The sequence below is a fragment of the Marinifilum sp. N1E240 genome, from assembly GCF_009295825.1.
Lineage (GTDB): Bacteria > Bacteroidota > Bacteroidia > Bacteroidales > Marinifilaceae > Marinifilum_A > Marinifilum_A sediminis.
In genome coordinates this window covers 865,073-980,415 of record NZ_WHKF01000002.1, presented here as the reverse complement: position 1 = coordinate 980,415, position 115,343 = coordinate 865,073, and the positions used below count along the sequence as shown (strand labels likewise).

Here is a 115,343-nt window from a genome sequence, read left to right as displayed (position 1 = left end):
GAATATGAGTATGAGAATACCATCTTGGAATTGGAAAAAGATTTGGTAAATGCTTTTGCTGACTATCAATACAATATTAAAGTATTGACTTTGGAAGAGGATGCTTTAGAAGCTGCCCAGTTGAATTTTGATCAAACGAAAGAATACTATCAATTGGGGCAAGTAACATCAACAACATTTCGCGAGGCTCAGTTAAATTTGGTAGAAGCTAAAAATGAAAAAGCAACAGCACGTTATGATTCGAAATTATCTGAGCTCAATATTCAGAGAATTAGTGGTGTGTTATTGGAGCAATAAGATCATTTATAAATGATGAGGAAAAATGAATTTTGACCAAAGAAAAATAGTTATAATCCTGCTTATTTTACTGAACTCTAGCCCTATAAGTGCGCAAATGAAAAAGGAAATTGCAGGTTTTGACTATATCAGTTTAGGTAATAATAATTCGAAGAATAGTGTGAGATTTGACAAGTATAGAATCCGGTTTGCTATGCCCATAAGCCTAAAAAATCAGAGAAACTTATTGATAAATAAATTTGAATATGCTCAAGCAAATATATATTATCCGATTAGCGATTTAAATTTTAAAGAATTGGAACAATTTCACACAATATCTTACTCTATGGGATATATGAAGAAATTGAAAAATAATTGGGCAATGATGGGGATGATCTCACCAAGGATTTCTTCAAATTTAACATCCTCTGTTCAGTGGAATGATATTCGATTAATGGGAATGTTCATGATGATGAAAAAACTAAAGCCTAATGTAGATCTTCAATTCGGGCTTATGTATTCATCAACAACAGGAGTTCCTGCACCTTTGCCTATGTTTAGTTTGATGTGGCAATACAACGAAAAGTGGTCTTTTAACTTTGGATTTCCAAATCTTAAAATCAATTACAAAGTAGGAAATAATACAGATATTGCGGCCAATTTAACTATGGTTGGAGATAATTATACACTAAGTGAAGATTTGTATAAGGAGGAAAAAAAAATAGATAATATTCGAATCATGAACTTAGGAGGAGGTATAATGCTAACACAAAAGCTATACAAAATGCTAAAATTTAATCTTAGCTCTGGTTTTACTTTTTATCGAAAATTTGAACTCCTTAATGAAAAAGATAGCGTTAAGAAATATGATTTAGATAATGACTTATACTTAAAAATTGGTATTTCGCTTGGTCTGTGATCTAGTCGTATGATTTTTAGGTAAATAAATAACTTGTTTGATTAATCGAAGTTATTGTAGTGGGTGCTTCGATTCCCCCGTCTCTCTTTGTAGGGACGGGATTTTTTATGCATTCTATTTTCATACTTCTTTCAATTTCTAATCAAATGATTAATTTTACTCGACTATTAATCGAAACCACAACAAAATGCCACAAAATACCACAAATCAACCTGAATATTTTATTTGGGAAACCCATGGAATTCACGCTGGTACAGGAAACGATCATGTTAAACATGGTGTTGATGAGCTGGAAAAAATCACAGAATTGGCGATTGAGAAAGCTCATCCAAATATCACCTTTATCATTCATACACCCAGGTTAACCCGTTTTCGATATGCAGCAGAAAAAAGACTGGATATAAAGTTTATTCGAGGCGATAATGCCTATTTTACCTATCCCAATAAAATAGAGGAATTAAAACAGAAATACGGAGATAAAATTTGCATACGATATGGAATAGAACTAGAGTGGTTGGGTGCAGATTTGGGATTGCAATGGAATCGTTCTAAGATTTTCCAGGCTCAGAATGCAGATTTTGTGATTGCTTCACTTCATTTTTCAAAAGAAGGAATTCCTTACGATGGCTCCATAGAAGAAGCTGAAGCGCTAATAAAACTACGAGGAAGTGTTGAGAACTATTGGTTAGGATATATTGAAGAGTTGATTGAGATGGTGGATTCATCCTGGGAAATGGTTCAGGTTATTGGACATATAGATCTTCCTAAACTATTTGTACCTGTTCCAGTCCCATTGAAAGAATTGGAAACTTCAAATCATATTCTTGCTCGTAGGATGAGGTATTTATTGGAAATGATAAGTGAATACCATCTTGCTTTGGATGTTAATCTAGCTGGTATAAACAAAGGTTGTGGTATTTATCCGGATTCATCGATTCTGGAAAGAGCCAAACAGTTGGATATACCTATTTCGTTAGGAACCGATACTCATACAATTCAAAATTTGGGAAATCACTACAAGGAGGGAATTCAATATGCATATGAAGCTGGATACAAGCATTATTTGAGTTTTTCGAAGTGCATTCCCGAAAAGCGTCCATTGCGAAGTACAGGCTTTAAAGAAGAGAAGTATAAAGTAATGAATCTTGGAATTGAAATGTTGAATTTGCGCTTCGAGAATAGCAAACAAAGACGAATTCCTAAATTTTCATTTGGTGGATCTTTTAGAACCTTTCTTGAGCATCATAAAAATTCCACTTCCTTAGGCGAATTTGAGGCAATTCGTATTCGAAAAGGAAATAGATCGATTACTATTAGTAATACCATTCCTGAATCACCCAAAGATGAAGTTAAAGGTCTTTTATCTCACCATAAAGATGAACCAGGTGTTCTTTCCATGATTTTTAACGCTTTGGCTTCTGAAGAAATAAATGTAGAAACTGCTTATTTAAATTCGAATAACGATGGAACAGCCACAGCCTTTCTAACCTTATCTGGCAATGATGATTCTATAAGGGAGGCAGTTGAATTTGTTCAAGGAACCGGTGGAGATAGTTTTATAAATATTAGAGTTGGTGATAATTTTGAGATACCCAAGCTGAAAAAAGGTGAAAATTATTTATTAGAAGTTGATGGAGTTAATTTACCTATTGCAATAAATCAGCAAATGATACTTTCTGTTCATAATAATTCTTCAGGAGTTTTGTTAATTTTGCTTTCTGCTTTAGCCTCTCAGAATATAAATATTCTTAATTTACAATTGGGACATAGAGGGAATAAAGGCTACGCGATACTAGGTGTCGAAGGAAATGCACAGCTAACAAGTAATATTCTAGGCAAATTAGGTCCACAATTTTTTGAGGCAACACATCTGCATTTAAATGGAGTTAAAAATAAAAACAGGTACTGAAATTGATTACTAATAAATACAATTACGAGATTATACAGAACATTATTGAGTTCTATAAATTGCAGCCAGGTGTAAAGAATAATCACTTGGATAAACTTGAGGAGTATCTGGTTGTATTGAGCTCATTTATTTCCGATGCTTTCAATGATTTAAATGAAATTAGGAATTCAGAAGTAATTGATAATTATGAGGATATTATTGATGTATTAAACTCATACATTAACTCTGTTTCGGAAGAGATAAAAAAGATTTTTCTGGATGATAGCATTAGTATTACACCTCTTTTATACGATGATCAGTTTAATTTGAATGAGATTCAAATTATCGAATATTATAAAAAAATCAACAATGGAGATCAAAATGAAATGAATTTATCAGAGTATATAAATTCATTAGAAAACAGCTTGTATGATAAGGCTTTTGGAGAAATTTTGTGCGATTTAACTCTTTCAACGATAAAAGAAATAAATTCTGATTTGATAATTAGGGTAGAGGATTTAATGTAGATCCTGAATGTATTTTCCAAGAGATTGTCTGTTAAGAAGTTTTACAGTAAGAGGTTCTTCTTTTTCTAACTCCTTAATCATTTCAAAAGATTGCGACGAGAGAAACTCCTTAACATCGTTCATGCATGTCCATTTAGAAAGGACAATTAGTTCGTTTTCCTTTTTTGGGGTTTCATATATATCACAAGAAAGCTCTCCTCCGATTTTTCGATAATCTAAAAATCGATTGAACGCTTTTTTCCAGGAGTTAATATCCCTAGTTGGTTGTTTAATGAGTAAATAAACCATTTTATTAATAATATCTCTCTTCAGTTCTAAAGTAATTAAAATACTTAAAGAGTTTACATTAAATTGATTATAGTATTAAAATAAAGGATGATTATATCTTTTTTTAGTTTAAAAAGTAAAATCAACACTCACTTGTTTAATAAATTTTAAAACTATCATATTTTATTAATAAATCAATAAGTAGGAGCTTATTTAGACAATAAGGATTATTATACTATTTGCAGTAGAATGAGTGAGAATGAATGACAATTAAATTGTAAATGACATGTTCGCACGACGAGTTATTGCCCAAAATAAAACAATGGTATATTTCTTAAATTGCTTATGGATAATAGTATGGAGATATTCATGTGAAGTTTAACTTTGTGTTGATCATTACAATGCATCTATAGGATTTGAAAAATGAAATAAATATCCTGAGGTTTTAATTAATTTCTCTGAACTAATAATCTTAAATTGTTCTTTTGTTAATGAAAATTCTGGAAGTTCAAAACCACCAAGCTTTGCAGCATGTTTATAAAAATCTTTTCTTTTAGGATGTTCCGGACAACAAGCATTAAAGATTTCTCCCCATAATTCATTTTCAATTATATGATTTATTATTCCAATACAATCGTCCCGATGGATTAAATTAACTGGAGATTCACCATCTTTCACCTGTTTTTTTCCAGCGAAAAATCTACCTGGTTTACGATCATAACCAATTAAGCCACCAAATCTTACTATTGTAGTATCAAAAGAATCTTCTTGTTGAAACAATTCTTCAACTATTCTTAAAGCTTTTCCACTGTTTTTATCTGGAGTATCTGTGTTCAATTCATCAACAACAGAGTTTGTGTTTGCATAAACTGATGTTGAACTTACAAATATTACTTTTTTTACAGCCGAATTTTTAATAGCATTTAGCAATGAAAGCACTTGTCTCTCATGAAATTCAATAATATCATCTCTTCTTTTGGGTGGAAAATTAACAATTAAGATATCTGAATTGAAAAATTCTTTGTCAAAATCTTCATTTATTAAAGGATTCAGATAAATATGATAGGGAATGATACCGGCTTTTCTAAGCAATTTAATTCTATCTATTCCGGCAACAGAACCACTAACAGTATATTGGTTTTGTATAAAGTATTCAGCTAATGGGAGTCCTAACCATCCACAACCCAAAATACTTATCTTTTTATTTCTGTTAAAAGACGTTTTATTCATGTGTTATTATCTAAAAATATCGTTCCACAAATTTATATTTATTTTAAATGAATAAATATATTGGTAATAGGAAAATTATGAATTAATGTCGATTATTTTGGTATTTAAGATATTAAAATCCTTTTAGAGTTTTTATGGTTTTCATAAAATACAAAGTGCTTAATAATACTTGGTATACTTATTGCAAATGCAAGGATTTTTGAATTATTACCTTTATATTTGGCACTGGTTGTGGCACCAAATTATATGGCAAGTGTGCTACACCTTAAAACAAATTCCGTTTTTATGTCATTAGAAATTCGAGAAAACTTACAAAAATTATTTGTACTAGGAATTAGCTATAGAAAAACGGCTCTCGATGTAAGGGAAAAATTTTCTTTATCTGCTGAAGATCAGGAAAGTTTACTGAAGGAGGCTAAGAACAACGAAATTGAAGGTATGGTTATATTATCAACATGTAATCGTACTGAAATTTATGCGCACTCTTCACAAGTAGAGCTGATTACCAGTCTGTTTTTGAAATATTGTAAAGGAAATCGTAACGATTTTAATTGCAATGGATACACGCTTCATGGAAATGAGTGTATTCGTCACTTATATAAAGTAACTTCAGGTTTGGATTCTCAAATTATTGGAGATTTTCAAATTGTGGGTCAGGTAAAAAATGCTTATCAGCTATCTGAAAATTTAGGAATTTTAAATTCGTTTTTAACGCGTTTATTTTCTTTTGTTTTTCAGGCTAGTAAAAAGATTAAAAATACAACAGAAATTAGTAAAGGAGCAGCTTCCGTTTCTCATGCTGCAGTTCAGTATATAAAAGATAAAGTTTCAACTCTTGAAACTTGCAATTTTTTACTGTACGGAACTGGTGATATAGGAAAGGATACTTGTGGAAATTTGTTAAAACACATGAACAATCGTTCACTTACTTTAGTGAATAGAACGGTTGAAAAAGCTGAGGCTCTTGCTGCTAAATTCAATATTCAATATCAAACAATTGATAAACTAAATCAAGAGGTAAATAATTCAGAAATAATTATAGTTGCAACTGGAGCATCAAAACCAACACTTACTCTTGATCATTTTAAAGGTGTTGAATCTTGCAAGTTGGTTCTTGATTTATCGGTTCCACGTAATGTGGATAATGCAATTGATGAATTGGATAATGTTTTGGTAATTACAGTTGATGAATTGTCGAAGCATATTTCTACAGCAATAGAGCAAAGAAAAGCTTGCATTCCTGATGCTGAGAGAATTATACAAGCTTCTATAGGTGAATTTTATGGGTGGCTTGAGGTGAAATATCTTTCGCCAGTAATTGTTGCTTTAAAAGAGAATTTACAAAAAGTACAAAAGAAAGAGTTGGATTATCACAAGAACAAATTATCTAATGATGAGTTGAAAAAAGTTGAACACATCACCAATAATATTGTGAATAAGATTGCTCGTGCATGTATCAATCACTTGAAAGATCATCACAAAAAGCAATCGAGCCCAATGGAAACATTAAATATGATATTTAAAGATATGGATTCGTAAAACTGTAAAAAGCTTTCGATAAAAAGCTGTATAAACCTTGTTTTATATGGCTTTTTTATTTCTAAATCATAAGATTATTAACTACCTGAAATACCTGCAAAATGTCTGATAAAAAGAAGATTGTTGTAGCTACTCGTCCAAGTTTGCTGGCTTATACTCAAACCATGCAGACAGTTGAATTACTGCAAAAAGCGAATCCTGAAGTTGATTTTGAAGTGAAAAAATTTAGTACTCAAGGTGATAGAGTTTTAAATCGCTCCTTAACTGAATTTGGAACAACCGGACTTTTTGTAAAAGAATTAGAGCATGCTTTATTGGAAAATGAGGCTGATATTGCCATTCATAGTTTGAAAGATGTACCGAGTTTTCATCCTTCGGGATTGAAATTAGTTGCTTTTCCGGAGAGAGAAGATGTTCGTGATGTTTTCCTGAGTAGAGATGGAAGTACAATTGACGAAATGCCTAAGGGATTTGTGTTGGGAACAGGTAGTCCGAGAAGAAGAGTTCAACTGGCTGATTTGAGAAGCGATATCGAATTTAAGGAGATTCGTGGTAATATCGATACCAGAATGCAAAAGTTAATAGATGGTGAATATGATGCCATAATTTTAGCAGCTGCCGGAATGAATAGGTTGGGTAAAGAGTTCAAAGAAAATTTACTTTTAGATGTTGATCAATGTATTCCTGCAATTGGACAAGGAGCGATTGCAATTGAATGTCGTGATAATGATCCTGAAACCATTGCTATTCTCGAGAAAGTGAATCATGAGCCAACTATGAACGCAATTTTTGCCGAAAGAGCATTTATGGCTGAAATTGAAGGAGGCTGTAAATTCCCGTTGGCAGCTCATGCAGTGGTAACTGGCGAGGAATTATTTATGGTAGCTATCGTAGGAGATCTAAAAACCAATAATTTTATTGTAGAGCAGATTGAAGTTCCTGTATCTGATTCGGTACAAAAATCGAAAGAATTAGCCTCACAAATGAAAGAAACGTGTAAAGCGAAAGGAATAAATTTTTATCTTTAAAAGCCTTGTGAGAAAATAATAAGAATCAATTGATGATTGATTCAAAATATATAACAAAACAATACAAAATACACACACACTATGAGTTTACGACCACTTTTTCCGGATACCAGAATGAGAAGATTACGTTACAGTAAAGTTGTACGTGATATGATTGCTGAGACCAGTCTTTCTGCGGATGATTTAGTTATGCCACTTTTTGTTTGTCCAGGCGAGAAGGTACAAAATCCTATCAAGAGTATGCCAGGTAACGATCAGTTATCTATTGATATGTTGGTAGAGAAATGTGGTGAATTATTAGAGTCGGGAGTAAGGTCTGTTTTACTTTTTGGTATTCCTGAATCGAAAGATGAGGATGGAACTGTAGCAACACACGATCATGGAATCGTTCAGAAAGCTACTAGAGCTATTAAAGAAAAGCATCCTGAAATGTATATTATTGCTGATATCTGTAATTGCGAATATACCACACACGGACATTGTGGAACAATTGTAGATGGTGATGTAGACAATGATCAGACATTGGTAACATTAGCAGCTCAGGCAGTTTCTTTGGCTGAAGCTGGTGTAGATATGGTTGCACCAAGTGATATGATGGATGGTAGAATTGGATACATGAGAAAAGCATTGGATGAGAATTGCTTTGAGAAAATTCCTATCATGGCTTATTCTGCAAAATATGCATCAGGTTTTTATGGTCCATTCAGAGATGCAGCAGATAGTGCACCTCAGTTTGGTGATCGTTCAACTTACCAAATGGATCCACGAAATAGCGATGAAGCCATTCGTGAGGTAGAGATGGATATAGCAGAAGGAGCGGATATCGTAATGGTGAAGCCAGCTTTAAGTTACTTAGATGTAATTTATCGTACCAAACACGAATTTAATGTGCCAGTCGCTGCTTATAATGTAAGTGGAGAATTTTCGATGGTGAAAGCTGCTGAAGCGAACGATTGGATTGATGGAAAGCGTGTTATGATGGAAATCATGATGTCAATTAAAAGAGCTGGAGCAGATATCATTATCACTTATCATGCAAAAGATGTAGCTGATATTTTGAACGGTAAACTATAAAATCAATAAGGATTCTCATTTTTATGAGAATCCTTATTTTTACTACTGATTACTAACGACTAATTACTACAACTAAATGAGCCAATCAATATTTTTAGATACGATTAACGGAGTCAAAAGAGAAAGACCACCAATGTGGTTTATGCGTCAGGCGGGAAGAGTATTGCCATCGTATATGAAATTACGTGAAAAATACGGATTCAAAGAGATGATGGAAACGCCTAATTTGGCGGCTGATGTTACCATGTTGCCAATTCACGATTTAGGTGTTGATGCAGCAATCCTCTTTTCTGATATTCTGGTAATTCCTGAAGCTTTGGGAATGGAGTTAAGTTTTGAAGGGAAAGGGCCTAGTTTCGCAACTGCATTAAAGGATGTTAATGATCCATTGGATTTTCTAACAGAAAAGCCTGAAAAATTAGAGCACATCTATAAGGCTATTGATCGAATCCTGGAAATCAAGCCTGCAAATATTCCTCTGATTGGTTTTTGTGGCGGTCCGTTAACCACACTTTGTTACATGTATCAAGGATTTAGTCGCAATCAGAATTTTCCTGATTTTGTTCCAGCTATATACCGCGATAAGGAATTGATGAAGAAAGTTGTGGCTAAAATAACGGAAATGAGTATTCATTATGCATTGAAACAAGTAGAGCATGGTGTGCAGGCATTTCAGTTGTTTGAAACACATGCGGGTCTTATTCCTGTTGAATTGTATAAGGAAGTATTTTTACCGTCGGTAAAGGCAATTTTAGGTGCAGTACGCGAAAAAGGAGTGAAGACCATTTATCTTCCTAAAGGATTGGGAACAGGTATCAATATGGTAAATTACGATTTGTGTGATTGTGTTAGTGTTGATTGGCAGATGCCATTGCACGAAGTTAGAAGTATTGTAGGAGAGGAGATGATTCTACAAGGTAACTTCGATCCAAGAATCTTGGAATCTACATCAGAAGCTATTGATCGTGAATTTGAGTATTACTTGAATTATGGTAGAAAAGATCACAAATGGATTTTCAACCTGGGACATGGTTTGCTTCCATCAATTCCTGTAGAAAATGTGGAATATTTGGTGAAGAAAGTAAAAGAATCAGATTGGGGAAGATAGTGAAAATCAGATATAGAGAAATAAATACAAAGGAGAAAGTCAGCAACTTTCTCCTTTTTTAATGTCCTATTTTATGGGTAGAGTAAAATAGAAGTTAGAACCTTTACCAACTTCTGATTTCATCCAAATTTTCCCACCTAACAATTCAACAAATGCTTTAGAAATAGAAAGACCTAAACCAATTCCTCCATACAATTCACTTATGGTCTCGTTTGTTTGTGTAAATCGATTAAAGATTTCATCTTGCATATCTTCCGGTATCCCAATGCCACTATCTTTCACAAAAAATTCACAATTATTATTTTTAAAATCAATGCCAAATTCGATGGAACCATTATCAGTAAATTTAAATGCATTGTTTAGTAAATTTGTGATAATCTGGTTTACCTTAGTTTTATCAGTTTTAATTTTGTATCCTCTTAGGCTTTCAGGAATTCTCTTAATCAATACAATCTCTTTTCCATCATACTTTTGTCGGTAAATATCTTCAAGATCTTGTAATAATGAATCGAGACATGTATCCTCGATATTAACTTTTTGCTGATCTGTTTCAATTGCAGATACGGTTAGAATATCAGATACAATCGAAAGTAATTGATCTGAGTTTTTTATAATAATCGAAGAAAAATAATCTCTTTTTTCGTTAGTTAGGTTGGGCAAAGTTAAAAGTTCAGAAAATCCGACGACTGCATTTAAAGGAGTTCTAATTTCATGAGAGATATTTTGCAGAAAAGCTGATTTTAATCGATTTCCTTCCTCAGCTTTTTCTTTTGCTTTCTGTAAGGCGTTGTTTTGTTCCTTAAGCTGCTTTTGTTGTTCATTAATGGTATTAATCATTTCAGAGGATTGAAGCTCAAATGACGTAACTAAAGCCAGGTCTAATTCGATCACTTGTTTAAATTGTAAAAGAATTTTTTCATGTAGTGCAGAAAAATGATTCTCCTTATCATCCAAAATACATATTGTTCCAAAAGGTGAATTATCAGGATAGAATATTGGGTATCCCAGGTAAGCAATCATTCCGAGTTTAATATCGGGATTTTGATCCCAGTCTTTATTTATTAAAGCATTTGAAATCAGAAGTTTTTCTTTCGATTTGATTACTGTTTCGCAATATAAACCATGCCAATCTTCTTTGTCACCAACTTTATATGGATTATTTTTCGAATTACTAGTTATAAATACTTCCATTTGTTGATTTGCTGCTTTCATGATTAAAGCAGCAGGAATGGATAATAGATCAGCAAGCAAATCGGCAATTCCTTGCCATTTATCAAGCATCCATTTAGGCATCTGTATAGATTCTTTCATAATACACTAATAAATATCGGCAAATTTATTATCACGAGATAAATTTTAAATTCAATATTGTTTTAATTTATGACTGTTTGATTATAAAAATAGTAATGTGGAATAAATTAAAGCCAATTTACATTAAAGTTTTATTTAAATTGGTAAAATATATGGTTCGTTAAGTTCAATTTTACCTGTGAAATCCTGACTTTTTGAAAATCCATAAAAAGGAGCAATTCTGTACTTGAAATAATCTTCCTCTTCTTCTTCTGTCATCCATATTAAATTGTTCTTGTATTTTTTCAAGATATCATGATTGTATGCTCCTAGCTGCACTGCATAACGATAAGGATAATTCTTTTCTTGAAGTTTTTCTCGGCTTCTATAAATAGAATCAGTTAGAATTTGGCTTGCAGGTAAGTTCATTTGATTCAAAGCTTTACAGAATTTTTTCGCATTTTCCATGTTTTTGAACTGCGCCAAAGGATATGAATTTTCATTGGCAAAATATACTGTATAGTATACAATTGTAGGTAATTGAGTCTTTTGGGTTTTAGTTGGCGTTTTTACTTTTTTAGGAGGAATTATTTCTTTCTTATCATTCTTAACAATTGATTTCTCCAAAGGTATTTTGCTCTGTTTGAGATAGAGAAAAGAACCAATGATACAAAGTAAACAGATGAATAATACTCTATAGAATACAATTATCTTTCTTTTTCTTTTAAGTGTATTTGTAAGTCTATCCAGCTCGTTATTAATTGCATTATCTCTTAGCAATTTTTTTTCTTCTTCGGTCACCAAAAAATCTTTTTCCTTCACCATTAATATCTATTCTGAAATTTCTTAATTGTACAATATGCAAATTAGTGATATTTTACTGATAAATAAAAAATTATTAGGAATTTTGTTTGTTAGTGTTAATGTAATTATGGTTTTTTGATTGGATAAAACTAAGAGTATTGTGTTTGTGGTGCTGTAAATATCAATATGTAAGATCCTTATGTGATGTGAAATGTAGTTAAGTGACGACTTAAATGAAAAGTTAATAAATTAATGTTAATTTTAAAATTGAATTTTCTTGTAATGTGATTTAATTAATATGTTATTAAAAGATATGCTTAAATTGATGTAATTGACTATATTTAAAACGTGTAATTCTTAATTATAGGAACATTGAAAATATCTGAGTCTTATATTGAAGAAAAAAATCCTTTTTCTAATTCTTAAGTGTATGCAGGTATATCAGTGACCGCAATCGTGAGTTATACAGAAAAATCTGAAAATGGGAGCAAGGGCTGGGTGACAGGAGCAGTTTCTGATGATGCATTTAGTGTTTATGTTGGTTTAAATGAAACAATGATATCTGAGAATTATAATATTGGTTGCTATCACAAGACCAGCTAAATTTATTGAGATTACTTTTCAGCAACAGATGCAGAAATCATAAGACAAAAGGAATTATAAATTTTAAATAAAATAGTTATGGCAGATGATGGATCAGCTCAATCAACAAATGTATGGCCAATGCCAAAATTTCATTTTGAAGTTAAATGGGATTGCGAGGTAATGTCCTTTCAAGAAGTTTCCGGACTCGATACAGAAGCACAACCAATAGAATACAGACATGGTGATAGCCCAGAATTTTCAACGATTAAAATACCGTGTATTAAAAAAACTGGTAATGTGACAATGAAAAAGGGGATCTTTAAATCTGACAATAAATTTTGGGATTGGTATTCTCAAATTAAAATGAATACGATAAAGCGCGTGTCTGTAACGATCAGTTTATTAGATGAAGGTGGTGATCCTACAATGGTCTGGGTATTGGAAAATGCCTGGCCAACAAAAATAACTGGTACCGATTTAAAATCGGATGGTAATGAAGTTGCTATAGAAACGATTGAAATAGCATACGAAGGAATAACAATTTCGAATGGATAGAACTTAGGAGGTATTTATTTTCTTTAAAATTTTCCTTCCTCTTGAGCAAAAGCCAGCGGTGCCATTTTCCATTTGTTCTTCAATAATAAGAGCCAGTTCATTTTTAATGTCTGGTTCTTTTTGTGAGAAATTGTAGAGGATTTGCATGGCATGAACTTTTACAGCAATAGCAGTTGTCGATGAAATTAATAAGTCGAAACAGCGATTGATAAAATCCCCCGAGATGTTCCTAGGGAGAGGTTCTGAACTGATTAATTTTAAGTATTGCCTTTGTTTGCTTTCGTTTTCGAGTGTAGGAATCAGTTTTATCATTTTGGGAATATAAGGACGAACCAATTCTGGCGCAATATCATAAACTTTATCCATTAACCAAGTGGAACGCCAGGAGTGTTTTTGATCACTAATACAAATTTCCCATAAAGCTTGAATGTGTTTAGGATCTTCGGCAATGCTTTGGGCAACTAATTCAGCTTCTTTCTTAATGGGAAAGGGATCAAGTAATTTTCCTAAATCCATGAATCATTAATAATTTAAAATGGCAATTTGCTTAGCTGTACATTACCACCAGAAAGGATGACTCCAATTTTCTTTCCCTGATATTTTTCTTTGTGCTTTACTAATGCAGCAAGCGCGACGGCACTCGATGGTTCAACAATAAGTTTCATTCGCTCCCAAATTAATCGCATAGCTTCAATTATTTCGTTTTCTTCAACACGAACAATCTCTTTTACATGCTCCTTAATTATTGGGAAAGTTTTATCTCCTAAGGATGTTAGCAATCCATCAGCTATGGTTTTAGGATTGGTTTGAGGAACAATTTCACCTTTCTGAAGCGATTGCCATGCATCATCAGCACCCATTGGTTCACCAGCGATTACTTGTGTTTGTGATGAAAAATGATGTGCTGCCAAAGCGGTTCCTGCAAGTAATCCACCACCACCAACTGGTGCAAAAAGAGTATCTAAATCGTCATGTTCTTCAAATAATTCCATTGCAGCCGTTCCTTGCCCTTGTATTACCTGATAATCATTATAAGGATGAAGAAAAATAGCACCAGTTTTATTCACTACCTCATTTAAGGTTGTTTCTCGGGCTTCTAAAGTTGGTATACATTCAATTACTTCACCACCGTAGCCTTTTACCGCAGTTTTCTTAATTTCTGGAGCGTTCGATGGCATTACCACATATGCCTTTATGCCTTGCAATTTTGCAGCTAAAGCCAATGCTTGAGCGAAATTACCCGATGAATGAGTCGCAACGCCAAATTCTCTCTCTGTTTTTGTCAATTGAAGAATGGCATTGGTTGCGCCACGCATTTTAAAAGCACCCATTTTCTGAAAATTCTCACACTTAAAATAGATTTCAGCTCCGACAATTTCGTTGATTAGCTGAGAACTCATAACAGGAGTTCTGTGAATAAATGGCTTTATTCTTTTGTGGGTTTCTAGTAAGTGTTCTTTCGTTATAATCATTTCGCTGGGGTTTGGTTAGGTTTGTATGCCAAATGTTTCTCAAATTATGGCAGAAATACTAATTTCTAAAGGAGTCTTAGTATAGAGTATTATTGAGAGTCTCACTTAGAGCGAGACCCTCAAGAGTTTTTATTTCATTGCTTCTAAAGATTCTTTAGCTGCCTGAATGGTTTTATCCAACATTTCGTAAGTTAATGAATTAGATAAGAAATAACTTTCGAAAGATGAAGGTGGAAGGTAAATACCTCTTTTCAACATTTCATGGAAAAATTTAGGAAACTTTTCATTATTGGCTGTTGCTGCTGTATCAAAATCTACAACTTCAGTATCTGTAAAGAATACGCTGATCATAGAGCCGCATCGATTGATTTTATAATCGAATCCAGATTCAGTCAATACTTTATCCAATCCTTTGTGAAGATATTCGGTTTTATCAGCAAGTTCAGTAAAATATTGAGGATTCTCATTCAACTCTTTTAATAGAGTATATCCTGCTATCATAGCAATTGGATTTCCAGATAAAGTTCCAGCTTGATAAACTGGACCCACAGGAGAAACTACTTTCATAATTTCATCAGGACCAGCATAAGCACCTACCGGCATTCCACCTCCAATTACTTTACCAAAGGTGACCAAATCGGCTTTCACACCAAAATATTCCTGAGCACCACCTTTTCCTAAGCGGAAGCCCGACATTACTTCATCAAATATCAATAGAATGCCTTCTTTATCGCAAAGTTCACGTAGATCTTCCAAAAATCCTTTCTTAGGAAGTACACATCCCATGTTACCAGCAATGGCTTCAATTATAATAGCGGCAACTTCACTTTTATTTTCTTCTACTAATTGTTTTACCGCTTCTATATCATTGTACTTTGCCGTTAAAGTGTCATTAGCAGTTCCAGGAGTAACGCCGGGGGAATTTGGTACACCAAAGGTACTGGCTCCACTACCTGCCTTAATCAAAAATGAATCAGCATGTCCGTGATAACAACCTTCGAATTTGATAAATTTATTTCGTCCGGTATATCCTCTGGCAACACGAATTGCACTCATACATGCTTCCGTTCCCGAGTTTACCATTCTTACTTTATCGATATTTGGAACCATATCAACAATTAACTTGGCAATATCAATTTCTAAGGCTGTAGGTGCGCCAAATGAGGTTGAATCTTCAACCTTAGCCTTAATTGCATCAATAACTTTAGGGTATGCATGTCCTAAGATCATTGGCCCCCATGACGAAATGTAGTCGATATATTCGTTTCCATCAGCATCAGTAAGAATACTTCCTTTTGCTTTTTCGATAAAAACAGGAGTCCCACCTACCGAATTAAAAGCTCTAACAGGCGAATTTACTCCTCCTGGAATGTATTTGTTTGCTTCATCGAAAAGTTCAGAACTTCTTTTGTACTGGTACATAGTGTGTTATTTTATGAGTTTAAATATTCATTACAAATTTCAAGCATGGAGTAGATGTTAGCCTTTTCAGACATTACGACATGCTCGGTATAATCTAATAGCTTAACTGCGGATGAATTGCCAATGGCAATGCATGGAACAGGACTTTTAAGCTTGTATTTTTTAAAAAAACTAACAATTGCACTTGGACTGCAAAAGCAAATGGCATCAAAATTATCAACATCAATTTCAGGTTGAATTAAGCTAGTTTTGTAGCACTCAATTTCTTCATAGGTTAAATCATTTTCTGTAAAGAAATTAACGATCGTATTTTTCCGAATATTACCTGAGAAATAAATGTAGCTTTCCGCTTTGTTTTTCTCTAACAATTCAACCAAAGCCCTTGCATTATGAGTTGATGGAACTATGGCTTGCAAACCAATTTTGGATAGTTCTTCTGCTGTTTTTTTTCCAACTGCATAAACCTTGTGGTTCTCATCAAGAACTAATTTAGATAGAATCGGTGCAAGACTCTTTACTGCATTCCGACTTGTAAATATCCATTCGGCTTTCGATTCTGATTCAAGTAATTCAATTTCTCTTTGCCCGAGAGTGTTAATTTTTATATCAATAAAGGCATGATCGCTTAATTGAAGTCCAATTTTATTACCGAAATCATAATGACCATCCGATAAGTTTCTTGTAAAAAGTATACGATTTGAATCAGTTGAGTACATTCGCTATTTTTTGCTTCCTGAGCTAACAAATTTAGCAAATCCGTGCAGTTTTTTGCATACCTATCAGAATAAAATGGCAATGAATTGATAATGAGATAAACTAGAATGTCTGCTATTTTTTTTGTAAATTCTATAATGTTTTAAATACGTTAAAAAGTATTAATCCACTTGTCATTATTTAATAGCTTTTATACTTTTAGTGAGCTAAAAAAACGACATGCTTTATGTCGATTAATTTTAAGACAGGGCTTATAACATTTTTCGTAAAAATGCCGATGTGTGAATATTTCTTGTTTAAGTGAGAAAATTATGACAGAATTCAATAGAGAAGAAGAAAGAAGGCAAATATTATATAGGTATAAACACTTACTTAAGACCTGTAGGAACATTGTTTCCAGAGCAGATATCAAATTGGTAAGAAAAGCTTTTGATTTAAGCTTACAAGATCATGAGGGGGAAAGAAGAAGTAATGGTGATCCTGCTATCTACCGCTCACTTTCTGTAGCTCAAATAGTTGTTGAAGAATTAGGATTAGGGAGAACATCAGTTATTTGTGCTCTTTTATATGATATCGTTCAGAAAGAACATGTCAATATTGATGAAGTTACCGAATTATTTGGTTCTAAAGTGGCACAAATTATTACTGGTCTTGTTAAGGTAACTGATATTTACAATCAGGGATTAACTCAGCATTCCGAAAATTTTAGAAAGTTATTATTGAGCTTTGCAGACGATGTGCGAGTGGTTTTAATCATTTTAGCTGATCGTTTATTCCATTTGCGTAATATGGAGCACAAGCCTAAGCAAGAACAAATTGATTTGGCTAAAGAAATTGAATTTCTTTACATTCCTTTGGCTCACCGCTTGGGCATGTATAATGTGAAGTCTGATATGGAAGATTTGGCTTTGCGTTATTTGAAACCAGAGATTTATTTCGAGATTGTTCAAAAACTTAAGGATACGGAAGAACAGCGTGCTCAGTTCATTCATGATTTTGTTGATCCTATCAAAAACGAACTTGATTCGCAAGGAATAAAATATAAGATTAAGGCTCGAACTAAAACCATAGCTTCTATTCTTCATAAAATGAAGAAAAAGCAGGTGGAGTTTGAGGAAGTTTATGATATTTTCGCGATTCGTATTATTTTAAAAGCTTCAGCAAAGAAAGAGAAATCGGAGTGCTGGAAAGTCTACTCTGCAGTAAGCGATTTGTATCGCCCAAATCCAGAACGCTTGAGAGATTGGATTACAATACCAAAATCAAATGGATATGAATCATTACATACAACGGTATTGGGTCCTCAAAATCGTTGGGTAGAAGTACAGATTCGTTCGAAGCGAATGAATAAGATTGCAGAGCAAGGATTCGCGGCGCACTGGAAATACAAAGGTGGTAAAGGAGAGGGTGGACTTGACAATTGGTTGCAGGATATTCGTGAGGTATTGGAAAGTCAGGAAAGCAATTCAATTGATTTGATTGATAAGTTTAAAGCTGATCTATATAATAAAGAGATATATGTTTTTACACCAAAAGGTGATTTAAAACAACTGCCTTCCGGTGCAACCTTACTCGATTTTGCCTATTCAATTCACTCCGATTTAGGGGGGAAATGTATTGGAGGAACGGTAAATCAAAAAAATGTTTCCATTCGTCAGGTGTTAAAAAATGGGGATCAGGTTGCTATTACCACTTCCAACTCTCAAAAGCCAAAACCAGATTGGTTGAACTTTGTAATTTCTAACAAAGCGAAGAACAAGATTCGCCAGTCGATGAAAGAAGAAATGCTTAAGGAAGCTGATCTCGGAAAAGAGACACTTAAGCGAAGGATGAAGAATTGGAAGATTGAGTTTTGCGATGAAAATACGCGAAAGTTAATGGCAGAGTACAAGTACAAATTGGCTGTAGATTTGTATTATGGTATTGCCACTGAAATTCATGATTTATCTGAAATTAAGGAGGTTTTAACTCGAGAAGAAAAGGAAGAAGAAGTACTTGCTCCGGAAGAAATGCCGGATTATAGCAAGAGAAAAGTGGAAGGTGAGGGCGAAGATGTCTTAATTGTAGATCAAACCATTGCCAATGTAGATTATACTCTTGCAAAATGTTGCAATCCAATTTTTGGTGATGATATTTTTGGTTTTGTGACCATAGGTAAAGGCATACGAATTCACCGTTTGGGATGTTCAAATGCCAAGGAAATGCAGAGCAGATATCCTTACCGGGTTGTGAAAGCCAATTGGACAGAAAAAGGTGCTGCATCTTACCAAGCAATTCTTCATATTACAGGCGACGATGAATTGGGAATGATTACCAATATTTCAGAAGTAATCACCAAAGATTTACGCGTGCAAATGAGATCTATCTCGGTAGAATCAAATGCAGGAACTTTCGAAGGGCATTTAACGGTTGTAGTTTCTAATACGGATCATTTGAATACTTTGATTGTGAAATTGAAAAGGTTGAAAGGAGTTCATCGTGTTTCTCGTTACGATACGGTGGCTTAAACAATGAATAATCATCAGTAAACAGTTATTAGTTTGAGACTCCGAATGTAATTCCGACTCCCAAATCAAGAGATATTAAAGAGACTTTCTTACTTTAAGGAAGTCTCTTTTTCTTAATACAGATATCCTGATTATTTTATAACCAATTTGTCATGAATTCATTAAGATTTTATTGAAAATTCTTCTCAATTCTTTGGTGATTTATTTGGATTGATTCTGTATATTTGAACTTCGAAAAAAGACAATCAATCGCTAGTCGATTTATAATATTATATGGAGAATTTTATTGTTTCAGCACGTAAATATCGTCCTTCTGCTTTTTCAACAGTAGTAGGGCAGGATTCTATTACCGTAACCCTTAAGAATGCGATCAAAAACAATCATTTGGCTCATGCCTATTTGTTTTGTGGTCCGCGAGGAGTAGGTAAAACTTCTTGTGCACGAATCTTTGCAAAAACAATAAATTGCTCAAATATCTCTTCCGATTTTGAAGCGTGCAACGAGTGTGAGTCGTGTAAGGCTTTTAATGAAAATCGTTCTTATAACATTCACGAGTTGGATGCAGCATCGAACAATTCGGTTGACGATATTCGTACCTTAATTGATCAGGTGAGAATACCACCTCAAATAGGTTCCTATAGTATATATATAATAGACGAGGTTCACATGTTATCGGCATCTGCATTTAATGCATTTCTGAAAACACTTGAGGAACCACCAGCGCATGCTATATTTGTATTAGCTACTACCGAAAAACATAAAATTCTTCCTACCATCTTATCACGTTGTCAAATTTTCGACTTTAACAGGATAAAAGTAGATGATGCAGTAAAGCATTTGCAGAACATTGCACAAAAAGAATCTGTAAATATCGATGAAGAAGCATTAAATGTAATCGCTCAAAAGGCTGATGGAGCCATGAGAGATGCTTTGTCTATCTTCGATCAGATTGTTAGTTTCTCGGGTAAAGAAATTACTTTCGAAAATGTAATTCAGAATTTGAATGTTTTGGATTACGATTATTACTTTAAAATTGTTGATGCATCTCTGGAGGGAAAAGTCACTGACGTTTTAGTAATGTTGAACGAGATTTTTGAGAAAGGTTTCGATGGTCATCATTTTGTAGGTGGCTTAAGTGGACATATCAGGGATGTATTGGTAGGAAAAGATCCTGCGACCATTCAACTGATGGAAGTAAGCGATAGTGTAAAACAAAAATACATAGAGCAGGCAAAAAAGTGTCCAGTCGACTTTTTGTATGAATCACTCAAAATATTAAACCAATGTGATATTGGTTACAAATCCAGTCAAAATCCACGTTTATTAATAGAGCTAAGTTTAATTCAATTGTCCCAGATAATTGAATCAAAAAAAAAAGGAACTAGTTTAAAAAAGAACACCAAGAAACTTTTAAAGATTATTGTTGAGGGACGTGAAGATTTGCCTGCTCAAACTAAAGCAAGTAATCCTGTAAGTCAGCAAGCACCTTCTAATGGGAATGGACAGGTAAAAGTTGAACCTACAGAGCCTAAAATACAAACAGGTGTTTCAAGAAATGCATACACACCAACAGTATCTATTAAACAAGCTTTAAAAACGGGGATACAAAGACCCAAGACTATATCTAAGCCAAACTATCAGGAAAAGGAGAAAGTTGATCTTGTAGCCGTATCAGAGAATATTCCTTTGAATCAGGCACAAGCCTTTAAACAACTTAAAGAGTTTGTACAGATAAAAGGAAAGAGCGACAGAATTCGTTTGGCTCTTACGGTGAATCAACCTGAAGTAATAGATAATAAGGTGATTTTAAAAGTTAGCAATCCATTACAGGGCGATGATATTAATGGAGTAAGGGTAGAATTACAAAATCATTTAAGACGTGTTTTCAGTAATAAGGAGATAGAATTGGAAACAAAAATGTCACAAACTAAAACTACAAAAAGGGTATTTACAGACACAGATAGATTCAACTATTTGTGTAAGAAAAATCCGGTTTTAGGTGTACTAAAGCAAAAACTTTCACTCGATTTCGAGTAAAAAGAGAAAACATGATATATAGCATATACAATTTAATACAAATTAGGCTTCTGTTTTACTGCAGGAGCCTAATTTTCAATAGATTGTAATTAAAGAAAAAAATCGTTAAAAAATAAGCTCTTTTAAATCGGGAAATAAAAAAAATATCTATGTTTACCTTGAATTTAGACAGAGATTATGTCGGATTTAAGACTAGATTTTACAGACTATAATTAATAATTAAATTACTCAAAACAACAACCAACATGGCACAGAAGTCAAAAATCATTTACACTAAAATTGATGAAGCTCCAGCCTTGGCAACTTATTCATTGTTGCCTATTATCGAAGCCTTTACTAAAACTTCAGGTATCGAAATTGAAACTAAAGATATTTCTTTAGCAGGAAGAATTATTGCAAACTTTCCAGATAACTTAACTGAAGATCAGAGAATTCCTGATTATTTAGCTGAGTTGGGAGAGCTTTCTTTAACTCCTGAAGCTAACATCATTAAGTTACCAAATATTAGTGCTTCTATTCCTCAGTTGCAAGCTGCTATTGCAGAGTTGCAAGCAAAAGGATATGATATTCCTAACTATCCGGAAGAAGCTAATACAGCTGACGAAAAAGAATTGCAAGCACGTTTTGCTAAAGTTCTTGGTAGTGCCGTAAATCCAGTTTTACGTGAAGGTAACTCTGATCGTAGATCTGCAGGATCTGTTAAGCAATATGCTAAAAACAATCCTCACAGAATGGGTAAATGGTCAGCAGATTCTAAATCACACGTAGCTCACATGAGCGGTGGTGATTTCTATGGTTCTGAAAAATCAGTAACTATCGAAAAAGCAACTAACGTACGTATCGAGTATGTTGACAATGCAGGAGCTGTAACTGTATTGAAAGAAAAGCAGGAGTTATTAGCTGGTGAAGTTATCGATACATCGGTAATGAATGTTAAAGCTTTACGTGCTTTCTTCAAAAAAGAAATCGAAGCTGCTAAAGAAGAAGGATTACTATGGTCTCTTCACTTGAAAGCAACTATGATGAAGATTTCTGATCCTGAAATGTTCAAGCACGCAGTAGAAGTATTCTACGAAGAAGCTATCGCTAAGCATGCTGATACTATTAAGGACTTAGGAGTGAACTTCAACAATGGTTTAGGTGATCTTTACGCTAAGATTGAAAAATTACCAGCAGACAAAAAAGCAGCAATCGAAGCTGATATCATGGAAGTATACAAAACTCGTCCTGATATGGCTATGGTTGATTCAGATAAAGGAATTACTAACCTACACGTACCAAATAACGTAATTATCGATGCTTCGATGCCAGTTGTTGTTCGTGATGGTGGTAAAATGTGGAACCCTGCAGGACAACTACAGGATACTAAAGCATTGATTCCAGACAGATGTTATGCTACAATGTTCCAGGTTTGTTTCGACGATTGTAAGAAAAATGGTGCTTACGACGTTACAACTATGGGATCTGTATCGAACGTAGGTTTGATGGCTAAAAAAGCTGAGGAGTACGGATCACACGACAAGACTTTCTACGCACAGGGAGAAGGTACTATTCGCGTGGTAGATTTCGACGGAACTGTTGTTATGGAACAAGCTGTTGAAACTGGTGATATCTTCAGAATGTGTCAGGTGAAGGATGCTCCAATTCAGGATTGGGTTAAATTGGCTGTAAACAGAGCTAAAGCAACCAACACTCCAGCTATTTTCTGGTTAGATGAGAAGCGTGCTCACGATGCTCAGTTAATCACTAAAGTAAACACTTACCTTGCTGATCACGATACTACAGGTTTGGATATTCGTATCTTGGCTCCAGTTGATGCGATCACTTTCTCATTGGAAAGAATCCGTAAAGGTGAAGATACGATCTCAGTTACTGGTAACGTATTACGTGATTACTTAACTGACTTGTTCCCAATTCTTGAGCTTGGAACTTCTTCTAAAATGCTTTCTATCGTTCCATTGATGAATGGTGGTGGATTGTTCGAAACTGGTGCAGGTGGATCAGCTCCTAAGCACGTTCAGCAGTTCGAAGCAGAAGGTCACTTGCGTTGGGATTCATTAGGTGAGTACTTGGCATTAGGTGTTTCTTTAGAGCACATTGCTAATAACTTCAACAACGAAAAAGCACAGTTCTTCGCTGATACTTTGGATGCTGGTGTAACTAAATTCTTAGCAGAAGGAAAGTCTCCATCACGTAAAGTAAAAGAGTTGGATAATCGTGGTTCTCACTTTTATTTAGCTATGTATTGGGCAGAAGCTTTAGCAGCTCAGGACAAAGATGCTGAATTGAAAGAGAAATTTGCTAAGGTTGCAGCTGACATGCAAGCAAACGAAGCTAAAATTGTAGCTGAATTGAATGATGCACAAGGCGAGCCAATGAACATTGGTGGTTACTTTATGCCAAACGACGAATTGGCTTCTAAAGCAATGCGTCCATCAGCAACACTAAATACAATTATCGACGCTATCTAATATTAGTATCGATTAAATATATTGAAAAGGCCTTCCATTTGGAAGGCCTTTTTTGATTTTTAGAAATATAAATTATACTAAACTCCAAACGCCAATTTTACCCCTTCAAGAATCATGTTCACAGCGATAATACTTAAAATTAATCCCATAATTTTTCCGATGATCAAGATGAAACCATTGCCAATAAATTGAAGTAATTTACCGCTATTTACAAAAGCTAAATAATTTAATATCATAATGGCTGCATAACAAATAGTTATCAATCCAATATGTATCCAATTGGCGTGACTGGCTGCATTCATTGCGGTTACTAATGTGCCTGGACCTGCCAATATTGGTATGGCTAAAGGTGAAATTGAGATGTTTTCTTTTCCTTCATTCTCCTTAGCATTGTGAATGTTGGATTTTTTTGATTGTAACATCTCAAAGCCCACATAAAACAATAATATTCCCCCGGCAATTTTAAAACCTGGAATTGTTAGGTGGAAAAATTTGAAGATATAATTTCCAAAGAGAATAAATGCGAAGCCAATAAAGAAGGCGACTAAAGTTGATGTTTTCGATGCTTTTTTCTTTTCTTCGGAGCTTCTGTCTTTGGTTAAACCAATAAATATGGGTGCATTAGCAATTGGGTTAACAATTGCAAAAAAAGCCGTAAATGTTGTAATTGTAAAGTTAAGTAAATCCATTATGAGTCGTGTTTAATCCATTCCCAGGCTTTATTTAAATCATCAATATTGAAATATTTTTCTTCCCAGGGACATAAAAGGTTATCTAAAAAAGCTATTACAGATTGGTCATGCTCACTAATAATCGCAATTTTTTTAATTTGATGCACCAATTGAAATGTTCGCCTGAACGTTTCAATACTTGTTTTTAAACCAACCTTTTCATGATTGCCTAACAGCAATAAAATGCTGATTTCCTTATTTTTATTTTGAAATAACTCTACATGGTTAAATAGTTCGTCGATATCGGAACTTGTTATTTTTCCATCAGTAAATTCAACGCTTACTATGTTGTGTAAGGTGTTTATTTTCAGCATACATATTGATTTTTAAATGTTTTTATTCCTGCAAATTCAGCCTTATCGCCTAAAATTCTTTCTATTCGTAGCAATTGATTGAATTTTGAAATCCGTTCACTTCTACATCCAGAACCTGTTTTTAAATGTCCTGCGCCTAAAGCAACTGTAAAATCAGCAATGGTCGTATCTTCAGTTTCTCCTGATCGGTGTGAAACAAAGCAATTATAACCATTATCTTTTGCCAGTTTCATGGTGTCAATAGTTTCACTTAAGGTGCCGATTTGATTCAATTTAATAAGAATCGAATTGGCTACTTTTTTATCAATTCCTTCCTGAAGAATTTTAGCGTTGGTACAGAAAATATCATCTCCAACTAATTCTACTTTATCGCCTAATTTTTCCGTTAGAATTTGCCATCCTTTCCAGTCATTTTCTGCCATGCCATCTTCTAGCAGAACAATTGGATATTTGTTGATCCAATCTTCCCAAATGGCAACCATTTCTTCAGAGCTTTTATAAGATCCATCAGATTTAAAGAAGTGATATTTGTTTTCTTTCCACATTTCACTTGATGCTGGGTCCAAACAAATGGAAATATCCTTTCCTGGGACATAACCAGCAGCAGTAATTGCTTCCAGTATGACTTCTATAGCCTCTTCATTCGATTTGAGGTTAGGTGCAAACCCACCTTCGTCTCCTACGGCAGTATTGTAACCTTTGGCTTGCAGAACTTTTTTTAAAGAATGGAATGTTTCTATTCCCATGCGAATGGCTGTCTCAAAATTGGGAGCATTATGAGGAGCAATCATGAATTCCTGAAAATCTATATTGTTATCAGCATGAACACCTCCATTAATTACATTCATGCAGGGAACGGGCAAAACATATTTATCTTGTTGAGCCAAATGCTGGAATAATGCTTCCTCTTTTTTGTTGGCACAAGCTTTTGCGTATGCTAATGATACGGATAGTATTGCATTCGCACCAAGTTTCGATTTATTAGGAGTTCCATCTAAGTTGATCATGATGGTATCCAACTCACGCTGATCATTAATTTTTTTTCCACAGAGCGCATCGGCAATATCACTATTTACATTGGCAACGGCTTTCAATACTCCTTTACCAAAAAAACGAGTTTTATCTCCATCGCGTAACTCGGCAGCTTCGCGTTCGCCAGTTGAAGCACCAGAAGGAACAATTGCTCTTCCTTTGGCACCACTTGTTAATGTAATTTCTGTTTCTACTGTAGGGTTTCCTCTACTGTCTAAAACCTCTTGGGCTTTAATCGATTTAATCATCATTTTGTGTTGATTTTTGTGTGAATTGATTTATTTTAAAATGAAAGATTGTACAATCCTTCAGGTAATTCATATTATCATCTAAAAATTGAATTACATTTTCCTTACTATCAATGATTTCAATGCATTGATCTGATTTAGGATGGGGAACTTCCATATTGTGATAGGCAATATCAGCATGATTCATAAATCCAGCTTTTGGACTAAAGCAGTTGGCATGTTTTAGATTTGCAGCCTTAATTCTTTTTAAAAGATGGGAGAGAAAACTATGATCCCAGATCCTTTTATACCAGGAGAGATGATTTGCCTTTGTTCCATTTTTAAAATAGATATGTGCACAATAGGTCACTTTTGTATGCATGATTTCTATGCTTTTCGGAAATTATGTTCTAGTTACTTTTATACTCAATTGGAAAAATACCAATCTTATTTAAGTTCGAGAATGGATTTTCCGGTATCCTTTATTTTTGCAAATGATTTGGGATCACCGATAATTTGTGAATGGTAAATGCCATTGTGCCCGGATATTAAATAGGAAACAACGCAAGTTATAGCTACATAAGGACTGCAGGCAATGCCAAATAATTCAATCGCCATAATGCTGGATGCTAATGGTGTATTTGATGCTCCCGAAAATACAGCCACAAAACCCATGGCAGCGAGCAATCCAACGGGTAAGGGTAGAAAGAGACTTAATGTACTCCCAAGCGTAGCACCAATATAGAAAAGAGGAGTAACTTCACCTCCTTTAAAACCAGAGCCTAATGTGATAGCGGTAAGTAAAAGTTTTATTGCGAACACATAGGGCATTTGCTGAATATTAAACGATTCTACTATTGTTGGAATTCCTAAGCCAATGTATTTGCTGGTGCCAAGTGAATAAACGGCAATAACGATAAGAACACCTCCAAACAAAGGTCGTAAGTAAGACTTTTTAATGTGTTTTTTTGCAAAATTGCTTACCGCATTTGTTGTTTTTGAGAAAAGTAAGGCTACAATTCCAAAGCAGATCCCAGCTAGTATTGCATATCCTAAATTCGGAACATTTATATTTGGAACAAAGGACAAGTTGTATAGGGTGTGATGTACGCCGTAGCTTCTGGTAACGTAGTCGGCGATTATGGAAGAGACAAAGGCGGGATAGATGGCATTGTATCTTAATTTGCCCACATGGTAAACTTCCAGTCCGAAAATAGCACCAGCCAAAGGTGTTCCGAAAATTGATCCAAATCCTGCGCTCATTCCAGATATCAATATTAATTTCCGATAGTTCTTTCCCAGTCTTAATAATTTGGTTAACTGGTCGGATATGGCTGCACCCATTTGAATAGCAGTGCCTTCTCTTCCTGCCGATCCACCGAACAGATGAGTGAGAACGGTGCCAATTAGAATGAAAGGAGCCATTTTAAAGGGGATTACCTTTCGGGGATTGTGAATGTTGGTAATGATTAAATTGTTACCAGGATTAATCTCTTTTCCCCATTTGTAGAATGCATAACCAATGATGAGTCCTGCAACAGGCAGCAATGGAATGATATTTTGATTGGTATTGCGGATTTCCGTTACGTATTCTAACGACAATAGAAAAAGGGCACTGCAAGAACCAACGGCAATTGCAATAATAACGGAGATGCTAAACCATTCCAGAATAGAAAATAGTGCAGGCTGCTTAGCAATTAAGAATTTTCTTAATTGTGCCAGAAATAATATTTGTTTTGACATAACACTTCTGTGAAATTAATTTGAGTATTAACTTTTAGTTCACAGAAGTCATTAGCTTATTAGGCGGTTCAAATAGGAAGACTTCATTTCCTTTGAGGGAACAAATGTATGTGTTTTTTTTAGATATATGCAAATAAAAAATTGATAAAATTCACTTTTTAGTGTTCATTAAGAGTGGCTTTCATGACATTTGTGAAAGATATATTTGCTTCTAACCATTTCAGTTTCATGAATTTGGCATATTCTTGAAAGAAGGACGTAACTATAGTTTTGAATGCTTGTCTTGCTATAAAGAAAAGTTTCTATTTTCGATATGAGATCGTCACTAGGGTAATTTATTTTGGGAAATTTCCATAGCAATTGTTTATAATATTGGCTTTGGGTAAGTATCTCCTACAAAGTGCAAATAATAATAATAATAATAATAATAATATCATAATTAACAATTAGAGGCGCAAAACTTTGCGCCTCTACTATTACAATATGTACATCATTTATTTTACCGCCATGCAAATATCCGAAATCAAATCCTTGGGTTCGGTTTCCATTGGGCTGTTGCGGTAGAATTCCATTGGTGGAATTTTCTTATTTTGTTTGAACTCTTTGGCTCTTTCCATTGCCATAATAGCGCTCCAGCCGTTACCAGATAATTCATATGGTCCAATGTGGCGAACCGTATGTATTTTGCTAGCAGGAAGATTCTCTTTAAACATACCGGCAGGAATATTTTCAGGTTCAGTTTTAATGCCGATGCCACAGGTGTAAATCACTCTGTTTTTATTGAAATCGAACTTGTGATAAACGGAGAACCATTCGCAGGTCACAAGCTCTTCATTGTCTTTGGCAAAGTCAGCGATTTTTTTGAAATCTTCCGTCATTACTTCGCCAATAGTTTCCATGGTACATTCGCTTTTTACCCCAACGAATTGGATGCCTTCAAATTGAGATTCTCCTAAGAATTCCAATTTGGCTTCCACATGTCCTTTTTCGATGTAATCTTTCAGCATCAGCAAGCCTCGATCGTAGTCCATGCCAATTAGGCGTTCCATCATGTTTTTCATCCAAAACATGAAAAATGGGAGAGAACCATCCATGGTCCAAGTCAATTTGGTGCTGTTTTCATCTAACTTTTCCAGAACAAAATCGGTCTTGGCTTCCGATTTCCATGGTTTTAGGAATTTCAGATCATACTGTACCAGTCCTTCTTTTTCAGCTATAATGCTAATAATTCCTGATCCAATACGTTTTCCATCCCATTCATGGCTTTTTCCATCTTCAGAAACAGATTCCTTGGCGTCAGGCTCTAAAATAAACCATGGTGACCAGGCTTTCCACTGGTGAAAATCGGTGATAATACTTTTTACTTTATCAATGCTAGCAGCAATTGCAATTGATTTTTCAACGTGAGTTTTAGGCATATATTTGAGTATTTAGGTGAAATAGTTTTGAATTTTAAATAACAATAGAACTAGGGTTCTAAAGTGCTTCTTAAAGTTAAAAATAATAAAGTCTTATTTCAAGTAATATTAATTAAGATCTTATGAGTTAGTCGTTTTGATATTTTTGAAAGAGTTGTTGAACCATTTCGTGCAGCATGCTTTTTAGACGAAGAGGAGCTACTATATCAACCTTATCAGTCATACTTAAAATCCATCGGGCAAATCCATTTAAATCAGGATTTAAGAATTTCATGTTGACGAACTCATCATTTTCCTGTTCACTTAAAAAGCCATACCAGTATTTCGATTCATGAAGCCAGAGTGCGAGTTCCTTTTTAACTTGCAACTCTATTTCGAAGCATTGGTATTGTTCCTTTTCCCTTTCCAGATATTCTTCAAAAGCTTCGTCTAATTTTCGATTGTAACAGGTCTTACTAATTTCCAGTTTCCTGATTCTATCGAGTCGAAAATCGCGGTATTCACCTCGTAACTTACAATAGGCTATCAAATGCCAATTTAAAGCATAAAACAGCAAACCAATGGGTTCCACTTCCCTTTGTGAAAGTTCTTGTTTGTAATGAGCGAAATATAGTAGATGTACCACTTTTGATTGGATCAGGGCTTGCTGAATATCCTGAAGATAGATACTGTCTTTTTTAGGAGCAGAAGACATGCCGGAAAATACTTTAACCGAGTGATCCAGTTTTTCAAGAACTGCTTTGTCTTCGGCATTCATCACCGACTTAATTTTGTACAGAGCATCCTGAAAGGCATGATTCACATTCTTATCTGATAAATGTGGAATGATCTTGCCAGCCATTAGTATTGCTGATGCCTCCTCTGTTGTAAACATGATTGGTGGTAATGTGTAATTATCATCCAAAAAATAGCCAACACCGGCTTCCGCACCGATAGGAATTCCTCCTTCTTCCAATGCTCGTATATCCCGATAGACGGTTCTTAAGCTTATTCCAAATCGGTCTGCAATTTCCTGTGCTTTTACTATTTTTTTGCTTTGTAATTGCGTTAATATTGCTTGCAATCTGTCTAATCTGTTCAAAACTATTACTTGCTTTTGTTTTATATTTATGGGATAAGAACCCGGAATATCAATTCCTCCGAAAGGGTTTTAACTACTCCGGGATATCTTTTACTTCTCTTCTAATTCAATCTAGTTCACCTGAAATTGAATTTCGGTAATGTTGTTTTCAGGAGCTTCAAAATCACAATTGATATACAATTCACGGCAGGTTTTACCGGCTTCTATATTTTCAGCTTTCATTTCTTCTGTTATTGCTTCATAAGAGGTCATCATCTGATCCCAGGGACCCAAATGAGTTTTCTTCACGTGTACATATTCTTCTAACTTCTCCAATTTGAATTTATCACTTGTAAACGAATTGCCGAATGTTGCAACGGGCAAACAAATTTTCAACTCAAATTCTTCTACGGTAACACAAGTCTCCCATTTGTAGATCCAGTATTGTGGACCTGAAGGATGTAATCCCGCATTCACAGCTTCCTGTACAATTTCCTTTGGAAAGTTTTCAATGTTTTTAATTAAATCTTCTAAAGTTGTTCTCACTACTTTGGACAATACTGTCATTGCTGGTGCTGTTTGCTTCTTCATAATTTCATTTTTTAAATTAACAATACAACAAATCTAAGTGACACTTGTGACAGCAGTATGTCAGTAGGATTTAAATTTCAGTGTTTTTTTGTCATAATTAGAAAAAAGTGTTCAGCTACCAGTTATCAGCTAAAAGTTAGTATATCATGAAATTTTATTGTGAATTCCAACCTTAGTTGGAGATCCAAAGTATTCATCTTTTTGCTTATCTACCATTTCCCATTCTACTTTTTAACCTTTTGACTTTTCAACTTTTCTACTATACTACCACAAAGGCTTCCTGGCTTCACATCCGATATCAATCTGATGGCAAACGTGATTTGCAAAACCATATCCAGCTTCTGAATAGATGTCGTAAACTGCATCAACATTCATTTTTTCGAGCTGTTTGCGTTCATCCTCGTAACGGGCAATGGCTGCAATGCTTCCATTATAAGAGGTTTTCTGGAGACGTTCTATGGCAAATAGGTTTGATTTGTGATCGTTCATGCAGAGCATTACTAAATGCACCTTGTGATGATTAGGTTTCTCAAAGATATTTTCCCAAAATTCACTATCCGCAGCATCATCCTGTTGAATGTTTCTGCCTTCTTTTTTAAGCTGTTGTACTACATCGTAATTGTAGTCCAATCCCAATACTTTACGCCCATAGATGTGGTTGAGCTGATTGTAAACCGAAACGCCTAATTTACCCATTCCAAACACCAGAATTTCAGCATTGCCAATATCGAAAGCTTTATCGTAAATCAAACGCTTTTGTGTTTCGAATTTGCGTAGGCGATCTTTAACCGAGTAGTAAATTTTATGTGCTTTGGCATTTAAAGGGGAGGATATGATAAAGGTAATGGCTACAGCAATAGCTATAGATACCAGCCAATCAGAAGGAAGTAAACCCTTAGCTACCGCAATTGAGGCAACAATCAATCCAAACTCACTGAAATTGGCTAAGGCAAAAGAGGTGAATACCGATGTTCTGGCACGAACCCTAAACCTTGTTAGCACTAAAAAGTAAAGAATGACTTTAAAATTGATCGCAATCGCTAGTAGTACAGCAAGAATCAACATTTCCAGACTTGGCAATCCAATCAATCCGATGGATAAAAAGAAACCTATTAAAAAGATGTCTTTGAAATTCATTAAAGAATCAGCCAATTCCTTTGCCTTTTTGTGATTGGAAATCAGTATTCCGACAACTAAAGCACCCAAATCCGCTTTTAAACCCACAAATTTGAACAGCTCAGCACCTACAACAAAAGCCAGAAAAAAACCATAAAGTACCAATACTTCACCATGACCTATTTTATCGAGAATGAGAAGTAATAATGGACGTATGATTACAAAGAGTACTGGCAGACCTATAGCCCAAAGGGTAGGCAATTTACCCGCTACTAATACAATGTAGAATACAGCAAAAATATCCTGAATAATTAGAATTCCGATTGAAAGAATACCATAAGCTGATTTCATTTCACTTTTTTCTTCCAATATTTTAACCGCATAAATGGTACTGGAAAAGCTTAAAGCAAATCCAATGATGAAGGCTTGTTGCCAGGTAAAATTGGTAAATATACTTAGCGAAGTGTAACTCAATCCAAATAGAATAACAGCCATAAGCAGAGTAACCAATAGCATGTGTATGGAGGCTCCTCCCCAAACTTCGCGATGCAATAAGTCTTTTATTCTAAGTTTGAGTCCAATGGTGAAAAGGAGTAGGGTAATACCCAGTTCTGATATACTTTCGATCAAATTATCAGATTCAACACCAAAGTATTTCAGGGTAAAACCGGCTAATAAATAGCCAATTAATGGTGGTAATCCAACCAATTTTACAACAAGTCCTAATGCAAATGCAATAGCTAGCCAAAGAGGGTCCATAGTAGTTCTATTTTGTAGTTCATCCGCATTTTCCTGCGGAATATTAAAAATAGAGATAAAAATTAAGAGATAGTGACCTATTGCGCTCTATTTTGGGAAAATATTTTAAAATAACGTGAGACATCCATTGAAACAAAAAAATTTTTCAAGACCTAATTACTAATTAGGAAGTCTTATCAAACAAGTAGTCAACTATTAGGTAAAGGCAGGTCAGTTGCAATTTCAACATCTCACTATTGTAATTCCTATAGCTATTGATACATATGAATCAAGATCTAAAATATAATAAGTTAGCTTTATCCCCACAAATAAAGCCATTCCGATTACTAATCAGTTATATTCTTAGGTTCGATATTTAGTATCACTATGGAATTGGTTTACAACCAACCTGTCTTAAATTCAATATTTTCAAATTAATCTACGCTAGCGTAGATTAGTTTGGACCTAATACAATAATTTTCTTTTAACATCCTAAATTTTTAAGGTGCCAATTGATTTGTAGTATTTAGCTTCGCTTGTTTTTACATTTGTTTTGGCATTTATAAAATCAGCATGCGATTGTTGCCACTGCAATTGTGCATTTAGCAGTTCCCTGGTTGTTGAAACGCCTTGTTTTAATCTGTTACGTTCCAATTTCAAATTCTCGTTGGCTTGTTCCAAAGAGGTTTGCGTAAAATCCAATTTGATCAGAGATTCTTTAAGCTTAAATATTGCCTGTCGAATTTCCAGGGACATTAATTCTGAACTTTGATCCAATTCATATTCAGCTTTCTCAATATTTCTTTGTTCAATGCTTTTCTTTAATTTTTTTTCACCCCAATGAAAAATGGGAATATTTAATGACACCCCCGCATTAAACGTAAAATCATTCTTCTGTTTTCCGTAGTGATCTGGGTTTTGAGCGACATAGTTTGCAAATGAAACCAATTGGGGCAAATAATCAGCAGTTACCAATTTTTTCTGAGCTTTTGTCATTTCCAATTGACTGTTGAGCATTTTAATCTCAGGTCTGTTTAAAAGCTGTGTTCCATCAAATGATACGTCCGATAAACGATTTGGAATGATAATGATGGAATCTTGTATTTGAATGGCAGACATGATGCCATTTCCAATACTTTGATTCAGACTCATTTTGGCAAGTTCTACATTATCGGCTAATTCGATTAAGGACAATTTCGCATTATTCAGTTCTACCTTTGTTTTCAAAACCTCATTTTTAGTTACAATGCCGGTTTTGTGCCTATTGCTCACCTCTTTTAGTACATCCGTTAAAAGCTCAATTGACTTTTGAACGACCATTTTTTGCTCTTGCAAAGCTACTAGCCCCCAATATTTCGTTTCAACATCCAGAAACAAATCAGACTTTGTTCTGTCTACATTATCATCAGCTAATTGTACACCCAGTTTCGAAAGGGTTTTAGCGTGTTGCAATTTGCCACCCATGTAAATTGGCAAACTCATTCCCAGGCTGGCAGAATAAGAGTTTGTATAGGCTAAATCAGTTACACTACCCGGGGCATATACACCACTGGGCTGACCATTTACGGTAGGCAATTCATATCCGGGAATCACCATTTGATTGGGATCACTCAAATAAGTATAGCTTGAGGATAAATCAAATGTAGGTAACATAGCACGCTTACTTAATTTTAGCGAGGCTTCATTCGATTTAAAATCGGATACCGCAGATTTAACAGTTTGGTTGTGCTCCAGAGCCTTTACTTTGCAATCCTGCAAGGATAAAGCCTCCTGTGCAGCAATTTGCTTTGTAACAGTTAATACTATTGCAAATAGGATAGCTGTTTTAAATATATTGTGTCTCATTATTTATTCTTATTTTTCATTTTCCGAATACAAGTCAATAGAAACTCATCCTCTTTTTGCAAGGCAAGTTCAAACTTTCTCTGTTTTTTGTGTTCAAAGATTTTAACAGCTTCTATCTCTATATAATCGAACCTATTGTATCGGCTCGCAATTGAAAGTACCTTATCCTTCAGCTCTTCTTTATCGAATACTCCATCGATAATATGCTTATTATAGAGCTCTTTCGGGAAGACCTTATCCGTGTAAAAAAGTAATTTTAAAGGATTCAGATACATTAAGTTATACTCTGTAAAAATTGCTCCTCCTTTAGGGATATTGAGCATATTGCAGTTGTCATTATTCAGATAAAACTCTTGTGACACAAATCTTAAATCAGCCACCATGCTAAAACAAAATAGCATGGGAGGAACTGGTTGTGAATTGACTGAAATAATCACTTTCTCGAGAGATTTAAGTCGTAGGAATACTTGATTGTAAGAACGAAATACGCGAAGTATTGCACTTTCATAATCACTTTCTTCGAATATGGAATTCCACTTGCTTTTAAATTGATCAAAGGAAAAACTTGAATGTTCATTGCTGATCACTAACGTTTTAATCTCCTTCTGAGAGTCTATTTTATCAAGGAATTCTAACAATTCATTTTTATATACGAAGGTTTCTTTCTCTAAGAAAATAGAGTAGTCCAGGTATAGCATCATTACGCCCTGAATACATTCCGTTTTAAAGTATTTATTGCTACTATTTTCAATCATGGTGTTTAGTTTAGTTCAGTTACTTTAATTCGGTAAAAAATCACATAAAGTAGAGGGACTACAATCAGGGTAAGAACTGTTGCGAATAACAATCCAAATATGATGGTTACCGCCATCGATCCGTACATAGGATCAGTTACGATTGGTAACATTCCTAAAATGGTGGTCAATGCAGCCAAAAATACCGGTCTTAAACGACTGATAGAGGCGTTTACTACAGCTGGAAATGCTTGCATTCCTTCTGTATTCAGGTTAATGTTGATTTGATCCATCAACACAATTGCATTTTTAAGAACCATACCAATAAGTCCCAGAAAACCAACAATTGCCATAAAACCAAATGCGTTATCGGTAATAAATAAGCCAATACCTACACCAATAATCGATAAGGGGATAATGGCGATAACAACAAGTGATTGTCTGACACTATTGAATAGCATGATGATGATAAAGACCATTAACAATAGGGATACTGGCATAAATTGACGAGTACCTTCCTGCGATTCCTGCGATGGCTTTAACTCTCCATCCCACATAAAAGAATAACCTTCGGGTAGAGGAATAGCCTCTATTTCCTCTTTCATATAACTTAAAAGAGTAGCACCAGTAACATTTGGATCTGCAGGATCACATTTAATGGTAATGGCTCTTTGGCGATTGAATCTTTTAATAACGCTATCTTCCCATTTGATTTCTATGCTATCAACGACCTCTTTTAAAGGAACAGAATACGCTCCCTGTTGCGACCATACTCCCGTATTTTCGATGCTGGAAATACTGTTTTGCGCATTTTGATTTACCTTTAGCATCACAGGCATCTGTTCTTCGTTTTCACGGTATACACCTATGCCTAAGCCGGTACTTGTCAATTGTTGAATTGCATTCCCCAGATCATTTCTGGAAATCCCTGCTCGAGCTGCTTTTACCTGCGAATATTGTGGAACCCAGGTCAACACTTTATTTCTCCAATCATCACAAATGTCTCCGCACAAGGCTTCATTCTGCATAATGATTTTAGTTTGCTCGGCTAAGTCTCTCAATACTGCAGGATCAGGACCCATAAATCGTGCTTCCACCTTGTACTTAATCGGTGGACCAGCTACGTAATCTTTCACTCTGCATCGGGCTTGAGAATAATTGTCAGCGAAAAATTCCCTTAAGCCTGGCTTCATGGCGTCGGCTTCTTCCGAGCTATTGGTTTCAATCATCAATTGACCAAAACTTGTGTTGTAACTTTCGTTATGTGCTACCAATATATAGCGAGGTGGCGTTTGACTAATGCTACTTACAATATTGACAATTTCAGGATATTTCTTGAATAGCTCTTTTTCTGCTGTTGCTAAGTCTTCCTCCACCTTGTTGATAGAACTTCCTTCTGGCAACCAGTAGTCAACCTCTACATACGATTTTTCAAGAGGCATAAAGAAAGCCTGCTTTAAATTGGAAAATGCTACAATAGATACAATCAAAAACAAAATCACTGAAGCCAAAGAAATCCAGCGGTAACGCAAGCATTTAATTAAAAATGTTTTAAACTGAAGATACATTTTATTCGCGTAGGGATCTTTTATCTCCTTTGGTGCTTTTAGAAATCTTTCGTTGGTTAAGGCTGTTTGTGTCATGGCAAACAACCAGCTTAATGTTAAGGATATTGCCAAAACTAAGAATAAGTCTCTGCAAATTTCACCTGCCGAATTGGGAGCCAGGAATACGGGCAGAAATGCCAGAATTGCTATAAATGTTGCACCCAATAATGGGAGTGAGGTAGAGCTTGAAATGTTAACAATAGCCTTCCGTCTGTTTAAGCCTCTTTGCAAAGAAACAAGAGCTCCATCGGTAACTACAATGGCATTATCAACCAACATGCCCATGGCAATAATAATAGCTGCCAATGAAGTTCTGTGAAGACTGATATCCATTGCATTCATAACAATTAAGGTTCCTAAAATGGAAAAGATCAGACCACTTCCAATTAAGATACCAGACTGAAATCCCATAAATAGTAAAAGAACCAACACCACAATACCCACCGACATGATTAGGTTTGTAATAAAGGCGTCATTGGCAACCTCCACTTCATGTGCTTCGTTATAAACGGTGTTAATTTCCAAGCCTAGGGGAAGGCTTGGTTGAATGAGTTCCAATTTGGCTTTTAAGTTTTCTGCTAAAGAAAGTACATTGCCTCCTTTGGTAGTAGAGATCGCCAAACCTATGGCATCTGAACCATTTCGTTTGAATAAACCAATGGCAGGTTCCAGATAGGATTTCCTGATTTCTGCTATGTCTTTCAAATAAAACTGCTCCTTGCCAACCTGAACGATTGTATTTTTGATCTCATCGAGATTTTTAAATGCATTGTTTCCGGAAACTCTTACGTAGCGATCTTGCAATTCTATTTGACCTGCCGCAGCGATACTGGCTTGTGAGTTGAATACCTGAGCAATAATACCAGGATTAATTCCCAATTCAGATTTTTTAGCATCGTCAAGAATTACATCTACGCATTCAATTCGATTGCCAAATAGGGTGATTTTACCAACCTGTTTAACGGGTAACAACTCACGCTTAAGGTATTGTGCGTAATCATTCAACTCTTCACGAGAAAAACCATCACCAGTTATGGCATAGAACATTCCATACACATCACCAAAGTCATCAATTACACTTGGAGCTTTTGCTCCTGAAGGTAAGTTGGGGGAGGCATCCTTGATTTTTTTTCGCAGGATATCCCAGACCTGAGGCATTTCACTTGTGCGGAGTTTCTCCTCGAGATCGATATCTACAATAGAGAGTCCGGCATAGGAGCTGGAAGAAATTTCTTTAATATTATCCATACTTTGAGCAGCTCGCTCAATTACTTCGGTAACCTCTTGTTCTACCTCATGAGCCGATGCTCCGGGATATTGTGTAATTACCAATGCTGTTTTAATGGTAAACAAAGAGTCTTCAAGCTTACCCATACTAAAGTAAGATGATATTCCTCCAACCATTACAATTAACAAGAAAAAGTAGATTACTATCTTATTCTTTAGTGAATATTCTGTTAAACTCATTATGCTACAATTTATTACCTATGTTTGTTTTTGAGAATGCTTCCAATTTTTTAACCTTTTGTCCTTCTGTTAAGAAATTGACTCCTGTTTTAACAATGAATTCACCACCTCTTAAACCATTTTCAATTTGAATCAGATTCTCAGGTACTATTTTCCCCTTACGAACTTCTTTAGAAGAGACCTGCTGGGTTTTCTCATTGTAAATCCAGACAAATGTTTTGTTGTTTTTCGAGAACACACAGGATATGGGTACCTGAATTATGGCATTGGAATCGGAATTGCTTTCACAAATTTCCAAATGGGTTGTCATTCCTGCTCGTAGCTTCAATTTTTCAGGAACATCAATTAAAATGGAAATAGGATAGGATTGCTTCGAAGAGCTGGTTTTTTGCCCCACTTCTTTTAATTTACCTGGCAGACGAATAGTTTGACCTTCGAGTTCAATAAGACAGTTAAACTGAGTATCCTCCTTTACTTTTGATAAATCTTTTGATGAAACCCAGGCTTTAACCTCGAATTTAGAAAGGTCGATTAAAGAAACAATAGCTTGTCCAGGGTTCACCTCCTCATAATTGTTGACAAAGGTATTGTTGATATAACCAGAAAAAGGAGCTCTTAAATCGGTATCAATTAGTGCATTTTTAGCAGCTTCATAAGCCGTTTTGGCCGCGGTATAGTTCGATTCAATTTGATCGAATGTGCTCTCGGCAACACTTTCCTGTTCCAGCAATATTTTATAACGCTCGTATTCAGCACTGGCCAATTTGAATGCCGCCTGTGTTGCTTCCAGAGCAATTTTATAATCTCGAGGATCAATTTTAGCAATCACCTGACCTTTTGAAACGTAATCGCCAATAATATCATTCAATTTAACAAGGGGACCTTTAACACGAAAAGCAAGTTTGGTTTCTCTCTTTTCATGTATACTCGCCGGAACAAGGGTATTGTTATTTTGCTTATTCTGCAGACTTGTTTCAATCACCTTCACCGATCGGATGTACGTTTTTTTCTTTACTTCTTCTTTACAACTAAGCATACTCAATAGTAGGATTAGAAGGCAAGTGGCATTTCTGAATTGTTTCATTTTTAATCTATGGTTTAAAATATTTGTTACACATTTGCGTTCTTGGTAAACTAATAACGTATATGTAGTTTACCTGTGGGCGAAAAAAATAGGGAACATGCAGTGTTTTACTTCTTACTTGCTTCCTAATTCTCTTATTTACTATGCTCTACACTATTTCTTCTGAATAGAGGAGAAGATGTAGTCTAATTCTTCCTTTATTTTGGATTCGAATTCTCGTTTCGTTTTACACATATTGATATTAAACTCCATTAATGCACTGATAATGTTATTGATCACTCTTGGGTCAACCTTTTCATTCAAATAACCTAATGCTTTACCTTCTTCCAGAAAAGCCATAAAATCATTTTTACGAGTGACTAACTTTTCATGTATCATTGCATCTATCCTGGGATATTCGGTTTTAATTGTTTTATGATTGACAATGATATACTCTTCCACATGTTCTACTTGCTGATCTGCCATGTTTTCGATTAATGTACTGTAATCTTTATCTTGCGAAGAGAAGATTTTAAAGGATTGAATTACTTTATCCATACTGTTTGAATAACATTGGTACAATAATTCTTCCTTGTTGCCAATAATCTTGTAAAGAGTTCGTTTAGACATCCCACATTCTTTGGCAAGATCATCCATATTCCAACCTTTAACTCCAGATTGCAGAAGGAGAGTCTTCGTACTATCCAATACTATTTTCTCGATATTTTTATCACCTATCTTCATAAAAGTATACTAAATGATCAAAATCAGTTTACAGTGGGCAAACCTAAGCTAGTTTTTTGAACTAAGCAAGAGAATAGAGCAGAAAAATGCCCTTATGTAATGATCTTAACATTTTTTAGCAATTGAGGATAGAATCTATTAGGACAGGTAGGAACAAAAAAGGAAGCATTTTAATTGCGATTTCGAAACTGCAATGCCGTGACGCCAAATTTGCGTTTAAAAGCCTTGCAAAAATGGGAGGAATGCTCATATCCGCATTCCATCCCAACTTCTAAAATGCTTAGTTCGCTGTTTTGTAGCAAATGACGGGCTTTGTTCATTCTATAAATCAGCAAATGACCAAAAACCGTGTTGCTATAAACCAATTTGAAACCATTTTTCAGTTTGTAAGAGTTTAAACCAACCATAGCGGCAAGGGCAGGTACAGAAGGTGGCTTGCCTACACTGGAGATGAGTATGTACTCCGCTTTTCGAATTTTCTCCAGTTCATCACTTGGGATTTTAGAGGAATTGTGACAGGAGTGCCAATAGTTAATTTGCAGAGAGAGCAGCTCCAATATTTTTCCCTCGATGTACATGTTTTTGGTTTTGCCCAATTCAAAGGCTTGATCAATCTGGGAGATGATCATCAGCATTTCACTGGTAACAATCAAATTGTTTTTACTCAGAAAAGTCAGGTGTTCTTTCTTGTATTCAGAATACAACTCGCCCAACTGATCGGGGTAACGAAGAACCAAATTTTCCAAATAATCCTGCTTTAGCACACAACTTCGATAGGAATAGGGGGCATTCGCTGCAAATTGAAGCACATGCGCGGTATTTTTTGGCATAATCAACACATTGTTTTCTCCCTCCTTTATTTCAGAATTCTTCTCTTCAAGTGAATATTTCAAATCCCCTTTTAGCATAAAATTCATGCTGAACAGCGCTTCCTCAATCCTGCTTTTCCAACTGATATCGTAAGGAAATACATTCTGAACTTGTATCAAGGATAAGCCGGGCAAGCACTTTCTCTCCATGTACAGATGTGGATTCTGCTTACCCTTTATGCAACATGGGGTATTGCTATCGGAATAAAACTCATGTAAAAGTTGATTCCATTCCTCTTTAGAATTCGGATAAAAATAGCTCATACGTCCTTAAGTATAATTTTTAATCCCTTAGGTATAACAATCAATCCATTTTCCATATTTAACTTCATACTAGTTATTTTATTGTGATAAGTGATAGAATAAGAGTTTAAAAGGAAAATTGAAGGCTCACAATAACAGTTCATGAGCCATAGTACTTATAAAATCCAAATTAATTATGGAGGTAAAAGAAAAGAACAGTGTAATGGTTGAATTGCACGATTTATCAATCACCGAACAAAAAGACGATCGATTTGGTAGGGTAATTACCGCTAAATCTTTGGGTATAGACGATTTGGTGAACATCGCCATTGCGCGTGGTACCAACTATAGTGCTACCGACCTGCGGTCTGCCAATGAAATATTGCAGAATATTGCCATTGAGCAGATCTCGAATGGGGCTTCGGTACATTTTGGCTTGGGCTACTACCATCTTAGCGTGAATGGTGTATTTATTGGTGACAACGCCAAATGGGATAGCGAAAAGCATTCTTTATCGGCTCACGTTACGCCAACCGCCGAATTGCGAAATGCCATTAAAAATTGTATTGTCGATGTAAGAGGTATGGCAGCATCGCCAATGGCTATCAACTCGGTAACAGATGTAGCTTCGGGCGAAGTGAATAGCAAGCTGACTCCTGGCGGAGGAGTAAATGTTACAGGTAACAGAATAAAAATAGAAGGGGAAGAGGCTAGTGTAGGTATTAAGCTGGTGAACGAAGAGACTAAGGAGGAAACCTCGATTCCTATAACTTCTATACTTACCAACACTCCTTCAAAACTGACATTTATTGTGCCCGTAGGTTTGGTGGCAGGAGATTATAAGTTAGTGGTAACCACCCAATACAGCAACTCAGGAACTCTACTGAAGGAGGCAAGAGCATTTGTGCTTGAATATCTTTTAAATGTAGAGGTATAAACTACATACAATTAGTTCAAGAGTTACTACAAGCCTTCCTTTTTTTGGAAGGCTTTTTTATGAATTGAAAATATGGAGCCTCTCCACATTAGGCTGTTGAGACCTTCCACACTAGGCTATGGAAGCTCTCCACATTAAGGTGTTGAAGGTTTCCACATTAGGCTGTGACATGTTTTCATATTCAGAGTAGGATTAGGTGCTAGGCGTAATACTGCCTTTGTGCCGACTATTTTTTATCTAGTTGGCAGGTTTTGTCTGTTGAGCAGAATACATGACTAGCATCTTGAAGATGCTTGTCATGTTAGGGAATCATCAAGTATAAGCTTTGCGAATGGGCTAGTAAGCTTGGTATAATTTAGTACATTTAACATCAGAATATTTACTATTTTAAATATCGAAAATGAAATACATTCCCATTCTATTCATTCTTTTTCTATTAGGATGTCAACAGAACCCTAACATTCAAAAGCAGATTGAACTGCAAGAAAGTTTGCTTGATAGCAAGTACCGTATGATGTTAGCTGATCTTGATCTGAAGTATACTATGAATCCTGCAAAATATATGGGATTGTTTGAATACATAAGAAATTTAGATCAGCGTTTTGATGAAGTACAAAAAGAAGTATTGGTTACCGATGGATATGGTGATAAAAGCAAGGAAATTGTGTTTAATTATTATAAGATGGTAGAATTAGGTCTTACGCATGGATACCTGGAAGATGAGTTTAAAAAGTGTAGAGAATGTATTAATGATATTCTTTTAGGAAAATCAAAGAGTATGGAAGAGAGAAAAATGACAGTTCTTTTCTTAAAAACATGTCATACCTCATTTATAGAAGAAATTATTGGAGAAGTTACTAATCATGATTTTAAGTTTAATAAAATTCGTCCGGTTGTGGTTGAAAAAAGCAATAAGGTAAAACTGGGAGAGGAATATGAGGCTAGGATTTTTTTAATAGCTATAGATACAACAAAAATTCCTTTGTATAAAATTGAGAATTGTGAGGTGTTTTTAGGAACACAAGGAGAGGGGATTGTAAGGTATAAGGCGAATAGTAAAGGAAACCACGTCTGGGGTGGAACAGTTTCCTGGGTTAGTGATCAAGGTGTAGAAGTAGTTATGGATTTAGAAGAGAGTTTTATTGTAGAATAAAGATTAATAATGAAAAGACTATTCAATAAAATATCAGGAATAATTAGGGTTTTAATAGGTGGTATGGCGTGTTTTGCTGGGATTTGGCTAATTAATAATCTTAAGTCTGGTGATCTAGGTAATATTATTGGATTTGTAATTGTTTTGTCGATTATGGAATATTATAGTTTGTTTTTGATTATTAGCGGTTGGAAGCAAATTGTGAATCAAACAATAAAAAATAGGATACCTATCTATATTTTCTTAATCGTCAATACTTTTGTTTTAATTGGATTTATTTGGGCGTTTATCGATAAAGAATCAATAGAAAACCCTGATATTATGGCAATTGTAGCTATTATTTCACTTTGTGTTTTATTTGGTGTAGAGGAAATTTACAAGTTGATGTATTTATCCAAATGATTGAATGTGAATAATGTAAAGTAAGACAATAAAACTTTAAGTATATGTAGAAGCCTCCCATACCAGGAGGCTTTTCTGTTCCCTAACTATTATACCACAAGGACCAATTTGTGATGAAATGCTAGCCTATCTTAAATTAGTACTTCCTGACCAGACAACAGGTTTGTCTGTTGAGCAGAATACATGACAAGCATCTTCAAGATGCTAGTCATGTTAGGGAATCATAAAGTTGCGAGGAGGAAGGATGAAGTGATCTGTTCAATATGTGATGCGAATAGAATTCAATAAACAGAGATAACAAGAAAGCCCGAAACTCTAAAACCTCTGGTTTATCAATTCAAATCAAAAATACTCCATAACTCACAAATCATAACAAATAGTGATTGACAGGCATGTCTTGTGCTCTTACTTTTGTGTCTGTAATCAATCTAAATAAAAACAAGATGCAAAACATAGGAATTTTTTACGGTTCGTCAACCGGTAATACCGAAGCAGTGGCAAAGCAATTGCAAAAGGAGTTGGGTGAAGACAAGGTGGAGACATTTGATGTGGCGGAAGCCAAATTAGCCGACCTTGAAAACTTCTCGAATATCATTCTAGGAACATCAACCTGGGGTATTGGAGATCTGCAAGACGATTTTGAAGACTTTTTATCTGAACTATCAAATGCCAATTTGAGTGGTAAAAAACTAGCCATTTACGGTTTGGGTGATCAGTATTCCTACTCCGATTCTTTTGTGGATGGTATGGGTGAGATTTACGAATTGCTGAAGGACAAATCCTGTGAGTTAATTGGTGAGATACCAACAGAAGGATACGAGTACGACAGCAGTAGAGCGGAGAAAGAAGGTCAGCTGGTAGGTTTGGCTCTCGATGCCGATAATCAGGACGAACTAACTGCTTCAAGATTGAAATCGTGGGCAGAACAAATCAGAAATCAGTTTAATTAGGTTTGGTGAAAGAGCAGGTAAATTTCGATGCTGTAGCCTGTGTTTTGTTTGTTTCAATTCAGGACCAGAGTGAAGAATTTACTTGCCACTTTCCAATTTACAAGCTATTTAAATTATAGACAATCCGAAGAAAATACAAACAGATGAAACTAACTTGCGCCGACTATAAAACTGCTGACATGCAGATACTGATTCACCACGTTTACGAGTACAATAAAGGCTTAAGAAGCTTGGTTTTGCACACCATGAATAGTAATGAAAGAGATAAAACCGAGAACTTGCTGAAACGAAAGGGGATCAGCTATTTTCTACAGAATGTGAGTGCGAATAAGATCAATGTGTTTTTTGGTAAGGACGAGTGCATTCAAATCGTTCAATCTTTTGGAGATAAATCTTTATCGGATTTTAGCGATGAACAGGATTTTATTCTGGGCATTATGCTTGGCTATGATAGAAGCCAGCAATACGATAGATATATCAAACGTAAGGGTATCGATTTAGAAATTTTAGAATCGCAGCTTGCGGGTTAGCCTATTTAAATCATACATTTTAACACATCTTAGTAAGTTTTTTTCTTTCGCTATTAATTCTATACTCACCTAAGGTAGTTTGCTACACTTTGGTGAGTTTTTTTTTGTTTCCTCTAATTGCAATTAAAAGCTCGGTAAAATCATTATATATTGGGATTGTGAGGGAGTTTACAACTCGCTTTCTTTGTTACTGTAAAATAAAATTGAGATTTAAAACAATTCGACATGAAAGTATTATCGGTGAAGAAAGATCAATCAAGTATTAGAGTGCAATCCGTAAATGGGATGTCCTTATTCGTTGAAGAATGGATGATAAAAAGAGCAGAAGTAACAGATTGTTCTGCCGGTAAGAACCCCAATAAAGTTTAAAATTTGTGTTATCCAGTAGTGGATTATTTGATTTTGTAGACCTATGTTGTCTCGAAGCATAGTATTTCTGCAGTTTAAGTTTGAATACCTCCTTAGATTAGATTCTATTGAGGTGTTTTTTTTGCTAAAGGAGCATGTTGGATTCAATGTATTTTGCTGATTATAAACTTTTTTAAGATTCAATTGTTCTAAATGCAGATACTTGTATTCTGCTCTTTCTATTTCAGTATTTAGTTTCAGTTTAAATAAGCATAAAATTGATGGATAAAAAATAAGGAATACTAGATTTCTTGTATTTTTGAGGGAAATTAGAACACACAAAAAAGATTATATATTATGGCTATCAATAAAAATGTAGAGAAGATTTTGAATGAGCAGATCAATGCTGAATTTTGGTCGGCGTATTTTTACCTTTCAATGTCGAACTATTTTAATGCGAACGGAATGCCAGGTTTCGCTAACTGGATGAAAGTTCAGTTCGAAGAAGAAACTTTCCATGCAATGAAGATGTTGGATTATGTGAACGAGCGTGGAGGAAGAGTAATTTTGGAGCCAATTGCTGAGGTTCCTTCTGAGTGGGATGGTGTTTTAAATATTTACGAAGAGACGTTGGCACACGAAGAAAAGGTAACAAGTCTAATCAACGGATGCATGAATGTTGCAATTCAGGAAAAAGATCACGCAACAGTAAACTTCTTACAATGGTTCGTTGACGAGCAGGTGGAAGAAGAAGCTGGTGTAGGAGAAATCCTTGATCAGTTGAAGATGTTCAAAGGCGAAGGTCATGGTCTTTACATGATGGACAAAGAGTTTAAAACAAGAACTTTTGTAGCACCAGCTAACGCATAAGTTCTGTACTTAGGATATTGGAAAGCCTCACATTTTGTGGGGCTTTTGTTTTTTTACGATTAAATGTTTTCATCTTACCAGATAAATTGGATAGAGGATAAAAAAAGAGATTATCTTTAAAAGAAAACTTTTGTCAATGAGAACAATTGCCATTGTAGTATTCCTGTTATCTTCAATGATCACATCAGCTCAAACCAATATGGAAAGTATACAAACGGAAATCGACCATAAAGTGTGGCATGAATTCAAAGCTGCATTTGAAACCATTGATTCGAAGGCTTTAAATGCAATTTATGCAGATGAAAGCTTACGTGTAACTCCCAATGGAATTGATACTCAGAATTTATTCAAAGCGAAGAACATCGAAAGATTTAAAATGCTTAGAGAAAAGTCGACGAAGGTAAAGCTCGATTTTTGGTTTGAAAGCCGACATACCAATGCGGATACATCATATGAAGTGGGCTTTTATAGAATTTCAACCACTTTAAAAGATGAAACTTCCATTCATTATGGGCAATTTCATATTGTTTTGAAGAAGATATCTGGAACTTGGAAAATTGTTCAGGATTGGGATTCAACCAGTATTAATGGACAGATTATAGGGCAAGAAGAGTTTGATCGAAATGGTCAGAACAAGTTATATTAAACGCAAGTGTGCTTTTGGTAAAATTATTTTCATAAAATAAGGCTTCAAACAAATAAAAATTTCTACTTTTGGTGTCGATGGATATGAATAGATACCTCATAGTAGTTTTTTGTGTGCTCACAGGTTGTGCAGCCGCTGTGCCTACCGCCAATGGTCAGGAGTTTGCAGTGGATCAGCAACTGTTTGCAGAATGGTATGCAAATCATATTCAGGACTTCGATGAATCTTTTTCTTCACCAATATTGGTGCAAGTGGAGCAGGAGCAAATTGCTGGAACATGTTTTTCGAATACCGAAGAACTATCAGTTCTGGATAATTTACCTAAAATCCCTGCCTTAAATCAAAAGAAATTCTTGCTCAATCATCCTTTACCTGAAGAGTATAGAGGAGTGAGTGCTTATTCCGAAGTTTACTACAATCAAATACCTGAGGGCGATACTCATATTCGTGCTCCTGGCATTCTTTGCTAACATTTCAAAGGTCCAAATTCGGGCAATTTTATTAGTTAACGTACAAATACCTTGCATCTCAATGCTTTTGGGTGCATTTACATATTGAAATCAATACATCAAGATGAGTTTTATAAATAAAACATTAGGCAAACTGTTTGGGAACAAATCAGACAGAGACTTAAAAGAGTTGTCTCCTTATTTGGGGAAAATTACCGCAGAATACGACAGAGTGAAGCACTTGAGTCACGATGGTATTCGTGAGGAATCTGAGAAGTTAAAGCAGCGCATTAAAGATTACGTGCAGGCTGAAGCTGATCAGGTAACTGCTTTAAAAGATAAGATCGAGAATGGTGGTCTTACTGTAAACGAGAAAGAAGAAACTTACGATAAAATCGATAAGATAGAAGAGCAGATTGATGGGAAAATAGAAGAGGTTTTGGAAGAGATTCTTCCTACTGCTTTTGCTGTTGTTAAAGATACTGCTCGAAGATTAACCGAGAATGAAGAAATTGAAGTTACAGCAACTCAATTCGACCGCGATTTGGCTCCACATTTCGACAATGTGCAAATTGATGGCGATAAAGCTGTGTTCTTCAATTCATGGACTGCTGGTGGTACAGAAGTGACCTGGAACATGATTCACTATGATGTACAGTTGATTGGTGGTACTGTTCTTCATCAGGGTAAAATTGCCGAGATGGCAACGGGTGAGGGTAAAACCTTAGTGGCAACCTTACCTGTATTCCTAAATGCATTAACCGGACGTGGTGTTCACGTAGTAACTGTGAATGATTACCTGGCTAAGCGTGACTCGGAATGGATGGGACCATTGTATCAATTCCACGGTTTATCTGTGGACTGTATCGATAAGCACTCTCCAAATTCAGACGAGCGTAGAAAAGCTTATGCTTCGGATATTACTTTTGGTACCAATAACGAATTTGGTTTCGACTACTTGCGTGATAATATGGCTACCAATCCTAAGGATTTGGTTCAGCGTCGTCACAACTATTCAATTGTCGACGAGGTTGACTCGGTATTGGTTGATGACGCTCGTACACCTTTGATTATTTCAGGTCCTATTCCAAGAGGAGATGATCAGCAGTTTGATTCTTTAAAGCCTCAGATTCAGAAAATCGTGAAAGCTCAGAACGATTTGGTAATGAAAATTTTTACCGATGCAAAACGTTTATTGAATAGCGAAGATAAGAAGGAGCACGAAGAAGGAGCGAAGCTATTGCTAAGAACTTTTAAAGGTTTACCAAAAATGAAACCTTTAATTAAGTATTTAAGTGAGCAGGGGAATAAGGCTACCTTATTAAAGACTGAGAACTTCTACATGCAGGAGAACAACAAAAACATGCACATTATTACTGATGAGCTGTTTTTTGTGATTGATGAGAAACAAAACTCAATTGAATTAACAGATAAAGGTATTGATTTATTAAGTGCTGATACTGATGATACAGGATTCTTTGTATTGCCGGATATTGGAACAGAAATCAATGATATTGAAAAGTCAGATCTTCCTGATGAAGAAAAATTGAGAAAAAAGGATGAGATGATCCAGTCTTATTCTGTTAAAACAGAACGTGTACACACGGTAAATCAGCTGTTGAAAGCATATACCTTATTCGAGAAAGATGTAGAGTATGTGTTGATGGATGGTAAGGTGAAGATTGTTGACGAGCAGACCGGTCGTATTATGGAAGGTCGTCGTTATTCTGATGGTTTACACCAGGCAATTGAAGCTAAGGAGAGTGTGAAGATTGAGGCAGCTACTCAAACATTCGCTACCATTACCTTGCAGAACTACTTTAGAATGTATAGCAAGCTTTCGGGTATGACCGGTACTGCGGAAACCGAAGCTGGTGAATTATGGGATATTTATAAATTAGAGGTGGTTGTAATTCCAACCAACCGTCCTATCGCTCGTGATGACCGTGATGATTTGGTGTACAAAACAAAGCGTGAGAAATATGCTGCGGTTATCGATGAGATTGTTGATCTGGTTAATGCTGGTCGTCCGGTATTGGTAGGTACAACTTCAGTTGAGATTTCAGAATTGTTAGGTAGAATGCTTAAGATTCGCGGAATTAAACACAACGTACTGAATGCGAAATTGCACCAGCGTGAGGCTGATATTGTAGCTGAAGCAGGTCAGGCAGGAACCGTAACCATTGCAACCAATATGGCTGGTCGTGGTACCGATATTAAATTATCTGATGAAGTGAAAGCTGCAGGTGGTTTGGCAATTATTGGTACCGAGCGTCACGATTCTCGTCGTGTCGACCGTCAGTTACGTGGTCGTGCAGGTCGTCAGGGAGATGTAGGTTCTTCTCAGTTCTTTGTATCTCTTGAAGATGATTTGATGCGTCTGTTTAGCTCCGATCGTATTGTGAAGTTAATGGACCGTATGGGTCTTCAGGAAGGTGAGGTAATTCAGCATAGCATGATTACCAAATCTATCGAGCGTGCTCAGAAGAAAGTGGAAGAGAATAACTTTGGTATTCGTAAGCGTTTATTGGAGTACGATGATGTAATGAACTCACAGCGTGAGGTAATTTACAAGCGTCGTCGTCATGCCTTATTCGGAGAGCGTATTCAGGTTGATATTGCCAATATGATGTACGATGTATCTGAAGTAATTGCCAATGAAAATCATGGTGGCGATTTCGAAGAGTTCAAAATGGACTTGATTCGTACCTTCTCTATTGAATCTCCAGTTACTGAAGAGGAATTCTTAAAAGAAACTCCTGAGGTAATTGCTGAGAAGATCAATGAAGTTGTACGTGATTCATATATTAGAAAAACAGAAGCTATTGCCAAGCAAGCATATCCGGTGATCAAGAATGTTTACGAGTCGAAAGCGGAAATGTACGAGAACATTGTGGTTCCATTTACCGATGGTTCTAAAATGTTTAATGTAGTTACTCACTTGAAGAAAGCCTACGAAACAGAAGCTGAAGATGTAATGAGATCTTTCGAGAAGGTTTCTATTTTAGCAACTATTGATGATTCGTGGAAAGAGCACTTGCGTGAAATGGATGACCTGAAGCAATCGGTTCAGAATGCGTCATACGAGCAAAAAGATCCACTTTTGATTTACAAGTTTGAGTCGTTCAACCTATTTAAAGTAATGGTTGAAGATGTGAATAAGAAAGTGGTTGCCAGCTTAATGAAAGGTCATATTCCATTGCAGGATCCTGAAGAAGTTCGTCAGGCAGAAGAACGCAAGCGTGATATGAGTAACCTAAAAACTTCTAAGGAAGAGTTAGGTTCCGACGGGAGAAAAGAAGCTCCTAAAAAAGCGGAACCAGTTCGTAATGTTCAGAAAGTGGGACGTAACGAGCCTTGTCCTTGCGGAAGCGGTAAGAAGTTTAAGCAGTGTCACGGAAAAGGTGTTCCGGCTTAATTATTGTCAAAAGAATCAGCACCCCTCTGTTTTGTCAGACATCTCCCCTGAGAAGGGGAGATCATCAAATAGAATTTTTCCCTTTTAGGGAAAATGTCGATAGACAAAAGGGTGTACTTACAGAATTCAGATTGTTTTGTAACAATCTACACATTGTATGTTTTTGTTTTCTGTTGGTATATTTAAAATATTAATATTATTTTCACATGGATTGTTCTGATAATCGGGGCAATCCATTTAGTTTTAACTCACCGAACTTTAAAAATAACAGATATGTTACTATCAATCCTTTGGGATGTAAAACCTGAAATTTTTACAATTGGTTCTTTCTCTGTCCGTTGGTACGGATTGCTTTTCGCACTTGGCTTTTTGTTAGGCTACTATATTGTAGAAAAGATGTTCAAGAAGGATGGCATTAAGCTGGAATGGCTTGATAAATTGTTCTTGTATACCATGATTGCTACAGTAGTAGGAGCTCGTTTAGGACATGTATTCTTTTATGGTTGGGAATTCTATTCTCAGCATCCAGCCGAAATTATTAAAGTTTGGCGCGGAGGATTGGCATCACATGGTGCGGCAATTGGTATTATTGCAGCTTTGTGGTTCTATTCTAAAAAAGTAAGTAAGAAATCAATCTTGTGGATTCTAGATTACGTTGTGATTCCGGTTGCTTTAGCAGGATGTTTTATTCGCTTGGGCAATTTAATGAATTCAGAGATCGTAGGTATTAGAACGGATGTTTCATGGGGATTTCAATTCGTAAGGGCTTCGATTTTTGAGCCGAATGCACCACGTCATCCAGCACAATTGTACGAAGCAATTTGCTACTTATTTTCTTTTGGTGTATTGATGTTCATGTATTGGAAAACCGATGCGAAGCAACGTTCAGGTATGATTTTCGGTGCCTTTTTGGTATTGATTTTCACTGCTCGTTTCTTTATCGAGTTCATCAAAGAAAATCAGGAAGCATTCGAAGAAGGAATGTCTTTAAATATGGGACAATGGTTAAGTATTCCGTTTGTATTAATGGGAGCTTACTTTGTAATTACGAATTTGAAGAAGAAAATAGCATAAATCTCAATCAAGAGATCGTTTTAAAAATCTGAGCCAATTTGGTTCGGATTTTTTTTGTTTGATATTCTATTATCAATAACCAATACAACTTTTGATACGAAAAAGAAGAATTATAAAATGAAGATAAAATATTCATTACATCTGATTACATTTGCCCTAATTGCTTTTTTACTGCAATCATGTTCTACATTAAAAATATCAGAGAGTAAGTACTCCGATATTTGCAGTACAGTATATGTTTTTCAGAACGGTATTGAAGTGCCCATACATTCCAATAGCGACACCATAGAAATAACTAAAAGTAAATTTGCCCTTCGTTTTTACAATAAATGCTATGATTCTGAAAACAAACTATTTTACGCTACTCGCATTATAGCTTTTTATGATGCATCGCAGATTCCTGAAATGAAAAATGGGATGACAATCGACTCACTAGATTGTTTTAAACCAGGTACAGGATTGGCTGCAACGAAAAATGGAGGCTACGAGTCTTTACAATTTAATTTTAATGCTCTTCACTATCTGTACTATCAAAATGAGGAAAGTAAAAGGGTAAATTCAATAGCTTTATCTGGTGATATGCATAAGTTGGAATTCGAAATTGACTCCTTAAATTTTATGGGGCATTTTACTACCATGTCCGAAATACAAGTATGCGAATTCTATTTACTACTATTTTCTGATAGAAATAACAATAGAATTGCAGAACAGGGCGAGTACAAAAGACTTACCATTCGCGTTAAAGAGAACTATAAAGGATGGACTGTTTCATATTGGAATAGACAGGATTCACTGGGTCAAACTCCTTTGCATAGGTTGTTTTTGCGTAAACAGTGGCAGGATATCAGCAACAAACAAAAGTTAACACTTTTACGAGAAGCTCTTTCGTTGGAACCTACCAACCTTAACATTCAGGATGCAAAGGGAAATACAGCCTTGCATTATGCATTAGATATGCATTATACGGAAAAGAATAATAGATATGTAGAGCATCCGATTGAATTGATAAAAACTTTGTTGACCAATAGGAAGTGCGATGTAAACATCCGAAACTATTATTATAACAATAACCCATTGCAGCAATATTTAATGAGTGGAAATATTGGCGTTAATAAAATAAATGCCAGAGGTATGGAGATCATTGGTTTGTTTCTAGCACGAGAAGATTTTCAATTGAATAGCCTAAACAATGTAAATTTTACTGCTTTTGATTATGCAAGTAAAATAAACTGGTTAGAAAACGAGAATACAAAGACGGTTAACAGGTTAAAGTCTGCTGAAGAGTACAATTACGGAGCATCGCAGGAATTATCGCAATTTATAAATAGAATTGGCTTTAATGCTACTATAAACGATGTTGATTTTTATAAAGAAAACATCAAATTATGCTTCGATTACAATGCAAATCCGAATGTTATTGAATATCAAGTGGCAAGAACACCTTTAGGCTATCTGTGTTATTCAAAGAGCAGACCCTATGGCTATTCTGATGAAGAAATTCAATCGAATTTGATATTAAAAGCAGAATTAATTAAACAATTAATGCAAACACCCGGCATTAATATAAATCTACCTGACTGTAATGGTGCAACAGCTTTACATTATGCGCTTGATGATTATGCAACGGTTTTGGTAAAAACATTACTAAGTAATCCGAACACCAATATAAACAGCCAAAATTCTTTTGGTAACACTCCTTTAATGCAAATGATACAAAACCTTAAATACCTGCGTTCTCGCTCTAAAAAGGAAGCTTATTTTTGCTTAAAGGTATTGACATCGGATATCAATAGGATTGATTTTAAGGTGCTGAATTACCAAGGCGCATCTACTCTCGATTTAATTAATGCCTGGCTGTATCATAAGGAGAGAGGAGATAGAAATAAAAGATTGTATCCTGAAATTTATACTTGTCTTGAAGAGTTGAAAGTGAGAATTGAAAACAAAGTAAAGTAGTTGAAATAGATAGTTCATATTCTTAATAATAATTTCTATCTGATTTCATTTACTAAAAATATCAAGCATTTCACGAATAAAAATAAGCTGCTCACTCATTTTAAATTGATCTAACAATAATATTGTTCATATTCATTTTGTAAATCTGATTTTATCAGAACATAAACTATTAAAATTTACATTATGGAACAAGCAGTAAAAAATGAAATCAAGACGATTCAGTTAAACAATTTAGAAAGATTTTATCCAGAGTTTGTTGGTGGTGGTGATCGTGAATTGGATGGACATGGTCCAAAAATAATGGTGAATGTGATTATTTATCCAGATGAGTATACCATTCGAGCAAGAATGAATGTGTTTATTCAAGAGACTAAATCTGATTGGTCAACTGGATTTGGCTATATCGATAAGGAAGTGTATCGAAATGACAAGCCGATTCTTCGAATTGTTGGAAGTACAGAAAGTCATTATGCAATTGATATGGGCGGAACTCATGATAGTAGAGTTGTGGCTATGAAGGATGGAGTTGTAAAAAACTACACCTTCTGGGGAGATAGAAAAGGTGATGATATTGGCTCTTATTCTTCTGTTGCTTTAGAGTTTGATCCAAACATTAAGATTGAAGAATTTTAAGATAATAGTAAACTCCGTTATTTGATAATAACGGAGTTTACTATTTATTTATGCTTTGTTTAGAATTTCCATTTCAATACCCATTTTCTTCATTAAAATAGGAGCATTAAAGGTTTTGCAGAAACCATTTTGAACCTTATAATCGAAATACAGTTCTTCTCCATCAATTTTAATATCGAAGAATCTGTTTTCTACCTGTCCTGGCAATTCATTTTCCAATATTGACAACTCCAAATCGTGAGTGGCTACCAATCCAACTGCATTGTATTTTACCAATTGCTTGATTAAGGCTTTAGAACCGGTGTGTTTGTCTTTTGAATTGGTTCCTCTTAAAATTTCATCCAAAAGTAAGAGTGTATTTTCCTGTTTGTTTACTTTTTCGATAACCTGCTGTATTCTTTTCAGTTCAGCGTAAAAAGAAGATTCGTTTTCTTCAATAGAATCCTTAATTCTCATTGAAGTATTTACCTCAACATTAGAAGTGAGCATAGATTTCGCACAAACAGGAGCACCGGAAAGAGCCAAAACCACATTGACACCAATGGTTCTTAGAAATGTACTTTTCCCAGCCATATTTGAACCAGTAACAATATGAATCACACCAGGTCCGTTTAGTTGGTAATCATTGTTCACTCGCACTTTCTCATCTATCATTGGATGTCCTGTATCCTGCATGTCCAACTTAAAATGCTCAGAAGTTATCTTAGGGAATGTCCAATCCGGATGATTATAACTTAGATTGGCAAAGCTAGATAGAGCCTCAATTTCTCCGATAGTATCAAACCAGTTTCTAATTTCATGTCCATAGTTTACCTTCCATTTGTCAATTCTGTACAATAAATGTAGCTCGTAGAAGAAAAGGGCATTAAAAATGATCTGTACCAGCATATTGTATCGCTGATCCAGAAGTTCGATTAGTTTAGAGAGTCTTCTTATCTTTTTAGAGGCACGTAGATCTCTACTTTCCAATTTTTTCTTTAAACCTGATAGTTTTTCCGATTCCCAGTCATTTTTCTCGAAATTGTGAATGATTTGAGCATAAATTTTAAGCATATCGGCTCTTTTGGAAGTGTTGTTGTGCGCTTTTCCTACATTCCTAAAGTTTCGGTAATGTATTGTAATGCTCACCATTAAAAGCACCAGGATAGGTATTGTAGATCCTATAAAGGAATAGATTAAGGCAGCCAGGGAAAATATAGGTAGTATACTTATGACGGCAAATAAAATTTTATTGCCATGAAAGGGAGAATCTTGTTTTCCCCAATTACTCACGAAGTCAGGATCATCATTCTTTAACTTTTTAGACAATCCATATTGAATGATATCTTGTCTCCAGTCAATTTTATCGTTTAACTCTTTAACAGCTTTCTGTCTCGATTCAATTTCTTTATTGTCTGCCGGTTGATTAAGCCACATTCCAAGAGTATCATTCCCAATTTTACTTACGCATCGGTTAATCAATTGAAATAAGGAGTGAGCTCCGTAAACATCCAAATCTGAAGCATAGGCATGGTTTGCTTTCAGATATTCTTCTCCATTGTAAAATAATTTGCTGTGTCTGGTTTTTAGGCATGAAATTTCATTTTCATTGATCTCAATTAATCCCTTTAATTTTTTGATTCTTTTATCATTTCTACCATATCGTCTAACGAAATAAACTAAGGAGGCAATTAATGCCAAGGCTGTGAGACTAGCCAAAAGCATGGAATAGGGTAAAATAACATAGAATAAAACAAAGGCAGAGATTGCACTTAAAAGGCGAAATGCAGATAGTGTTTTATTTGTTTTTTGCAACTGAAGAACTTCTTTCTGGAATTTCTTTATGCGTTCAGAGTAAAAGTTGAGTTTCATAATTAAATTTTGCTATGAGAAGCTAAAATTACGAAAACTCTACATACAATTAGTGAAGGAATTGTAATTAATATGTGGTGGGCAAAGATCTAGCAAAGATCCAGAATTAGTGAAGAAGAAATGCCATTATATCCATTAAATAGATAAACCTTTGAAGCGAATAGCTTCAAAGGTTTGATGTGTGTGAAAAAGGCAATAAGTTGTCTTATTACCAAAAAAACATGGTGCAATTTATTTCTCCTTTCGAAGAAAAATATCACCACTAATAGTTTTGAGAGATATTTCCTCGCCACCACCGTTTAAATCTTTTGAAAATTTGCTTTTGATGTATTGGTGTAAACCATCTGAGTTTTTCAGGTTTAGATCGAAATCGGTATACATTTTACCTGTAATGGTATTTAAAACTAAATCGGCTTGATGTTTCGAAGGTAAACTCAAATCAATAAATCCACTTATGGTTTTAATTTCCATTTCATCTCTTAAGCCTTCAATGGTAATGTTACCATTTATGGTATTGATAGAAAGTTTTGCATTTCTGGGAAGCTTCACCTCAAAGAAAAGTTCCATGTCAATGGAGTTTGTGGTAATGGTCTCGGTTTTACCATCTTTGTTTTTACTTTTTCTGATGATGCTTGTTTTGTGCAAGTCTTCCATGTTTTCGATTTCGGATTCGATTTCAATTCCACGAGAAAACGTGCTGGAATTAAGGCGAAAAGAGTCATTGTCTTCATTATTATTGATGTTTACATTAACTTTCACATAAACTTCATTCCTATCCCAGGTAGATACAGATATCTCATCGGCAAATTTAAATTCCAGAGAAACTTGTTCTCCATCTGACAATTTTGTTGTTTTCTCAACAATCTTTTGGGAATATGCGCTTGCAACTCCAAATAGTAGGAACAGAGCGATATGTATTATTTTTTTCATGATACTTATATTTTAACTGTTAATAAAAGGGCATAAAAATGGCTGCCAGGGAAATTTTCACTTCTTAAGTAAGATTCTGCCTTCTTGATACAAACAGAATGGAAAAGAGGATCCGAAGCAGCCTAAAGCTTTATTTTTTTCTTAGATAGATGTTGTTGTTGATGGTTTTTACAGCAAACTTAACACCTCCACCATTAATTTGTGTTTTAATTTTGTTGCCACCACCTGCATAGGATAAACCTTTCTTCTCTTTTTGATCCATTTTAACATCAAAATCGGTATAGAATTCACCATTAATACTGCTTAGCTCCAAATTTGCCGAAGTTTCTGAAGGCATGGTAATATCAACATTACCGTTAATGGCAGATATAGATACTGGACTTTTTTGATTTAGCTTACTAAAGACAATATCCACACTTCCATTAATTAAATCAAGGATTACAGGACCCGTGATTTGATCGAGTTTCACACTAGGCATTAGTGTGTTGATTTCGATTTCGGAACTGAAATTACGAACTACAATTGGGTTTGAAGAAGCAAAGGGACTCTTACAATCTATTTTTAGATTTACACCTTTAGGGATTTTAAAAAGATAATTTTTGTGCTTAGTCTCTTTCCCAAGTCCTGTTAAGGTCAGCACTTTTCCTTCTTTAGACGAATGGATACCAAAGTTGGTATTATCATCCAATCCATTGCTATAGATCGCTTTTAAGCCTTTAGCTCTTGAAGGAATTTGTTTTTTATAGTTTGTTTCTACAATAATATCAGAACCACTGTGTTCTTCTACTTTTATTTCTCCTAAAACATTGGTGATACATACCTGATCTCCAGTTTTAACATCGAAATTGAGTTTTTGTGCGTTCAAATTTGACACTCCCGTAATTAGGAAGCAAATGATGAGTATTTTATTTAATGTATTCATAATTTGTATTTTTTTTGGATTCGTAATTAATAGTTCAGCCGGCTATTACTGTGTTATATAATTTTTAGATAAAAACTTTAATTCCTTCTTTCGCCAATTCTCTCACCACTGGCAGGTTATCTTCTTCAGTTAAAATATCCTGTAAAAGATCTTTGGCACGTTCATCTTGTAGGTTTACTAAAATATTGATTAGTGTTATTTGTAAGGAAGGTTCCTTTTGATTTTTTAGAGCTTCTAGAAAAGCATTTTTTACCAATGGATTATTTGCAAATTTCACAAGAGCATTTGCTGCAGCCATTCTAACATTTACATTGGCATCGCTTTGCAAAGTTTGTACGAGAATCGCTAAAACTTTATCATCTCCCTGGGAATGTTCCTCCAATTGGTTAACTGCCTTAAGTCTTTGGCTACTTGTTGGTTGTTTTAGTGTGGCAAGTGTAAGATTCTGATTCATCTTATTCAAATCATTCTGAAGCTTAGCGATCTCCAAAGACTGATCCGTTGATTGCCCCATGTTTTTACCAAGTAGTACACCAATTCCGAATATGATGATAATTAAGGCAGCATACTTTAGAAATTCACCGAATTTATAGCCATTATTTTTATTCTCAGTTTTGAAAGTGATCACATTTTGATGCATTTTCTCATCTTTCAAGATCTGATTAAAATTCTTTTTTAAATTAGAGGATGGCAATTCATCTTCAGTAGTGTTGATATCTGATAGGAATTGTTTGGTTAATTCGTATTCATTTCTACAATGTTCGCAAGAAGTAAGATGGTTTTCCACCTCTTTTGTTTGCGTCTCGTTAAGATCGTTTTCTATGTATTCGACCAAAAGGTCGTTGATATATTTGCATTCCATTTTATTATCTTTTAAGCAAGTTCGAAATAAAGTTTTCTTAGCTTATTTAAAGCCCGGTGTACTTTTACTTTAACCGCATTTTCCGAGAAGCCAGTAATTTCTGCAATTTCTCTGTATTTTAATCCTTGAAAGCGACTCAATTCAATGATTTCCTTTTGCTCAGCTTGTAATCCATTCAGAGCTTCGTATAAAGTCTTTTTTCTAGATTCTAACTCCATTTCTTCGACAGCCGAATCGCTTTCAACTTGAATATGTTCTGGATCATCATAGTCTGAAATTTGTATTTTGTTGTCGCGATAATGATTTGCGTGAGCATTTCTTGCAATTTGATACATCCAGGATTTGAATAGATGTTCTTCATTGTAACTCTTTCGGTAAGATAAAATCCTTCGAAATACCGACTGAACAAGATCTTCACTGACTGAACGATTTTTCGTAAGCCTCAGAAAGAAATTGTAAAGTTTAACATGGTATTTCTCGAACAAAGGTGACAATGCATTTAATTCACCTGATTTTACCAAAATCATTAATTGTTCATCATTTAGTTTCTTCACAATAAATTGAATTGTATAGTATTTTTTGTTTGTCCTTCTGTAATGGTTACCCGGGAATATTGGAATAGTTACAAGGCAAGTTAAATTTATTTTAAGATCTATAGAAAGATTGACAGAATAAATTTAAGGTTGATGGTGAATAGATAGTTTAGATTAGTAAAGTTAACTTTAACTTATATAGCCTATTAAGGTATTGATTTTGATTTATATTTCCACTTCTTCTTTTAAGGCTTTGGAATAGGTGTCAAGAGCTCTTTGTCTGGCAAATTTATGCTCTACCATTGCTTTTGGGTATTTGTTTGTATCTATTTCAGGAATCCACTTTCGTATGTATTCTTGTTTGGGATCAAATCGCCGGGCTTGTTCGTATGGATTAAAAATGCGAAAATAGGGTGCAGCATCGCATCCACAACCTGCTGCCCATTGCCAATTCCCATTGTTCGAAGATTGTTCATAGTCTAGAAGATGGTTTGCAAACCAGGCTTCACCCCAGCGCCAATCTATTAACAAGTGCTTGCATAAAAAACTAGCCACCACCATTCTTACTCTATTGTGCATAGTTCCGGTTGCTAATAGTTCACGCATTCCTGCATCTACCAGAGGATATCCAGTTTGTCCATTGCACCAGTGTTCAAACTCAGCTTCATTATTGCGCCATTTTATATTTTCGTACTTCTTTTTAAAGCAAGAGGTCGCAACATGAGGAAAATTAGCTAAAATTTGCATGAAGAATTCACGCCATATCAATTCATTTAAGAATTGATCGTTTCCAGATAGTGCTTTAGATACTGCCTGTCGAACACTAATGGTTCCAAATCTTAAGTGAATACCCAATTTAGAAGTTGCATTTCTTGCAGGAAAATCTCTCAATAATTTATAGTTGTTAAGCGTTTCAATTGATAAATCATACTCTGGAATTGACAATTGACTTTGGGTAAAACCAATAGATTCAAGGCTGGGAATCTCCATAGGCGGGAGAGGTGCAAACTTGTCTTTTTGCAATTTCACGTCATATTCATTAGTTAATTCTGAACAGAAACTTTCCTTCCATTTTTTCATGAAAGGCGTGTAAACAGTATAAGGGAGACCATCTTTCTTGGTAATTTCCCTTTTTTCGAAGATTACCTGATCTTTAAATTCGTGATATCCAAGATTCTGAGATGTTAGATAATCAGAAATGAGTTGATCCCGAGCAATGGCGAATGGCTCATAGTCTTTATTAGCATAAATATTCGCTATCGAATACTCTTGCGACAATTCTTGGAAACAGGACAAAACTGCACCATTTTTCACAATTAATCTACTACCTAAAATGATCAATTGTTGGTTAATTTTTTGGAGTTGATTGTGAATAAAGCTAAGTCGAGCATCATTCTTTTGTTCTATCTGATCCAATATTTCTGTGTCAAAAATAAACAGACATAAAACCCGTTTCCCAGATTTTATGGCATGATGTAATGCAGTATTATCCATGAGTCTTAAATCACGTCTGAACCAAAATAGAGAGTACTTTTCTTTCATAAAGGGAAAACAATCAATTGCAGCGATATGTTCAAATTTTTACCGTAAAAAAAAAGATAAAGTATACTTCATTTTCTTTTTAAGCTATTAGCAATATATAACTTATTCTAGTCTCTGATTTGCCCATCTCCACTAATTAGCCATTTGTAGGAAGTCAATTCTTCCAGTGCCATTGGACCTCTTGCATGCAATTTTTGCGTGCTTATACCAATTTCAGCTCCTAATCCAAATTGAGCACCATCGGTAAAAGCAGTTGAAGTATTACAATAAATAGCTGCAGCATCAACAATTGAATAGAAGGTATTTATATTATTTTCATTTTCGCTAACAATAGCTTCGCTGTGCTTTGAACTGTACTTGTAAATGTGATCTAATGCATCCTTTAAGTTGTCAACTGTTTTGATCGATATTTTATGACTTAAAAACTCGGTACCAAAGGATTCTATATTTGCTTTCTCGAGTAATGATTCAGGATAAGTATTCTGAATAGCTTTGTATGCTGATTCATCGGCGTAGATAGTAACTTCTTTATCTTGTAACTGATTTACAAGAGCGGGCAAATCAGTCAGTCTGTCTTTATGGACGATAAGGCAATCTAAGGCATTACAAACGCTTACGCGGCGTGTTTTAGCATTAAAAACAATGTTTTTTCCTTTCTCCAAATCACCATATTTATCGAAATAGGTATGTACAATTCCAGCACCAGTTTCAATTACAGGAATTTTGGACTTTTCTCTAACCGAATTGATTAAATTCTGAGAACCTCTTGGAATTAAGACATCAACAAAGCCTACGGCATTCATTAGTGCATTTGTGGCTTCACGATCCGGATCTAACAATTGAATAATGTCAGGATTAATATTCATATCACTCAAAGTCTTACAGATAAGTTTTGTAATTGCTTTATTTGAGTACATCGCATCGCTACTACCTTTTAATACGCATGCATTGCCAGATTTTAAACACAGCACAAAAACATCTAAAGTTACGTTGGGTCTTGCTTCATAAATTACACCAACAACACCTAAAGCAACACTTACTTTTTTTATCAATAAGCCATTTTCTAAAGTTCTCTCAGATAAGATTTGTCCAATTGGAGAGGGGAGTTTTGTTGTGTTTTCAATATCGGTGGCAATCCCATCAATTCGTTCCTTATTTAAAAGAAGACGATCATATTTTGGATCATCAGGAGACATCCTATCCAAATCCTTTCTGTTTGCGTTCAGAATATCTTCAGTGGCATTTTTCACAGATTGGGCAATGGCTAAAAGTACTTTGTTTGTTGTTTCCTTGTCGATTGATGGCATGCTTCGAGCAGCTTCTTTTATTTTATAGAATTGTTCTTGAGTAGTCATATTACAATTGATTTAAGAAATTAGATGATATATTGTATTTGCCAATTAATAAGGCAAATAAGAGAATTAAATTTTTATTAATACAAAAAAAGATAATCGTAATGAACCAATGGTTTTGCTCCGGATTTACCTTGGTATCCTTTTGCTTTAGTTTTATTGTACGAAGTTTTACCAAGCCCTAAAACATCACCTTTCGCATTTACTAATTTTACAATGTCACCTTTCTCAAAGCTGCCCTTTATATCAATAACTCCAATTGGCAACAGACTGCTTGCTTTATCTGAGGATAAAGCATCTTCAGCACCAGCATTTATTGTAATTTTAGCCTTCTCAAAACCGTCTGAACCTGCTAACCATTGTTTCACAGTTGAAGCTTTTTTGCTTGCAGCAAATTCGGTGTGTTCTACATTCCCTGGTTCATTTATTAGTTGAAGAACAATATTGTCTATCATGCCATTAGCGATATGAACACCAATACCGGATTTTGCTACTCTACCAGCAATACTGCACTTAGTAAGCATTCCTCCTCTACCAAAGTTTGATTTCTGAGTGGTAATGTATTGCTTTAGTTTGTTTGCATTTCCGTTTACAATTCTAACTAAAGTAGATTTAGTATCAGTAGGATTTCCAGTATAGATACCATTGATATTGCTAAGTAAGTATAAAGCTTCAGCATTCATCATGGATGCAATAAGACCTGATAGTTCATCATTATCCGTGAACATTAGTGCAGTTACCGACACTGCGTCATTTTCATTGATAATTGGCAAAATGCCGTTTTGCAATAAAGAGTCAATACAGTTTTTCATATTCAAGTAGTGTTCCCTGGTACGAAAATCTTCTTTCGTTACTAAAACCTGAGCACATTCGATGTTGTATTCTTTCAAAAATGAAGAATAAACATTCAGTAATTCCACCTGTCCAACAGAAGACCATATCTGTCGTGCTGATATAGTATCTGTTTTATCAGATAAATTAACTTTGCTTCTACCTGCAGCAACAGCGCCAGAAGACACTAAAATACATTGAACGTTTTTCTTTCGAAGTTCTGAAATCTGATAGACGATATTCTTGATTCTTTTTTTGTGTAGTTCGCCTGTTTTTGTTGTTAATACATTGGAACCTATTTTAATACAAATTTTCTTCATCTGATTTATTTGGGTATAGGAATTTAAGGATATATCCTGATGATTCACCTGAAATTTAATTACTAATAATTTGTTAGTTGCTCTTTTATAGAGATAAAGCCCCTGAGTTCTTTAGTACAACTTTAACTTGTACAATAATTAAGATACCCTAACGGGATGAAGTGTGATAAGTAAATAAGGATTAGAAGTGAAAGTACCTAACATTATATCGATAAAGCGGCATATCGAGTAATCTTTAGTTTTGCTAATGAATTTATACTTTCTTTTCATTGTATAAGGTTTGTTTCGTTAATTTCCCCCTTAACTAGTTTCAAATATAGCATATATTTCCGAAGTAATTTCGTTGAATGCTGATATTGTGTTGGTTGAAGATCTTTCGGAAAGGTTTTCGGTGAGAAAAATCAGGATTCTTAAAACATGACAAATGTCATGTAATCAATATACTTGTGTGATATAGATGATAATTATTAAAATAAATCGTGCTTGATTGACTTTTTTTTATGTCGTAGATTATAAAGAGTGTTTAATCATAGACGTTTTCTATATTTGTGTATAAATTATAAATAGAATCCTATTATGAGTACAAATCCTTTATTAAAAGATTTTACAACACCATACGAATCTGTTCCTTTTGAGAAGATTGAACTGGAGCATTACATGCCAGCTTTTAAAGAAAGCATTGAGAAGGCTAGAAAAGAGATCGATGTTATTGCAAATAGTAATGAGAATCCCGATTTTAAAAATACAATAGAAGCATTGGAATACTCGGGACATCAATTGGATCGAGTTGGTTCAGTGTTTTTCAATTTAAATCATGCGCATACCAATGATGAAATGCAGGCTCTTGCGAGAGATATTTCACCAATGTTGACAGAGTTTTCGAATGATATCATCATGAATGAGAACTTGTTCTTGCGAGTAAAATCGGTGTATGAAAATAAATCTAATTTCAATTTAAATGTAGAGCAGGAAAGACTGTTGATGGATCGTTATAAGTCATTTGTTAGATCTGGTGCAGATTTAGATAAAGATAAGAAAGAAAAGATTCGTGAAATCTCTAAAGAGTTATCAAAACTAACCCTTCAGTTTGGTGAAAATGTATTGGCTGCAACCAATAAGTATGAACTTCATTTAACGGATAAAAATGATGTTGCAGGGTTGCCGGAAGGGATTTTAGAAGGAGCACAAGGTCTGGCTAAAGAAAAAGAGAAGGATGGATGGCTATTTAATTTGCAATTTCCAAGTTATGTGCCATTTATGCAATATGCGGATAGCCGCGAATTGAGAGAACAAATGTTTAGAGCCTATTCTTCGCGATGTTTCAATGATGAATTCGACAATCAAAAGGTGATTCAACGTATTGTTGAGTTACGATTAGAGAAGGTAAAATTGTTAGGCTACAATAGCTATGCAGATTTTGTGTTAGAGGAAAGAATGGCAAAATCTGCCGATAAAGTATTGGGGTTTTTGAATGAGCTTTTAGAGGCATCAATGCCAAAAGCAAAAAAGGAATTTCAGGAGTTACAGGATTACGCAAAATCTCTTGGTGCCGATTTTGATCTTCAAAGATGGGATTGGGCTTACTATGCAGAGAAACTAAAAACGGAAAAATACGATATCAATGATGAAATTACTCGTCCTTTTTTTGAATTGAATCGTGTTAAGAAAGGTATTTTCGATCTTGCAACAAAATTGTATGGTTTGGAGTTTAAATTGAATTCCGAAATTTCGAAATACCATAAGGAGGTTGATGTTTATGAAGTATTCGATCAGAATGGTGAATTTATCTCATTATTCTATGCTGATTTTCATCCAAGAAGTACAAAGCAGGGTGGTGCGTGGATGACATCCTTTACAGATCAATATCTAAAAAATGGAAAGGATTATCGTCCACATATATCTATAGTTTGTAATTTTACTCGTTCTACAGAAACAAAACCTTCCTTGCTTACTTTTAATGAAGTGACTACTTTCTTGCATGAATTTGGTCATGCACTTCATGGTATGTTGTCCAAGTGTACTTACAGTGCATTATCCGGAACCAATGTGTTTAGGGATTTTGTAGAGCTACCATCTCAGTTTATGGAAAATTATGCTTTCAGAAAAGAATGGTTAGATGAAGTGGCAGAACATTATCAAACTGGCGAGAAGATTCCTGCAGACTTGGTACAGAAAATTATTGATAGTGGTAATTTCTTAAGTGGATATTCCTTTGTTCGTCAGATTAGTTTCGGCTTAAATGATATGACCTGGCACAGTGTAACAGAACCTGTTAACAAATCAGTTTCTGAGTTTGAAGATGAAGCGATGGCATCTACCGAATTGTTTGATTTGGTTCAAGAGAGTTGTATGAGTACATCTTTTTCGCACATATTTGCTGGTGGTTATGCTGCCGGATACTATGGTTACAAATGGGCAGAAGTGTTAGATGCTGATGCTTTTGAAGCTTTTAAAGAGAATGGCATTTATGATAAAAGCACAGCGAATTCATTCCGTGAGAATGTACTGGAAAGAGGAGGGAGTGAGCATCCAATGGAGCTATATTTAAAGTTTAGAGGCAAAGAACCATCTATTGAGCCATTATTGGTAAGAAGTGGATTAAAATAAGACCGTATATATTATAGTGTAGCCGATTTCAATTTGAGATCGGCTTTTTTATTGAAGAAAATTCCCTTTGCAATTGATATTATCGATGTAGAATAAGTAAGAGCCTTTAATTTCACTGGAAATAATAGAAAATAAGCCGAAATAAACATAAGTGTTTTGATTGAACTACTTGAATGATTCATATAGTTTCATAAAAATCAAATGGAAAAATTCCTTTTCCATTTTCATAAGTGAAAAATTGACGTCTTTTAGGAGCAAATTTTATAAACCTGCTAAAAAAAATATGCCAAACTTTCTTTTTGTATAGATATTCAGACACTTACAATGGAGAGAAAAGTGAAGAAAAAACTTGGAATTAAAATGGGCGAATCTATTTTTGTCGGCGAAATTAAACACACTTAAACTAACATTTTAAAAATGGCTTTTATCACAAAAGAAAAGTTCTTATCAAACGAATGGATAAGCGCTTATGCATACCTAATTGTAGGTAGTATTATTTTTGCTGTTTCGGACATCTTATTTGTTGTTCCTTACAAATTGGCTCCGGGTGGGGTATACGGTATTGCAACAGTTTTAAACACTTTGTTTAGCTGGAAAATTAGTTATTGTACATTTGCCATGGAGATACCCTTGGTAATTATAGGTACTATAATCTTAGGTCCACGATTTGGAATAAAAACCATTGTAAGTATTGCAATAATTTTAGTTACGGTATGGATAATGGAAACTTACGTTGTTCCAGGTTACCCTAAAGTGATCGCTGACCCAATGCTTAATACTATTGTTGCAGGTGTTTTTTATGGTATTGCAATTGGTATGATTTTTAAATCAAGAGCAACATCAGGAGGTTCTGATATTATTGCAATGATTTTAGCCAAATTTACAAAATTGTCTTTGGGTAAATTGGTAATGATTGTTGATGGTATTATTGTACTTTTTACACTTGTTCAGCCAACTGAAACTGGAGCTATTGGATGGGAATTTGCAATTTATTCACTAATCATCATTTATATTGAAGGTAAAATTATTGATATGGTTGTTAGTGGAGCAAATTATCACAAAACTGTAATGATTGTATCTGATCATTATGATTCTATCTCAGATAAGATTAAAAACGATTTAAAAAGAGGTGTTACTATTTTAACTGGTACTGGAGGATATTCAGGAGAAGAGAAAAAAATGGTTTATTCTGTAATGAGTAGAAGAGAGCTTGAGATTTTAAAACTGCATGTTAAGAATGTTGATCCGGATGCATTTGTGAATGTGACGGAGGCAAACGAAATCATCGGTAAAGGTTTCAAATCTCTCAACGAAGAAGAAGAGTAAAGATATTTACAAGATATGTTTGAAATCCCTCCTGTTTTAGGAGGGATTTTTTTATTTTTGCACTGTTGAGACTGCGAGTTTAAGAGATAATCCGAAATGAGAACATATTATTTGTAAAAATGTAATTTTTGAAAATGAACTTTTCATTGATTTCATAAAGGATTAAGGATTTAATTCGCTCCGAAAATATATCTGCAAAAAGTTGTAATAATATTTGATTTTTTAGAAAATTATTACGTATTTTGCGACCTGTTTGAAAAGCGTTTAAGGAAAAAAATAATCTGGACTATGTCAAGAGTTTGTCAAATTACTGGAAAGAGCGTAATGGTTGGGAACAATGTTTCTCACTCAAAAAGAAGAACTAAGAGAAGATTCTATCCAAATCTTTTCGTGAAGAAGTTCTATCTTCCTGAAGAGGATCGCTGGATTGAGTTGAAAATTTCTGCTGCAGGAGTTCGTCTAATTAATAAATTAGGTGTAAAAGGTGCATTGCAAAAAGCTCAAGAAAAAGGATTTATTAAAAATTATTAAAAAGGCATAGAAAATGGCTAAAAAAGGTAATAGAGTGCAAGTAATTCTTGAGTGCACCGAGCATAAAGAAAGCGGTATGCCAGGTACTTCAAGATACATCACTACTAAAAATAAGAAAAACACTCCAGATCGTATGGAGTTGAAGAAGTACAATCCTATTTTGAAGAAAGTAACTGTTCACAGAGAAATTAAATAATTGAGATATGGCTAAGAAAGTAGTAGCAACCCTACAGAAAGGTGAAGGCCGTGGTTACGCAAAAGTAATCAAAATGGTAAAATCACCTAAGACTGGTTCATACTCTTTTAAAGAAGAGATTGTTCCAAATGAGAATGTAAAGGATTTCTTTGCTAAAAAGTAAAGACAATTCATATAATACTGAATTTTAAAAGCTTCCTAATGTTTTAGGAAGCTTTTTTTATATCTTAAATTAGGACGATTAAAGTTTTAATTTAAATCATTTATTGTTAATTGCTTGTGTGTTCCTTTTTTTGTACTTTAGCAACCTAAAAAATTTAGAAGAATGGGATTATTTGGAAGTTTTTCGAAATCGAAAAAGGAAAATCTTAATAAAGGACTAGCCAAAACAAAGGAAAGTGTATTTAAAAAACTTTCCAGAGCTGTTGTTGGTAAATCTTCCGTTGATGATGATGTTCTGGACGAGTTAGAGGAGGTGTTGATTTCTTCTGATGTTGGAGTTGATACAACATTAAAAATCATTGAGCGTATTGAAGAACGTGTTGCAGAAGATAAATTCTTAGGTACATCGGAGTTGAATCGAATTCTTAAGGAAGAGATTGCCGGTTTACTTGAAGAAAATAATAAAGGAGATTACGAAGCTTATCAATTACCAAAATCTGATCATCCATATGTTATTATGGTAGTTGGAGTAAACGGTGTTGGGAAAACAACAACTATTGGTAAGTTAGCTCATCAGTTTAAGAATGCTGGAAAAAAGGTAATGCTTGGTGCCGCTGATACTTTTCGAGCAGCAGCAGTCGATCAACTAATTATTTGGTCGGAGCGTGTTGGTGTTCCTGTGGTAAATCAGGGAATGGGTGCTGATCCAGCGTCTGTTGCTTTTGAAACTCTTACAAAAGCTAAGGAAGAAGGTTCAGATGTTGTAATAATTGATACAGCTGGTCGTTTGCATAACAAAATCAACTTGATGAATGAGTTGAGTAAGATTAAGCGTGTTATGGATAGGGTTATTCCTGATGCACCAAATGAAATTCTTTTGGTTCTTGATGGATCGACTGGGCAGAATGCTTTCGAACAAGCTAAACAATTTACTAAGGCTACCGAAGTTAATGCACTTGCAATTACAAAGTTGGATGGAACAGCTAAAGGTGGTGTTGTGATTGGGGTGTCTGATCAATTTAAAGTTCCTGTAAAATATATCGGAATAGGAGAAGGCATGGAAGATCTACAAGTTTTTAATCGCAATGGATTTGTTGATTCATTATTTGACTAATACCATTTTGTGATAAAATATAAGAAAGGCTGTCAGATTTGGCAGCCTTTTCTGTTTTTAATATCCAGGCGAGAGTGGAATAAAGAGTAATTTATCTTATTTTTGCCAAAATTTAATTTGAGAAAGAAATCGTTATATGAGTCAAAATAAAATCAATATCGTAAGCCTTGGGTGTTCTAAAAATTTGGTGGATACAGAATTGTTGATGAAACAACTGGATGCAAATCAATTTGAAGTAACCTGTGAGGAGGAGAACAGTGATGCCAAAACAATCATTATCAATACCTGTGGATTTATTGGTGATGCAAAAGAGGAATCGGTTGATACCATTTTGCAATATGTAGAGGCGAAGAAGGATGGAAGAATTAATAAGCTGTTTGTAATGGGGTGTCTTTCGGAACGATATAGAGAACAATTGAAGGAAGAAATCCCGGAAGTTGATCATTACTTTGGAAAATTTGATTGGAAAGCCATGGTAAATGAGTTGAATAAGAATTATATTCCCGATTTTAAAAATTTAAGAGTAGTTACGACTCCAAAGCATTTTGCCTACCTAAAAATATCCGAAGGCTGTAACCGATCTTGTTCCTATTGTGCAATTCCTATCATAACGGGAAAACATACATCCCGACCAATTGAAGACATACTGGAAGAAGCAAGAAATCTAGTTTCAGAAGGAGTTAAAGAATTACTGGTTATCGCTCAGGATCTTTCTTATTACGGATACGATTTATACGAGGAATCGAAATTGGCAGAGCTTGTTGAAGAGCTTTCAAAAATTGAAGAATTGGAATGGATCAAACTTCATTATGCATATCCAACTCAGTTTCCTTTCGGGATATTGAAATTGATGCGTGAGAATCCAAAAGTTTGCCGCTATCTGGACATAGCCTTGCAACATTCCAGTGACAACATGTTAAAATTGATGCGAAGAGGTATTGATAGAGAGAAAACCATTGATCTTATCAAGCAAATAAGAGAAGAAGTTCCTGGAATTACACTAAGAACTACGATGTTAGTTGGACATCCGGGTGAAACAGAGGCAGATATGGAAGATTTGAAAAGTTTCGTACAAGAAATGAAATTTGAGCGTTTGGGCGTATTTCCATACTCTAACGAAGAGGATACTTATGCTGCTATAAACTACGAAGATAACATTCCTGAAGAAGAGAAGGAGAGAAGAAAAGAAGAGATCATGTTAATTCAGCAGGATATTAGCATGGAAGCAAACAAAAAGCGTTTAGGTGAAGAAATGAAGGTTGTGATCGATAGAAAAGAAGGAGATTACTATTACGGTAGAACAGAATTTGATTCTTACGAAGTTGATCCTGAAGTTTTAATTGCTGCAGAAAATGGGGAGTTAAAAATTGGAGCATATTATAATGTTGAAATCACCGATTGTGAAGATTACGATCTGTTCGGTATGGTGAAATAGCACTACATTAATTTTATTATATATAGAAAACCATTTGCATCTATTGCAAGTGGTTTTTTTTATTCTCTAAGCATGTTGTTTTAATAAACTCCCTACTATTTTGTGAAAACTTTAGTATCTTTTTATCACTTTATCTATATTAAAAATATATTTTGATATATATTAAAATTTAACTTGATCTATATTAAATAGATTTTTAATATAGGCTAAAAAATAATATCTTAAAGATTAAATTGATAATAGGTACTTATACTTGAGCTAAAACCTAAAGACAATTGTAATAAATAGTAAGGATATGACAGTTTATTATAAACCAGTAAAAATAAAAACTCCCTTAAAGCGGGATGGAAATACGGAAGCCTATTATCCACGAATTGCTAACAGACAAAAGAAAGATTTACGCGATGTTGCAGAAAAGATTTCGGCAATGTCAACTTTTAGTACTACGGATGTGGTAGGTGTTTTAGAGGCATTTGTTACGCAAATTCCACATTTATTACTTGATAATTGTAGCGTGGAATTAGGCGATTTTGGAACTTTTTCCTTGCATGTTGGTGGAGAAGGAGTTGATGATCCGAAAGATCTTACTTCCAGAAAAATTAAAAGTGTAAAAATGGCATTTAGACCTGGAGTACGAGTAAAGTCGGAATTGAAAAATGTACAGTTTAAGAAGATACCAAAATAAAGAGCTTTTAGTATCAAACTAAAAGCTCTTTATTTGTCCGACTCTTAAAAAATATTTTAGTTCTAAAATAAACTTCCTTGTTGTTGATACATGCCTGCTTTTTTTAATTCAAAGAAGCAATCGGCACATGCTTTTACATCAGCCAATGCATCGTGAGCATCATCAAAACCCTTGTTGAAAAGATGATTATGCAATTCAGTTAAGTTAGGCCACTTGTATCCGTAACGACCAGGAATCTTACAAATATTGGTTGTAGTTTTCATGGTACATATTTTAGGTATATTGTTTAATTTATTTGAAATGTTCTTCCGAATAAATTCTGCGCCTGCAATTTTCTCATCAAAACTAATATTGTGAGCAATTAAAAAATTAGCTTCTTCAAGGGCTGAAGAGAATTCGTTGAGTGCATCAGTCAAATCAATACCTTCTTTATGTGCCCTTTCAGTGGAAATGCCATGAACATTAGATGCCTCGGTAGGAATGGTAAATCCTTCAGGTATTACGATTCTATTTGCACTTTTAATTTCCTGATTTTTACTATCGTATAGCAACCATGCCAATTGAACTAATCTTGGCCAATTGTCGATATCTGTAACCGGAGCACCCCAGTTTTTTGGCAAGCCTGTAGTTTCTGTATCAAAAAATAAATACATATAATTCTATTTGAAAAAAGCTCCCGAAGGAGCTTGTAAATATTATTTTAGCAATAAGATTATACCAAAGTTTTAGCAACTTCAAGAGCAGCTTCGTAGTTTGGTTCTTCAGTCATTTCAGCAACATACTCAACGTGCTTAACTTCGTTGTTTTTGTCGATAACCACTACACCTCTTGCTAATAAACGTAGCTCTTCAACAACAAAACCATATTTATAACCGAAATCACATTCTTTATGATCTGAAAGAGTTACCAGATTTTTAATACCTTCCGCGCCACAAAAACGACCTAATGCAAATGGTAAATCATTTGATAAGGTAATGATTTGAATGTCTTTATCAAGAGAAGCAGCTTCTTTGTTAAATCTGTGAGTTTGAGCAGAACAAACACCAGTATCAATAGAAGGAAAAATTGAAAGGATTTTAACTTTTCCATCAAAATCAGAAAGTTGAACAGGAGACAAGTCCTGACCTAAAGCTGTAAAATTTTCTGCCTTTGCACCTGTTTTGATTTCGTTTCCTACTAAAGTCATTGCATTTCCTGCGAATGTTACTTTGTTATTATTTTTTTGCATAATTATGTATTTTGTATTTTCAATCAAAGATAGAATTTGTTTTGATTCTTTCTAAATAAAAAATGTGAATTTAGATTAAAAAAGACATAAAAAAAACCGGAGAAAACTCCGGTTAATTTTTTACTCAAGTGCTTTTTGAGTTTTTAATATTTTGGTTGTTATTTTCTGCTTGGATTTATCTAAACCTACAGAAATTGTATCGCCTTCAGAGATGCTAGCTCTTATAATTACTTCAGCCATTTCATCTTCCAGGTACTTTTGAATTGCTCTTTTTAATGGTCTTGCACCAAATTGAACATCATATCCTTTTTCAGCAATGAAATCTTTTGCAGCTGTAGAAATTTTAATATTGAACCCTAGATCTTGAACTCTCTTGTATAAACCATTAAGTTCGATATCGATAATCTTGTGAATGTCTTTCTGAGTTAGAGAATTAAACATGATTAAATCATCGATTCTATTCAAGAATTCAGGAGCAAATGCTTTTTTCAAAGCCTTTTGAATAATACTACTTGCATAATCATTAGATTCATTTCCACCAGTTTGGAAGCCGATTCCTTTTCCAAAATCCTTAAGTTCACGACTTCCAATATTTGAAGTCATGATAATGATCGAGTTTTTGAAATCAACTCTTCGTCCTAAACTATCGGTAAGTTGTCCGTCATCTAATAATTGCAGTAAGATATTAAATACATCCGGGTGCGCTTTTTCAATCTCATCGAGTAGCACAACAGAATAAGGCTTTCTTCTAACTTTCTCAGTCAATTGTCCGCCTTCTTCGTAACCAACATATCCTGGAGGAGCTCCAACCAATCTCGATACGGCGAATTTTTCCATATATTCACTCATATCGATACGAATTAAAGCATCAGAACTATCAAATAAATATTCAGATAAAACTTTAGCTAGTTGAGTTTTTCCTACACCCGTTGGTCCTAGGAAGATGAAAGTTCCGATTGGCTTGTTAGGATCTTTAAGTCCGGCACGATTTCGCTGAATTGCTTTTACAATTTTTGCAATAGCATCATCTTGTCCAATTACTTTGCCTTGTAATTCTAGGTTCATTTGAAGTAGGCGAGAACCTTCAGCTTGTGCAATTCTCTTAACAGGAACACCTGTCATCATAGCAACAACTTCAGCAATATCTTCCTCAGAAACCTTTTCTTTTTTCTGACTCAATTCCTGTTCCCACTTGTCTTTTTCTTTTTCAAGATCTTCAGCAAAGTTTTTCTCTTTATCTCTAAAGCTGGCTGCCAACTCAAACTTTTGAGCTTTAACTGCTTTTATTTTACTTTGGCGTGTATCCTCAATTTTCTTTTCTAATTCCTCAATAATAACAGGAACATGAATGTTAGAAATATGAACTCTTGATCCAGCTTCATCTAACGCGTCAATGGCTTTGTCCGGAAGATATCTGTCACTTATATATCTTGAAGTTAATTTCACACAAGATTCAATTGCTTCGGGAGTATAAAAGACATTGTGATGATCTTCGTACCTTTCTTTAATGTTGTTTAGAATCACAACCGTTTCCTCAGGAGAAGTTGGTTCCACCATAATCTTTTGAAAGCGACGTTCTAATGCTCCATCTTTTTCAATATTTTGTCTGTACTCATCAAGAGTTGTAGCACCAATGCATTGAATTTCACCTCGTGCCAATGCAGGTTTAAGCATGTTGGCAGCATCAAGTGATCCGGTTGCACCACCTGCTCCTACAATGGTATGAATCTCATCGATAAACAAAATGATATCTGTAGTTTTTGATAGTTCATTTAAAATAGCCTTCATCCTTTCTTCGAATTGTCCTCGGTACTTGGTTCCCGCAACAATTGAAGCTAAATCAAGAGTAACGACGCGTTTCCCAAATAGAACACGCGACACTTTTTTCTGAACGATTCGTAAAGCCAAGCCTTCTGCAATAGCTGATTTACCAACTCCAGGTTCTCCAATTAGAATAGGATTGTTCTTTTTTCTTCGACTTAATATTTGCGCCAAACGTTCAATTTCTGTTTCGCGACCAACAATAGGATCCAAAGTTCCTTCTTCGGCAGATTTAGTAATGTCAATACCAAAATTATCAAGAACAGGAGTTTCAGATTTGCCCCTAGCGCTAGCACCTTTTGAGCTACTACCTCCAGATAAACCACCTTTTCCTTCTCCACGATCTTCTGGTGGATAATCAGCTTGTGCTTTAGGGAAAAGAGTTTTTAGATTTTCTTTAACCTTATTGTAATCAATGGTTTGATCATCTAATATTTGCGTTACCATACTCTTGTCATCTTTTAAAATGGCAAGTAGCAAATGACTTGTGTCTATTGTGTTATTCTTTAAAGCTTTTGCTTCAAGATAAATTAACTTTAGAACTCTTTCGGCAGATCTTTGAAGGGGGATGTTATTCTGATCTAAATCTGTGATAGTATCCGATTTGATCTCTTTTTCGATATTCTTTCGAATATCATAAAGGTCAACTCCTAAAGAAATAAGAATATCTACGGCAATTCCTTCACCTTCACGAAGGATTCCTAAAAATAAATGTTCAGTACCTATCGCACTATTACCAAGCCTTTCGGCTTCTTCTTTGCTATAGGATAGAACATCCTTTATACGAGGTGAAAATTTTGAATCCATATAGTAGGTCTTTAAATTTTTATTTTGTGATTATATTCAATTTTTAGGCTGAATAAATAAAAGCAACATTAAAATAAAGAAAATTTATTACATATAAGCCTAAAATATCAATCTATTTTTGAATAAGAATTCAAATAAAATAGGAATTAAACTAGTAATCAAGCTATAATACAAAAAGCTTTAATATTTATCTTAATCTGTCTTTAAATATAGCTCCTTTTCTTACGCAAAAATCACTTATTTTGTTACTTTTGTAGATCTGATAAAAGTGTAGAATTTTAAATTAAAAATAGATGACTACGGGAGAGAGAATTATACGTATCAATATAGAAGAGGAAATGAAGTCAGCCTATATCGATTATTCGATGTCGGTTATTGTTTCCAGAGCTCTACCAGATGTTAGAGACGGTCTAAAGCCTGTTCACCGAAGAGTTTTATTTGGAATGAACGAATTAGGCATTACAGCCAATAAACCATATAAAAAATCAGCAAGAATTGTTGGTGAGGTATTAGGTAAGTATCACCCACATGGAGATAGTTCTGTTTATATGACTATGGTTCGTATGGCTCAGCATTGGTCTTTGCGATATCCTTTAATTGATGGGCAAGGTAACTTCGGTTCTGTTGATGGAGATAGTCCTGCAGCAATGCGTTATACCGAGGCTAGAATGGATAAGATTGCAGAAGAGACCTTATCAGACCTTGATAAGGATACTGTAGATATGGCTCCTAACTTTGATGAATCATTAAAAGAACCAACTGTACTTCCAACCCGTATTCCAAATTTACTTGTAAACGGTGCTTCTGGTATTGCAGTAGGTATGGCAACCAATATGCCACCTCACAATTTATCTGATACAATTGATGCCATTATTACTACTATCGATAACAAAGAAGTAGAAATGGATGAATTGATCCGAATTGTTAAAGCTCCGGATTTTCCTACAGGTGGGACTATTTATGGCTACCAGGGCGTGAAAGAGGCGTTTGAGACGGGTAGAGGTAGAGTAGTTGTAAGAGCAAAAACAAATATTGAAACTACTGAAAATGGTCGTGAAAAGATCATTGTAAGTGAGATTCCATATATGGTTAATAAGGCAGAACTTATTATGAAGGCTGCTGATTTAATCAACGATAAGAAGATTGATGGTATTTCTAATGTAAATGATGAATCAGACCGAACTGGGATGAGAATCGTTTTCGATTTGAAAAGAGATGCTATTGCAAATGTTGTATTGAACAAGCTGTACAAATACACACAAATGCAGACTTCATTTAGCGTAAATAATATTGCGTTGGTGAAAGGTCGTCCACAGCTGTTGAACTTGCGTGACTTAATTGATAATTTTGTTGAGCACCGTCATGATGTTGTTGTGCGAAGAACTCAGTATGAATTGCGTCAGGCTGAAAATAAGGCTCATATCCTAAAAGGTTTAATTATAGCTTTGGATAATATTGACCAGGTAATTGCTTTGATTAGAGGTTCTAAAACTCCTGAAGAAGCAAGAAATGGTTTAATGAGTAATTTTGACTTAGATGAAATTCAGGCTAAAGCAATACTTGATATGCGTTTGCAAAAACTGACAGGTTTGGAGCGCGACAAATTGCATGCTGAATATGAAGAGTTGATGAAATTGATTGATCATTTGAGAGCAATTCTTGCTAATGAGCAAATGAGAATGGATATCATTAAGGAAGAATTGACTGAAGTTAAGGCGAAATACGGTGATGAAAGAAGAACCGATATTGTTTATTCTTCTGAAGAATTTAATCCTGAAGATTTCTATGCTGACGAGGAGATGGTGATCACAATTTCTCACATGGGTTACATTAAGCGTACTCCGCTTGCTGAATTTAAAACTCAACATAGAGGGGGAGTTGGTTCAAAAGGGAGTATTACCCGTGAAGAAGATTTCTTGGAGCACATGATTATGGCTACAATGCATAATACCATGTTGTTCTTTACTGAAAAAGGTAAATGTTTCTGGTTGAAGGTATACGAGATTCCAGAAGGCACGAAGCAATCTAAAGGTAGAGCAATTCAGAATCTTTTAAATATTGAACCTGATGATAAAGTGAAAGCTTATATCAATGTTCTTAACCTTAAAGAGGAAGAGTATATTAATAACAATTACATTGTTCTTTGTACAAAGAAAGGTGTTGTTAAGAAAACTCCACTTGAAGCATATTCAAGACCACGTGTGAATGGTGTTAATGCGATTACTGTTCGCGAAGGTGACCAATTATTAGAGGCGAAACTAACCAATGGTGAGAATCAAATATTAATTGCCGGTCGTTCTGGTAAAGCAATTCGATTTGCTGAAGATCAGGTTCGTTCGATGGGAAGAACAGCTTCAGGAGTTCGTGGAATTACATTGAAAGACGAAAGCGACGAGGTTGTTGGCATGATATGTGTTGAGAATGGGGAAGAGGATATCCTTGTTGTATCAGAGAACGGTTATGGTAAACGATCAAATATTGATGATTATAGAATAACTAATAGAGGAGGTAAAGGGGTTAAAACAATTAGCCTTACTGAGAAAACTGGTGATTTGATTGCTATTAAGAATGTTACTGATAATGAGGATTTAATGATCATTAACAAATCAGGTATTACTATTCGTTTGGCAGTTTCGGATCTTCGAGTTATGGGACGAGCAACTCAGGGTGTTCGATTGATTAATTTGAGTAAGAAAAATGATTCAATTGCGGCTGTTGCTAAGGTAAACTCATCAAATGAGGATGAAGTGATTGGAAATGAAGGTTCAAATGAGTCAGCAGAACAATCAGGCAGTATCGAAGGAACAGAAGAATAGTTGTAAAACTTAGAATAATTATAAAATGCTTATTCTTGTTCAAAAATTTAAAAGAAAAACATATTTTTGTTCAAGATTGTTATAAAAACTAAACATTGATTATGAGAAAATTATCATTCATTCTAGTTATGCTTATGTGCGTTTCGACAGTATTCGCTCAAAAAAGTAAAGTGACTGGGGCACAGAATTATCTAAATTCAGGTAAATTAGATAAGGCAAAGGAAGCTATTGATGAAGGTATTCAGCACGAAAAGTGTGTGGCTTATGCAAAAGCATATCTAGTAAAAGGGAAAGTATATCAGGGGATTTTTGAAAGTCCACTTCCTGCTTACAAAGAGTTATCTAAAACACCACTTGATATAGCTTATGATGCTTATTTGAAAGCTCTAGAGTTGGATCAAAAAGGAAAAATGAAGAAGCCTGTGAAAGCTCAGATGACTAACATGATTCCAAATTACACTAATGAAGCGGTTAACTTATATAATCAATCAGATTATGCAGGTGCACTAGCTGCTTTTGAAAAAGTTCTTACAATTGAGTCAATGGATATGTTTAAAGACAATCCAGTTATTGACACAGCTGTAATTTTTAATGCAGGTATGGCAGCTCAAAAATCAGAAAATTTTGAGAAAGCAATTAAATATTACAGACTTTCAATTGAACACAATTATGGTGGTGCAAAATCTTATGCAAACTTGTCGAATGTTCTTAAAAAGGCTGGAAATGAAGAAGAATCAGTAAAATATCTTCACAAGGGATTTGAATTGTTTCCAAATGATTCTTGGATGTTGGTTGAATTGATTAACTACTATATGCTAGGAGGAGAGCCTCAGAAGGCAGCTGATTATTTAGATAAAGCAATAGCATTAGATCCTGAGAATGGTTCATTTTACAGAGCAAAAGGTACTTTGTATGAGAAAACTGAAGAGTTTGATAAAGCTGAGGAAATGTATGCTAAAGCATTAGAATTAGACCCTAATGATTTTACATCTCAGTATAACATTGGACTTCTTAATTTGAACGCAGTAAGTGCTAAGCATAAAGAAGTAAATGAAATTATGGATGCTAAGAAGTACAATGAGGCGATTAAAGGTATTTACGTTGAGTACGAAAATGTACTTCCATACTTCACAAAAGTTTTAGAAATGAAACCAGACGAAAAGAATTCAATGATGTTATTGAAGGAGCTGTATTTCAAATTAAGAAACGAAAAGGAAGAGTATCTTGAAAAATATAATGAAATGAAGTCTAAATTAGACGGAATGGAATAAATAAAAAAAGGGATCTAAATCAGGTCCCTTTTTTATATGCATCATATTTAACTTAATATGAATTATAAGACTTTTATTAAGAATGAAGAGAATTTGGAAAATTTTGCTTTACAAATACTGTTGTAAGATTTGCATCAATGTTTGTGGATCAATTGGTTTAGTGATAAAGTCGTTGGCGCCAGCATTTAAGCATTCTTCCTTTTCATTTGCCATAGCAAAAGCAGTTTGTACAATTACTGGAATGGATCTGTTTGTAGATTTTATTTGATTTATAGCCTCCAAACCACCTATTTCAGGCATTCTAATATCCATTAAAACCAAATCTATTTTGGGGTCATTATTCTGACAAATCTGGATCGCATCTTTTCCATTCTTTGCCCAAATAACATTCGCATCTGTTAATTCAATTATCGCGTTTAAATAGTTAAAATTAGATTTAACATCCTCAGCTATTAAAATATTCTTTTTAGAATACTCGATAGATTTAATTTTATTGAAATAATCAATTTCAGTGTTATTGTCGTTGATATAATCCATTTTTATTCGACCAATTCCAGAAAGTCTGAAATAAAAATTACTACCCACATTTTCTTCCGAGTCAAACCATATCTCACCATTCATTAAATCCAGTAATTTTTTACAGAGAGTTAAGCCTAAACCAGATCCTTCAAATTTCCTTTTTGAGTCACCTTCAACTTGTCTAAAGGTGTCAAATACTACATCTTGAGTGTCTTTAGAAATACCAACCCCAGTATCTCTTATGAAGAATACCGGACATTTATAATCATCCATATAAAAGCCAAATTCCACATTCCCATTCGAGGTAAATTTTAATGCATTATCGATTAAGTTTTCAAAAATCTGAAGAAATTTCTTCTTATCTGAATTAATAGTTAATTCTTCGTAATTGTCAGGAATTGAAATGGATATGTCATTTTGATTTGTACTTGAATCGTTTATTAGATATTTGGAATGAATCTCTCGAATCAATTGGTTTATATTGAAATTTTCTCTCTCAATAACTAATTGATTCGAGTCCATCTTAGATACATCAAGAAGGTTGTTGATCAATTTTAGTAGTTTATTGCTATTAGATGATATATGAGATACAAATTCGCTATGTTGGCTTGGTGGTATATCTGAATCGGTTAGTAAATTAGAAAAACCCACAATAGAATTAATTGGAGTTCTAAATTCGTGACTAATATTCGATAAAAATGCCGATTTTAATTCGTTAGATTCCTCTGCTTTTAGCTTGGCTTTTTTTAATTCATTTTGAGTTTTGGAAATCGTAATTAAATCGTGAATTGATTTTTCGTGAAACAAACAAGCTTTTATGGAAATGGAAAATTTATTGATTACATTTTTTAGTTTCGTTTGTTCTATTTGACTCCAGGTTTGTTCTGAAGAAGAATAGAGTACTAAAAAACCCAACTCCTGCAGTTTAAAAAAGGTTACAACTCCCCTATTTTTAAATTTGAAACCAATGGCTTGACAGATTTTTGAATCTAATTTTACCGAAAAGGAGTCCGAATTATCGAAACAACTATTTAAAAATTCAGAATCTGAAACGTATTCTGATTCTAATTTTATGATAGGATGTGAATATATTGCACGGTAACCCGAAGTTTCTTCAGAGTAAGGAATATTATAACTTCTTAGCCAAACACCACCAAATTCAAGGTTTTTACGAGACATTAAAGTATGAAGAAATTTTTTGCAATTCACCTTTTTGTCTAATGACTGTCCCACCGAAAGGGAAAGTTCGTAAAGAAATGAAATATCTGTTATAATACGATTCGTATCCATTATTATTAAAATTAATAAGAAAAACCTAAAACAACTGATTTATTGAGTAACTCTAAATAGCCCTCTCCATTTGAAAAAATTTCACCGATGGAAAGAACTCCTTCAAGTTTACCGTTTGGATATACTTTTTGTATTTGATTATGAATTCCATCCAATTCAATATGAAAATCATTGCCGAAGTGTCCAGCTCTTGAAATGCAATCGAAAATTAGTATTTCAGGAGTCTTTTTCCCATTGATAATGCACTTTTTTACTAAAAAATCAGGAATTTCCGATATGTCTTTTGTTTGAATAGTTAGTAAATCAACCAATGAGTTTTCGGGAATATTTCCAACACATCGAATGCAGCCTTCTTCTGTTAATTCAATGGCATCTCTCACAATATAATCACGCTCTTCTTTATAAATGCCAAATGGATAGTGAATGGAATGTGTGTTGAAATTTTCTCTGTTCAATTGAATGTTTTGAGTCTCAATCAAGCATTTTTTATAAACATCAAAAGCATTTTCCCAATTTAACTCTTTAATCACATTTTTTTTCGATTTCGTAACGATGAATGGACCTACAGATTTTTTCCAACCATGACTTGCTGATATTTTAGTAGGATTCTCCATAAATATTACCAAAGTCCCAGTATTGTATATTCCATCATTATCAAAAAGAATACCTTTAGATTTATTCGTTGTTAGTCGTCCTGTGCCGCCACCAATAAAATTAACATCATTACCTAAGTAAGTAAATAAAGTTCTTAGATGGTTGGAAACTGAATCTGAAATACCATCGGTTAAGGTAAATGCTGTAGTAAAATTATGGTTTTGATAATCTGAAAACTGTTCTTCGAAATCTTCCTGTGTATTAAAATATACGGGAAAAACATCCATAGAAACAGCTTTTAAGACAATACCAGTTGAACTGACTCTATTGTTGTTAACAACCTTTGGAAAAACACCACCTGCAAAGTTGTAATTTTGTTTATTTAAAGCAGAAACCATTTTTTCCAAACAGATCTCGCATTCTTCCGCAACAAGAAGTAATACATTGTCTGTTGCCTGAACATTTCGTTGTTTCAAGCAAGACAACAAATCATCTAATTTTGGATTTTCTAGAAACATAGGCGACTTAATGGATGTATAAACGTACAATTTTAATAAAATTACATCTTTATATAGGATGAGATTTGATCAATTTATATTCTCTGCTTGTCAAGTATGTAAAATTTCAGATAACTAGAAAAAATAAGCCGTTTTTTACAAAACGGCTTATTTAATTTATCTAATCTTTTTAAATGATTCTATTACTGATTCACTTAATCGATTCGCAACTGTGTCTTCATCTCCGACACCATTAACGAGATCGAGTTTGGATTGTTTGGAGTAGTATTCTCCAACCTTAATACTTCTTTTTTCATGCTGTTCTAAGCGATGAATAATAATATCTGTATCCGCATCATAAGCTCTTTTGCTCTGAGTTTTACTTCTAGCAGTTAGTCTCTTAATCGACTCAAGTGTTGGTACATTTAAATTAATTGCAGAGGTAACAGTAGATTCAAGCTTTCTTAACAACCCATCTAATATATAAGCTTGAACAATGGTTCTTGGGAAACCTTTAAAGATAAACCCATTGGCATCAGGATGCTTTTTAATTTGACGCTCGATAAGCTTAATTGCAATTTCATCGGGTACAATATCTCCTTTTTCGATATAAGTTTTAGCACTGTTTCCCATTTCAGTCCCTTTCTTTATCTCTTGTCTCATTAGGTGACCAGTAGAAATATAGACTAGATTAAATTTTTCAGCTAGTTTTCTACCCTGCGTGCCTTTACCCGAGCCCGGAGGTCCAAGTAAAACCAAATTAATCCAGGATTTCTCCAGAGTCTGATCTACAATATTGGTTAACCTATCGAATATTTGGTTGATTCCACCCAATCCATCAATACCGTGATAAATGTCCTTCTCTTTGTAAAATGTTGCAACTGGTGCAGTTTTAGTATCGTACTCCTGCAAACGAACATTTATTACTTCTTCAGTATCATCTGCTCTATTCTCTTTTGTTGCTCTTTCAAGCAAACGATTGCGTAGTTGATCCGCAGGAACTTCCAGACTCAACATACAATCTAACTTGGTATTCATTTTAAGCAATAATCCTTCCAGAATATACGCCTGAACAGTAGTTCGAGGAAATCCATCGAAAAGAAAACCTTTAACTTCGGTATTGGTTTTAATTCGTTCTTCAATTATCTGAACAATTATTTCATCGGGTACTAACCCACCCTTTTTGATTATATCTTTTGCTTGTAAACCTAATTCCGATCCTTCTGCAATCTCCTTTCGAAGTATATCTCCTGTAGATATGTATGCTAAATTGTATTTCTCAATTAGCATTTTCGATTGAGTTCCTTTCCCTGCACCGGGAGGTCCAAATAGTGCAATGTTTAACATGTGGTTATATTTATGTTTGTTAAGATAGTAATATGTCAAAAATAATAAAATTTGCTCTACAAACACTATATATATTGGGAATAAATCGTGTTTGCATTTATTATTTTAACAAAAAATTTAATGAGAATTTATTCTTTCGCAAAAGTGAAATGCAATTGGTGAGCCAACAGAGTAAATGTAATATACCTATAAAAAGAAAAATAGGAAAAACTGGTCCTACCCAAAAGGAATGATTTACTAACGAAAAAAATATGTAAGAGCCAATTAAGATTATACTACCAATTAATTCAAACTTCCAAACAACAATTAATCCAAGTAACATCATAAAATTTGCACAAAATAACTTTACTTCCTGAACTGTCATTACGTCGAAATCTGGTGCACCAATTTCAATGGCAAACCATACAAAAAACAGGAATAAGAATACTCCTAAAAATCGTGCAACCCACCTTATTATATTTATCGCTGTTTTCAAATTTAAGCTTCCCTTTTCTGACTAAATTACTTCATGTTTAATCTCAAATATATAGGAATTAATATTGAATAAGAAGTAGTATAGAAACTTATTGACTAAGGTATTTTTTACATTCAAATTATATTGTTGATTAGTGTCTGATTATAAGCTATTTTAATTGACTTTCTTCTTTTATTGGCGTATATTTTTTTATAGAAATGTATCACTAAAACAAATTATTATGAATGCAAATTATATATGTCCACACTGTAGAGCTTACCTTAATGTAAGTGATAGAATTGTTATTTCAGCTAAAAATGAAAAAGGTCAACGAGGTGTATTGTTATTTAGTATTCATCTTGGAGATTATGAGATTCTTAAGCATCCGAATTTTGATATGGAGGAAAATGAAAAACTAAATATGTTTTGTCCATCGTGTCATAAGAGTTTGAAAGATTCTAAAGTACATGAAAATATCTATAAAATTTTGATGCAGGATGAAGAGGATCATGAATATGAAATTCTCTTTTCTGGAGTATACGGAGAAAGGTGTACTTACCAAATATCAGAAGAAAAGATTCATTCGTATGGTGAAGATGCTGGTAAGTACTTAAATTTCACCAATTTGATTCAAATGTCTTAGTGGCAATGAAAAGACATCCTGATAATCCATTACTTTTTCCGAAAGATGTTAAGCCTTCTAATCCTTCTTTTCAAGTGTTAGGAGCTTTCAATCCCGGAGTGGCACTGTACCAAGATCAAACTATTCTATTGATGAGAGTGGCTGAGAATTGCCTTCCTGAAGAAAAATTTGTGACAATTCCTTATTACAATCACGGTGAAGCTGAAGTTATTAGAGTTAAAAAGAACGATCCTAATCTAATTTTTAAAGATACCAGAGGCTTCTTTTACAAAGGCAAAGATTATCTTTCAACCATAAGTCATATAAGAATAGCCAGAAGTAATGATGGTGTAAATTTTACAGTTGATGATAAACCTTTTATATCACCAGAACTGGATTATGAATGTTTTGGAGTTGAAGATGCACGTATTGTTGAAATAGATTTTACCTATTATATAAATTATACTGGAGTTTCAGGCGATGGATATGTAACTGTACTTGCAAAGACAACCGATTTTATTTCTGTAGAGAAATTGGGAATTATCTTTCCCCCATTGAATAAGGATGTTGCATTTTTTCCAGAAAAAATAAATGGAAAATATGCAGCAATACACCGACCGGATAATAAAGGATTTGGTTTGCCTTCTATTTGGTACGCGACTTCGCCAGATATGATGAATTGGGGATATCATACTTGTTTGCTAAGACCTGATGGTTCTCTCTCGGAAAGTCAAAAAATAGGTGGAGGATCATCTCCAATCAAAACTGATAAAGGTTGGTTAATTCTTTATCATGCCAAAGGTGAAAATAGTATTTACACACTGAAAGTCTTGTTAGTAGATTTTAAAGACCCGACTAAAATTCTAAAAAAAGGAGATCTTCCAGCCCTTAAACCAGAGAAGGAGTACGAACGTAATGGATTTTTCCAAAATGTTGTATTTACTAATGGAATGGTTGAGAAAAGTAATGGAGAATTGTGGGTTTATTATGGGGCTTGTGATGAGACGATCTGTCTTGCGATTACAAGTATTAAAGAGTTACTGGATCATTTAAAGTGAAAAATCATGAGAATTGCATATGTATCAACCTATCCGCCTACGGAGTGTGGAATAGCAACTTACACGCAATATTTAAGTAATGCGGTTGCTGCAAAAGGGATGGAAATAAGAATGTTGGGTCAGCTTGGCGCCAAGGGAGATAATGTTTTTGAAGTCTATTCGCCTGTAGATAAAGATATTGCAGGTAAGCTCTTCTTTTATGTTGAAAGATTAACGCCTGATTTGGTGCATGTTGAGCATGAATTTGGTTTATTTGGAGAACAACGAGGTGTTCAAATTATTGAGTTCTTAATTAGATGTCAACTTGCTGAAACGCCTACTATTGTAACTTTACATACTGTTTTTGATGATTTAAAATATGAAGAAAAGATAATAGTTCAACACATTTTAAATTTAAGTTCTGCTATCATTGTACATGAAACATTTCAGAAAGAAATTTTGATTAATAATTATGAATGTCTTAACCCAATAGTAGTTATTCCACATGGAGTAAGAGAAGTTGACTTAATACCCAATGCAAAGGCTTTGTTAAATTTAGAAGATAAGAAAGTTTTACTCTTGGCAGGATATTTACGTTCAACTAAGAATTTTGAGAAAATAATATCACTTCTTCCCGATTTAGTTGCACAAAACAATGATATGGTATTATTATTAGCATCAAGAAGTAGAATTAATGAACATTCTGATTATAAAGATGAAATATATCAATCCATTGATAATATCGGCTTGAAAAAACATGTTAAAGTTTTACATGGCAAGTTTCCTCAATATACATTAGATACAATTTTAAGTGCTGCTGATGTTTTAGCTCTACCATATACAAAAGGTGGTCAAAGTGGTGTGCTAGCACAAGCTTCAGCCTTATTGTTACCTGTTATCACATCAGACTTAAAGAGTTTTAAAAATTGGATTATTGAGGTTAATGGAGGTTTGTATGCGGAATCGGATAAAGAATATATAAGTCAAATAACCAGATTACTACAAGATGATGATTTGAGAAATGAGTTCCGGGAAAATATAAAAGAAAGCAACAAACATCGAAATTGGGCAACAATAGCTCAACGACATATTGATTTGTATGCTCAGCTGATAAACGATCCAATACCAGGTGCCGAGTTTTATTATAGGAGTAGATCAAAAAACAAGAATAAAAAATTTAACGCTATATCTTAGTAATAGATCATTTTTGAGAATAGATCGTTGATATTTAATGAAGCAATTCCTGATCTGGAATCAGCCATTGCATATGGTAATATTAATAAATCGTCATGCAAAATTGCCCCACAAGAATAAACAACATTTGGAACATAGCCATTTCGCTCCTTTTCATCAGGAATCAGGAATGGATCTTTTAGTAATCCAATAACTTTGGTAGGATCATCTATATCTAATAAAATTGCACTTATGGTATAGGTTCGAACTGGTCCTACTCCATGAATTAGAAGCAACCAACCTTTCTCAGTTTCGATTGGAGAACCACAATTCCCAATCTGGAAAAATTCCCAGTAAAATGAAGGCGGCTTTAGAAGAATAGGATTCTCCCAATGCTTTATATTATTGGAAAACATGATATAAAGATTCTCATTATCATTTCGGGATATGGTAACATATTTGCCATTGATTTTTCGAGGGAAAATAGCCATACCTTTGCCTTTGGAACCTTCGCCTAATAAAACCGAAACCTTAAAATGACAAAAATCAACTGTTTCAATCAATTGAGGCAATGCTGTGAAGCCATTGTAAGCTGTATAGGTTGCGTAATAAACATTTTTTCCGGCTCCATTTCCATTCTTAAATAAAACAAAACGAGCATCTTCAACTCCTTTAATTTCATTTGTTGATACAGGAAAAATTACTCTTGCGCTAATATCCAATTCCGATGAAAATTTTATTTCGTAATTGGCATTAGCAAGCCATAAAAGTGTTTCGATAGCTTCTTCACAAGTACGACTAATTTTTTTATGCCTTAACTTTTTCTTTTTTCGAAACAGGCTTATAGACTCCTGTAATTCTTCAAAAGTGAATTCATCAAGTAGATTATCCAAAATTTTAGTTACCGATTCGAATGAACCTAATTCCTTTAATTTTAGCGTAAAGTCACATTTGAGATAGGAAGGATCAGGAATTCGATCTACCCTTTCAACCAATGCACTGTTTTTTTGAACAGCTAAGTTGCCATTAGATTTAATAATTCCTCTTCTAAAAACAATAGAAGAAATATGTCCTTCTCCAACAGCTCTAAAGCTTAATAAAACTTTTAATCTATCGGATTTTGTGCCAATTTGTTCTGGATGTAACACAATTGAAGGATTAAATAATGCGGCTGATTCAATGGAATACTCCATTGTAAAGTAAGATCCAATCAGTAATTTCTGATCCAAAGAAAAATCATTCGTAAATTGAGTTTCTTTAATTATTTGATCGAAATTATCCTTAAAAATTCTTTTGATGTTTCTGTGACGATTTGTAAAGTTTTTAATCGTTTCATTTAAAATTTGATTTGCTTCTTTATCGGATAAAAGTAAAATACGATCAAAAATATTTTCAATTCGCTTTAAATTACCAGGCGTGAAAAATCGAGTTACTACCCTTGAATCATCAGGTGTAAAATGAAGAACTTGCTTTTTTACGGGAATTAATTCTATGTTTTTAGCCATTCTAATCTATTTTCATGCGAGCTAACTAAATATACGAAATTAGCTGCTTAAAAGAAACTAGAATGATTCTGATTCCTACGTTTTTAAAACGGGTAATGAGATCTTAAATCGGATACACAAAATTCGGAATACAATAATACAAATAATGGTAATGCTTTGATTTACTGATGAATTAATGTGAAAATGATCTAATATTATAAATAAAACACCACCTAATAAACAGGCTGTAGCATAAATCTCTTTCCTGAATATTAATGGAATATCATTACACAAAGTATCACGAATAACACCGCCCATTACCGCAGAAAATAAGCCCATAATAATGGATAAAAAAGGATGAATTCCTAAGCTTAGTGATTTTTCGATACCAATAATGGTAAAAACACCTATTCCTATGGTATCAAAAAGAAAAAGAGTGTGTTTAAGTTGCTTGATATATTGCTGAAACAGAAAAGTAAGCAGTACCCCTAAACTAATTACAATCATGTAATTCAAATCGCTGATCCAACCAACGGGGAAATTTCCCAATATAACGTCCCGAAGGGTTCCACCACCAATAGCCGTTATAAATCCAGTGAAATAAGCTCCAAACAAATCCAACTTTTTATTGGCTGCTGACATGGTTCCACTAATTGCAAATACAAGTGTTCCCAATAAATCAAGTATGTAAATTACACTCATTTAAAATTATTCTTGAAAGAAAAGGATGAAAAATAAATTTCACCCTTTTCAGTTATATATCAATTACAAATGTACTATTTATCCTTGAGCATCAACTACAGCAATAGCTGTCATGTTGATAATTTCTCTTACTGAACAGCCCATAGGAACAATATGGAATGGTTTAGCTGTTCCCAACAAAATAGGACCGATATTTTCAGAACCACCCAAATCCTGCATTAATTTGTATGCAATATTTCCCGAACTTAAGTTAGGAAAAATGATGGTATTCACATCTTTACCTTTAATTTTGTTAAAAGCGAATGTTTCATCTCTCAGGTTCTTGTCTAAGGCAAAATTCAACTGCATTTCTCCATCAACCGCCAATTCAGGATGATTATCGTGTAACAATTCGATGGCTTTATTGGCTCTTACCGGACTTCCTTTGCGAACTGAACCAAAGTTAGAATAGGATACCATTGCCATTACAGGATCAACATTAAATGATTTTAATGCTCTGGCCGTACTTAAAGTAGTATCAACCAATGATTCTGGAGTAGGTTCTGAATTCACAGTCGTATCAGCAAAGAATAGTGGTCCTTTTTTGGTCATGATAATGTTCATGCCAACCAAAGTTTTCATTCCTTCCTCTATACCAATTACTTTACTTGCAATTTTTAAAGCTTCGAAATATCTGGTTGCATAGCCTGATATAAATGCATCAGCATCTCCGTTTTCAACCATCATTGCACCAAAATAGTTGCGATCGAACATTTTTTCGACAGCTTCTTTGTGGGTTAAGCCTTTACGACCTCTTTTTTCACAAAGAATATCAGCGTAAGAATTTCTTCTGGCTCTCTCCTTTTCACAACGAACATCGATAATATCCGCACCTTCGAGATCTAAATCGTTTTCTTTTATTATGCGCTGTATGTTATCTGGATTACCAAGAATAATCGGTTTTGCAATTCCTTCATGAATAGCAATTTGAGCAGCTTTTAATACATTAAAGTTGTTACCTTCGGCAAATACAACACGTTTTGGGAATCTTTTTGCTTTGTTGAAAACAGATCGAAGCAATTCATTTTCTACACCTAAACGTTGCTTTAATTCTTCCGCATAAGCATCCCAGTCCGTAATTTTTTTTTGTGCAACTCCAGATTCTACTGCTGCTTTAGCAACAGCTACGGCTACACAAGATACCAATCTAGGATCCATAGCCTTAGGAATGATGTAATGGCGCCCGAATACGATATTGGCTTCGTTATAGGCTGCATGAACAGATTCCGGAACTGCTTCTTTTGCTAGTTTTGCAATTGCATGAACGGAAGCAATTTTCATTTCTTCGTTAATTGCTGTTGCTCTAACATCTAAAGCTCCTCTAAAAATATAAGGAAAACCTAATACGTTATTGATCTGATTAGGATAATCTGATCTTCCTGTTGCCACTATCACATCTTTACGAGCATCGAATGCATCATTATATGAAATTTCAGGATCAGGATTTGCCAATGCAAAAACGATAGGATTCTCAGCCATTGTAAGAACCATTTCCTTGCTCATGATTCCTCCAACAGATAATCCTAAAAACACATCAGAGCCAATAATTGCTTCCTCAAGAGTGTTCACATCCCTTTGAGTAATGAACTGTTTCTTTTGAGAATTCAAATCAGTTCGTTTCGAATTGATAACCCCACGGCTATCACACATGATTACATTCTCAGGCTTTACTCCTAATGATATGTAAAGCTTTGTACAGGATACCGCAGCTGCACCAGCGCCGTTTACAACCACTTTTACATCTTCTATTTTTTTATTTCCAATCTCCAATGCATTTAACAATCCAGCTGCCGAAATAATTGCTGTTCCGTGCTGATCATCATGCATAACAGGAATATCCAATTCCTTTTTAAGGCGTTCCTCTATTTCGAAGCACTCAGGCGCTTTAATATCTTCAAGATTAATTCCACCAAAAGTCGGCGCAATTGCTTTTACAGTATCAATAAACTTATCTACATCAGTAGCATCAACTTCAATATCGAATACATCAATATCTGCGAAAATTTTAAAAAGAAGACCTTTTCCTTCCATTACAGGTTTTCCCGCCAGAGCTCCAATATTCCCAAGCCCAAGTACAGCAGTTCCGTTAGATATTACTGCAACAAGATTTCCTTTTCCAGTATATTTGTATGCATCTGCTGGATTTTTTTCAATTTCAAGACAAGGATCAGCAACTCCCGGACTATACGCTAATGCCAAATCGCGCTGAGTACGATATGGTTTTGTTGGTATTACTTCAATTTTTCCTGGGCGACCCTCAGAATGGTACTTTAAGGCATCGTTTGCACTTATTTTAGCCATTTTTTTTATTTGTTTTGTTGTGATGCGACATTTAGTCGCTTGTAAGTATTTTGTAAGTGCAAAGATGCGAATAATTGATGCGATGATTTTAGCTTAATTGATGAAAAACTAGAAGCAAATAGGTATTTGACTGAGCTACTATTAATTAAGAATAAAAATAAATAAAGGAATATTTCTTGATTTGTAAGGATATAGGCTAAGAATTATCTCCTTAGTTTGCCACTGTTTATTCGTAGAGTGTGAGTAAACTTATTTTCAATCAGGAATGCTTTGTCGAAGGTTTTTAGGTTTCCGTTTAAATCTTCAATTACAATTTTATTGATTTTCCAAACACCAGATTCTGATTTCTTTTTGAATAAGATTCGTCCTAAAAGCAATCCAACCTTCGTTTTCTTTTTATTAGTACACGAAGTTTGTATGATTTCTTCTCCAGATGGAGATTCGAAATAGATATTTACAGTATTAAGCCCAAGTTGAGAATAGGCTTTTAAAGAAAAGTAAAGAGATTCATCAGATTTACTTACATCTATTGATTTCTGAACGAAATTGATGGAATGCAGATCGAATTTCTCCTTGTTGTTTAAATGCTCTTCAGAAAAAGAAAAGAATGAATACGCCAAAAGCATACTTAACAGTGTGCTTTTTATCAACCAATATTTGATATGATGTGAATTCATTTTCATTTTTCAGCGTATGAATATACATTTATCTATACGGTAAAAAACAAAAAAGGGATACCTAATTTAGGTATCCCTTTCTATTTATATTTTGTCTAAGAAATTACTTAATCTCAGCTTTAACAGTAGCCATTGTTTTTGTAATATCTTCTCTCGCTGGAGCAAGAGCTTTTGCTTTAGCTAATTCAGCAATTGCTTTCTTGTAGAAACCCTGAGCTTTAGCTGATTCAGCTTTAAATTTTTCAGGTTCAGTATTTGCAATAGGATTAGCTTTTTGCATGATAGTTGCACCTTGGTTGAAGTATAACATACCTAATCCAAGCAATGCGTCTGGTTGGTACTTCGATTTTCCTTCGCTTGCTTTTTTGTACAATTCTTCAGCCTTATCCATTTTGTTTGCTTTCTGAGCTACTTGTCCACCTTTTAAATAATGTTTTGTAAGTGTAGCAACTAATTTAGAGTTTTTAGTTGGACAAGCTTCGATCCCTTTTTGCAATGTAGCAACCATTTCGTCCATTTTCTTCTGCTTTTTAAGCATCAAAGCAAGATATTGGTATGATTTTGACAATTTATAGTTGTTAGCAACCGATTGAGCAAAGTACTTTTCAGCTTTTGCATAATCTTTAATCTTACTAGCACTATAGCCAGTATTAAAAACTAAAGCATTATCTTCAACTGTATCTTCAGCACCTAAAAATGCTTCATATTTCTCAATTGCTGTCTTATAATCTTTTGATTTTAAGGCTGCGTTTCCTTCATTTTTTAATTGTGCAGCTGATTGTGCAAATACACTTGAAACACAAAAACATACTGCAATAAATAAAATAAACTTTTTCATACTTTAGAATTTTATGATTATTTGATTTTAATTTTTTTCGCTAAAACAAGCCTAAAAATAACTATTTCAAAGAATAATCAAATAGAATTAAGCTAAAAATATTCTTCAATAAAGACTTTTTAAATGAAACCTACTTATTTGCGCCAATTCCATGGTTTCTTCTTTTATGAAGCTTACATTAATAGCATAATTGTCATACTTCGTTAAATTGTTATTCTTGATAAGCTTATGTAGTTTTTTTGTATAGATATCACCTACTTCCGAATATCGGTGCAATAATGGTACCAACTTATAAGGATCATCATTGTCAACTCTCTCAAGTCTAAATTCCTTATAAGCATGAACTCTTCCAATGGTTTGATAGTAATCTTTTACCGAAGCCTCAATGCTTGGATATTTACGCACATAAATATTGATTGAATCTCTTCCTACCAAGGCTTTAATTCTGTTCTCTCCTTTATTATAAGACCAAATTCCAAATACATTATTCCCTTCCTGAAAAAATCTGGAAGATCCCCAACCAGATTCCAATGCTGCTTGCCCTAAAACAATACTTGCCGGATGTGGCTTTAATCTGTTTCTTAATTCTGTTAGATCAGAGCATTTGTATTGATCGTACAATTGGAATAAAAACAAGCTATCGCTTTTAATGTAATTTGGATGTTCTAATAACCAGGATTCGATGTGATCCAGTCGCTTGATTTTCTGGTTCAATTCATGTTGGGCAAGTAAAATTGATGGAAGTAACATCTCCACAAACTTTACCTTTTTCTCTTTTACAGGAAGTTTTCTTAAGGAGATAACCTTAGTGTATATATAAGGAGTAACACTAGAATCTACGAATGGACGAACGTCATCTTTGCTATGAATTTCGGCATATTCCGGCAATACACTTTCTTGTGTGAAAGTAATGCGCTCGGTACATGCGGAAGCCGTAATAATCAAGCAAAATAAGGAAACAAATAACGTTCTCATGTAAAATTATTGTTAATTTCTGCCTGCTAAAATAGTATTTTATTTCTTGATGACAAATTTGCACCTGTAATGACCAGGAAAAATGGGTAGCCTGTGCTTTGCATTCATGCAAAGATAATTCCACAATAATTGAATGTACTTTTCAAGCTTATACAGCAGGTTCGATTGTAGTAAAATGTAGTTTGCAAGCATGTGATACCTATTTTATTGGCGAGGAATAAGATTACTAAGCCTGCAAAGCCTATTCTACCGAAATCGAATATCGTTTGCAGGTCTGCAGTCTCTATTTTTTGTAGGAAAATGTGCTTTGCAAGCTTGCAAAGCACATTCGACAGAAATTTCACTCTCTTTGTTGGCTTGAAAAGCTTGTATTACTGAGATAATTGTCGAAAAGAATCAATTATGTATAAACAAAAAAGCAGAAACATTTAGTATTTCTGCTTTTAAAGTACTTATACAACTTACTTTATGCCTTAATGATAACAACTTCACCAAATTCTGGTGTTGGTTCGTTGAATGAATCTTCCAGCTTGATGTTTTTATCAATTGCGTTAATGGTACGCATTACACCACCATGTGAGAAAATAGCAATTCGTTCGCAATCTTTGGCTTTCACCTCGTTCCAGAATTCCAAAACACGATCGCGAAGCATTACAAACGATTCTCCGTTCGAACATTTTTTGTTTACGAAATCTTCCATCCAGGCAGGAAATAAAGGATCTTTAATTTCATCCCAAACTTTACCTTCCCAATCGCCAAAGTTCAATTCCATTAATCGCTTTTCTTCCTGAACCTTATCTCCAAAAATATCAGTAGCCAATTTCTTTGCTCGGTTTAAAGGGCTTGTAAAAATTTGATCGAATTCGATTCCCTTTAGCTTTTCCTTTAAAGCTTCCAACTCCACAGGATAGCTTTCTGCTAAGTCAACATCTTTTTGTCCGTAGCAAACTCCTTGTTCTACTGCTACTTTCGTGTGACGGATTAAATATATTTCCATGTTCTATTTAGTTTACGTATATTTCGAATTGCAACACTCAATCCCCTACAAATGAGACAATATTTACGACAAACCCTTCAGATCATTTATCCAAATATAGATGAAGATTTGCCTTTTTTAGTGTTACTCTTTCTTTTATTATCTATTATAATAGTATCGGTAGTTGTGTACTTTTATTTCCTACCGGTTTTGGTTTAGCTTACCAATTTATTAGGATTAAATACGATAGATAGAAAACCACTTCACAAATTTGTTGGGTTGCCCCTATGCAATCTCCGGTAAAGCCGCCAATCCATTTGTTGTAATATCTTCCCAGTAAGAACTTGCAAAGATATACAGGAATCAAAATCAGAAAAAACTTAATGCTTCCCAGAAGAAGTAAAGGTAAAACTCCTGTAATCAACATGAAAATGAAATTACCTGAGCTTAATTTCTGACTGTAATCCTTTGCTTTCGAATTGTCTACTCTTGCATATTGGTGTGTATTCACCAAAGTTGCAGCTACCATTCTTGTGGTAGAATGTGCCGCAATTATTATCCATGGTAAATTTGCAGCAGATACATTGTATTGGCAAAAATATTTAGTTAGAATTAAAAAGGCAATGCCTGTAACTCCAAAAGCTCCAATCAAAGAGTCTTTCATGATTGCCAGAATGCGCTCTTTGGTCCATCCTCCTCCAAATCCATCACAAACATCCATAAAACCATCTTCGTGCAATCCACCAGTAAATAAGACTGTTAATCCTAAACTTAAAACAACTGACAGATTAAAAGGAAGAACCAAGTTTGACAAGTAGAATACCAAAGCCGCAAAACCTCCAATAATCAATCCTGCAATTGGAAAATATTTAAGTGCTTCATGCTGATACTCCTTTTTAAACTCAGCTCCTTTTGGAAAAGGAATTCTGGTAAAAAAGGACAATCCTGTAAAGAAAATGTTGAGTTCTTTCATGATGTGATTGAAAGTGCTATTATTTAGTATTGGGAATCCGAACTGAAGTCGGAATCCCAATCGGTATTTTTAATTGATTTTATCGCTGTTACTAACTCCAGCATCTTCGAAACTAGCCATTTGGTTTAAAAAGTTAACAGCTGATTCGATAATTGGATAAGCCACAGCAGCTCCTGTACCTTCGCCTAAGCGCATTCCTAAATCAAGTATTGCATTTGCATTTAAATGCTCTAGCATGTGCTTGTGACCGTTCTCGTTCGATTTATGAGTAAAGATACAGTATTCTAGCACATTAGGATTCATTTTAGAAGCTGCTAACAAAGCAGAAGTAATAATGAAACCATCTACCATGATAATCATTTTTAATTCAGCAGCCTTAAGCATAGCTCCTGCAATCATTACAATCTCAAAACCTCCGAAGTGAGAGAAAATACTTTCTATCGATTTATCACCATTGTAGTTTTCAACAGCAGATTTTAGAATTTCATATTTTCGCTTCAAGCCTTCATCATCCCAGCCAGTTCCACGTCCAACGCATTCTTTTAAATCAACCTTGGTAAGTAAATGCAAAAGTACTGCTGCTGAAGAAGTATTGGCAATTCCCATTTCACCAAAGCCAATAACGTTGCTTCCTTCGTTATGCATTTTTTCGGCTAAGTCAGCTCCTCTTTTAAGTGCCAATTCGAATTGTTCGTTACTCATGGCAGCATTATTCAAGTAACTCTTTGTTCCATAAGCAACTTTAGCATCGATAACACCAGAGTTTTTATCGAAATCGTAATTTACGCCGGCATCCACAATTTTAATATCGATATTGTTTTGACGACCAAATACATTTATCGCAGCGCCTCCAGCCATAAAGTTGGCAACCATTTGCCAGGTTACTTCCTGTGGATAAGGACTCACACCATCCAATGCGATTCCATGATCGGCAGCAAAAACCATGATCACAGGTTTCTTTAATTCAGGAGATAAAGTTTCCTGAATACTACCAATTTTGACAGCTAATTGCTCCAATACCCCTAGAGATCCAATAGGTTTGGTTTTAAAATCTATTTTATGTTGTAGTTGCTCAATAAGAGTTTCGTTTGGCTTATCTATATTGAAATTCATAGGCTTTAAAAGTTGTTAAAACATTGTATAATTCACCCTTTCGCCTGTCGGCACTTTCCCTAAAAGGGGAAGCTGTAAATTTAAATCTTACTCTATTTTTATGCATTCTCCCTTTTTAGGGGAGATCTCGATAGAGAGAGGGGTGTATTTATTTAATATCTAAAAAATTTCTTCGCTTGATTCACTTACACCAGCTTCCTGGAAAGAAGCCATTTCGTTCATAAACTGTACTGCACTTTTTACGATTGGATAGCAAACCATCGCTCCGGTAGCTTCTCCTAATCTCATGCCAATATCCAAAATAGGATCAGCCCCAAGAATATTTAGCATTTTAATGTGTGCTTGCTCGTTCGATTTGTGAGCGAACAAACAGTATTCTCTTACTTTAGGATTGATTTTAAATGCTGCAAGTAAGGCAGATGTAATAATGAAACCATCAATCAGCAAGGTCATTTTTAACTCTGCAGCTTTCAGCATTGCACCAACAATAGTTACAATTTCGAATCCACCAAAGTGAGTCAATACATCTATAGGATCATTTCCTTTATTGTATTTCGATAAACCTTCATTTAAAAGATCATATTTAGATTTAACACCTTCTTTATCCAATCCGGTGCCACGTCCAACGCATTCATCCAAAGGAATATCGCCCAGTAGGCTTAGTATCAATGCTGCCGAAGATGTATTTCCAATACCTTTCTCTCCAAAGGTGATGAAATTACAGTCTTCTTTATGAATGTCTTCCATTATTTGAGCGCCCTGCTCAATTCCTTTCAAACATTGTTCTTTTGTCATAGCTGGTCCAAATCTGTAATTATTGGTACCGTAAGCTATTTTTCTATTGATGATGTTCAGATCTGGTTCAAAATCATGATCAACACCACAGTCAACTACTTTAAAATCTATATTGTGTTGTCGCGAAAAAACGCTTATGGCTGCTCCTCCCTGCATGTAATTGTAAAGCATCTGAAAACTTACCGATTTGGGATAAAAACTAACGCCATCGTCAGCAATACCATGATCACCAGCAAATACCACAACATTAGGTTTTTTAATTTGCGGCTCTAAAGTGTTTTGAATTCTTCCCATTTGGAAAGCAATTTTTTCAAGCATACCAAGCGCACCTATAGGCTTTGTCTTCGTGTCAATCTTCTCACAGAGCTGTTTGTCTAATTTATCAGACAAACAGCTAATCTCAAACTTCATCATATCTTTATTACTTTCTGTTTTTTCCAAGAATCAGCTTTAAATCCTGCAAGCTGGTTTGTAATTGCTTTTTGCAATCGTCATTTTTCTCATTTACAACTGCCATCTCTAAATCAGGTAAAGCATCGGTTCTTTCCAATAAAACAATAGCTCGAGATGCTTTAGCTCTAACATCCGCATCTTTATCTCTTAACATTCCAGGAATCCATTTTTTAGAAGACCAACAAGCCAATTCGATTACCTTATCAATAGCTTCTAATTTCTCTTCTTTTGTTCCTGATAAATTTGCATAATATTTCGTTTGAAGTTCCTGAATATCCTTAGTGTAGATGATTTCATTTTTGAAAAAATCTGGACGAACAACAGATTTTGGGTAAGAAATCATTTCAGAATTCGTAGCCCAACGAACAATTCTTGGCAACATCCATCTCATACCTGGAGTACATTCAGGGTGACCTACGAAAGAAGCAACTTTTCCTTTTCCTAATTTTGCACTAACAATAAACGGACGATTGTTTGTCATATCTGCAGGAGAACCTTCAACAGTATGAACATCAGATAACATGGTTCCTAAGTCTGTTTTTTCAACTTCATCATTAGCAGAAATTAAAACCGGACCTTCATAATACTGGCAAAAAGAAATATCGCGATCAGCCAACTCCGGGAAAATCTTTTTTCCTTCTTCGCTCAGTGAAAACTTAGCCAATCCATGACCTCTATGATCGTGCTCAATATCAATTGCTTCGAATCCAGTTAGTTTTAAACAAGGATAATCAGGTGTATTTGACATGATATAAGCTCCTGCACAAATCCCAACAACAGCAATTCCCTTATCTTTTACAAGTTGAACAACTCTGTCCATTCCGCTTTCTCCTAGACTTTGGGTTTCACTTCTTCCGCTACCTCCTGGAAATACAATGGCATCGAAATCTAATATTTCATCAGATACTATCTGACTTGCTCTAATCACTTCACAATCAATCGAAGGGTCTATTTTTAGAGCTTGAATGGCATCCTCGATACACCATGGGCTATCACCATTTTTATCGAATACTCCAACTTTTAATTTGGTGTCGGATTTAGTTTCAACTCTTCTACAAGATGTTGTACTAATTAAAACCAGCGCAAATACAAATGCGCAGATGTTAAATAAATTTTTCATATTGGTTAGTTGGTTAAGTGTGTTGTTATAGTGTGTTTTTAATTTCGACAGGAATACCGGAAACAACAAGCGTTACCACATTAGCCTTGTTTGCAATGTGTTGGTTTATTGTTCCTTGTAAATCATTAAAACGATAAGCCATTTTATTTTCAGGATGACCTCCAAGTCCTAATTCGTTGCTGACAATGATCAAATCACAGTCTTGAGCAAATAATTTATCCAATTCACTAAGGCACTGAGCAAGTGTTTTTTCATCATCATCACCGTTATCGAAAAAGAAGTTATTGAGCCAAAGCGTAATACAGTCCAATAGAACAATTTCACCTGTAAAATCATGTTTATTCAGGTATTTTTCTTCTTCTATATTGGTCCATTGTTCACCTCTTCTGGCTTGATGTGCCTCAATTCTTTTTCTATGATTATCATCCCATATTCTGGAGGTTGCCAGATAGATAGGATTGTTGGTTTTATTAAGAATAAGCTTCTCGGCAAACTTACTTTTGCCTGATCTTTGCCCGCCAGTAATTAGGTGAATCATTATATTACTCCTTGTATAATTGTGTTAAATCAGAAATTGTGAAGTTACAAATTTATAAGAATGCAGTAAACAGATTTTTTCTTTTTTACAGCAGTATTGCATAGGGAAAAAAGCAGGCTATAATAATGACAATTGAAAGAAAACATACAGCATGATTAATATAGATAATTCTCTTAATTTCAGAATCTTCAATTTGACGATTGTTCTCACCAATAAAGGGTTTATGTACTAATTTCCCACCATAATTGTGAGGTCCACCAAACTGACAATCCAGAATTCCAGCTAAAGCAGCTTCGGGATAACCAGCATTCGGACTTGTATGCGCCTTTCCATATTTAAAAATGTATCGTAAAGACTTGTAACTACAGCTTACCAATGCCATTAAAAGTGCTGTAATTCTTGAAGGAATAAAGTTTGCAACATCATCAAGTCGTGCTGCGAACCTTCCAAATAAAATGTACTTTTCATTCTTATAACCAATCATAGAATCCATAGTATTGATCATTTTATAGCACATCATTCCTGGAACACCTCCAATGGCGTAATAGAATAAGGGTGCAACTACACCGTCCGAAAGATTCTCAGAAAGTGTTTCGAATACCGCAAGTCTAATTTCTTTTTCACTTAACTCTGAAGTATCTCTTCCAACGATCCAGGATAGGCGTTTCCTTCCGGCTTCTAATCCCTTGTTGTTTAAATGATCAAAAACCTCAATGCCTTCTTGTAATAGAGATTTGTTGGCTAATCCATAAAAAACAAAAATACTCGTGAAGCTTATTAATGCTATTTCACTGATTTCCATTAAAAATACTTCCATGAAATAAAATAGAAAGAAGACTCCACCTGCTAATAACAAAGTCATTAAACTACCTTTAAGTAAACGTGATTTACCAAGGTTCAATAATTTTGTGAAGAATGAAATTGTATTCCCAAATCCAACAATAGGGTGAGGTAATTTCCTTGGGTCACCCAAAATAAGATCTAAAAGATATCCAATGATTAGAGGTAGGATTATGAATTTAAGTTGCTCCATGTTTTTAATGCGTCAATTAGCAGTTGGTTTTTTTCTTCGTTTAATGTGGCAATTCGAATATAGGATGAATTTAGTCCTCTAAAATTACTTGCATCTCTCACAAGTATCCCAAATTCCGAAATTAAGTAGTTTTTTAGCTCAAAAGAGCTGATTTCTTCTAGTTCGATCAAAAAATAGGAAGTTTTTGAAGCATGAATTTTCAATCCTGTAATTTTATTCAAATTTTCCTGTAATTTTTTCGATGCTGATTTGTAATAGTTTACAGGTGGCAATATTTTACTTTTGTGTTCAATCAAGTACTTTCCAGCCTCAATTGCTAGTGAATTCACCGTCCATGGAGGCTTGTAGAATTCGATATCCTGTACCATTTCCTTGTTCGAAACCAAATATCCCAATCTCAGACCGGGAATTGCGAAGTTTTTAGTGAGAGATTTTACAATGATTAGATTTTTGTGTTTTTTGATCAAATCTATAGAAGATGTAATCTGATCGGTAAAATCGATATAGGCTTCATCAACAATAAAAGTTGAATTTTGATTCAAATCCAATAGAGATTCTAAACTTATGGGATCTAAAATAGATCCGGTAGGGTTGTTAGGATTGCATATCCAAACCAATCGTGTGTGGAATTTGGTTGTAGCAGTTAAATCACTCCAGTTCGTAAAGAAAAGTTCATGATTGTTAACTCTACAGGCGTCCTCGTATTCCGAAAAGGTAGGAATAACAATGGTTGATGACTGATTTTTAAAACATTGAGCGATTAAATAGAAGGCTTCTGTAGCACCATTGGTAGCTATTAGCATCTCTTGATCAACTTTTAAATCTTTAGCTATTAAATCAATTAAGCTTTCTGCGGATGCCTCGGGGTAGGAATCAATTATATCCCAATTGCTAATTAAATGATTCTTTAGATCTTCTGATTGTCCTCCATACCACACATTTGTGCTAAAATTGGCAACAATAGCTTGTTTATATTTGTATCCGTCGTCTCCGTGTCCGTGTAACATGCTGTATATCTATAGTATACTAATAATTTAAATCTAAAATGAAGATATCAAACTTGCAATAAAAAACAATGAGTTTACAAGTGTAATTACAAATGTAAACTCATTAAATTTAAATTAAAGAAATAATTCTTTAATAAATGCCTTTTAATTACTGATATTTCAATCCTCCAATTAATTCATTGATATCTTGAATGTTATGCCTTTTCATATATTCCTCAATTCCCTCAATCACCTTAACTGTTACCTGTGGATCGATGAAATTAGCAGTTCCTAACTGAATTGCAGTTGCACCTGCCAATAAGAACTCTATTGCATCTTTGGCATTCATTATACCACCTAAACCAACAATAGGAATCTTAACCGCATTAAACACCTGCCATACCATTCGTAATGCAACTGGCTTAACACAAGGTCCCGATAAACCACCTGTAACAGTAGATAATAGAGGTTCTCTTGTTTCTGCATTAATTGCCATTCCCAGTAAAGTGTTGATTAAGGACACTGAATCAGCACCTTCAGCTTCAACTGCTTTAGCAATCTCTGTAATATCAGTAACATTAGGAGATAACTTTACCATAAGGTGCTTTTTATAGACTTTACGCACCTCTTTAACTACCGATGCAGCCGATGCACAGCTGGTTCCGAAAGCCATACCGCCCTCCTTCACATTAGGACAAGAGATGTTTAATTCGATAGCCGGAATGTGTTCCAATTCGTTAATCATTGCAGCGGTTTCTACGTAATCCTCTATTAATGAACCTGATACATTTACCAGAATATTCGTATCGTAATGCTTAATTCTAGGATATATTTCGCTGCAAAAATTCTCTACTCCCTTATTCTGTAATCCAACAGCATTAAGCATTCCTGAAGGCGTTTCAGCCATTCTAGGATAAGGATTTCCTTCGCGGTGGTGTCTTGTAGTACCTTTAACTATGATACCGCCTAATCTGTTTATATCGATAAAATCCTCAAACTCTTCACCAAAACCAAAGGTTCCTGAGGCGGTCATTACGGGATTTTTTAAGCTTAAATCTTTAAGTTTTACTCCTAAATTTACCATTTCAGATCATTTATATTGAATACCGGTCCTTCGGTACAAGTACATTTATTTCCTGTTGTAGTCTCTGTAACACAGCACAAACAAGCTCCAAATCCGCAAGCCATAGTGTTCTCAAGTGATACCTCACATGGTATTTCTTTCTTTTGTGCATAAGCCGCAACAGCTTTCATCATAGGTTCTGGACCACAGGTGAATACGTAATCAAAAGTTTCTTTGTCTAAAGCAGAATGCTGGGTTGGATAGCCTTTTTCGCCAAAGGATCCATCTTCAGTCGTCACTAATATATCGCCATAAGCCTTATAAGCGTCCAATTCTACGGCATCTTTAGCAGATCTAACACCAAGTATGGTAGTTACCTTATTACCTGCTTTATGAAGGTGTTTAGCCAGGTAAAGTAGAGGGGCGACGCCACATCCACCGCCAACAAGCAGGGTATTAGAGTTTTCAGGAATGGAATATTGGTTTCCTAAGGGAAATACGATATTTAGGGAGTCACCCTTTACAAGTTCTCCCAGTTTTTTTGTTCCTTCTCCAATCTTTTTGATGTAGAGTTTAATTATATTTTGCTCGTAATCAACAAAATGTATGGATAAAGGTCTTCTTAAAAAGGTGGTACTAGAGTCTTTGACTAAGACGTTTACAAATTGTCCGGGATGTATCTCAGGAAGTGGCTCTAAAGCCTTTACATCCAGCACAAAATGTTCATCGTTCAGTTCATCTTTGCGCAGTACCTCAAAGTCCTGTACTAATTTTTTCATGGTGCCTAGAAATATTTTATCTATTTAAAAATAAATTCAGGCAAAGATAATTTAAAAAAAGCTTAAGAAGGATTGTATTCCCTAAAAGTTTTATCAGTATAAAACACAACAACCTTTTCTATTTGCTTACCAGGAACAAAGGCATTCATCTCTAAAACCGGCTCAGATAACGTATTAGGCTTAGATACAGGCTCTTTTTTTAGTTTAGGAGGCTGAGTAGCTTGTGGCTGATTTGTCTCTTCTTTATACTCATTTAATTCAGGAGAGTCGAATAAGGATGTAGATTCTTGTTGTTTATACATCTCACCATCACCAGTAATGATCCAATCTACGCTAATATGAGGGAAGGAATGTATGATTTTTTGAATGAAATCGAAGCTAGGCTTATTTCTTCCAGATAGAATATGGGAAATACTGGAGCGTTGCACTCCAATTTTATCGGCAAATTTAGAGGAAGTTAAGCTTTCGCTGCTTATTAATTGAACAATGCGATTCTTAATCATGGTCGTAATCTTAAAGTAGTTACAGATGTTAATTGTGATTAATGTTACAAAGTTAGAAAATAATTTACAAAAAGCAAATTGTACAAAAGTTCGAAGTTTACTTATGTGGTTTACGAAAGTGAATAGAGATACATTGTTAAACTATTTTGCAGCGTTACAAATGTCACAGGGAGCGAGTCTTGTAAATAGGCTGATAGGTGTTGATTACAATATATTTAAACCTATATGGGCAATACGATCTAATATTTATCTTTGGAGGGAGGAATTTGATCAGATAACACTTAGCAAATTGATAAAGCCTGATAGTAAGGAGGCTATGAGCAAAACGCGCCTATTGACATTACGCAACATCTATAAATTTCACATTTATGCATAGAATATAGCATTCTATAGGTGAAACACCTTAAATCATAGCTATGAATAAGATTAATAAAGGTCAGAATATGAGTATCTTAAAGATCTCAAGGTTACAATTGTATTGCTAGAATTATATAGTTTCGTACGCATGTAAACTTTCGATTGAATTATTAGTTTATGAAGTAACGACAACTACTAGGTTATCAGATCTTAATGAGTTAGGATATTCACTCTGATGACAATTATAAACCTTTTAAATCTGTAACTAAACAATTAAAATCTTGTAACTATTGTCAATTCTGACATTAGTGATTCGTGATAAACAAATGTAACAGCGCGTTAATTTAGGTTACATTTGTATGTTCGACGCATGTAATTAATGTAAACTCGGAATAATCTTAAAGTTTACACCTTGAAATTAGATTTGTAAATTCGTTTATTGTTGGAATGTTGCTTTTTGGAAATATATTCGCCTAAATACTATTAATTTTATGTCCTCTATCTAGATAATTTACAAATATCATCTTCTAAGGGACTTTAAGGCATAAAAAATGGCGTAAAAGCCACTATTTTAGCAACTTTTACGCCATGTAATCAATTTTTAAATTCTTCTCGTCTAAATTTAGACGCTATTTTGTCTTCCTAATTTTAATAAATCCAGTAAATAGAATGTAAATTGAGAATGCTACGATTAAAATCCGCAATATTAAGTTTTGACTATACACTCCACCATTGGTCAACAAGTCTCTACTTAATGCTGGTATCATAAATATAAGAAGTCCAAAAACTATTGTCAGCATAATAATGGTAAATATCTTTCTCTGTTTTTCTTTTGCTGGAGAAACTGGTTTTTTGTGAACTTTATGCTTGTTTTTCTTCCCTTTTACTGGTTTATTCTTTGGCTTTAGACTTTTCCTGAGTTTACCACCAATAAGAAAAGCGAATACGCAGACTCCTATGAGGATATAGATTTCTTTACTCATATTAAATAATGTTTGTTGAGAATTTTTTAATTTCTTTTCGTTTAAAATTCAAATCAGTACAATATTGACCTAATAAAGTCCAAAACTGTTCGGAATGATTTTTAATTTTCGTATGGCACAACTCATGTAATATCACCATATCAGAAAGCTCCTCTGGTAAGCGCATTAAATGCAAACTAAGGTTTATTTTATTGTCATGAGTACATGAACCCCATCGACTTTTGGTATTTTTCACTTGAACTGAAGTATAAGTGAATTTGTGAAGCTTAGCCAGATGTTCTATTCTTTTGGGCAAATAGTATTTAGCTTCCCTCCTTAAAGTTTCAATAATTGAATGTCGCACAAACTCCTGAAAATTTTCACTCTCAACTCTAATATGCTCCGGATATATAATTTTGAGTTTACCATCAGACAAGCTGGCAGAATATTCGTTGGTTTTTTGCGGAGTTATACGCACCTGGTGGTATCTGGTCCGAAATTCGGTATTGGAATTAAAAACAGTTTTTTGACTTTCTTTTTCCTCTTTCTTCTTCTTATTTTTAATTATCCACTCTTTGTTTGAAACTGCAAATTCAATAGCTTCCTTTTGCGATACTCCAGGAGGTAAATTGATCCACACTCCTTTATTAGGAGCCATTCGAATGGATAATCGTCTGAATCGCCTATCAGTACGCAAACTGATTTCTCCTAAATCTGGTAGTGTTATTATTTTTTCGGGCATAAAAAAAGCTTTGCTAATCGCAAAGCTATTAAAATATCTTTCTCGGAAAATTATTTTTCCTTGATTAAGCTGCTTAATCTACTAAAAGATTCATCAACACTCTTAAGCAAATCAGTGAAAATAGCTTTGTAATGCGCTTTCACTAACTTAGAATTATCTTTTCCGTCAGGATGATTAACTCTGGCAATTAGTCCGTTTCTGGCAATGATTGTATCTCTAACGATTTCCAATACCTGATCTTGCTTTGCAGGATGCAAATAATTGTAATTGTAGCAGTCCGAAATAACTTCGAAACATAGATAATCTATATCCTTTTTTAAGCGTCTTCTACTAGCCATCTGTTTATTTTTTTATTTAGTAACACGGGAGTCATCCCCTTAATTGTTCGCAAAGGTAATAAACAGTGAGTAATTTTTAGCTACACGAAACAAATATGTTTGTTTTTAATGAGCAAAATCTTTTAATCGTTCGCTAAGTACTTTTCTTCCTTGAAAAATACGGCTTTTAACAGTTCCAATTGGCAATCCTGTTTGTTCTGCTATCTCACGATACTTAAATCCACTTAGAAACAATTTAAAAGGTGTTTTTAGCTGATCATCCAGTTTGCTAAGTTCTTTTAAAATATCGTTGTAATTATGGGTAGAATGTGGATTATCATGGCTTACATTCATTAAACCCATATTTCTATTGGTTTCGTGAGAAATCCATTCTCTTTGTTTTTTATTTTTACGATAAGCATTTATGAATAAGTTCTTCATAATGGTAAACATCCACGCTTTTAAATTAGTATGCGTGAATTTAGAGCGATATGTAATGGCCTTTAATACTGTGTCCTGACAAAGATCTAATGCATCATCTCTATTAGTTGTTAATCGATAGGCATATATTCTTAATTGATCCTCAAGACTTACGATGTGATTTTTAAATTCAATTGTTGTCATGATCTATCTTTTTTATTTTGTCTAACTAAATTACAAAAAGATTAGACGAAATAAAAAATTACCATTTGGCATAAATCGTAAATAGATATGTATTCTAAATAAGGAAATCTCATAATAGCCTATTGTATTGACTTGTATGAGATTTTTAAATCAGAAATAAAATAAGACTCTGAAGTGTTTTATTTTGAGATCACTTCCTTAAATTTATCGGGTGAATCTAATATTGTAATATTTTGAGGCACAATAATTTCATCTTGCTTTAATTGCAAGCCTGTAACGTTAAGTTCTACCTTATCCAATGATTGAGATAAGTTCATTAAATACTTATTTAAGGCTTCTGAGTTTATTGGGGAAATAAAAGACGTTACAATTAAGTTTGGTTTGTAATCATCTACTGCACTTATTAAGTCTTTAAAAGGCAAGTCTTGTCCCAAATACAGTGTTCTTAATCCATTTCTGCGTGCAATGTAATTGTAGAATAAAATACTAACTTCATGTAGTTCATCTTCCTTTAGATAGAAGATTATTTTTTTTGCATTCTCTACTCTCTGACCAGAACAGGAGTCAATAGCTGCAAATAGTTTCTGACGTATTAAATTTGAAATGAAATGCTCCTGAGCCGGACTAATTGAACCTACTTGCCAAAGAATTCCAACCCTCTCGAAAAATGGAAATAATACTTTCGTTATGGTATCTTCCATCCCTTGTTCCAGAAGGCTTTTGGAAAGGATTGATTCAAATAAATCCTCGTTAAAATTAACGGTTGCCATTGTTAGTTTTTCGATCGCGAAAGCTTCGACTTTATTAGATCGAGAGAGCTCCATAACTTTAGCTTCTAAATCTATACTCGTTAATTTAGCCAAGTGAGATATTTTAATCCCAGCATCATTCAGCATGGCGATATTTAGCAAGCGTTTTAGATCATTATCAGAGTAATATCTAATATTTGTTTCCGTTCTTTCCGGCTGAATTATAGCGTATCTCCTCTCCCATACTCTTATTGTATGTGCTTTAACACCAGTAATTTTCTCAAGATCTTTTATGGAATATTTACTCATTTTTTGTTCATTTTAAGAAGGCTTAAGAGGGAGCTAAGCTTTGTGAAACATATTTTAAATCTATAAAAAAATATAAAACCCGCATTGGTTTGCAGGTTTTATATTGATTATTTTATTCTGCAGGTAACAGTACCTTATCTATGGCATGAATTACACCATTGGTTCCTTGTACGTTAGTTGCTATAACATTTGTATTGCTATTAATTACAACTCCTGAACTTGCATCAATGTCTAGCATATTTGATTCATTAAGAGTTGGAACCATTCCCGTACTTACATCTTCGGCTCTAACATTACCTGAAACAACATGGTATAATAAAATTGGAGTAAGTGTTTCAGCGCTTAATTCATCAATTCCTGAAACTCCCAGGTCAGAGAATAAAGTTTCAAACGCTTCGTCAGTCGGAGCAAATATTGTAAAAGGTCCATCTCCGCTTAAAGTACCCGCTAAGTCGGCTTTTACCACTGCGGCTACCAAATGTTCGAATGAAGGATTAGCTATAGCAATATCTACTACATTTGTTGGAAGCAGGACTTTATCGATGATATGAATCACACCGTTGAAGGCTTCAATATCGGCTGTTGTAACCATGGTTTCCTTATTCAGTTTCACTCCTCCGTCAAGATCAATTCTTAAAGTAACCGGATCTTCATCAGGGCTATCAGTGCTTAATGTTTCTACATATCCTGATTCTATATCTGCTAACATCACCTTGGATGATAAGACATGATAAAGTAGAATTTGAGTCAAGGCATCTGCTGAAAGTTCTTCAATCCCCGATACGCCCAAAGCATTGAAAAGCTCCTGAAATGCTGCGTTGGTTGGAGCAAATACAGTAAAAGTACCTTCTCCATCTAAAGTTTCAACCAAATCAGCTTTGCTTAAAGCAGCTACAAGACTAGTAAAATCTTCATTCCCTGAAGCTATATCAGCAATTGATTCTGGCTCTTCTTCTTGATTCGGAAGTAAAACCTTATCAACAACGTGAATAACACCGTTTGATCCCTGAACATCTGTTGCAATAACATTTGTATTTCCATTAATTGAGACACCTGATTCATCTGCAGTTATATCCAAATCATCTTCAGTGTTTAAAGTTGGCACGCTACCTGTACTCACATCTGCGGCTCTAACATTGCCTGAAACAACGTGATAGGTCAAGATAGGTGTCAATGCTTCAGCTGAAAGATCTGCAATTCCATTTACTCCAAGCTCAGTAAATAAGGCTTCGAAAGCATCATCCGTTGGCGCAAAAATTGTGAAAGGACCATCAGCTTTTAAGGCATCTACTAAATCTGCTTTAATAACAGCCTCTACCAAATGTGTAAAGGAAGCATTTGTAATAGCAATATCAATAACATCAGGTGGCAGTAGTACTTTATCAATAATATGAATCACACCATTTGAAGCCATAACATCGGCGGTTGAAACGTTGGTTTCCTTATTTAAACTTACTCCACCATCAATATTTACTAATAAATTGATTGGAAAATCTCCAGGAGTAAAGTTGCTAAGAGTTTCCACATAGCCATTTGTAAGATCACCCGATTTGGCTTCAGATCCTAAAACATGATAAAGCAAAATTGGCGTAAGAGCTTCAGCACTCAAATCATCAATACCATCTACCCCAAGTGTTGTAAATAATTCTTGAAATGCTGCATTGGTTGGACCAAATACTGTAAAAGGACCATTACCATTTAAGACCTCCACCAAATCAGCTTTGGTAAGAGCTTCTACAAGAGTTGAAAAATCACTATTTCCGAGTACGATGTCTACAATGCTTTCTTCCATTGGCATCGGTGCTGGATTATTATCATCGTCATCATCATTACATGAGACAGTTACTGCTGTAGTAAGCAAAAGGAGAAATAATCCCAAACTAAATTTGTAATTCCTGAAATTCATATCATTAATTTTAATGGTTCAATCAGGAAACAAACTCTATTTATTTTTTGTTCATATAAATTAATAAAAGTTTAAACAAAAATATTATAAAATTGCTTAATACTACTATTAATGCTACTTGTAGACTTAAATATTTTTTGTAATTATTTTAGGTGCGTAGTTTAATTTTCCTTCAGTTTTAGCAACTATTGTTGATACAGTAGCATCACCTGTAACATTTACAACCGTTCTTAGCATATCTAAAGGTCTATCAATACCCAAAATTAAAGCCAATCCTTCAATAGGAATACCAACTGAAGTAAGAACAATTATCAACATCACAATACTACCACCAGGAACTCCTGGTGTCCCAATTGAGGCTAAAGTAGCAGTAACCACAATAATTAACTGGTCGTAAATATCCAATGGAACACCAAATACCTGAGCAATAAAAACGGCTGCAATAGCCTGATAACAACTGGTTCCATCCATATTAATAGTTACTCCAACAGGTAATACAAAGCTGGCTACCTCATTGGAAACTCCCATTTTATTTTCAACGCATTCCATAGTAACGGGAAGTGTTGCAGCACTCGAACTTGTAGAAAATGCCAACAATTGTGCAGGAGAAATAAATTTGTAGAAATCGGTGTATTTGATTGGTGTAAAGATTCTTAAAAACAGTGGATAGATTAGGAAAATCATAAATAATAATCCTGCAACAACGGTAATTGCATAATATCCCAAGGCAGTAAATAAGTCTATATCGCCTGAAAAATCAACAATTAATCCAGCTATAAGTGCAAATACACCATAAGGTGCAAATAACATGATGATATCAATTATTTTAAGAATTATAGCATCTATGCCATCAAAGAAATCTCTAACCACCTTTACTTTTTTCTCTTCCAAAATAACCATTGCCACGCCAAACAATATTGCAAAGAATATGATTTGAAGCATTTTAGAGTTATCTGTTGCAGCTTTAAAAAAATTATCGGGTACTATGTCAACAATAAATTGAATTGGAGATTCTTCTTTTAAACTCTCTGCCTGATTCTTTTTAAGGTTAATAGTTGAGCCAAAGCGCTCTTGTAGTTCTACCTTTTTATGTTGCGGAAAGGTATTGCCAGGCTCAAAATTATTCACCAAAAGCAATCCGAAACTAACTGCTATAACTGTAGATATTACGTAGAGTGAAATGGTTTTAATACCAATTCTAGATAATTTAGAAATATTGGATAAACTAGAAATACCTTTTACCAACGAGACGAAAATTAAGGGAACTGCAATCAATTTCAGCAAGTTAAGAAATAAACCACCCCACGGCTTGATCCAATCACTTGTGAATTTTGTTAGACCGAAATACACAGCCAACATTCCAGCTATAATTCCCAATCCCATTCCAATTAAAATTTTCACATAAAGAGGTAGTCGTTTCCACATAATCATCTTTTTTTATTGAGCCTTAAAGGTACTTTTATGAAATAAAAAAACAAAACCCGAAAACCATTGGCTTTCGGGTCTGAAATATTTTATAGGAAAGAGATTAGCAAGAACAACCGCTTCCACAGCTTCCGCTATCACATCCACCTTGAGGCGCATATGCAGCTTGCTTTTCTTCTCCAGTAGCTTCTCTAACTTCAATAACCTCACCTTTGAAGAATAAATCATCTCCAGCTAATGGGTGGTTAAAGTCCATTTTTACAGTCGCATCAGTAACTTCTAATACAATACCGTTCATTCTACGACCTGAACTATCTTGCATTGGTACAACATTACCTTCTTTAATCATTTCTGCGTCAAACTCACCGTTAACTTCGAAAATGTTCTTAGGAAGTTCAATAACAGCTTGCTCTGAAGCTTCACCATAAGCTTCTGCAGTTTCCAATTTAAAATCAAAAGTATCACCTACTTTTAAACCCATTAAGTTAGCTTCGAATTTCTCTAACATTTGACCTGCACCACACAAGTATGTTAATGGAGTTTCGTTAACAGCTTTTTCAATGATTTCACCCGCTGGATCAGTTTTCAATTCGTAAATAACTGAAACCATTTTATCTTTTGAAATAGTCATAATATCTTTTTTTTAGTATTTTATTTTTCTAGCTATTGCCATTAATTCGTTACAAAGAAAATATATTTATTTCTTTATTCAAATAAAATCGGAGTTCTTAGTCCAAATTAGCAATATTTAACCTATTATTTGTAATACTCTGGATTTAGTGCATCAGGACGCCAGTTGTATAGAAAAGACTTCACTTTGTCAAAATCGTAAGCCTTATCTTTTTCAAGATTACCAGTATTTTGTGTGTGTAACCTCTCTCCTTCGGCATTTAAAACAACCATTACAGGAAAACCGAAACGTTGCGGATAGTCAAGACTTTTTAGAACTTCTAAGTTCTTATTTTCTTTACTGTAATTCAGTTCCAAGAAAACGTAATTTTGCTCAAGTAGTTCATTTATTGCGTTATCTGAATAAAGGTATCTGTGCATTTTTATACACCATGGACACCAGTTTCCTCCTACTTGAATCAGAATGTGCTTTCCCTCTTTTTTTGCTTTCACAATTGCTGTTTCAATATCACTTTTAGCATCAGCTTGAGGATTGTAAATCTTTTGTGCTGATAAACTAAAGCAAATCATTAAAATAATACCTGTTAGTGAAATTGTTTTGAATGTTTTCATGTCACATCTTTTTTAATTTGAGGCAAATTAATGCAAAATATCTGAATTTTTTGAACTCTTACTCTAGTTTAACGAACTAATAACACTTCTTTATTAGCTTAGCTGTATGTTTTAAAAATACGTGAAATTACGATGTCTTTAGCGTAAGAAATTCTAGCTTTACGCTGAAATTCGATTAATATTGATTTAGAATGACAGTAATGAATGAACCAATGGATTTAGCATTTGATAAGGAGCATATTTGGCATCCTTACACTTCTATGCATAATCCCTTGCCGGTTTACCCTGTTGAATCGGCTGATGGAGTACGAATTAAACTAGAAGATGGAAGAGAATTAATTGATGGAATGTCTTCCTGGTGGTGTGCGATTCATGGATACAATCATCCTGAACTGAATGAGGCGGTAAAATCTCAACTTGAGAAAATGTCTCATGTGATGTTTGGTGGATTAACACATCAACCTGCAATTGATCTTGCCAAACTGCTTGTTGAGATTACTCCAATAGGTTTAGAAAAGGTTTTCTATTCTGATTCTGGCTCTGTTGCAGTTGAGGTTGCGATGAAAATGGCTCTTCAGTACAGATTTGCTACAGGAAATTTCAAAAAGAATAAGTTTTTATCGATAAAATCAGGTTATCATGGTGATACTTTTAATGCCATGTCGGTTTGTGATCCTGTTACCGGAATGCATGATATTTTCACAGGGGTTTTACCTATAAATTTCTTTGCTGATTCTCCATCCTGTAAATTTCAAGATGAATGGGATGAACAATCTATAGATTCAATCAGATGTATGATTGAAAAAAATCATGAAGAGTTGACTGCAGTGATTCTTGAGCCAATCGTTCAGGGTGCAGGAGGAATGCGATTTTATCACCCTGAATATTTGAACCAATTGCGTGCTATATGTGACAAATTTGACGTTTTGCTGATATTTGATGAAATTGCAACGGGATTTGGAAGAACAGGTAGATTATTTGCATGCGAACATGCCAATATCGAACCAGATATCATGGTCGTCGGCAAAGCTATTACTGGAGGATACATGTCTTTTGCAGCTACTCTTACCACAAGAAAGATAAGTGACGGAATATCTGGAAGTTCTCCAGGATGCTTTATGCATGGTCCTACTTTCATGGGAAATCCTTTGGCTTGTTCGCTTGGAATAGCCAGTATTTCCTTACTGTTGAGGTCAAATTGGAAGCAGAATATAAAACGCATAGAAGGCATTCTAAAAGACAAGTTATCCTCAATTTCAGAGGATGAGAAAGTGAATGATGTTAGGGTTTTGGGTGCAATTGGTGTAATTGAGATGAAGGAAGCTGTGGATATGGCGGATTTACAAAGAAAGTTTGTAGACAAAGGAATTTGGGTGAGACCATTTGGTAAGCTTGTTTACCTTATGCCTCCCTATGTTATTAGTGATGAAGATTTGAATTTCTTATGCGAATCATTAATAAATATTGTTGAATGCTAGATTTTTGATGATAATTATGAATTTAGAAAGATACAAACAAGAATTAGATAAATTGCGTGATTCAGGCAATCTGAGAAGCTTAAAAAAAATCTCGGATAATGATTTTAAAGTAAATTTATCATCAAACGATTATCTTGGAGTTAGCAAAAAAAATATACCACGTCCAAAAGGGAATGCATTTGGATCAGGATCTTCACGTCTACTCACAGGGAACTTTTGCGAGTATGAAGCGCTTGAAAATGAGTTGGAGAAACTCTATGGAAGATCTTCTCTTTTCTTTAATTCAGGATATCATGCTAATATTGGAATTCTATCTGCTTTAGCTGGAAAAGGAGATTTAATTATATCCGATAAATTGAATCATGCAAGTATAATTGATGGAATTAGGCTATCTAATGCCGATCACGTAAGATTTAAGCATAACGATTATAAGCACCTTATTCAAATACTAAAGAATAAAAGAAATGATTACGATCAGATTTTTATTGTGAGCGAATCTATATTTAGCATGGATGGAGACGAAGCTGACATTGAAAAACTGATTGAAATTAAAAAGAACTACAACTGCCTTTTATATATTGATGAAGC

The 115,343-nt window shown here is 34.5% G+C and carries 103 protein-coding genes, 2 pseudogenes and 1 riboswitch (2 of these 106 running past the window's edge); of the genes and pseudogenes, 41 read left to right on the top strand and 64 right to left on the bottom strand.

All coding sequences use genetic code 11. The annotated features are described in order from the left end of the window. From GCQ56_RS08980 to GCQ56_RS08965, 4 genes are all read left to right on the top strand, one after another. Positions 1 to 297, top strand: partial view of a TolC family protein gene (locus GCQ56_RS08980; RefSeq protein ID WP_152734123.1) — the end only. It extends 951 nt beyond the left edge of the window; 297 of the gene's 1,248 nt are visible here — the last part of the coding sequence; its start codon lies beyond the left edge, outside the window; the stop codon is at positions 295 to 297. Positions 298 to 394: 97 nt separating this feature from the next. Beyond that, positions 395 to 1,195, top strand: coding sequence for a DUF6268 family outer membrane beta-barrel protein (locus GCQ56_RS08975; RefSeq protein WP_152734122.1), 801 nt, complete (start codon positions 395 to 397; stop codon positions 1,193 to 1,195). Between the two features lie 187 nt (positions 1,196 to 1,382). Next, on the top strand, positions 1,383 to 3,104 hold the full coding sequence (locus GCQ56_RS08970; protein WP_152734121.1) for a histidinol-phosphatase HisJ family protein: 1,722 nt from the start codon (positions 1,383 to 1,385) through the stop codon (positions 3,102 to 3,104). 2 nt (positions 3,105 to 3,106) lie between these two features. Continuing rightward, on the top strand, positions 3,107 to 3,610 hold the full coding sequence (locus tag GCQ56_RS08965; RefSeq protein WP_152734120.1) for a hypothetical protein: 504 nt from the start codon (positions 3,107 to 3,109) through the stop codon (positions 3,608 to 3,610). Here GCQ56_RS08965 and GCQ56_RS20610 read toward each other — a convergent pair. Both GCQ56_RS20610 and GCQ56_RS08960 read right to left on the bottom strand, forming a co-directional pair. Beyond that, entirely contained in the window at positions 3,602 to 3,733 is a 132-nt protein-coding gene (locus GCQ56_RS20610; protein ID WP_255473186.1) for a hypothetical protein, read from the bottom strand. The two genes, GCQ56_RS08965 and GCQ56_RS20610, sit on opposite strands and share 9 nt — an antisense overlap. A 540-nt stretch (positions 3,734 to 4,273) precedes the next feature. Continuing rightward, positions 4,274 to 5,107, bottom strand: a complete 834-nt coding sequence (locus GCQ56_RS08960) for an NAD(P)H-binding protein (RefSeq protein ID WP_152734119.1) — start codon at positions 5,105 to 5,107, stop codon at positions 4,274 to 4,276. A 285-nt stretch (positions 5,108 to 5,392) separates the two neighbouring features. Here GCQ56_RS08960 and hemA point away from each other — a divergent pair, with 285 nt between their 5' ends. From hemA to hemE, 4 genes are all read left to right on the top strand, one after another. Further along, entirely contained in the window at positions 5,393 to 6,646 is a 1,254-nt protein-coding gene (hemA, locus tag GCQ56_RS08955) for a glutamyl-tRNA reductase (protein WP_193323747.1), read from the top strand. Positions 6,647 to 6,747: 101 nt separating this feature from the next. Next, complete coding sequence (gene hemC, locus GCQ56_RS08950) at positions 6,748 to 7,674, top strand: hydroxymethylbilane synthase (RefSeq protein WP_152734117.1); 927 nt, start codon at positions 6,748 to 6,750, stop codon at positions 7,672 to 7,674. Positions 7,675 to 7,755: 81 nt separating this feature from the next. Further along, positions 7,756 to 8,748, top strand: a complete 993-nt coding sequence (hemB, locus tag GCQ56_RS08945) for a porphobilinogen synthase (protein WP_152734116.1) — start codon at positions 7,756 to 7,758, stop codon at positions 8,746 to 8,748. 76 nt (positions 8,749 to 8,824) lie between these two features. After that, positions 8,825 to 9,856, top strand: coding sequence for a uroporphyrinogen decarboxylase (gene hemE / locus GCQ56_RS08940; RefSeq protein WP_152734115.1), 1,032 nt, complete (start codon positions 8,825 to 8,827; stop codon positions 9,854 to 9,856). A 66-nt stretch (positions 9,857 to 9,922) separates the two neighbouring features. On the opposite strand, the gene GCQ56_RS08935 is transcribed toward hemE, so the two are convergent. After that, on the bottom strand, positions 9,923 to 11,167 hold the full coding sequence (locus GCQ56_RS08935; protein ID WP_152734114.1) for a GAF domain-containing sensor histidine kinase: 1,245 nt from the start codon (positions 11,165 to 11,167) through the stop codon (positions 9,923 to 9,925). A gap of 135 nt (positions 11,168 to 11,302) precedes the next feature. Then, the gene (locus GCQ56_RS08930; protein WP_152734113.1) at positions 11,303 to 11,971 is read right to left on the bottom strand and encodes a hypothetical protein; all 669 of its coding nucleotides are present in this window, start codon (positions 11,969 to 11,971) and stop codon (positions 11,303 to 11,305) included. 435 nt (positions 11,972 to 12,406) lie between these two features. Between GCQ56_RS08930 and GCQ56_RS20275 the strand changes: the two genes are divergently transcribed. Then, a complete protein-coding gene (locus GCQ56_RS20275; RefSeq protein ID WP_193323753.1) occupies positions 12,407 to 12,553 on the top strand; it encodes a hypothetical protein in 147 nt (48 codons plus the stop codon). A gap of 78 nt (positions 12,554 to 12,631) precedes the next feature. Next, positions 12,632 to 13,090: a phage tail protein gene (locus GCQ56_RS08925; RefSeq protein ID WP_152734112.1), complete on the top strand. Its 459-nt coding sequence runs from the start codon at positions 12,632 to 12,634 to the stop codon at positions 13,088 to 13,090. Positions 13,091 to 13,093: 3 nt separating this feature from the next. Here GCQ56_RS08925 and GCQ56_RS08920 read toward each other — a convergent pair whose 3' ends face one another. The 4 genes from GCQ56_RS08920 to GCQ56_RS08905 form a co-directional block, all read right to left on the bottom strand. Further along, positions 13,094 to 13,606, bottom strand: coding sequence for a hypothetical protein (locus tag GCQ56_RS08920; protein ID WP_152734111.1), 513 nt, complete (start codon positions 13,604 to 13,606; stop codon positions 13,094 to 13,096). A 14-nt stretch (positions 13,607 to 13,620) separates the two neighbouring features. Further along, on the bottom strand, positions 13,621 to 14,562 hold the full coding sequence (locus GCQ56_RS08915; RefSeq protein ID WP_152734110.1) for a pyridoxal-phosphate dependent enzyme: 942 nt from the start codon (positions 14,560 to 14,562) through the stop codon (positions 13,621 to 13,623). Positions 14,563 to 14,691: 129 nt separating this feature from the next. Continuing rightward, positions 14,692 to 15,984: a glutamate-1-semialdehyde 2,1-aminomutase gene (hemL, locus tag GCQ56_RS08910; protein WP_152734109.1), complete on the bottom strand. Its 1,293-nt coding sequence runs from the start codon at positions 15,982 to 15,984 to the stop codon at positions 14,692 to 14,694. Between the two features lie 11 nt (positions 15,985 to 15,995). Further along, entirely contained in the window at positions 15,996 to 16,700 is a 705-nt protein-coding gene (locus GCQ56_RS08905) for a uroporphyrinogen-III synthase (RefSeq protein ID WP_152734108.1), read from the bottom strand. Positions 16,701 to 17,009: 309 nt separating this feature from the next. Between GCQ56_RS08905 and GCQ56_RS08900 the strand changes: the two genes are divergently transcribed. The 3 genes from GCQ56_RS08900 to GCQ56_RS08890 all read left to right on the top strand — a co-directional run bounded on the left by GCQ56_RS08900 (position 17,010) and on the right by GCQ56_RS08890 (position 23,713). Continuing rightward, the gene (locus tag GCQ56_RS08900; RefSeq protein ID WP_152734107.1) at positions 17,010 to 19,205 is read left to right on the top strand and encodes a bifunctional (p)ppGpp synthetase/guanosine-3',5'-bis(diphosphate) 3'-pyrophosphohydrolase; all 2,196 of its coding nucleotides are present in this window, start codon (positions 17,010 to 17,012) and stop codon (positions 19,203 to 19,205) included. Between the two features lie 273 nt (positions 19,206 to 19,478). Further along, positions 19,479 to 21,242: a DNA polymerase III subunit gamma/tau gene (locus tag GCQ56_RS08895; RefSeq protein WP_152734106.1), complete on the top strand. Its 1,764-nt coding sequence runs from the start codon at positions 19,479 to 19,481 to the stop codon at positions 21,240 to 21,242. 245 nt (positions 21,243 to 21,487) lie between these two features. Then, the gene (locus GCQ56_RS08890) at positions 21,488 to 23,713 is read left to right on the top strand and encodes an NADP-dependent isocitrate dehydrogenase (protein WP_152734105.1); all 2,226 of its coding nucleotides are present in this window, start codon (positions 21,488 to 21,490) and stop codon (positions 23,711 to 23,713) included. Between the two features lie 77 nt (positions 23,714 to 23,790). Here the strand turns inward: GCQ56_RS08890 and GCQ56_RS08885 are convergent, their stop codons facing one another. From GCQ56_RS08885 to GCQ56_RS08815, 15 genes are all read right to left on the bottom strand, one after another. Further along, on the bottom strand, positions 23,791 to 24,402 hold the full coding sequence (locus GCQ56_RS08885; RefSeq protein ID WP_152734104.1) for a MarC family protein: 612 nt from the start codon (positions 24,400 to 24,402) through the stop codon (positions 23,791 to 23,793). After that, positions 24,402 to 24,758 carry an STAS/SEC14 domain-containing protein gene (locus tag GCQ56_RS08880; RefSeq protein WP_152734103.1) on the bottom strand — a complete coding sequence of 119 codons (357 nt, stop codon included), beginning with the start codon at positions 24,756 to 24,758 and terminating at the stop codon, positions 24,402 to 24,404. Before GCQ56_RS08880 ends, GCQ56_RS08885 begins: the two co-directional genes overlap by 1 nt. Beyond that, positions 24,752 to 26,041 carry a phosphopyruvate hydratase gene (gene eno / locus GCQ56_RS08875; RefSeq protein WP_152734102.1) on the bottom strand — a complete coding sequence of 430 codons (1,290 nt, stop codon included), beginning with the start codon at positions 26,039 to 26,041 and terminating at the stop codon, positions 24,752 to 24,754. Before eno ends, GCQ56_RS08880 begins: the two co-directional genes overlap by 7 nt. Continuing rightward, on the bottom strand, positions 26,031 to 26,399 hold the full coding sequence (locus tag GCQ56_RS08870) for a DUF190 domain-containing protein (protein WP_152734101.1): 369 nt from the start codon (positions 26,397 to 26,399) through the stop codon (positions 26,031 to 26,033). The genes eno and GCQ56_RS08870 overlap by 11 nt, the downstream gene beginning before the upstream one ends. Positions 26,400 to 26,464: 65 nt before the next feature. Further along, positions 26,465 to 27,760, bottom strand: coding sequence for a voltage-gated chloride channel family protein (locus GCQ56_RS08865; protein ID WP_152734100.1), 1,296 nt, complete (start codon positions 27,758 to 27,760; stop codon positions 26,465 to 26,467). Positions 27,761 to 27,795: 35 nt separating this feature from the next. Beyond that, a riboswitch (Fluoride riboswitch) is annotated at positions 27,796 to 27,860 on the bottom strand. Positions 27,861 to 28,254: 394 nt separating this feature from the next. Beyond that, positions 28,255 to 29,178, bottom strand: coding sequence for an SRPBCC family protein (locus GCQ56_RS08860; protein ID WP_152734099.1), 924 nt, complete (start codon positions 29,176 to 29,178; stop codon positions 28,255 to 28,257). 127 nt (positions 29,179 to 29,305) lie between these two features. After that, positions 29,306 to 30,259 (bottom strand): YafY family protein, encoded by a 954-nt coding sequence (locus tag GCQ56_RS08855; protein WP_152734098.1) that lies wholly within the window; start codon positions 30,257 to 30,259, stop codon positions 29,306 to 29,308. A gap of 111 nt (positions 30,260 to 30,370) precedes the next feature. Continuing rightward, entirely contained in the window at positions 30,371 to 30,829 is a 459-nt protein-coding gene (locus GCQ56_RS08850; RefSeq protein WP_152734097.1) for a GyrI-like domain-containing protein, read from the bottom strand. A gap of 264 nt (positions 30,830 to 31,093) precedes the next feature. Then, positions 31,094 to 32,704 carry a cation:proton antiporter gene (locus tag GCQ56_RS08845; RefSeq protein ID WP_152734096.1) on the bottom strand — a complete coding sequence of 537 codons (1,611 nt, stop codon included), beginning with the start codon at positions 32,702 to 32,704 and terminating at the stop codon, positions 31,094 to 31,096. Positions 32,705 to 33,175: 471 nt separating this feature from the next. After that, the gene (locus GCQ56_RS08840; protein WP_152734095.1) at positions 33,176 to 34,528 is read right to left on the bottom strand and encodes a TolC family protein; all 1,353 of its coding nucleotides are present in this window, start codon (positions 34,526 to 34,528) and stop codon (positions 33,176 to 33,178) included. Then, positions 34,528 to 35,283, bottom strand: coding sequence for a hypothetical protein (locus GCQ56_RS08835; RefSeq protein WP_152734094.1), 756 nt, complete (start codon positions 35,281 to 35,283; stop codon positions 34,528 to 34,530). The genes GCQ56_RS08840 and GCQ56_RS08835 overlap by 1 nt, the downstream gene beginning before the upstream one ends. 5 nt (positions 35,284 to 35,288) lie before the next feature. Beyond that, positions 35,289 to 38,336 (bottom strand): efflux RND transporter permease subunit, encoded by a 3,048-nt coding sequence (locus GCQ56_RS08830; RefSeq protein ID WP_152734093.1) that lies wholly within the window; start codon positions 38,334 to 38,336, stop codon positions 35,289 to 35,291. A gap of 4 nt (positions 38,337 to 38,340) precedes the next feature. Continuing rightward, entirely contained in the window at positions 38,341 to 39,420 is a 1,080-nt protein-coding gene (locus tag GCQ56_RS08825; RefSeq protein ID WP_152734092.1) for an efflux RND transporter periplasmic adaptor subunit, read from the bottom strand. A gap of 153 nt (positions 39,421 to 39,573) precedes the next feature. Next, complete coding sequence (locus GCQ56_RS08820) at positions 39,574 to 40,143, bottom strand: TetR/AcrR family transcriptional regulator (RefSeq protein ID WP_152734091.1); 570 nt, start codon at positions 40,141 to 40,143, stop codon at positions 39,574 to 39,576. A gap of 170 nt (positions 40,144 to 40,313) precedes the next feature. Beyond that, positions 40,314 to 41,276 (bottom strand): AraC family transcriptional regulator, encoded by a 963-nt coding sequence (locus tag GCQ56_RS08815; RefSeq protein WP_152734090.1) that lies wholly within the window; start codon positions 41,274 to 41,276, stop codon positions 40,314 to 40,316. A gap of 175 nt (positions 41,277 to 41,451) precedes the next feature. Between GCQ56_RS08815 and GCQ56_RS08810 the strand changes: the two genes are divergently transcribed. The 13 genes from GCQ56_RS08810 (at position 41,452) to GCQ56_RS08755 (ending at position 54,621) form a co-directional block, all read left to right on the top strand. Next, positions 41,452 to 42,192 (top strand): DUF4469 domain-containing protein, encoded by a 741-nt coding sequence (locus GCQ56_RS08810; RefSeq protein WP_152734089.1) that lies wholly within the window; start codon positions 41,452 to 41,454, stop codon positions 42,190 to 42,192. 400 nt (positions 42,193 to 42,592) lie between these two features. Beyond that, positions 42,593 to 43,345: a hypothetical protein gene (locus GCQ56_RS08805; RefSeq protein WP_152734088.1), complete on the top strand. Its 753-nt coding sequence runs from the start codon at positions 42,593 to 42,595 to the stop codon at positions 43,343 to 43,345. Between the two features lie 9 nt (positions 43,346 to 43,354). Continuing rightward, on the top strand, positions 43,355 to 43,747 hold the full coding sequence (locus GCQ56_RS08800; RefSeq protein WP_152734087.1) for a hypothetical protein: 393 nt from the start codon (positions 43,355 to 43,357) through the stop codon (positions 43,745 to 43,747). A gap of 443 nt (positions 43,748 to 44,190) precedes the next feature. Further along, a complete protein-coding gene (locus tag GCQ56_RS08795; protein WP_152734086.1) occupies positions 44,191 to 44,697 on the top strand; it encodes a flavodoxin in 507 nt (168 codons plus the stop codon). Between the two features lie 143 nt (positions 44,698 to 44,840). Continuing rightward, positions 44,841 to 45,227, top strand: a complete 387-nt coding sequence (locus GCQ56_RS08790; RefSeq protein WP_152734085.1) for a DUF2023 family protein — start codon at positions 44,841 to 44,843, stop codon at positions 45,225 to 45,227. Positions 45,228 to 45,452: 225 nt separating this feature from the next. Next, the gene (locus tag GCQ56_RS20270) at positions 45,453 to 45,596 is read left to right on the top strand and encodes a hypothetical protein (RefSeq protein WP_193323746.1); all 144 of its coding nucleotides are present in this window, start codon (positions 45,453 to 45,455) and stop codon (positions 45,594 to 45,596) included. A 336-nt stretch (positions 45,597 to 45,932) separates the two neighbouring features. Next, positions 45,933 to 46,445: a ferritin gene (locus tag GCQ56_RS08785; protein WP_152734084.1), complete on the top strand. Its 513-nt coding sequence runs from the start codon at positions 45,933 to 45,935 to the stop codon at positions 46,443 to 46,445. Between the two features lie 136 nt (positions 46,446 to 46,581). Further along, positions 46,582 to 47,091: a nuclear transport factor 2 family protein gene (locus tag GCQ56_RS08780; protein ID WP_152734083.1), complete on the top strand. Its 510-nt coding sequence runs from the start codon at positions 46,582 to 46,584 to the stop codon at positions 47,089 to 47,091. 83 nt (positions 47,092 to 47,174) lie between these two features. Further along, positions 47,175 to 47,561, top strand: a complete 387-nt coding sequence (locus GCQ56_RS08775) for a hypothetical protein (RefSeq protein ID WP_152734082.1) — start codon at positions 47,175 to 47,177, stop codon at positions 47,559 to 47,561. Between the two features lie 103 nt (positions 47,562 to 47,664). Further along, positions 47,665 to 50,958, top strand: coding sequence for a preprotein translocase subunit SecA (gene secA, locus GCQ56_RS08770; protein ID WP_152734081.1), 3,294 nt, complete (start codon positions 47,665 to 47,667; stop codon positions 50,956 to 50,958). A gap of 273 nt (positions 50,959 to 51,231) precedes the next feature. Further along, a complete protein-coding gene (gene lgt, locus GCQ56_RS08765) occupies positions 51,232 to 52,032 on the top strand; it encodes a prolipoprotein diacylglyceryl transferase (RefSeq protein ID WP_152734080.1) in 801 nt (266 codons plus the stop codon). A 117-nt stretch (positions 52,033 to 52,149) separates the two neighbouring features. Beyond that, a complete protein-coding gene (locus GCQ56_RS08760; RefSeq protein ID WP_152734079.1) occupies positions 52,150 to 53,988 on the top strand; it encodes an ankyrin repeat domain-containing protein in 1,839 nt (612 codons plus the stop codon). 183 nt (positions 53,989 to 54,171) lie between these two features. Beyond that, positions 54,172 to 54,621 (top strand): hypothetical protein, encoded by a 450-nt coding sequence (locus GCQ56_RS08755; RefSeq protein WP_152734078.1) that lies wholly within the window; start codon positions 54,172 to 54,174, stop codon positions 54,619 to 54,621. Between the two features lie 48 nt (positions 54,622 to 54,669). Here GCQ56_RS08755 and GCQ56_RS08750 read toward each other — a convergent pair whose 3' ends face one another. The 8 genes from GCQ56_RS08750 to proB form a co-directional block, all read right to left on the bottom strand. Then, a complete protein-coding gene (locus GCQ56_RS08750) occupies positions 54,670 to 56,472 on the bottom strand; it encodes a MutS-related protein (protein ID WP_152734077.1) in 1,803 nt (600 codons plus the stop codon). A 231-nt stretch (positions 56,473 to 56,703) separates the two neighbouring features. Then, complete coding sequence (locus GCQ56_RS08745) at positions 56,704 to 57,402, bottom strand: hypothetical protein (RefSeq protein WP_152734076.1); 699 nt, start codon at positions 57,400 to 57,402, stop codon at positions 56,704 to 56,706. Positions 57,403 to 57,532: 130 nt separating this feature from the next. Next, positions 57,533 to 58,324, bottom strand: coding sequence for a DUF4097 family beta strand repeat-containing protein (locus GCQ56_RS08740; protein WP_152734075.1), 792 nt, complete (start codon positions 58,322 to 58,324; stop codon positions 57,533 to 57,535). A 64-nt stretch (positions 58,325 to 58,388) separates the two neighbouring features. Continuing rightward, complete coding sequence (locus tag GCQ56_RS08735) at positions 58,389 to 59,186, bottom strand: HEAT repeat domain-containing protein (RefSeq protein ID WP_152734168.1); 798 nt, start codon at positions 59,184 to 59,186, stop codon at positions 58,389 to 58,391. A gap of 11 nt (positions 59,187 to 59,197) precedes the next feature. Then, positions 59,198 to 59,740 (bottom strand): RNA polymerase sigma factor, encoded by a 543-nt coding sequence (locus GCQ56_RS08730; RefSeq protein ID WP_299993845.1) that lies wholly within the window; start codon positions 59,738 to 59,740, stop codon positions 59,198 to 59,200. Positions 59,741 to 59,944: 204 nt separating this feature from the next. Next, positions 59,945 to 61,261, bottom strand: coding sequence for a deoxyribodipyrimidine photo-lyase (locus GCQ56_RS08725; RefSeq protein WP_152734074.1), 1,317 nt, complete (start codon positions 61,259 to 61,261; stop codon positions 59,945 to 59,947). A 107-nt stretch (positions 61,262 to 61,368) separates the two neighbouring features. Then, the gene (locus tag GCQ56_RS08720) at positions 61,369 to 62,616 is read right to left on the bottom strand and encodes a glutamate-5-semialdehyde dehydrogenase (protein ID WP_152734073.1); all 1,248 of its coding nucleotides are present in this window, start codon (positions 62,614 to 62,616) and stop codon (positions 61,369 to 61,371) included. Between the two features lie 77 nt (positions 62,617 to 62,693). Beyond that, positions 62,694 to 63,764 carry a glutamate 5-kinase gene (gene proB, locus GCQ56_RS08715; RefSeq protein WP_152734072.1) on the bottom strand — a complete coding sequence of 357 codons (1,071 nt, stop codon included), beginning with the start codon at positions 63,762 to 63,764 and terminating at the stop codon, positions 62,694 to 62,696. Between the two features lie 576 nt (positions 63,765 to 64,340). Between proB and GCQ56_RS08710 the strand changes: the two genes are divergently transcribed. From GCQ56_RS08710 to GCQ56_RS08675, 8 genes are all read left to right on the top strand, one after another. After that, positions 64,341 to 66,371 (top strand): M3 family metallopeptidase, encoded by a 2,031-nt coding sequence (locus tag GCQ56_RS08710; protein WP_152734071.1) that lies wholly within the window; start codon positions 64,341 to 64,343, stop codon positions 66,369 to 66,371. 417 nt (positions 66,372 to 66,788) lie between these two features. Beyond that, entirely contained in the window at positions 66,789 to 67,697 is a 909-nt protein-coding gene (locus tag GCQ56_RS08705; RefSeq protein WP_152734070.1) for a YitT family protein, read from the top strand. A gap of 288 nt (positions 67,698 to 67,985) precedes the next feature. Continuing rightward, a complete protein-coding gene (gene rpmB, locus GCQ56_RS08700) occupies positions 67,986 to 68,228 on the top strand; it encodes a 50S ribosomal protein L28 (RefSeq protein ID WP_152734069.1) in 243 nt (80 codons plus the stop codon). 13 nt (positions 68,229 to 68,241) lie between these two features. Further along, on the top strand, positions 68,242 to 68,424 hold the full coding sequence (gene rpmG / locus GCQ56_RS08695; RefSeq protein WP_127341976.1) for a 50S ribosomal protein L33: 183 nt from the start codon (positions 68,242 to 68,244) through the stop codon (positions 68,422 to 68,424). A gap of 7 nt (positions 68,425 to 68,431) precedes the next feature. Then, a complete protein-coding gene (locus GCQ56_RS08690; RefSeq protein WP_110359598.1) occupies positions 68,432 to 68,587 on the top strand; it encodes a DUF4295 domain-containing protein in 156 nt (51 codons plus the stop codon). Between the two features lie 162 nt (positions 68,588 to 68,749). Further along, a complete protein-coding gene (gene ftsY / locus GCQ56_RS08685) occupies positions 68,750 to 69,700 on the top strand; it encodes a signal recognition particle-docking protein FtsY (RefSeq protein ID WP_152734068.1) in 951 nt (316 codons plus the stop codon). A gap of 136 nt (positions 69,701 to 69,836) precedes the next feature. After that, positions 69,837 to 71,135 carry a 30S ribosomal protein S12 methylthiotransferase RimO gene (gene rimO / locus GCQ56_RS08680; protein ID WP_152734067.1) on the top strand — a complete coding sequence of 433 codons (1,299 nt, stop codon included), beginning with the start codon at positions 69,837 to 69,839 and terminating at the stop codon, positions 71,133 to 71,135. A 295-nt stretch (positions 71,136 to 71,430) separates the two neighbouring features. Beyond that, on the top strand, positions 71,431 to 71,820 hold the full coding sequence (locus tag GCQ56_RS08675) for an HU family DNA-binding protein (RefSeq protein ID WP_152734066.1): 390 nt from the start codon (positions 71,431 to 71,433) through the stop codon (positions 71,818 to 71,820). A gap of 62 nt (positions 71,821 to 71,882) precedes the next feature. On the opposite strand, the gene GCQ56_RS08670 is transcribed toward GCQ56_RS08675, so the two are convergent. The 3 genes from GCQ56_RS08670 to GCQ56_RS08660 form a co-directional block, all read right to left on the bottom strand. Beyond that, positions 71,883 to 72,473 carry a 3'-5' exonuclease gene (locus GCQ56_RS08670; protein WP_152734065.1) on the bottom strand — a complete coding sequence of 197 codons (591 nt, stop codon included), beginning with the start codon at positions 72,471 to 72,473 and terminating at the stop codon, positions 71,883 to 71,885. A gap of 59 nt (positions 72,474 to 72,532) precedes the next feature. Further along, the gene (gene tpx / locus GCQ56_RS08665) at positions 72,533 to 73,048 is read right to left on the bottom strand and encodes a thiol peroxidase (RefSeq protein ID WP_152734064.1); all 516 of its coding nucleotides are present in this window, start codon (positions 73,046 to 73,048) and stop codon (positions 72,533 to 72,535) included. 120 nt (positions 73,049 to 73,168) lie between these two features. Further along, positions 73,169 to 75,676 carry an ATP-dependent Clp protease ATP-binding subunit gene (locus GCQ56_RS08660; protein WP_152734063.1) on the bottom strand — a complete coding sequence of 836 codons (2,508 nt, stop codon included), beginning with the start codon at positions 75,674 to 75,676 and terminating at the stop codon, positions 73,169 to 73,171. Between the two features lie 293 nt (positions 75,677 to 75,969). Between GCQ56_RS08660 and gyrA the strand changes: the two genes are divergently transcribed. Both gyrA and GCQ56_RS08650 read left to right on the top strand, forming a co-directional pair. Then, positions 75,970 to 78,492 (top strand): DNA gyrase subunit A, encoded by a 2,523-nt coding sequence (gyrA, locus tag GCQ56_RS08655; RefSeq protein ID WP_152734062.1) that lies wholly within the window; start codon positions 75,970 to 75,972, stop codon positions 78,490 to 78,492. Between the two features lie 101 nt (positions 78,493 to 78,593). Then, complete coding sequence (locus GCQ56_RS08650; RefSeq protein WP_152734061.1) at positions 78,594 to 79,763, top strand: tetratricopeptide repeat protein; 1,170 nt, start codon at positions 78,594 to 78,596, stop codon at positions 79,761 to 79,763. A gap of 108 nt (positions 79,764 to 79,871) precedes the next feature. On the opposite strand, the gene GCQ56_RS08645 is transcribed toward GCQ56_RS08650, so the two are convergent. From GCQ56_RS08645 to GCQ56_RS08635, 3 genes are all read right to left on the bottom strand, one after another. Continuing rightward, a complete protein-coding gene (locus GCQ56_RS08645) occupies positions 79,872 to 81,572 on the bottom strand; it encodes a response regulator (RefSeq protein WP_152734060.1) in 1,701 nt (566 codons plus the stop codon). A gap of 11 nt (positions 81,573 to 81,583) precedes the next feature. Then, positions 81,584 to 82,684, bottom strand: a complete 1,101-nt coding sequence (locus GCQ56_RS08640) for an FIST signal transduction protein (protein ID WP_152734059.1) — start codon at positions 82,682 to 82,684, stop codon at positions 81,584 to 81,586. Positions 82,685 to 82,840: 156 nt separating this feature from the next. Then, positions 82,841 to 84,010: an adenylate kinase gene (locus GCQ56_RS08635; RefSeq protein WP_152734058.1), complete on the bottom strand. Its 1,170-nt coding sequence runs from the start codon at positions 84,008 to 84,010 to the stop codon at positions 82,841 to 82,843. A 695-nt stretch (positions 84,011 to 84,705) separates the two neighbouring features. Here GCQ56_RS08635 and GCQ56_RS08630 point away from each other — a divergent pair. Genes GCQ56_RS08630 through GCQ56_RS08620 form a run of 3 tightly spaced genes read left to right on the top strand, consistent with a single transcriptional unit; the run spans position 84,706 to position 87,317 of the window. Further along, complete coding sequence (locus tag GCQ56_RS08630; protein ID WP_152734057.1) at positions 84,706 to 85,107, top strand: hypothetical protein; 402 nt, start codon at positions 84,706 to 84,708, stop codon at positions 85,105 to 85,107. A 5-nt stretch (positions 85,108 to 85,112) separates the two neighbouring features. Continuing rightward, entirely contained in the window at positions 85,113 to 86,144 is a 1,032-nt protein-coding gene (locus GCQ56_RS08625) for a glycoside hydrolase family 130 protein (RefSeq protein WP_152734056.1), read from the top strand. A 6-nt stretch (positions 86,145 to 86,150) separates the two neighbouring features. Beyond that, complete coding sequence (locus tag GCQ56_RS08620) at positions 86,151 to 87,317, top strand: glycosyltransferase (RefSeq protein ID WP_152734055.1); 1,167 nt, start codon at positions 86,151 to 86,153, stop codon at positions 87,315 to 87,317. Here the strand turns inward: GCQ56_RS08620 and GCQ56_RS08615 are convergent. The 27 genes and pseudogenes from GCQ56_RS08615 to GCQ56_RS08490 all read right to left on the bottom strand — a co-directional run bounded on the left by GCQ56_RS08615 (position 87,314) and on the right by GCQ56_RS08490 (position 113,277). Beyond that, the gene (locus tag GCQ56_RS08615) at positions 87,314 to 88,801 is read right to left on the bottom strand and encodes a glycoside hydrolase family 130 protein (RefSeq protein ID WP_152734054.1); all 1,488 of its coding nucleotides are present in this window, start codon (positions 88,799 to 88,801) and stop codon (positions 87,314 to 87,316) included. The two genes, GCQ56_RS08620 and GCQ56_RS08615, sit on opposite strands and share 4 nt — an antisense overlap. 75 nt (positions 88,802 to 88,876) lie before the next feature. Continuing rightward, on the bottom strand, positions 88,877 to 89,482 hold the full coding sequence (locus GCQ56_RS08610) for a trimeric intracellular cation channel family protein (RefSeq protein ID WP_152734053.1): 606 nt from the start codon (positions 89,480 to 89,482) through the stop codon (positions 88,877 to 88,879). A 78-nt stretch (positions 89,483 to 89,560) separates the two neighbouring features. Continuing rightward, a pseudogene (locus GCQ56_RS20755) lies at positions 89,561 to 90,526 on the bottom strand (phosphate acyltransferase); the annotation flags it as partial. A 36-nt stretch (positions 90,527 to 90,562) separates the two neighbouring features. Further along, positions 90,563 to 91,822, bottom strand: a pseudogene (locus GCQ56_RS20750) (malic enzyme-like NAD(P)-binding protein); the annotation flags it as partial. 203 nt (positions 91,823 to 92,025) lie between these two features. Further along, positions 92,026 to 92,505, bottom strand: coding sequence for a hypothetical protein (locus GCQ56_RS08600; RefSeq protein WP_152734051.1), 480 nt, complete (start codon positions 92,503 to 92,505; stop codon positions 92,026 to 92,028). Positions 92,506 to 92,602: 97 nt separating this feature from the next. Beyond that, a complete protein-coding gene (locus GCQ56_RS08595) occupies positions 92,603 to 93,337 on the bottom strand; it encodes a tetratricopeptide repeat protein (RefSeq protein ID WP_152734050.1) in 735 nt (244 codons plus the stop codon). A gap of 105 nt (positions 93,338 to 93,442) precedes the next feature. Further along, positions 93,443 to 94,312, bottom strand: a complete 870-nt coding sequence (locus tag GCQ56_RS08590) for a glucosaminidase domain-containing protein (RefSeq protein WP_152734049.1) — start codon at positions 94,310 to 94,312, stop codon at positions 93,443 to 93,445. Positions 94,313 to 94,778: 466 nt separating this feature from the next. Further along, positions 94,779 to 95,309, bottom strand: coding sequence for an alpha-ribazole phosphatase (gene cobC, locus GCQ56_RS08585; RefSeq protein WP_152734048.1), 531 nt, complete (start codon positions 95,307 to 95,309; stop codon positions 94,779 to 94,781). A 199-nt stretch (positions 95,310 to 95,508) separates the two neighbouring features. Then, positions 95,509 to 96,261: an adenosylcobinamide-GDP ribazoletransferase gene (gene cobS / locus GCQ56_RS08580; protein ID WP_152734047.1), complete on the bottom strand. Its 753-nt coding sequence runs from the start codon at positions 96,259 to 96,261 to the stop codon at positions 95,509 to 95,511. 69 nt (positions 96,262 to 96,330) lie between these two features. After that, entirely contained in the window at positions 96,331 to 97,374 is a 1,044-nt protein-coding gene (gene cobT / locus GCQ56_RS08575; RefSeq protein WP_152734046.1) for a nicotinate-nucleotide--dimethylbenzimidazole phosphoribosyltransferase, read from the bottom strand. Positions 97,375 to 97,533: 159 nt separating this feature from the next. After that, positions 97,534 to 98,610 (bottom strand): nicotinate-nucleotide--dimethylbenzimidazole phosphoribosyltransferase, encoded by a 1,077-nt coding sequence (gene cobT / locus GCQ56_RS08570; RefSeq protein WP_227006033.1) that lies wholly within the window; start codon positions 98,608 to 98,610, stop codon positions 97,534 to 97,536. Further along, complete coding sequence (locus GCQ56_RS08565; protein WP_152734045.1) at positions 98,591 to 99,742, bottom strand: BPL-N domain-containing protein; 1,152 nt, start codon at positions 99,740 to 99,742, stop codon at positions 98,591 to 98,593. The genes cobT (GCQ56_RS08570) and GCQ56_RS08565 overlap by 20 nt, the downstream gene beginning before the upstream one ends. 25 nt (positions 99,743 to 99,767) lie before the next feature. After that, complete coding sequence (gene cobU / locus GCQ56_RS08560) at positions 99,768 to 100,280, bottom strand: bifunctional adenosylcobinamide kinase/adenosylcobinamide-phosphate guanylyltransferase (protein WP_152734044.1); 513 nt, start codon at positions 100,278 to 100,280, stop codon at positions 99,768 to 99,770. Positions 100,281 to 100,365: 85 nt separating this feature from the next. Further along, positions 100,366 to 101,313: an adenosylcobinamide-phosphate synthase CbiB gene (gene cbiB, locus GCQ56_RS08555; RefSeq protein WP_152734043.1), complete on the bottom strand. Its 948-nt coding sequence runs from the start codon at positions 101,311 to 101,313 to the stop codon at positions 100,366 to 100,368. Further along, a complete protein-coding gene (locus GCQ56_RS08550; protein WP_152734042.1) occupies positions 101,292 to 102,320 on the bottom strand; it encodes a histidinol-phosphate transaminase in 1,029 nt (342 codons plus the stop codon). Before GCQ56_RS08550 ends, cbiB begins: the two co-directional genes overlap by 22 nt. Positions 102,321 to 102,468: 148 nt before the next feature. Further along, the gene (locus GCQ56_RS08545; protein ID WP_152734041.1) at positions 102,469 to 103,383 is read right to left on the bottom strand and encodes a dihydroorotate dehydrogenase; all 915 of its coding nucleotides are present in this window, start codon (positions 103,381 to 103,383) and stop codon (positions 102,469 to 102,471) included. Beyond that, positions 103,377 to 104,141, bottom strand: a complete 765-nt coding sequence (locus GCQ56_RS08540; protein ID WP_152734040.1) for a dihydroorotate dehydrogenase electron transfer subunit — start codon at positions 104,139 to 104,141, stop codon at positions 103,377 to 103,379. Before GCQ56_RS08540 ends, GCQ56_RS08545 begins: the two co-directional genes overlap by 7 nt. A gap of 62 nt (positions 104,142 to 104,203) precedes the next feature. Then, positions 104,204 to 104,644 carry a helix-turn-helix transcriptional regulator gene (locus tag GCQ56_RS08535; RefSeq protein WP_152734039.1) on the bottom strand — a complete coding sequence of 147 codons (441 nt, stop codon included), beginning with the start codon at positions 104,642 to 104,644 and terminating at the stop codon, positions 104,204 to 104,206. Positions 104,645 to 105,630: 986 nt separating this feature from the next. Continuing rightward, positions 105,631 to 105,984, bottom strand: coding sequence for a hypothetical protein (locus tag GCQ56_RS08530; protein ID WP_152734038.1), 354 nt, complete (start codon positions 105,982 to 105,984; stop codon positions 105,631 to 105,633). Position 105,985: 1 nt separating this feature from the next. Then, positions 105,986 to 106,705: a M48 family metallopeptidase gene (locus GCQ56_RS08525; protein WP_152734037.1), complete on the bottom strand. Its 720-nt coding sequence runs from the start codon at positions 106,703 to 106,705 to the stop codon at positions 105,986 to 105,988. Positions 106,706 to 106,755: 50 nt separating this feature from the next. Then, the gene (locus GCQ56_RS08520) at positions 106,756 to 107,043 is read right to left on the bottom strand and encodes a hypothetical protein (protein ID WP_152734036.1); all 288 of its coding nucleotides are present in this window, start codon (positions 107,041 to 107,043) and stop codon (positions 106,756 to 106,758) included. A 105-nt stretch (positions 107,044 to 107,148) separates the two neighbouring features. Beyond that, on the bottom strand, positions 107,149 to 107,646 hold the full coding sequence (locus GCQ56_RS08515) for an RNA polymerase sigma factor (RefSeq protein WP_152734035.1): 498 nt from the start codon (positions 107,644 to 107,646) through the stop codon (positions 107,149 to 107,151). 179 nt (positions 107,647 to 107,825) lie between these two features. Continuing rightward, positions 107,826 to 108,704, bottom strand: coding sequence for a MerR family transcriptional regulator (locus GCQ56_RS08510; RefSeq protein ID WP_152734034.1), 879 nt, complete (start codon positions 108,702 to 108,704; stop codon positions 107,826 to 107,828). 112 nt (positions 108,705 to 108,816) lie between these two features. Further along, complete coding sequence (locus tag GCQ56_RS08505; RefSeq protein WP_152734033.1) at positions 108,817 to 110,610, bottom strand: fasciclin domain-containing protein; 1,794 nt, start codon at positions 110,608 to 110,610, stop codon at positions 108,817 to 108,819. A gap of 126 nt (positions 110,611 to 110,736) precedes the next feature. After that, positions 110,737 to 112,035, bottom strand: a complete 1,299-nt coding sequence (locus GCQ56_RS08500; RefSeq protein WP_152734032.1) for a dicarboxylate/amino acid:cation symporter — start codon at positions 112,033 to 112,035, stop codon at positions 110,737 to 110,739. Between the two features lie 103 nt (positions 112,036 to 112,138). Further along, a complete protein-coding gene (locus tag GCQ56_RS08495; protein ID WP_152734031.1) occupies positions 112,139 to 112,666 on the bottom strand; it encodes a peptidylprolyl isomerase in 528 nt (175 codons plus the stop codon). A gap of 125 nt (positions 112,667 to 112,791) precedes the next feature. Further along, positions 112,792 to 113,277 (bottom strand): thioredoxin family protein, encoded by a 486-nt coding sequence (locus tag GCQ56_RS08490; RefSeq protein ID WP_152734030.1) that lies wholly within the window; start codon positions 113,275 to 113,277, stop codon positions 112,792 to 112,794. 191 nt (positions 113,278 to 113,468) lie between these two features. Here GCQ56_RS08490 and bioA point away from each other — a divergent pair, with 191 nt between their 5' ends. Continuing rightward, positions 113,469 to 114,755, top strand: a complete 1,287-nt coding sequence (gene bioA / locus GCQ56_RS08485) for an adenosylmethionine--8-amino-7-oxononanoate transaminase (RefSeq protein ID WP_227006032.1) — start codon at positions 113,469 to 113,471, stop codon at positions 114,753 to 114,755. A 16-nt stretch (positions 114,756 to 114,771) separates the two neighbouring features. Next, on the top strand, positions 114,772 to 115,343 hold the 5' portion of the coding sequence (locus GCQ56_RS08480; RefSeq protein WP_152734029.1) for an 8-amino-7-oxononanoate synthase. The gene runs 544 nt beyond the window's last position; only the first 572 of its 1,116 coding nucleotides appear in the window; it begins with the start codon at positions 114,772 to 114,774; its stop codon lies off the right edge, out of view.

What these genes read in the sequence shown, in the direction of transcription:
- GCQ56_RS08760 (WP_152734079.1), top strand. Translation starts at nt 52,150, where the DNA reads ATGAAGATAAAATATTCATTACATCTGATTACATTTGCCCTAATTGCT.
- hemB (WP_152734116.1), top strand. Translation starts at nt 7,756, where the DNA reads ATGAGTTTACGACCACTTTTTCCGGATACCAGAATGAGAAGATTACGT.
- GCQ56_RS08820 (WP_152734091.1), bottom strand. Translation starts at nt 40,143, where the DNA reads ATGAAGATAGGTGATAAAAATATCGAGAAAATAGTATTGGATAGTACG.
- GCQ56_RS08920 (WP_152734111.1), bottom strand. Translation starts at nt 13,606, where the DNA reads ATGGATTTAGGAAAATTACTTGATCCCTTTCCCATTAAGAAAGAAGCT.
- GCQ56_RS08915 (WP_152734110.1), bottom strand. Translation starts at nt 14,562, where the DNA reads ATGATTATAACGAAAGAACACTTACTAGAAACCCACAAAAGAATAAAG.
- GCQ56_RS08790 (WP_152734085.1), top strand. Translation starts at nt 44,841, where the DNA reads ATGAAACTAACTTGCGCCGACTATAAAACTGCTGACATGCAGATACTG.
- GCQ56_RS08830 (WP_152734093.1), bottom strand. Translation starts at nt 38,336, where the DNA reads ATGAGTTTAACAGAATATTCACTAAAGAATAAGATAGTAATCTACTTT.
- ftsY (WP_152734068.1), top strand. Translation starts at nt 68,750, where the DNA reads ATGGGATTATTTGGAAGTTTTTCGAAATCGAAAAAGGAAAATCTTAAT.
- GCQ56_RS08590 (WP_152734049.1), bottom strand. Translation starts at nt 94,312, where the DNA reads ATGAGAACGTTATTTGTTTCCTTATTTTGCTTGATTATTACGGCTTCC.
- GCQ56_RS08785 (WP_152734084.1), top strand. Translation starts at nt 45,933, where the DNA reads ATGGCTATCAATAAAAATGTAGAGAAGATTTTGAATGAGCAGATCAAT.
- GCQ56_RS08845 (WP_152734096.1), bottom strand. Translation starts at nt 32,704, where the DNA reads ATGGACCCTCTTTGGCTAGCTATTGCATTTGCATTAGGACTTGTTGTA.
- GCQ56_RS20270 (WP_193323746.1), top strand. Translation starts at nt 45,453, where the DNA reads ATGAAAGTATTATCGGTGAAGAAAGATCAATCAAGTATTAGAGTGCAA.
- GCQ56_RS08710 (WP_152734071.1), top strand. Translation starts at nt 64,341, where the DNA reads ATGAGTACAAATCCTTTATTAAAAGATTTTACAACACCATACGAATCT.
- cobU (WP_152734044.1), bottom strand. Translation starts at nt 100,280, where the DNA reads ATGATTCACCTAATTACTGGCGGGCAAAGATCAGGCAAAAGTAAGTTT.
- gyrA (WP_152734062.1), top strand. Translation starts at nt 75,970, where the DNA reads ATGACTACGGGAGAGAGAATTATACGTATCAATATAGAAGAGGAAATG.
- GCQ56_RS08545 (WP_152734041.1), bottom strand. Translation starts at nt 103,383, where the DNA reads ATGGTAAATTTAGGAGTAAAACTTAAAGATTTAAGCTTAAAAAATCCC.
- cobC (WP_152734048.1), bottom strand. Translation starts at nt 95,309, where the DNA reads ATGGAAATATATTTAATCCGTCACACGAAAGTAGCAGTAGAACAAGGA.
- GCQ56_RS08725 (WP_152734074.1), bottom strand. Translation starts at nt 61,261, where the DNA reads ATGAAAGAAAAGTACTCTCTATTTTGGTTCAGACGTGATTTAAGACTC.
- GCQ56_RS20610 (WP_255473186.1), bottom strand. Translation starts at nt 3,733, where the DNA reads ATGAACGATGTTAAGGAGTTTCTCTCGTCGCAATCTTTTGAAATGATT.
- cbiB (WP_152734043.1), bottom strand. Translation starts at nt 101,313, where the DNA reads ATGGAGCAACTTAAATTCATAATCCTACCTCTAATCATTGGATATCTT.
- GCQ56_RS08610 (WP_152734053.1), bottom strand. Translation starts at nt 89,482, where the DNA reads ATGAGTGTAATTTACATACTTGATTTATTGGGAACACTTGTATTTGCA.
- GCQ56_RS08600 (WP_152734051.1), bottom strand. Translation starts at nt 92,505, where the DNA reads ATGAAAATGAATTCACATCATATCAAATATTGGTTGATAAAAAGCACA.
- GCQ56_RS08745 (WP_152734076.1), bottom strand. Translation starts at nt 57,402, where the DNA reads ATGAAAAAAATAATACATATCGCTCTGTTCCTACTATTTGGAGTTGCA.
- hemC (WP_152734117.1), top strand. Translation starts at nt 6,748, where the DNA reads ATGTCTGATAAAAAGAAGATTGTTGTAGCTACTCGTCCAAGTTTGCTG.
- GCQ56_RS08690 (WP_110359598.1), top strand. Translation starts at nt 68,432, where the DNA reads ATGGCTAAGAAAGTAGTAGCAACCCTACAGAAAGGTGAAGGCCGTGGT.
- cobS (WP_152734047.1), bottom strand. Translation starts at nt 96,261, where the DNA reads ATGAAAGAACTCAACATTTTCTTTACAGGATTGTCCTTTTTTACCAGA.
- rpmG (WP_127341976.1), top strand. Translation starts at nt 68,242, where the DNA reads ATGGCTAAAAAAGGTAATAGAGTGCAAGTAATTCTTGAGTGCACCGAG.
- tpx (WP_152734064.1), bottom strand. Translation starts at nt 73,048, where the DNA reads ATGCAAAAAAATAATAACAAAGTAACATTCGCAGGAAATGCAATGACT.
- GCQ56_RS08520 (WP_152734036.1), bottom strand. Translation starts at nt 107,043, where the DNA reads ATGGCTAGTAGAAGACGCTTAAAAAAGGATATAGATTATCTATGTTTC.
- GCQ56_RS08675 (WP_152734066.1), top strand. Translation starts at nt 71,431, where the DNA reads ATGACAGTTTATTATAAACCAGTAAAAATAAAAACTCCCTTAAAGCGG.
- GCQ56_RS08900 (WP_152734107.1), top strand. Translation starts at nt 17,010, where the DNA reads ATGACAGAATTCAATAGAGAAGAAGAAAGAAGGCAAATATTATATAGG.
- GCQ56_RS08615 (WP_152734054.1), bottom strand. Translation starts at nt 88,801, where the DNA reads ATGGCTAAAAACATAGAATTAATTCCCGTAAAAAAGCAAGTTCTTCAT.
- GCQ56_RS08645 (WP_152734060.1), bottom strand. Translation starts at nt 81,572, where the DNA reads ATGGATACGAATCGTATTATAACAGATATTTCATTTCTTTACGAACTT.
- GCQ56_RS08500 (WP_152734032.1), bottom strand. Translation starts at nt 112,035, where the DNA reads ATGTGGAAACGACTACCTCTTTATGTGAAAATTTTAATTGGAATGGGA.
- rimO (WP_152734067.1), top strand. Translation starts at nt 69,837, where the DNA reads ATGAGTCAAAATAAAATCAATATCGTAAGCCTTGGGTGTTCTAAAAAT.
- GCQ56_RS08565 (WP_152734045.1), bottom strand. Translation starts at nt 99,742, where the DNA reads ATGAAAAATTTATTTAACATCTGCGCATTTGTATTTGCGCTGGTTTTA.
- secA (WP_152734081.1), top strand. Translation starts at nt 47,665, where the DNA reads ATGAGTTTTATAAATAAAACATTAGGCAAACTGTTTGGGAACAAATCA.
- GCQ56_RS08780 (WP_152734083.1), top strand. Translation starts at nt 46,582, where the DNA reads ATGAGAACAATTGCCATTGTAGTATTCCTGTTATCTTCAATGATCACA.
- rpmB (WP_152734069.1), top strand. Translation starts at nt 67,986, where the DNA reads ATGTCAAGAGTTTGTCAAATTACTGGAAAGAGCGTAATGGTTGGGAAC.
- GCQ56_RS08595 (WP_152734050.1), bottom strand. Translation starts at nt 93,337, where the DNA reads ATGAAAAAGTTTATTTTATTTATTGCAGTATGTTTTTGTGTTTCAAGT.
- GCQ56_RS08800 (WP_152734087.1), top strand. Translation starts at nt 43,355, where the DNA reads ATGAAAAGACTATTCAATAAAATATCAGGAATAATTAGGGTTTTAATA.
- GCQ56_RS08535 (WP_152734039.1), bottom strand. Translation starts at nt 104,644, where the DNA reads ATGATTAAGAATCGCATTGTTCAATTAATAAGCAGCGAAAGCTTAACT.
- GCQ56_RS08970 (WP_152734121.1), top strand. Translation starts at nt 1,383, where the DNA reads ATGCCACAAAATACCACAAATCAACCTGAATATTTTATTTGGGAAACC.
- GCQ56_RS08705 (WP_152734070.1), top strand. Translation starts at nt 66,789, where the DNA reads ATGGCTTTTATCACAAAAGAAAAGTTCTTATCAAACGAATGGATAAGC.
- GCQ56_RS08825 (WP_152734092.1), bottom strand. Translation starts at nt 39,420, where the DNA reads ATGAAACAATTCAGAAATGCCACTTGCCTTCTAATCCTACTATTGAGT.
- GCQ56_RS08905 (WP_152734108.1), bottom strand. Translation starts at nt 16,700, where the DNA reads ATGTACTCAACTGATTCAAATCGTATACTTTTTACAAGAAACTTATCG.
- GCQ56_RS08805 (WP_152734088.1), top strand. Translation starts at nt 42,593, where the DNA reads ATGAAATACATTCCCATTCTATTCATTCTTTTTCTATTAGGATGTCAA.
- GCQ56_RS08550 (WP_152734042.1), bottom strand. Translation starts at nt 102,320, where the DNA reads ATGTTACACGGACACGGAGACGACGGATACAAATATAAACAAGCTATT.
- GCQ56_RS08630 (WP_152734057.1), top strand. Translation starts at nt 84,706, where the DNA reads ATGAATGCAAATTATATATGTCCACACTGTAGAGCTTACCTTAATGTA.
- GCQ56_RS08620 (WP_152734055.1), top strand. Translation starts at nt 86,151, where the DNA reads ATGAGAATTGCATATGTATCAACCTATCCGCCTACGGAGTGTGGAATA.
- cobT (WP_152734046.1), bottom strand. Translation starts at nt 97,374, where the DNA reads ATGAATTTCAATATAGATAAGCCAAACGAAACTCTTATTGAGCAACTA.
- bioA (WP_227006032.1), top strand. Translation starts at nt 113,469, where the DNA reads ATGACAGTAATGAATGAACCAATGGATTTAGCATTTGATAAGGAGCAT.
- GCQ56_RS08530 (WP_152734038.1), bottom strand. Translation starts at nt 105,984, where the DNA reads ATGAGTAAAGAAATCTATATCCTCATAGGAGTCTGCGTATTCGCTTTT.
- GCQ56_RS08885 (WP_152734104.1), bottom strand. Translation starts at nt 24,402, where the DNA reads ATGGATTTACTTAACTTTACAATTACAACATTTACGGCTTTTTTTGCA.
- GCQ56_RS08870 (WP_152734101.1), bottom strand. Translation starts at nt 26,399, where the DNA reads ATGCATACAAAAGTGACCTATTGTGCACATATCTATTTTAAAAATGGA.
- GCQ56_RS08775 (WP_152734082.1), top strand. Translation starts at nt 47,175, where the DNA reads ATGAATAGATACCTCATAGTAGTTTTTTGTGTGCTCACAGGTTGTGCA.
- GCQ56_RS08670 (WP_152734065.1), bottom strand. Translation starts at nt 72,473, where the DNA reads ATGTATTTATTTTTTGATACAGAAACTACAGGCTTGCCAAAAAACTGG.
- GCQ56_RS08850 (WP_152734097.1), bottom strand. Translation starts at nt 30,829, where the DNA reads ATGAAGAAGCAAACAGCACCAGCAATGACAGTATTGTCCAAAGTAGTG.
- GCQ56_RS08660 (WP_152734063.1), bottom strand. Translation starts at nt 75,676, where the DNA reads ATGGATTCAAAATTTTCACCTCGTATAAAGGATGTTCTATCCTATAGC.
- GCQ56_RS08880 (WP_152734103.1), bottom strand. Translation starts at nt 24,758, where the DNA reads ATGCTGAAAATAAACACCTTACACAACATAGTAAGCGTTGAATTTACT.
- GCQ56_RS08740 (WP_152734075.1), bottom strand. Translation starts at nt 58,324, where the DNA reads ATGAATACATTAAATAAAATACTCATCATTTGCTTCCTAATTACGGGA.
- GCQ56_RS08840 (WP_152734095.1), bottom strand. Translation starts at nt 34,528, where the DNA reads ATGAGACACAATATATTTAAAACAGCTATCCTATTTGCAATAGTATTA.
- eno (WP_152734102.1), bottom strand. Translation starts at nt 26,041, where the DNA reads ATGATGATTAAATCGATTAAAGCCCAAGAGGTTTTAGACAGTAGAGGA.
- GCQ56_RS08750 (WP_152734077.1), bottom strand. Translation starts at nt 56,472, where the DNA reads ATGAAACTCAACTTTTACTCTGAACGCATAAAGAAATTCCAGAAAGAA.
- GCQ56_RS08815 (WP_152734090.1), bottom strand. Translation starts at nt 41,276, where the DNA reads ATGAGCTATTTTTATCCGAATTCTAAAGAGGAATGGAATCAACTTTTA.
- GCQ56_RS08925 (WP_152734112.1), top strand. Translation starts at nt 12,632, where the DNA reads ATGGCAGATGATGGATCAGCTCAATCAACAAATGTATGGCCAATGCCA.
- GCQ56_RS08515 (WP_152734035.1), bottom strand. Translation starts at nt 107,646, where the DNA reads ATGACAACAATTGAATTTAAAAATCACATCGTAAGTCTTGAGGATCAA.
- GCQ56_RS08890 (WP_152734105.1), top strand. Translation starts at nt 21,488, where the DNA reads ATGGCACAGAAGTCAAAAATCATTTACACTAAAATTGATGAAGCTCCA.
- hemE (WP_152734115.1), top strand. Translation starts at nt 8,825, where the DNA reads ATGAGCCAATCAATATTTTTAGATACGATTAACGGAGTCAAAAGAGAA.
- GCQ56_RS08495 (WP_152734031.1), bottom strand. Translation starts at nt 112,666, where the DNA reads ATGACTATTTCAAAAGATAAAATGGTTTCAGTTATTTACGAATTGAAA.
- GCQ56_RS08755 (WP_152734078.1), top strand. Translation starts at nt 54,172, where the DNA reads ATGGAACAAGCAGTAAAAAATGAAATCAAGACGATTCAGTTAAACAAT.
- GCQ56_RS08865 (WP_152734100.1), bottom strand. Translation starts at nt 27,760, where the DNA reads ATGTCAAAACAAATATTATTTCTGGCACAATTAAGAAAATTCTTAATT.
- GCQ56_RS08510 (WP_152734034.1), bottom strand. Translation starts at nt 108,704, where the DNA reads ATGAGTAAATATTCCATAAAAGATCTTGAGAAAATTACTGGTGTTAAA.
- GCQ56_RS08860 (WP_152734099.1), bottom strand. Translation starts at nt 29,178, where the DNA reads ATGCCTAAAACTCACGTTGAAAAATCAATTGCAATTGCTGCTAGCATT.
- GCQ56_RS08735 (WP_152734168.1), bottom strand. Translation starts at nt 59,186, where the DNA reads ATGGAATGCAAATATATCAACGACCTTTTGGTCGAATACATAGAAAAC.
- GCQ56_RS08810 (WP_152734089.1), top strand. Translation starts at nt 41,452, where the DNA reads ATGGAGGTAAAAGAAAAGAACAGTGTAATGGTTGAATTGCACGATTTA.
- GCQ56_RS08640 (WP_152734059.1), bottom strand. Translation starts at nt 82,684, where the DNA reads ATGTTTCTAGAAAATCCAAAATTAGATGATTTGTTGTCTTGCTTGAAA.
- GCQ56_RS08505 (WP_152734033.1), bottom strand. Translation starts at nt 110,610, where the DNA reads ATGAATTTCAGGAATTACAAATTTAGTTTGGGATTATTTCTCCTTTTG.
- GCQ56_RS08540 (WP_152734040.1), bottom strand. Translation starts at nt 104,141, where the DNA reads ATGAAAAAATTAGTACAGGACTTTGAGGTACTGCGCAAAGATGAACTG.
- lgt (WP_152734080.1), top strand. Translation starts at nt 51,232, where the DNA reads ATGTTACTATCAATCCTTTGGGATGTAAAACCTGAAATTTTTACAATT.
- GCQ56_RS08930 (WP_152734113.1), bottom strand. Translation starts at nt 11,971, where the DNA reads ATGGTGAAGGAAAAAGATTTTTTGGTGACCGAAGAAGAAAAAAAATTG.
- GCQ56_RS08895 (WP_152734106.1), top strand. Translation starts at nt 19,479, where the DNA reads ATGGAGAATTTTATTGTTTCAGCACGTAAATATCGTCCTTCTGCTTTT.
- GCQ56_RS08635 (WP_152734058.1), bottom strand. Translation starts at nt 84,010, where the DNA reads ATGTTAAACATTGCACTATTTGGACCTCCCGGTGCAGGGAAAGGAACT.
- GCQ56_RS08835 (WP_152734094.1), bottom strand. Translation starts at nt 35,283, where the DNA reads ATGATTGAAAATAGTAGCAATAAATACTTTAAAACGGAATGTATTCAG.
- GCQ56_RS08525 (WP_152734037.1), bottom strand. Translation starts at nt 106,705, where the DNA reads ATGCCCGAAAAAATAATAACACTACCAGATTTAGGAGAAATCAGTTTG.
- GCQ56_RS08720 (WP_152734073.1), bottom strand. Translation starts at nt 62,616, where the DNA reads ATGACTACTCAAGAACAATTCTATAAAATAAAAGAAGCTGCTCGAAGC.
- GCQ56_RS08625 (WP_152734056.1), top strand. Translation starts at nt 85,113, where the DNA reads ATGAAAAGACATCCTGATAATCCATTACTTTTTCCGAAAGATGTTAAG.
- hemA (WP_193323747.1), top strand. Translation starts at nt 5,393, where the DNA reads ATGTCATTAGAAATTCGAGAAAACTTACAAAAATTATTTGTACTAGGA.
- GCQ56_RS08935 (WP_152734114.1), bottom strand. Translation starts at nt 11,167, where the DNA reads ATGAAAGAATCTATACAGATGCCTAAATGGATGCTTGATAAATGGCAA.
- proB (WP_152734072.1), bottom strand. Translation starts at nt 63,764, where the DNA reads ATGAAGAAAATTTGTATTAAAATAGGTTCCAATGTATTAACAACAAAA.
- GCQ56_RS08650 (WP_152734061.1), top strand. Translation starts at nt 78,594, where the DNA reads ATGAGAAAATTATCATTCATTCTAGTTATGCTTATGTGCGTTTCGACA.
- GCQ56_RS08490 (WP_152734030.1), bottom strand. Translation starts at nt 113,277, where the DNA reads ATGAAAACATTCAAAACAATTTCACTAACAGGTATTATTTTAATGATT.
- GCQ56_RS08960 (WP_152734119.1), bottom strand. Translation starts at nt 5,107, where the DNA reads ATGAATAAAACGTCTTTTAACAGAAATAAAAAGATAAGTATTTTGGGT.
- hemL (WP_152734109.1), bottom strand. Translation starts at nt 15,984, where the DNA reads ATGTACCAGTACAAAAGAAGTTCTGAACTTTTCGATGAAGCAAACAAA.
- GCQ56_RS08975 (WP_152734122.1), top strand. Translation starts at nt 395, where the DNA reads ATGAAAAAGGAAATTGCAGGTTTTGACTATATCAGTTTAGGTAATAAT.
- GCQ56_RS08795 (WP_152734086.1), top strand. Translation starts at nt 44,191, where the DNA reads ATGCAAAACATAGGAATTTTTTACGGTTCGTCAACCGGTAATACCGAA.